The sequence below is a fragment of the Pseudomonas sp. PA-7-1E genome (genome assembly GCF_021605325.1).
GTDB lineage: Bacteria > Pseudomonadota > Gammaproteobacteria > Pseudomonadales > Pseudomonadaceae > Aquipseudomonas > Aquipseudomonas fluorescens_BV.
This window is the reverse complement of sequence record NZ_WKFA01000001.1, coordinates 170900-275029: the sequence shown is the minus strand read 5'-3', so window position 1 is coordinate 275029 and position 104130 is coordinate 170900. Positions and strand designations below refer to the sequence as shown.

At 60.1% G+C, this 104130-nt stretch carries 87 protein-coding genes, 2 tRNA genes and 1 pseudogene (1 of these 90 running past the window's edge); 48 read left to right on the top strand and 42 right to left on the bottom strand.

Annotated elements, in window-relative coordinates; translation table 11 throughout:
- Positions 1–44: 44 nt before the first annotated feature.
- The 11 genes and pseudogenes from GIW79_RS01250 to GIW79_RS01200 all read left to right on the top strand — a co-directional run.
- Positions 45–305, top strand: a pseudogene (locus GIW79_RS01250) (DUF4129 domain-containing protein); the annotation flags it as partial.
- Positions 302–1459, top strand: coding sequence for a DUF4350 domain-containing protein (locus GIW79_RS01245; RefSeq protein ID WP_197900796.1), 1158 nt, complete (start codon positions 302–304; stop codon positions 1457–1459). The pseudogene GIW79_RS01250 and the gene GIW79_RS01245, both read left to right, overlap by 4 nt.
- A 155-nt stretch (positions 1460–1614) precedes the next feature.
- On the top strand, positions 1615–2763 hold the full coding sequence (locus GIW79_RS01240) for a tyrosine-type recombinase/integrase (protein ID WP_232590577.1): 1149 nt from the start codon (positions 1615–1617) through the stop codon (positions 2761–2763).
- On the top strand, positions 2763–4442 hold the full coding sequence (locus GIW79_RS01235) for a hypothetical protein (protein ID WP_232590579.1): 1680 nt from the start codon (positions 2763–2765) through the stop codon (positions 4440–4442). The genes GIW79_RS01240 and GIW79_RS01235 overlap by 1 nt, the downstream gene beginning before the upstream one ends.
- Positions 4439–6301, top strand: coding sequence for an integrase (locus GIW79_RS01230; RefSeq protein ID WP_232590581.1), 1863 nt, complete (start codon positions 4439–4441; stop codon positions 6299–6301). The genes GIW79_RS01235 and GIW79_RS01230 overlap by 4 nt, the downstream gene beginning before the upstream one ends.
- The gene (locus GIW79_RS01225) at positions 6298–6726 is read left to right on the top strand and encodes a TetR family transcriptional regulator (RefSeq protein ID WP_232590583.1); all 429 of its coding nucleotides are present in this window, start codon (positions 6298–6300) and stop codon (positions 6724–6726) included. The genes GIW79_RS01230 and GIW79_RS01225 overlap by 4 nt, the downstream gene beginning before the upstream one ends.
- 1286 nt (positions 6727–8012) lie before the next feature.
- Entirely contained in the window at positions 8013–8579 is a 567-nt protein-coding gene (locus GIW79_RS01220; RefSeq protein ID WP_232590594.1) for an SLATT domain-containing protein, read from the top strand.
- Positions 8576–9940, top strand: coding sequence for an RNA-directed DNA polymerase (locus GIW79_RS01215; protein ID WP_232590596.1), 1365 nt, complete (start codon positions 8576–8578; stop codon positions 9938–9940). Before GIW79_RS01220 ends, GIW79_RS01215 begins: the two co-directional genes overlap by 4 nt.
- 181 nt (positions 9941–10121) lie before the next feature.
- Positions 10122–14111 carry an ATP-binding protein gene (locus tag GIW79_RS01210; protein ID WP_232590598.1) on the top strand — a complete coding sequence of 1330 codons (3990 nt, stop codon included), beginning with the start codon at positions 10122–10124 and terminating at the stop codon, positions 14109–14111.
- Positions 14112–14403: 292 nt separating this feature from the next.
- Positions 14404–15399: an AAA family ATPase gene (locus tag GIW79_RS01205; protein WP_127880981.1), complete on the top strand. Its 996-nt coding sequence runs from the start codon at positions 14404–14406 to the stop codon at positions 15397–15399.
- 7 nt (positions 15400–15406) lie between these two features.
- Positions 15407–16738 carry a DUF58 domain-containing protein gene (locus GIW79_RS01200; protein WP_236452670.1) on the top strand — a complete coding sequence of 444 codons (1332 nt, stop codon included), beginning with the start codon at positions 15407–15409 and terminating at the stop codon, positions 16736–16738.
- 52 nt (positions 16739–16790) lie between these two features.
- Here GIW79_RS01200 and GIW79_RS01195 read toward each other — a convergent pair whose 3' ends face one another.
- Complete coding sequence (locus GIW79_RS01195) at positions 16791–17150, bottom strand: PilZ domain-containing protein (RefSeq protein WP_034134388.1); 360 nt, start codon at positions 17148–17150, stop codon at positions 16791–16793.
- A 221-nt stretch (positions 17151–17371) separates the two neighbouring features.
- Positions 17372–17746, bottom strand: a complete 375-nt coding sequence (locus GIW79_RS01190) for a tetratricopeptide repeat protein (RefSeq protein WP_003193903.1) — start codon at positions 17744–17746, stop codon at positions 17372–17374.
- A 173-nt stretch (positions 17747–17919) separates the two neighbouring features.
- Here GIW79_RS01190 and pyk point away from each other — a divergent pair, with 173 nt between their 5' ends.
- On the top strand, positions 17920–19371 hold the full coding sequence (pyk, locus tag GIW79_RS01185; protein WP_003193904.1) for a pyruvate kinase: 1452 nt from the start codon (positions 17920–17922) through the stop codon (positions 19369–19371).
- 178 nt (positions 19372–19549) lie between these two features.
- Here the strand turns inward: pyk and GIW79_RS01180 are convergent, their stop codons facing one another.
- Positions 19550–20491, bottom strand: a complete 942-nt coding sequence (locus tag GIW79_RS01180) for an iron-sulfur-binding ferredoxin reductase (RefSeq protein WP_054897654.1) — start codon at positions 20489–20491, stop codon at positions 19550–19552.
- A gap of 216 nt (positions 20492–20707) precedes the next feature.
- Here GIW79_RS01180 and GIW79_RS01175 point away from each other — a divergent pair, with 216 nt between their 5' ends.
- The 4 genes from GIW79_RS01175 (at position 20708) to GIW79_RS01160 (ending at position 27085) form a co-directional block, all read left to right on the top strand.
- Positions 20708–22231, top strand: coding sequence for a fumarate hydratase (locus GIW79_RS01175; protein ID WP_236452671.1), 1524 nt, complete (start codon positions 20708–20710; stop codon positions 22229–22231).
- 161 nt (positions 22232–22392) lie between these two features.
- Positions 22393–24159 carry an ATP-binding protein gene (locus GIW79_RS01170; protein WP_236452672.1) on the top strand — a complete coding sequence of 589 codons (1767 nt, stop codon included), beginning with the start codon at positions 22393–22395 and terminating at the stop codon, positions 24157–24159.
- Entirely contained in the window at positions 24153–25478 is a 1326-nt protein-coding gene (locus GIW79_RS01165) for a sigma-54-dependent transcriptional regulator (protein ID WP_236452674.1), read from the top strand. The genes GIW79_RS01170 and GIW79_RS01165 overlap by 7 nt, the downstream gene beginning before the upstream one ends.
- A 287-nt stretch (positions 25479–25765) precedes the next feature.
- Positions 25766–27085, top strand: coding sequence for an MFS transporter (locus GIW79_RS01160; protein ID WP_057704393.1), 1320 nt, complete (start codon positions 25766–25768; stop codon positions 27083–27085).
- Between the two features lie 39 nt (positions 27086–27124).
- Here GIW79_RS01160 and GIW79_RS01155 read toward each other — a convergent pair whose 3' ends face one another.
- Positions 27125–27880 (bottom strand): COG4705 family protein, encoded by a 756-nt coding sequence (locus tag GIW79_RS01155; RefSeq protein ID WP_019817341.1) that lies wholly within the window; start codon positions 27878–27880, stop codon positions 27125–27127.
- Positions 27881–28057: 177 nt separating this feature from the next.
- Between GIW79_RS01155 and GIW79_RS01150 the strand changes: the two genes are divergently transcribed.
- Positions 28058–28690, top strand: coding sequence for a flavin reductase family protein (locus GIW79_RS01150; RefSeq protein ID WP_054897657.1), 633 nt, complete (start codon positions 28058–28060; stop codon positions 28688–28690).
- Between the two features lie 125 nt (positions 28691–28815).
- Here the strand turns inward: GIW79_RS01150 and GIW79_RS01145 are convergent, their stop codons facing one another.
- Positions 28816–29061 (bottom strand): hypothetical protein, encoded by a 246-nt coding sequence (locus GIW79_RS01145; protein ID WP_019817340.1) that lies wholly within the window; start codon positions 29059–29061, stop codon positions 28816–28818.
- Between the two features lie 41 nt (positions 29062–29102).
- On the bottom strand, positions 29103–29444 hold the full coding sequence (locus GIW79_RS01140) for an antibiotic biosynthesis monooxygenase family protein (RefSeq protein WP_003193915.1): 342 nt from the start codon (positions 29442–29444) through the stop codon (positions 29103–29105).
- A 327-nt stretch (positions 29445–29771) separates the two neighbouring features.
- Between GIW79_RS01140 and GIW79_RS01135 the strand changes: the two genes are divergently transcribed.
- The gene (locus GIW79_RS01135; RefSeq protein WP_054897658.1) at positions 29772–30701 is read left to right on the top strand and encodes an AraC family transcriptional regulator; all 930 of its coding nucleotides are present in this window, start codon (positions 29772–29774) and stop codon (positions 30699–30701) included.
- A gap of 123 nt (positions 30702–30824) precedes the next feature.
- Here the strand turns inward: GIW79_RS01135 and GIW79_RS01130 are convergent, their stop codons facing one another.
- The 4 genes from GIW79_RS01130 to edd form a co-directional block, all read right to left on the bottom strand.
- Positions 30825–32294 (bottom strand): ATP-binding protein, encoded by a 1470-nt coding sequence (locus GIW79_RS01130; protein WP_034128612.1) that lies wholly within the window; start codon positions 32292–32294, stop codon positions 30825–30827.
- Positions 32284–33018, bottom strand: a complete 735-nt coding sequence (locus tag GIW79_RS01125) for a response regulator (RefSeq protein WP_003193918.1) — start codon at positions 33016–33018, stop codon at positions 32284–32286. Before GIW79_RS01125 ends, GIW79_RS01130 begins: the two co-directional genes overlap by 11 nt.
- Before the next feature lie 137 nt (positions 33019–33155).
- On the bottom strand, positions 33156–34112 hold the full coding sequence (locus GIW79_RS01120; protein WP_034128613.1) for a glucokinase: 957 nt from the start codon (positions 34110–34112) through the stop codon (positions 33156–33158).
- Positions 34109–35935, bottom strand: coding sequence for a phosphogluconate dehydratase (gene edd / locus GIW79_RS01115; protein ID WP_014719752.1), 1827 nt, complete (start codon positions 35933–35935; stop codon positions 34109–34111). Before edd ends, GIW79_RS01120 begins: the two co-directional genes overlap by 4 nt.
- A gap of 221 nt (positions 35936–36156) precedes the next feature.
- Here edd and gap point away from each other — a divergent pair, with 221 nt between their 5' ends.
- The 7 genes from gap (at position 36157) to GIW79_RS01080 (ending at position 45215) form a co-directional block, all read left to right on the top strand.
- Positions 36157–37158, top strand: coding sequence for a type I glyceraldehyde-3-phosphate dehydrogenase (gap, locus tag GIW79_RS01110; protein WP_003193921.1), 1002 nt, complete (start codon positions 36157–36159; stop codon positions 37156–37158).
- Between the two features lie 221 nt (positions 37159–37379).
- Positions 37380–37898: an RNA polymerase sigma factor gene (locus tag GIW79_RS01105; RefSeq protein WP_003193922.1), complete on the top strand. Its 519-nt coding sequence runs from the start codon at positions 37380–37382 to the stop codon at positions 37896–37898.
- Positions 37899–37972: 74 nt separating this feature from the next.
- Positions 37973–38941, top strand: coding sequence for a FecR family protein (locus GIW79_RS01100; RefSeq protein WP_057975089.1), 969 nt, complete (start codon positions 37973–37975; stop codon positions 38939–38941).
- A 115-nt stretch (positions 38942–39056) separates the two neighbouring features.
- The gene (locus GIW79_RS01095) at positions 39057–41621 is read left to right on the top strand and encodes a TonB-dependent receptor (protein ID WP_236452677.1); all 2565 of its coding nucleotides are present in this window, start codon (positions 39057–39059) and stop codon (positions 41619–41621) included.
- Between the two features lie 137 nt (positions 41622–41758).
- Complete coding sequence (locus GIW79_RS01090) at positions 41759–42367, top strand: biliverdin-producing heme oxygenase (RefSeq protein WP_034128616.1); 609 nt, start codon at positions 41759–41761, stop codon at positions 42365–42367.
- A gap of 169 nt (positions 42368–42536) precedes the next feature.
- Positions 42537–42938 carry a YbaN family protein gene (locus GIW79_RS01085; RefSeq protein ID WP_014719757.1) on the top strand — a complete coding sequence of 134 codons (402 nt, stop codon included), beginning with the start codon at positions 42537–42539 and terminating at the stop codon, positions 42936–42938.
- Positions 42939–43076: 138 nt separating this feature from the next.
- Complete coding sequence (locus GIW79_RS01080; protein WP_198790665.1) at positions 43077–45215, top strand: methyl-accepting chemotaxis protein; 2139 nt, start codon at positions 43077–43079, stop codon at positions 45213–45215.
- 145 nt (positions 45216–45360) lie between these two features.
- On the opposite strand, the gene GIW79_RS01075 is transcribed toward GIW79_RS01080, so the two are convergent.
- Positions 45361–45924 carry an NAD(P)H nitroreductase gene (locus tag GIW79_RS01075; RefSeq protein WP_038451385.1) on the bottom strand — a complete coding sequence of 188 codons (564 nt, stop codon included), beginning with the start codon at positions 45922–45924 and terminating at the stop codon, positions 45361–45363.
- A 140-nt stretch (positions 45925–46064) separates the two neighbouring features.
- On the opposite strand from GIW79_RS01075, the gene GIW79_RS01070 reads away from it, so the two are divergent.
- From GIW79_RS01070 to GIW79_RS01060, 3 genes are read left to right on the top strand one after another with little or no spacing between them, the layout of a single operon-like run.
- Complete coding sequence (locus GIW79_RS01070; protein WP_054918349.1) at positions 46065–47504, top strand: di-heme oxidoreductase family protein; 1440 nt, start codon at positions 46065–46067, stop codon at positions 47502–47504.
- A 31-nt stretch (positions 47505–47535) separates the two neighbouring features.
- Complete coding sequence (locus tag GIW79_RS01065) at positions 47536–48600, top strand: imelysin family protein (protein ID WP_054897663.1); 1065 nt, start codon at positions 47536–47538, stop codon at positions 48598–48600.
- Between the two features lie 2 nt (positions 48601–48602).
- The gene (locus tag GIW79_RS01060) at positions 48603–49700 is read left to right on the top strand and encodes a DUF1513 domain-containing protein (protein WP_236452687.1); all 1098 of its coding nucleotides are present in this window, start codon (positions 48603–48605) and stop codon (positions 49698–49700) included.
- Positions 49701–49901: 201 nt separating this feature from the next.
- Here the strand turns inward: GIW79_RS01060 and GIW79_RS01055 are convergent, their stop codons facing one another.
- The 5 genes from GIW79_RS01055 to colR all read right to left on the bottom strand — a co-directional run bounded on the left by GIW79_RS01055 (position 49902) and on the right by colR (position 53672).
- A complete protein-coding gene (locus tag GIW79_RS01055; protein ID WP_003193932.1) occupies positions 49902–50129 on the bottom strand; it encodes a hypothetical protein in 228 nt (75 codons plus the stop codon).
- Positions 50126–50845: a lipopolysaccharide kinase InaA family protein gene (locus GIW79_RS01050; RefSeq protein WP_019817333.1), complete on the bottom strand. Its 720-nt coding sequence runs from the start codon at positions 50843–50845 to the stop codon at positions 50126–50128. Before GIW79_RS01050 ends, GIW79_RS01055 begins: the two co-directional genes overlap by 4 nt.
- A 4-nt stretch (positions 50846–50849) precedes the next feature.
- Positions 50850–51530: a class I SAM-dependent methyltransferase gene (locus GIW79_RS01045; RefSeq protein WP_003193934.1), complete on the bottom strand. Its 681-nt coding sequence runs from the start codon at positions 51528–51530 to the stop codon at positions 50850–50852.
- Positions 51531–51718: 188 nt separating this feature from the next.
- Positions 51719–52999, bottom strand: a complete 1281-nt coding sequence (locus GIW79_RS01040; protein WP_054897666.1) for a sensor histidine kinase — start codon at positions 52997–52999, stop codon at positions 51719–51721.
- The gene (colR, locus tag GIW79_RS01035; RefSeq protein ID WP_003208587.1) at positions 52989–53672 is read right to left on the bottom strand and encodes a two-component system response regulator ColR; all 684 of its coding nucleotides are present in this window, start codon (positions 53670–53672) and stop codon (positions 52989–52991) included. The genes GIW79_RS01040 and colR overlap by 11 nt, the downstream gene beginning before the upstream one ends.
- A 201-nt stretch (positions 53673–53873) precedes the next feature.
- Here colR and GIW79_RS01030 point away from each other — a divergent pair, with 201 nt between their 5' ends.
- The gene (locus GIW79_RS01030; protein ID WP_236452679.1) at positions 53874–55823 is read left to right on the top strand and encodes an LTA synthase family protein; all 1950 of its coding nucleotides are present in this window, start codon (positions 53874–53876) and stop codon (positions 55821–55823) included.
- A gap of 50 nt (positions 55824–55873) precedes the next feature.
- Positions 55874–56587, top strand: a complete 714-nt coding sequence (locus tag GIW79_RS01025; protein ID WP_054897668.1) for a phosphatase PAP2 family protein — start codon at positions 55874–55876, stop codon at positions 56585–56587.
- A gap of 174 nt (positions 56588–56761) precedes the next feature.
- Here GIW79_RS01025 and groL read toward each other — a convergent pair whose 3' ends face one another.
- From groL to GIW79_RS01000, 5 genes are all read right to left on the bottom strand, one after another.
- Positions 56762–58408: a chaperonin GroEL gene (groL, locus tag GIW79_RS01020; protein ID WP_034128624.1), complete on the bottom strand. Its 1647-nt coding sequence runs from the start codon at positions 58406–58408 to the stop codon at positions 56762–56764.
- A gap of 50 nt (positions 58409–58458) precedes the next feature.
- Positions 58459–58755 (bottom strand): co-chaperone GroES, encoded by a 297-nt coding sequence (locus tag GIW79_RS01015; RefSeq protein WP_017846112.1) that lies wholly within the window; start codon positions 58753–58755, stop codon positions 58459–58461.
- A gap of 245 nt (positions 58756–59000) precedes the next feature.
- Positions 59001–59477, bottom strand: a complete 477-nt coding sequence (locus GIW79_RS01010; protein WP_034128625.1) for an FxsA family protein — start codon at positions 59475–59477, stop codon at positions 59001–59003.
- Positions 59478–59543: 66 nt separating this feature from the next.
- Positions 59544–60275 (bottom strand): HugZ family pyridoxamine 5'-phosphate oxidase, encoded by a 732-nt coding sequence (locus tag GIW79_RS01005; protein WP_236452680.1) that lies wholly within the window; start codon positions 60273–60275, stop codon positions 59544–59546.
- A gap of 102 nt (positions 60276–60377) precedes the next feature.
- Positions 60378–61385 carry a DUF481 domain-containing protein gene (locus GIW79_RS01000; protein ID WP_034128627.1) on the bottom strand — a complete coding sequence of 336 codons (1008 nt, stop codon included), beginning with the start codon at positions 61383–61385 and terminating at the stop codon, positions 60378–60380.
- 194 nt (positions 61386–61579) lie between these two features.
- On the opposite strand from GIW79_RS01000, the gene GIW79_RS00995 reads away from it, so the two are divergent.
- From GIW79_RS00995 to GIW79_RS00980, 4 genes are all read left to right on the top strand, one after another.
- A complete protein-coding gene (locus GIW79_RS00995) occupies positions 61580–61894 on the top strand; it encodes an MGMT family protein (RefSeq protein ID WP_054897670.1) in 315 nt (104 codons plus the stop codon).
- 43 nt (positions 61895–61937) lie between these two features.
- The gene (locus GIW79_RS00990) at positions 61938–63470 is read left to right on the top strand and encodes an AmpG family muropeptide MFS transporter (protein WP_034128628.1); all 1533 of its coding nucleotides are present in this window, start codon (positions 61938–61940) and stop codon (positions 63468–63470) included.
- A 197-nt stretch (positions 63471–63667) separates the two neighbouring features.
- The gene (locus GIW79_RS00985; protein ID WP_236280936.1) at positions 63668–65383 is read left to right on the top strand and encodes a proline--tRNA ligase; all 1716 of its coding nucleotides are present in this window, start codon (positions 63668–63670) and stop codon (positions 65381–65383) included.
- Between the two features lie 20 nt (positions 65384–65403).
- Complete coding sequence (locus GIW79_RS00980) at positions 65404–66357, top strand: hypothetical protein (protein ID WP_057975080.1); 954 nt, start codon at positions 65404–65406, stop codon at positions 66355–66357.
- A gap of 129 nt (positions 66358–66486) precedes the next feature.
- Here the strand turns inward: GIW79_RS00980 and dinB are convergent, their stop codons facing one another.
- Entirely contained in the window at positions 66487–67545 is a 1059-nt protein-coding gene (gene dinB / locus GIW79_RS00975) for a DNA polymerase IV (RefSeq protein ID WP_003193948.1), read from the bottom strand.
- A gap of 278 nt (positions 67546–67823) precedes the next feature.
- Between dinB and GIW79_RS00970 the strand changes: the two genes are divergently transcribed.
- From GIW79_RS00970 to GIW79_RS00955, 4 genes are all read left to right on the top strand, one after another.
- Positions 67824–67900 (top strand) — tRNA-Met (locus tag GIW79_RS00970).
- Positions 67901–68066: 166 nt separating this feature from the next.
- A tRNA-Met gene (locus GIW79_RS00965) sits at positions 68067–68143 on the top strand.
- Between the two features lie 280 nt (positions 68144–68423).
- Positions 68424–71066 carry a bifunctional lysylphosphatidylglycerol flippase/synthetase MprF gene (gene mprF / locus GIW79_RS00960; RefSeq protein ID WP_014719775.1) on the top strand — a complete coding sequence of 881 codons (2643 nt, stop codon included), beginning with the start codon at positions 68424–68426 and terminating at the stop codon, positions 71064–71066.
- On the top strand, positions 71066–72346 hold the full coding sequence (locus GIW79_RS00955) for a virulence factor family protein (protein WP_034128631.1): 1281 nt from the start codon (positions 71066–71068) through the stop codon (positions 72344–72346). The genes mprF and GIW79_RS00955 overlap by 1 nt, the downstream gene beginning before the upstream one ends.
- A 135-nt stretch (positions 72347–72481) precedes the next feature.
- Here the strand turns inward: GIW79_RS00955 and recJ are convergent, their stop codons facing one another.
- Positions 72482–74191 (bottom strand): single-stranded-DNA-specific exonuclease RecJ, encoded by a 1710-nt coding sequence (gene recJ / locus GIW79_RS00950; protein WP_054918329.1) that lies wholly within the window; start codon positions 74189–74191, stop codon positions 72482–72484.
- Between the two features lie 156 nt (positions 74192–74347).
- On the bottom strand, positions 74348–74890 hold the full coding sequence (locus tag GIW79_RS00945) for a YaeQ family protein (RefSeq protein WP_003193952.1): 543 nt from the start codon (positions 74888–74890) through the stop codon (positions 74348–74350).
- A 137-nt stretch (positions 74891–75027) separates the two neighbouring features.
- Here GIW79_RS00945 and GIW79_RS00940 point away from each other — a divergent pair, with 137 nt between their 5' ends.
- Positions 75028–76227: a CaiB/BaiF CoA transferase family protein gene (locus tag GIW79_RS00940; RefSeq protein WP_072435087.1), complete on the top strand. Its 1200-nt coding sequence runs from the start codon at positions 75028–75030 to the stop codon at positions 76225–76227.
- Between the two features lie 172 nt (positions 76228–76399).
- Here GIW79_RS00940 and GIW79_RS00935 read toward each other — a convergent pair whose 3' ends face one another.
- Positions 76400–76684, bottom strand: coding sequence for a DUF3509 domain-containing protein (locus tag GIW79_RS00935; protein ID WP_020301357.1), 285 nt, complete (start codon positions 76682–76684; stop codon positions 76400–76402).
- Positions 76685–76891: 207 nt separating this feature from the next.
- Here GIW79_RS00935 and GIW79_RS00930 point away from each other — a divergent pair, with 207 nt between their 5' ends.
- Entirely contained in the window at positions 76892–77554 is a 663-nt protein-coding gene (locus tag GIW79_RS00930; protein WP_034128635.1) for a response regulator transcription factor, read from the top strand.
- On the opposite strand, the gene GIW79_RS00925 is transcribed toward GIW79_RS00930, so the two are convergent.
- From GIW79_RS00925 to xerD, 6 genes are all read right to left on the bottom strand, one after another.
- On the bottom strand, positions 77523–78767 hold the full coding sequence (locus GIW79_RS00925) for an EAL domain-containing response regulator (protein ID WP_054897674.1): 1245 nt from the start codon (positions 78765–78767) through the stop codon (positions 77523–77525). The genes GIW79_RS00930 and GIW79_RS00925 overlap by 32 nt on opposite strands.
- Before the next feature lie 268 nt (positions 78768–79035).
- Positions 79036–82608 carry a transporter substrate-binding domain-containing protein gene (locus tag GIW79_RS00920; RefSeq protein ID WP_236452688.1) on the bottom strand — a complete coding sequence of 1191 codons (3573 nt, stop codon included), beginning with the start codon at positions 82606–82608 and terminating at the stop codon, positions 79036–79038.
- A 265-nt stretch (positions 82609–82873) separates the two neighbouring features.
- Positions 82874–84283, bottom strand: a complete 1410-nt coding sequence (thrC, locus tag GIW79_RS00915; RefSeq protein WP_003193958.1) for a threonine synthase — start codon at positions 84281–84283, stop codon at positions 82874–82876.
- Between the two features lie 67 nt (positions 84284–84350).
- Entirely contained in the window at positions 84351–85655 is a 1305-nt protein-coding gene (locus GIW79_RS00910; protein ID WP_003193959.1) for a homoserine dehydrogenase, read from the bottom strand.
- Positions 85656–85783: 128 nt separating this feature from the next.
- Entirely contained in the window at positions 85784–86515 is a 732-nt protein-coding gene (locus GIW79_RS00905) for a thioredoxin fold domain-containing protein (RefSeq protein ID WP_005791088.1), read from the bottom strand.
- A gap of 148 nt (positions 86516–86663) precedes the next feature.
- Positions 86664–87560 (bottom strand): site-specific tyrosine recombinase XerD, encoded by an 897-nt coding sequence (gene xerD / locus GIW79_RS00900; RefSeq protein ID WP_020301360.1) that lies wholly within the window; start codon positions 87558–87560, stop codon positions 86664–86666.
- 107 nt (positions 87561–87667) lie between these two features.
- Here xerD and GIW79_RS00895 point away from each other — a divergent pair, with 107 nt between their 5' ends.
- Positions 87668–89476 (top strand): cation:proton antiporter, encoded by a 1809-nt coding sequence (locus GIW79_RS00895; protein WP_034128639.1) that lies wholly within the window; start codon positions 87668–87670, stop codon positions 89474–89476.
- Here the strand turns inward: GIW79_RS00895 and GIW79_RS00890 are convergent, their stop codons facing one another.
- The 6 genes from GIW79_RS00890 to ffh all read right to left on the bottom strand — a co-directional run bounded on the left by GIW79_RS00890 (position 89477) and on the right by ffh (position 93545).
- Complete coding sequence (locus GIW79_RS00890; protein ID WP_003193963.1) at positions 89477–89890, bottom strand: acyl-CoA thioesterase; 414 nt, start codon at positions 89888–89890, stop codon at positions 89477–89479. It abuts the gene before it with no gap.
- 82 nt (positions 89891–89972) lie between these two features.
- Positions 89973–90323, bottom strand: coding sequence for a 50S ribosomal protein L19 (rplS, locus tag GIW79_RS00885; protein WP_003175895.1), 351 nt, complete (start codon positions 90321–90323; stop codon positions 89973–89975).
- A gap of 45 nt (positions 90324–90368) precedes the next feature.
- Positions 90369–91142, bottom strand: a complete 774-nt coding sequence (gene trmD / locus GIW79_RS00880) for a tRNA (guanosine(37)-N1)-methyltransferase TrmD (RefSeq protein ID WP_153475158.1) — start codon at positions 91140–91142, stop codon at positions 90369–90371.
- Positions 91124–91660, bottom strand: a complete 537-nt coding sequence (rimM, locus tag GIW79_RS00875; protein ID WP_003175898.1) for a ribosome maturation factor RimM — start codon at positions 91658–91660, stop codon at positions 91124–91126. The genes trmD and rimM overlap by 19 nt, the downstream gene beginning before the upstream one ends.
- A 5-nt stretch (positions 91661–91665) precedes the next feature.
- A complete protein-coding gene (gene rpsP / locus GIW79_RS00870; RefSeq protein ID WP_003175899.1) occupies positions 91666–91917 on the bottom strand; it encodes a 30S ribosomal protein S16 in 252 nt (83 codons plus the stop codon).
- A 251-nt stretch (positions 91918–92168) separates the two neighbouring features.
- The gene (gene ffh, locus GIW79_RS00865) at positions 92169–93545 is read right to left on the bottom strand and encodes a signal recognition particle protein (RefSeq protein WP_003193965.1); all 1377 of its coding nucleotides are present in this window, start codon (positions 93543–93545) and stop codon (positions 92169–92171) included.
- Positions 93546–93777: 232 nt separating this feature from the next.
- Here ffh and GIW79_RS00860 point away from each other — a divergent pair, with 232 nt between their 5' ends.
- The 3 genes from GIW79_RS00860 to GIW79_RS00850 all read left to right on the top strand — a co-directional run bounded on the left by GIW79_RS00860 (position 93778) and on the right by GIW79_RS00850 (position 97517).
- Positions 93778–94590 (top strand): cytochrome C assembly family protein, encoded by an 813-nt coding sequence (locus tag GIW79_RS00860; protein WP_034115853.1) that lies wholly within the window; start codon positions 93778–93780, stop codon positions 94588–94590.
- A gap of 12 nt (positions 94591–94602) precedes the next feature.
- Entirely contained in the window at positions 94603–95841 is a 1239-nt protein-coding gene (locus GIW79_RS00855) for a transporter associated domain-containing protein (RefSeq protein WP_089042376.1), read from the top strand.
- Positions 95842–96206: 365 nt separating this feature from the next.
- Complete coding sequence (locus GIW79_RS00850; protein ID WP_003193968.1) at positions 96207–97517, top strand: MFS transporter; 1311 nt, start codon at positions 96207–96209, stop codon at positions 97515–97517.
- Positions 97518–97638: 121 nt separating this feature from the next.
- Here GIW79_RS00850 and purT read toward each other — a convergent pair whose 3' ends face one another.
- From purT to GIW79_RS00825, 5 genes are all read right to left on the bottom strand, one after another.
- On the bottom strand, positions 97639–98820 hold the full coding sequence (gene purT / locus GIW79_RS00845) for a formate-dependent phosphoribosylglycinamide formyltransferase (protein ID WP_054918313.1): 1182 nt from the start codon (positions 98818–98820) through the stop codon (positions 97639–97641).
- Positions 98821–98890: 70 nt separating this feature from the next.
- The gene (locus GIW79_RS00840; protein WP_003193971.1) at positions 98891–99358 is read right to left on the bottom strand and encodes a preQ0 transporter; all 468 of its coding nucleotides are present in this window, start codon (positions 99356–99358) and stop codon (positions 98891–98893) included.
- A gap of 148 nt (positions 99359–99506) precedes the next feature.
- Positions 99507–99722 (bottom strand): DUF1289 domain-containing protein, encoded by a 216-nt coding sequence (locus GIW79_RS00835; RefSeq protein WP_054898907.1) that lies wholly within the window; start codon positions 99720–99722, stop codon positions 99507–99509.
- A complete protein-coding gene (locus GIW79_RS00830) occupies positions 99719–100243 on the bottom strand; it encodes a gamma carbonic anhydrase family protein (RefSeq protein ID WP_054898908.1) in 525 nt (174 codons plus the stop codon). Before GIW79_RS00830 ends, GIW79_RS00835 begins: the two co-directional genes overlap by 4 nt.
- A 35-nt stretch (positions 100244–100278) precedes the next feature.
- Complete coding sequence (locus GIW79_RS00825; protein ID WP_017736785.1) at positions 100279–100881, bottom strand: CoA pyrophosphatase; 603 nt, start codon at positions 100879–100881, stop codon at positions 100279–100281.
- Between the two features lie 147 nt (positions 100882–101028).
- On the opposite strand from GIW79_RS00825, the gene GIW79_RS00820 reads away from it, so the two are divergent.
- From GIW79_RS00820 to nagA, 4 genes are all read left to right on the top strand, one after another.
- Positions 101029–101577: an NUDIX hydrolase gene (locus tag GIW79_RS00820; RefSeq protein ID WP_034128643.1), complete on the top strand. Its 549-nt coding sequence runs from the start codon at positions 101029–101031 to the stop codon at positions 101575–101577.
- Between the two features lie 36 nt (positions 101578–101613).
- Complete coding sequence (locus tag GIW79_RS00815) at positions 101614–102117, top strand: L,D-transpeptidase family protein (protein ID WP_014719790.1); 504 nt, start codon at positions 101614–101616, stop codon at positions 102115–102117.
- 262 nt (positions 102118–102379) lie between these two features.
- Positions 102380–103126, top strand: a complete 747-nt coding sequence (locus tag GIW79_RS00810; RefSeq protein WP_032895423.1) for a GntR family transcriptional regulator — start codon at positions 102380–102382, stop codon at positions 103124–103126.
- A gap of 22 nt (positions 103127–103148) precedes the next feature.
- Positions 103149–104130, top strand: partial view of an N-acetylglucosamine-6-phosphate deacetylase gene (nagA, locus tag GIW79_RS00805; protein ID WP_054898909.1) — the 5' portion only. The gene runs 125 nt beyond the window's last position; the window shows 982 of its 1107 coding nt (coding positions 1–982); it begins with the start codon at positions 103149–103151; the stop codon falls past the right edge of the window.

Sequence of the window (104130 nt, the reverse complement as noted above, 5' to 3'; positions counted from 1 at the left end):
TTCCGTGGTCTCGTGGGCTCGGAGAATGTGTATAAGAGACAGGGGAAGCCCTTGGCCTGCTGTATCGCGGGTTGCTCAGCCGGCTGTTGCACGAGTTCGACCTGCCACTGACAAGCGCCGATACCGAGGGGCAGGTGCTGGAGCGCGTTCATCGTTTGCAACAACCGCAATTACTGGCGTTCAGCGACGAACTGACGCGCCACTGGCAAAACCTGGCCTATGGTCACCGCCTACCGCCCTCTTCAGCCCAACAAAAACTGTGCAGCGACTGGCGTGCTCTTTTCAGTGACGGAGCGAGCCAATGAACCGGGCGTTATGGTGGGTAGCGCTGCTACTGGCGTGCCTGTTGGGTGCGGGCGGCCTATATGGCTGGCACAAGGCAATTCCCTACGAGGAAGTGGTAAATCGCGGCCCGTCACCAGAGGCACGCGCCAACCCTTACCTGGCCGCCGAGCACTTTTTGCGCCAGCAAGGCGTGGTGGTGGCGCATGCCAATGGCCTTGAACGACTCGCCGAACTGCCCGCCAAAGGCCATAGCCTGTTGCTGCTGGGGGAGCGCAGCAACATGACCCCACGCCAGGTCGAACAACTGCTGGGCTGGGCAAAAGCCGGTGGCCACCTGCTACTGGTCGCCGAGGCATTATGGGATGAAGAAACCGGCACCAGCGGTGACTTGCTGCTTGATCGCCTCACTGTCCGCCAAACCTTGAGCGACACCTTCGACGAACCCGCGCCACCGCGTAAAAAAACCAAGCCGGACCTGACCAAGCTGTATGTCGACAACGAAACGGCACCGGCCTATTTCAGTTTTGACACCGACTTCAACCTCACCGACCCCAAGCACCTGGCGCAGTTTTCCGCCAACAGCGCCAAGTCCAGCCACCTGATGCAACTTGACCTGGGGCAAGGCCGCGTCACGGTGATCACCGACAGCGACCTGTGGAAAACCGCGGATATCGGCAAACATGATAACGCCTGGTTGCTGTGGTATCTGAACCAGGGCACTGACGTCACCTTGCTGTTCAACAGCGACACGGACGATCTGTTTACTCTATTGCTCCGTTATTTCCCCCAGGCCCTCGTCGCCCTGGTTGCGCTGCTTGCTCTGGGGCTGTGGCAGGCAGGCATGCGCCAAGGCCCGATCCAGGCACCGGCTCCCAAGGCACGTCGCCAGTTGCAGGAACACTTGAAGGCCAGCGCGGACTTCCTATTGCGCCGCAGCGGCCAGGGCACGTTGTTGCAAGCCTTGCGACACGACATTCTGCGCGCAGCCCGGCGACGCCATCCAGGGTTCGAACACCTCGATGCGTCAGAGCAACGCCAGGTGCTGGAACACCTTACGCGACAACCCCCTCACATCATCAGCCAGGCGCTTGAGCCCGTTGCGCTGAAGCGGCTCTCCAGCGCCGACTTCAGCCGACAGGTGGCGCACCTGCAAACCCTCAGGAATGCCTTATGATCTGGCACCTTGCAAACGTTAGATCTCCATACTATTAAGAAATAGTCCCTGAAGAGCTCATAGCCCTGAGATCGTTCCTGAGGGTCACCTCAGGGCCCTATGTCTGTCAGAGCAGCCAAAGGGATCGGGTGTCTCGTCAGTGCAGGGGATGGCAGATGGAGCTTGTTTGGGCTACTGAGGATTTGGTGATCTCTGGGCAACCCTATCCGGGGCTCCCAATTCTGCTTTGGGACTCAATGAAGAGTTGCGTCCCTGTCAATCTATTCATTCGCCACTACCTGCTTCGCGGGGTCATTGGCTCTAAGCGATCCTGGCCCAGCACCGGTCGCGCGCTGTACGACTTCTTCAGCTTCCTTCAGGCCCATGAGATCGACTGGCGCGACGTTGATCGTGGCGAGGCCAAGAGCCTTGTGGCGGCCTACCGGGACTACTGCCTGGTAACGTGCGAACTGGCACCGAACACCACTCACCAGCGCCTGCATTACATCTGCAAGTTCTACGAGTTCGCGCTGAAGGAGGGGTGGGTGAAACGCTTACCCTTTGCATATGAAGAACGTAGCGTGAGGCGCGGTAAAAGCTTTCTTGCACATATCGATGCCAGTGGCGGCAAGGCTATGGCAAACGATGTGATGCCGCGTAAACAGAAGGCCCTGCCAAAGTTCCTGAGCATGGCCGATGTCAAGGCGCTGCTGACCGCTGCGGAGAACCCTCATCACCGCATGATGATGCGCCTGGCGCTACATACTGGTCTGCGCCGCGAGGAACTCGCCGCCTTCCCGCTGACCTATGCCTTCGACCCAGACAAGGCGCTACGAAACGAGCGCAACCTTCGCATTCGCCTCAATCCATTCGACGGCAGCGGCATGGTGACCAAAGGCAGCAAGCCACGAGATATCTACATTAGTCGCCAGTTCATGGCCGAACTCTATCGCTACGTATCGAAGGTGCGGGGCGAGCGTGCCTCGCTGAGCAAGACCCCGCAAAGGGCTTTGTTCCTTAACCAGTCCGGAGTGCCCTATGGCAAGGACGGCAAGAGCCTCAACCGGATCATCAGCGAGGCCGGCAAGCGAGCTGGAGTCAAGGTCCATACGCATATGCTCCGACATACCTATGCCACTCATACCATAGTCAGCCTTCAGCGCAACCGTGCGAACGGGATAGACCCTCTGGTGTTCGTTCAGCGGCAACTCGGCCATAGTTCGATTCAGACGACAATGGTGTATCTGCATCTAGTCAACGAAATGGCAGACGAGGTGGTGCTCGCCTATGACGACGAGTTGAACGCGCTGACGGAAGTGGCCTGATGGGCAATCGAAAGGAGTTTGCCAAAACCGATCTCAGCATCCCGCAAGTGGGGTATAGGCACGACGCGGCAGGTAGTGCGGTCATTATGACCGACGTCATTCCTCCGGCGAAAACCGCGGTCGAGTTCGGGCGGAATACCTCTGGCATCCGCCGCTTCGACTTTGCCCGCTGGTACGGTGCAAGCATCGACCACATCACTTACGCTGGCCAGCGCCAGATCGAGCGCTTCCTCGCAGGGCAGGAGGGTGGAGTCGCGGCCAGCACCGTGGTGAGCTACTGCAAGACTGGGCTGCGCTATTTTCTCGAGTACTGTGTGTTGCGAGCAACGGCTTTTGCGCATGACTTGGTCCTGGCCGATGTGAACCGGGACCTGATCGACGGCTATCTCGGCTATCTGGCCGGGCTGGGCGTGGAGACTATCGCGCAGAAGACCTTCTACACGCATACCAAGCCCGTGCTGCTCGCACTAGGGAGGCGCGGGCTGATCCCGCTGGTGGCCTCCGGCGATGCGGCCACCTTCCCGAAGAACCCCTTCCCGAACAGCAACCGCAAGGTCAAGGGCGAGACGGCGCTATCCAAGCGCGAGCGGCAGGTATTCAGCGCCGCGCTGCGAGCGGCAATCAAGCCGATGTGGGCCGACGACGCGCCTGTGACCGGCGAACTGCTGGGCATCGCATTGCTGATCGTCGCGCTCCACACCGGACGCAATACCACGCCACTGCTGGAAATGGGCCGCGACTGCCTGCAACCGCATCCCAAGGACGACACCGTTTTCTTAGTCCTTTGGAAGCGGCGTGGCTACAACAGCAGCAAGGTAGCGCTACGCGCCGAGTCGGACGCCGAGCGCCTTCTGGAGTCCACGCCGAGTGTGCGAACCAACGTGGAGCGTCTGATCCGCCGCGTGATGGCCTTGACTGAGCCCCTGGATGCAAAGGCCCCGGACGACCTCAAAGGCCGCGTATGGCTGTACCGCAGTCGTAGCGGGAAGAGTGTCGGTAAAGTCACGGTATTGAGCGCAGATATGTTGGCTCGGGCGACAGACCACCTCGTAACCAAGCATCGTCTGATCGACAGCGACGGAGCGCCACTTCGCATCAACATCTCGCGCCTGCGCAAGACATTTGCCAACCGCATCTTCGAGTTGACCGATGGTAATTTAGCGACCACCGCCGTGGCACTCGGCAACACCCTACAGGTAGCCGACCAAAACTACCTCAAGCCCGGCGAGAATACCCGTCGCAACTGGAGGTTCATGGGCGAGGTACTGGTGCAGGAGTTGCTGACTCGAACCATCGGTACGACCTACAAGGCCACCCCCATGGGCCACTGCACCGACCTGGTGAACGGCCAATACGCCCCGAAGCGCGAAGGCGCGACTTGCATGAATTTCATGAATTGCCTGCGCTGCAAGCACTACGCGGTGACAACCGAGGACCTGTACAAGCTGTTCAGCTTCTATTTCCGTGTGCTGACCGAGCGCTCGCGCATGGACAAGCGACGTTGGGCACGGGACTACGCCCACATCCCCCGCTTGATCGACCACTACATTGTTGCCGAAGGGGTACGGCGCGGCACCTTCAAGACCTCAGCAGTGGAAGCCGCCCGTGAGCGCGCCCGCACCCGGCCGCACCCGTTCTGGTCGGTTGATCTAATCGATAGCCTGGAGATTTTTGCATGAGCGATAACGCCCTTGCCACCCAGCCAAGCGATGTGCGTGGGCTGCCCAAATCTGAACGCGAAGCCCTGATCATAAACGTTACCCAGGTCGATTGGCAGCGGGTTATCCGCAGCCGCTACGGCGACGACATCTGGCAACTCAACGGCTTCGCCAGCAACGTGCCGGCCAACAAGAAACAACTGGACTTCTCCAGCGTACCGTCGGCGTTTCGGTCGGTGATGAAGGCGATGCTGTACCGCTACCTACAACGTGGGCGTCGTGGGGCGGGTCAGCCTAAAGGCGCCATGCTGCAAAAAACCTTCTATGAAATAAGGCTATTCCTACGCCACCTCGAGGCGCTCAAGCTCGACCAACTGGGCGCGGTGACACCCTTAGTCTGCAAGACCTATGTGACCGCCTGCAAGGCATACCGACAGACTAACCGATCCAAGGGTAAGCCGCTGTCACAACGCGCACTTCAATGCCGATTCAACGCCGTCGAAGCGCTCTATGAACTCAGTCAATACACTGACGATTCAATGCCACAACATCCTTGGCCCGAGACTTCCGCGAAAGCGATGGCGGGGCTTCTCGGCGACGCCCAAGGCGGCAAGACGCTGCTGATTCCCGATGATGTGTTCTGTATCTTATTCGAGCGGGCCTACCAGCAGGTTGAACGCGGCCAGCACCTGCTTGACCTGCAAGATACCGTAGATGCTGTCACGGCTCAGCGAAAGGGGCAGTCTCGCAGGGCTTTCTATACCGCGAAAAACCGCCATCTGGCCTCCCTTGGGTGGGAGGGCGGTCTGAGGGCATTTAACAAAGCGTTGAGCGACCTACGCACGGCCTCCTACATCGTCCTGGCCAGCACCTCCGGCTGCCGCAACCACGAGCTGGCCAATGTGCTGTCCAGTGCACACCATCGCACCCAGGATGATGAGGGCACCATCTACCACTGGATGCGTTCACAGTCGGACAAGACTGATGCCGGTATCCATGACTGGATGATCCCCGAGGCTGCCGTGCGTGCCCTGCGCCTGATGGAGCGCTGGGCCGCACCCTATCAGGCCATGATCGCTGTCGAAATTGAGCAGCGGCACCGCACCAACCCTCGTGATTCGCAGATCGTCGAGGCGTACAAGCACCGTCATGCGCTTTTTCTCGGCGTAGATCCGAATGAAGGCAACCAGGTGCGCACCCTTTCCGCCACTAGTTGGAGCGAAAAACTCAAGGTATTCGCCAAGGATTGCGGGCTGAACTGGAACCTCACTAGCCACCAGTTCCGCCGCAAATTCGCCAACTACGCCGCGCACAGCCGCTTCGGCGACCTGCGCTACCTGAAGGAGCAATTCGCACACTGGTCGCTGGACATGACTTTAGGCTACGCCATGGACGACAGCTGGGGGCAGCATCTGGACCTTGATCTGTACGCCGAGATTCAGGCGGAGTTGGACGATATCAAGCTTGGTATCGTTGATAACTGGCTGGGTGATGCCGCCCTGGCCGGCGGCTTTGGCCGCGCGCTCAATCACTGGCAGCGGGATCCACAGAATCTCCTCATCTTCAAGGATCAAGCTTCGATGCTGAAGTCCATTGCCGAGAGCACCGCGATTCGCAGCAACGGTCATGCCTGGTGCACGGCGGACAATGACGGTTGCATCGGCAATACTCTTGAACGTACCCGCTGCGGCAACTGCAACAATGCTGTGATTGGACGCCATCACTCGGCCATATACCAGCGACTCTACGATGATTTGAAAGGGCTGCTGCATTGCCCGGACATTGGCGAAAGCGGACGACAGCGCGTTGAGCGCGACCTGAATCGGTGCCGAGACGTACTGGCCCAATTAGGCATGGCCCCGGAGACCCTGATCGCATGAAGCCTATCGACAAGGCAACCAACTACAAGCCGGCTGAGGATCGTGAAAAGGATCTGCGGCTCGCGCTTTACCGCATCCAGAAGGGACGTACCCGCTCTGGGGAAACCAAGGTTACGATCACCGCAGTCGCCCGCGAAGCAGGCGTATCAACGGCGCTAATTCACAACTACTACCCAGGAATTGCCGAGGCTATCCGCGAGGCTCAAGGGCGTTCCAGTCGCGCCATGCGTGATGTGAAACACCAAGGCTTGCTTGCTGAGCGCAAGAAGTCCGCAGCCTATCGTCAGGAGATAGAGGAACTGCGGGCCAAGGTCGCCCATCTCGCGTCCGTCAATGAGGTGCTATTGGACGAGAACCGTGTGCTCAAGAGTAAGATGAATGATCATAAGGTGGTCGACCTGGCTTCAAGGAAACCGCATGGATAGGTCAATTTCGCATAGTGCGCATTTTGATGGAAACGGCACCGTATCGAGTGCATTCTTTTTGGCGATTAATAAGGGCCGTAGTCGGCAATAGGCAATCATCGGGCTAAGGCAAACGAACCGTTGAGTACTTGAGCACTAGCGCTATTCGGCGCGGCCTAGAACATTCGTCCAACAGCGTATTGAAGATCCCGCGGCTCAGTTGACTCGCCCCTTGTCTTGTAATAGACCGATGGCTCAGCGTGGGGGGGGTTATATCTAGAAGTTCTTTCGCTGGCTGAGAACAGGAGTCTCAAAAAAGGCAAAAGCCCGGTCATCAACCGGGCTCTGCAGGTCCCTCAAGGGGGTAAACTCAAGTGCCTCAAGGGCTACCGGGAAAACTGTATGGTCGGTTGACGCAGATGTCAACATTAGTCAGATAATACAGATATCTTGCGACCTTGGAATTCTGCAGCTCTGCATCTTCTAAAAGGTAGGAGATAAATGCATACCGTAATGTGTAGTCGTCAGAGTCTGTGCAAGACTTGCCTAACGCGGTCTACTAATACCATGCCGTAATACGCGCGAACTGCAATCGGGTTGGGGTCGTGTAAACATATCGTGTACCCGCGTTTGGCGCCGATCACCATGCCCACTTAAATTTAAGTGCACACAATGTCTTGGCTTTGCGGGCTAGGTATGTGCTCTTTCCACGGCCTGGCGGCCCTGTGAGCAGAATCGCACTCCCCGTAGCGGCGACGGCGTCACGGACGAACTCCCAATAAAATATTTCGTCGGGCACCTCGTAACCCGGGGGTACAACAAAGTCTTCAGGCAAAGGTGCCGGCGGCGTCGACCGCAGGATGGTGCGGAACTGCTCCAGCGTGATCCAGCCATCCGGGGGGCAAGAAGTTTTTCGGCGTTGCCCAGTTCAACACAACGTTCTTGAGGGTACGCGGTATACCGGTTTGGGGCTCGCGAGTTCCTTCAGCCGATGCCGAAGAGATAATCATTAACTTTTATCGAGCGCTTTTTTGAACGTTACTCACTGCTGTCAGTTGATCCGAGAGCTATTTCGTAAGTTGCGCGTGGTCGGTTCGTCCCCTACCTCTGCTGGAAATAAGGTTACGCCTACCTTGCTGGCATTGTAGAATCAATCGCGAAGGGGTGGGTTTTTCCTCTCGTGCAAGCGAGGGCGGTTCTGATAATTAACAGCTTCGGCTGTTGGGCCTTGCCCACTGATCCCTCTGGGGATGTTCAACGGTACTCAAACCCTCCCACCCCTTCGCCTTTTCTATGGAGAGATGTGAGTGAAAAAGGACGGCGTCTGGTTCACCTATAAGGCACGCATTCAGGCCCACAAACGCCTGGAGTGGCTCGACTTTCACTCACAGCTTTTGCTGGTGTGGTACGCAATACTGAGTGCAGCACTCGGCGTGCTGACTATTAGGAACAGTGAGGTACTAGGCGCCAATACCGACATTATGGCGACCATTCTCTCGGTTGCTTTACTTGGTGTATCACTCACGGTTACTAACCGGGACTTCCGTGTGCGGGCCGTGCAAATGCGCACGAACTACCTAGAGCTGCAGAAGCTCCACCGCCGGCTCCCTGACGAATCCCAAGATCCCAGTTATCCCAAGCCCACCGATGAACAAATCGAGCGGTATGACGAGTTACTTGCCGCCACTGAGAACCATCGTGAGATCGATGATCGAATTGCCCGCGTTTTTGCAACGGGACTCACAAGTAGATCACCTACGGCCTTCGAGAGCTTCGATGCCCTGCTATGGCTCACTTTGCGCTTTCTGATCACAGCAGGTCTTTATATTCTGCCGGTAGCAGCAGGGCTTTACTCGTATTGGGCCAAGCCATGAGTGCCGCCCTTAGCTTCAAGAGACGTTTCTCTCGCAAGAGCTTGCAGGAAATCTACACCGACAAGATCAAGCTATCAGGAGCGATAGGGCTGGATCGCGTGAGACCCGCGAATCTCGACAAGAATCTAATCGCCGAGCTGGATCACATCATCCAAAAGGTTGACCAAGGCGCCTATCGGTTCACGGCATACAAGGAAAAATTGATTCTCAAGGGGGCATCGTCGCTCCCTAGGCAGATTTCCATCCCAACGGCCAGAGACAGAATTGTTTTAAGGGCCCTCTGTAACTGCCTCGCCGACGTATTCCCCACAGCCAAGCTAATCCTGCCGCAAATCGTCATCGACGACCTCAAAGGCGCTCTCGACTCAGGCGCTTTCGCTGAATACGCAAAGATCGACCTAAAGACTTTCTACCCCAGCATTCCGCACGAACTGATTACTAAAGCCACCAAGACGAAGATCCGAAAGGCACAGTTCAGGCGTCTCATAGCCGACGCCCTCACCACCCCCACTGTCCCGGAATCCCGAGGTGGCAGAGATGCGGATCGATCAAGTGTCGGGGTACCGCAGGGATTGGCTATCTCAAACGTCTTGGCTGAAATTGCTATGCAGGGCATCGATACCGCTTTCCGGTCGCGACCAGGAATTTGGTATAAGCGATATGTAGATGACATCCTGATTTTAACGCCGGAAGGTGAGGCTCAGTCCACCGCGAACGAGCTGATTGTCGCCCTTAAGGCACTCAAGCTGAATCCGCACGACTTCGGCCCGGACTCTAAATCCAAGGTCGATGACTTGACCGAGCCTTTTAGCTTTCTGGGATATAAAGTCGAAGGCGGCGAAATTTTGGTTCGCCGCGAGAGCATTCTCAGATTTGAAGGCTCTATAGCAAAAATTTTCACTGCCTATCGTCATAAGCTTCAAAGCGCTCGCAGTCGCGCAGATAAAGAGCGTGCCCTCGCCTATTGCCAATGGAAGCTCAACCTTCGGATCACCGGCTGTATTTTTGAAGGCAAACGCCTTGGTTGGGCTGCGTACTTTTCGCAGATCACCAGCACCTCTCAGCTCCGAGCGATAAATCACACCATCAGCAAGCTGACTCACCGCTTCTGCCCACGAGGCGAGGTTCGCCCGAAGTCCCTTATCAAGACCTTCTATGAGCTGCAGCGTGGCTTAAGCGCAAACCATCGGTACATCCCTAACTTCGATGACCTGCACGTAGCTCAGAAGCGCCAGGTGCTTGAGATTTGGCTTGGCGCTGACGCCAGGCTTTTAAGCGATGCTGAGGTTGAGCGGCGGTTTGCCATCAAGATCAGTAAGGCGGTACGTGAGTTGGAAGAAGATATTGCTCAAACGTCTTAGCAATTTTCAGCTCTTGGGGCCTGTTAAAACGCTGAAGAATAGCGGCAGCACTCGCCCTTAGTGCTGGAGTTCTGAAGTTGACCTGGCCGGTAGGCCTGAATTAAGTAGTTAGCCGAAGGCCAAGTTTTTTCGTCTCCAAAGCGTTAGCCTGTATCCCATAGATGATGCCAAGGATGTCCTCATGCAAGCTGCCCCTCCGACGCAAGCCGAAACTCTGGATCTGGAGAACTGCACGCTAGATCAAATCGTTGATGTGCTTTGTGCCGGTCAACCGATCAGCCTTCCTCAGGGCGCGGGCCAATTTTCCCTAGACCTTGAAGATGCTCGCCTCGCGATGGGATTTTATGCAGGACGGCGGGACCTCTGGGCACAGGCAAAACCCGTTTCAAGCAGCGAGGTTGATCAACTACTCGGTGCCATTGGCAAGCCGCAGCTACATGTGGCTCGCAGTCATGTAGCGAGTTCCGCAGCTTCGCGTCCTTGTTGGCGACTCCAAGAGTTTCGAGCCCATCGCTTTGCTGGGCTTCAACGTCACTGCGATTCAGCCGGGAAAGCACCTGAGACTCTAACCATTCGACTTGATCGCGACGTTACCTGCATCTGGGGGTTCAACGGCGCCGGTAAATCCGCATTGCAGAGTGCGATCATGTGGTGCCTAACCGGTAAGGCACATCGTTCTCAACACAAGCCATCGGAGGTACACAATCCAATCACTGTCGACGTAATGTCAACGAATGGCGAGAGCGATACTAATACCAGTTTCACGTTACCCGTGATCGTCCCATTGCCTTCAGCGTCAGATCTCTCGCTGCTAGGCGACCGTCCCGAGTGTGACACATGGGTGGAGCTGGATCTGCGGGACCAAGATGGAAACGATGTAACCGTCAGACGCGAGCTGACGCGAAATATCAGAGGAACTGTCTCTGTGAGCGTAAGTGGCTTAGACGACTTACGGCTGCCACAGTGGGCCATCGAAGCTGGTACGTTGATGCCCGCTATCGCTGCAAGTATGCGCTTCGATGAAAAGACAAGCTTTGCCGAGGCAATCGCTCAGCTAACAGGTTTGCGGCCATTGCAAGATCTGGGCATGCGTTTACCACGTCTTGTCCGACGCTTGGAGAAGGACGACACCGACACTGCCATAGATGCCAAGGATGCTGCTCGTATTCATTTCATAGACAGCAAGGGCTCGTTTCTCGACGCTTGGCGCGCACAGGCTGAGACGCTTGGTCCCGAGCCCGATTTACTGACACCTGAAAAGGTAAGCCCTGAACAGAGTTGTAGCGGCTCGATCGCAACCGTTCGCGAGAAGCTCGTCCAGCACCAAGCAAGCGGTCTGAGCGATATTGAGACGATTCTTGGCAGCACGACCTCGTTATCAACGCCAGAGCGCAGCCAAACCCTCCTTGGCCAGCTCGCCTCGGCAAGAGAGCAATTAACCGGCGCAGCTCTGAAAGGACTCCCCTCACTTCGAACCATCCAACAGATCGAGGAAATCAGCGACGCGGATCGAATCGCCGTCCTCGCTAAACTGGAAGAGCTAGCACAACGAGCTGCAGATCAGGTCAAGCGTCAGCAGAACAAGGAACAAGCAGCACGCCAGCAGTTATACACAATGGTTGCGCTGTGGCACCGGCGGCAACACCCAAATAAACCGATCTCTGACTGCCCAGTCTGCGGTTCAGATCTGGTCAAAGTACCACCTGACGCCCTCTTAGACTCCGACGTCGCTAGCGCTCTTCAAGCAGGGCTTCAGGCGCACCAGGACGCAACAAAATCACTTGCGGATTGGCAACAGGGCGCTGCGAGTGAGCTGCTGGAGTCGCTACCGGAGACCCTGAAAACCTTTGCCGAATACAAGGGGCGCGGTACTGTTCTCGATCTTTATAAAAATGCTTATGTCAACGAGGCACTCAAGGACCAATCTTTCGCAGCGGACCTTCAACCAATCCAAAGGAATGCACGGAAGCTTTGGGACCACTTGATCAAAGCGCATTCGCTTTCCGCCGAACAGCCTTCCGATTTTCTCAGCTTGCCTCAAGAGCTTGCGACGGGGGTGCTGGCCAGCCGATTTGCCAATTTACAGCACGTAGTAACGTTGAGTAAGCAGCGTATAGCGGTCAAGGCAGCAATGCAGACGCTTTTGGCAAACTACCTGGGAGTCGGATCATTTTCCCGGGGCGAGAAAGTCGACGACGTCCCCGATTTGATCAACCTGCCAATCAGACACCAGTTGTCAGCACTGCACCAGGCGATTACCACTTCAGAGCCGTTAATTGCCTTAACGCGGCAGATTGACGTCATAGAGGAGGCTCGTAAGCGCTGGGTGGGCGCGAGTCAACGACTTAGGCTGATCAAACGCGCAGCCGCAGCGATACAGCAACTGACACGTTTACCACAATTGGTTGAATATCAAGTCCAAGGCCTGATTCAGTTATTAGAGACTCGTACAACCGCTTGGCTCGATCTGATTTATCGTCCTCATTACAATGGTGGACCACGGTATCTCGGACTAGATCCTGCTCGCACTCAAGGGGTAGGGCTATACGCCGGGCTAGGTGCAGTACGCGTCCAAGCTCACGAAATAATGAACTCATCTCATCTGCGAGCTTGTGTATGGGCGTTCGTTTTCAGCCTATGGGAGCGCATTCGAGAACGCTCTGGCGCGTTGGAGGTGTTACAGCTGGATGATCCACAGACCTTCTTTGATCCTATTAATACCGAGAATCTCGCCGCAGCAGTACCAGCTCTAGTAAAAGCGGGTATGGCGATCATTATCACGTCCAACGACAATCGGTTCATCGCCGCAGTAAAAGACAAGTTACCGAGAAGCTCCTCCACGGCCCCATCATGGACCATGTTGCAGATTAGCCCTTTGTCTGCGTCCAGGTTGACAATTGCTCTGACTCCCACGCTCGAAGAGGTAAATGAACGTCGCCAAGCATGGTGTAACGACTCCAATGACGTTGCGGCGAGCCAAGAGTTTGTGGAACGCGTTAGGCTGCATATCGAGAACCGCTTGTGGGACTTGCTCGCAGCTGACCCTATGCTGCTCTACAAACCAACCCTAGCAGACCTGATCGGTCACATAGCCAATGCACGCAATGCTGGAGAATTACCTTTCCAAGAGCCTCCTTTCGAAAAGCTGCTGAGTTGTAACTCGTTGAAACCGGGCACCCACTTTTACACAACGATCAACCAAGCCCATCATGACCTTCGAAAAATTACACCCCATGATGCCGCAGCCGTTGATGAAGGCTTTTCGGAGGTTGACCGGCTGATAAGAAGCTGCGCAGCAGCTTATGCAAGGTTCATGGGACGGTTGACTCGAGACGATGAAGAACTTTTCTTTGCGACAGCACCAGAAGCACCCACTGTATTAGCTCATAACGAGCAGAAATTTCGTGTGCTTGGTGACTTTAGCGCTCAAACACAGACTGAGGTCGCCTCACCCGCTGAGCCCCCAAGTGCGGTCTCATTGGACTCGCTGGGGAACGTGGCACTGTATGCGATCCATGGTGATTCACTTGGCGCCCTCGCAAGAAAGGGACAAGTGGTGATCGTCTCTCTTGAAAAGGCAGCAAAATGTGGCGATCCAGTCATCGCTCTGTATAGCGATAAGACGTTCGCCAGACGTTACCACTCAGATAAAACTGATATCAGCAAATTGATGCTGGCTTGTGAGCAATCCGTTAGCGAGAAGGTTGCGCCTGCATTGGCATTGCCGCGAAATAAAGTCCGTCTAATGCCCATCGTCGGGGTCCTCTACGACTCAATTGCGCAAGTCGGTGCAGGTGAGGCCAGATATATCGACAATAGCAAAGTTTTTGGAGCGCCGTTGGTAATCGCTCGTATTGTTGACCACAGCGGCTACCCATTAATTCGTCATCGCGACTGGGTGCTATTGGAACCCCTACAGATTTCCTGTTCGGAGGACTTAGAGGCACTGCGTGGTGAGCTAGTAACGTTGGTAGCCAGCCATGACGGGGACCGCAAAGCTTATTTGAAGCGAGTAGGAATGCCCGTTAGCGGAGAGCTGCGAATCTTCGACAGCGTAGGCACCTTCGGAGACGCAATAGCCATAAACTGCAAGGCCCAAGCATCCTCCCACATACTGCAATTGATGGATGCGTGGCGCGTTCGAGGGGTGCTGCGTGGTATTTCTGATTAATTTGATAATTTGTAATTTACATCGCCCAAACGATCGCTCGAAGGTCTGGAGGTAGGCCGCAGGGATCTGAAGGGCTCACTCAATGGTGAGCCACCTCCCAGAGTCATCTGAACGGAACAGGCCTCCTCCCGACTGTCGGTCAAAAAGAGGGAGTTACCGTGCGGTTGCCGTTTTTTCAGATTGACAGCCACTAACTTCCTCGCAAGAAAAATCCGAAAAATAGTTAGATTAGGTAAGTGTCTATTTTATGGAAGATAAAACGAATTTAACAGTTAGCGAGGCTCCGGAACTTGTGAGCGACTCTCCACTGGCCACCACCCTGACCGCCGAAAAGCTTCAGCACGCCAGCCAGCAGGCCCAGGCGCTGCGCGTGGAATTGCGCAAGGTCGTGATTGGCCAGGACCTTGTGATTGACGACGTGCTCACCGCCCTGATCGCAGGCGGCCACGTATTGCTGGAAGGCGTGCCAGGCCTGGGCAAGACCTTGCTGGTACGAGCCCTGGCCCGCTGCTTTGGCGGTGATTTCGCCCGTATCCAGTTCACCCCGGACCTGATGCCCAGCGATGTCACCGGCCACGCCGTTTACGACCTGCAGACCGAACAGTTCAAACTGCGCAAGGGGCCGATATTCACCCACCTGTTGCTGGCCGATGAGATCAACCGTGCCCCCGCCAAGACCCAGGCAGCGCTGCTGGAAGCCATGCAGGAACGTCAAGTGACCTTGGAGGGCGAGGCGTTGCCCATCGGCCAGCCCTTCATGGTGCTGGCGACCCAGAACCCCATCGAACAGGAAGGCACCTACCCACTGCCCGAGGCCGAGCTGGACCGGTTCATGCTCAAGGTGCGAATGGACTACCCAGATGCTCTACAAGAGCTGGATATGGTCCGCGAAGTGACGCGCTCGTCCAAGGCCGACATGCTGGAGGTACAGCCGTTGCGTACGGTGCTGCAAGCCGCGGACGTAGTAACGATGCAGCAAATTGCCAGTGACCTGCCGCTGGATGAACAGGTGCTCGAGTACGCCGTGCGCCTGGCCCGTGCCACGCGCAGTTGGCCGGGGCTGTCCATCGGTGCCGGCCCCAGGGCCTCCATCGCCCTGGTACGCGGGGCACGGGCCCGTGCGCTGTTGCGCGGTGGCGAATTCGTCACCCCCGACGACATCAAGGGCTGCGCCCTGGCGGTACTGCGTCACCGGGTACGCATCGCACCAGAACTGGACATCGACGGCCTGGAAGTCGACCAGGTGCTCCAGCAGTTACTCGACCAGATTGCAGCACCAAGGCAATGACGCGGCCATGAAACCGACCAGTCTGCTGCTGACCTGGCTGAGCGTTCTGCTCGGCTTGAACACCCTGTTGGGCGCCTCGGCAGCGTTGCAGTTCAAAGTGCCCGCCACCTTTCATTCGGTAGCCTGGGGCCTGCTGCTGGCCCTGTTGCTGCTGGCGATGCTGGATGCTGCACGCTTGCGTCGCCGCCCTTCGGCCCGCGTGTACAGAACATTGCCTGGTAGCCTGGCGCTGGGGCGCTGGGAAGAAATACGCCTGTGCCTGGAGCACGACTACCCGCAACCTCTGACCGTGCAGGTGTTCGATCACGTGCCCGATGGCCTGGCTGTGGAGAACCTGCCTCAATCCATTCAACTACGCCCCGGTGAGCGTGCCGAGCTGGGCTATCGCGTGCGCCCCTTGCGGCGCGGGCACTTCCATTTCAGTCGCTGCGAACTGCTGCTGCCCAGCCCATTGGGGCTGTGGTCGGGACGACGCTGGGTCGAGACTCACGATGCCACTCGTGTTTACCCGGATTTCGCACGTTTATACGGTGCGCAGTTGCGGGGTGTGGATAACTGGCTCAGCCAACTGGGCGTGCGCCAACATCAGCGGCGAGGATTAGGCCTGGAGTTTCATCAACTGCGGGAGTTTCGTGAAGGTGACAGCCTGCGCCAGATCGACTGGAAAGCCACCGCCCGCCAACGAACGCCCATTGCCCGGGAATACCAGGACGAACGCGACCAGCAAATCGTGTTCATGCTCGATTGCGGCCAGCACATGCGCAGCCAGGATGATGAACTGTCCCATTTTGACCACGCGCTCAATGCCTGCCTCCTGCTGAGCTACGTTGCCTTGAGACAGGGCGATGCCGTAGGGCTGTGCACGTTTGCCAGCGACCAGCCGCGCTACCTGAAGCCGGTCAAGGGCAGTGGCCAATTGAACCTGTTGCTCAATGCGGTCTATGACCTGCAGACCACGCGAAAAACCGCCGACTACCAGGCGGCCGCCAGCCAGTTGTTGGCACGTCAAAAACGCCGGGCGCTGGTGATCATCGTCACCAACCTGCGGGATGAGGAGGATGAAGCGCTGATGGCTGCCGTCCAGCGTATCGGCAGGCATCACCGGGTACTGGTGGCCAGCCTGAGGGAAGAGGTCCTCGACCAACTACGCCAGGCGCCTGTGCAGACACTGCCCGAAGCGCTGGCTTACAGCGGCACGATCGATTACCTCAACACCCGCAACCAACGCCATGATCGCTTGAGTGCTCATGGCCTGTCGGTGCTGGATACCTTGCCATCGGCGCTGGGTGCCGGGCTGGTCACACGCTATCTGGAGTGGAAAAAGGCCGGGGTATTCTGAGGATGACTGCGCAGGGGCATGGCCAGGAAACGGCCACGACCCCACGCATAATTCAGACAGAGGCCTGCAAAGGATAAAAGCTGAAGTACTGCAACAGCGCGTTGATCAGGTGCCGGTACTCTTCGGGCGCCTCAAGCACGCTGAACCCCGAGTCGTAATGCTGCGGGGTGACATCTTCATGGCTCCACAAGCAGGTTGCCGTGAGGTCAATTGCCTTGAACTCGCCCTGCGCCACCGGCACTTTCAAGCGCAGCTCGAAATCCACGTCGGTCATCATGGGTAACGAGCTGATCAGCATCAGACCGTTTTCAGACACATTTCCAAGATAGCCGATTGGCTTGTCAGTAATACGATTGAACACCTGCAGAAAATACGGCAGTTGATGCCGCTCGATCCGTCGTTCGGTAAACATGGTGAAGTCGCCATTCAATAGCCAAAAATCTGGCCGTGCCAGTGATTCGGAACAAGCAATCGCTCGCTCTCCCTGGATCTCGGTGTGACAACAGCTACCGCTTGTCACCAAACAGCTGCCGAATCCGGGCATTGCATCCGTTCGAATGGGTACTGCACAAACAGACATTCAAAGAATAGCGCAAGACTGGCGACAGGCCAGCCATGAAGCGACAAATACCCTTACAACGACGCAGGCCTTGGTTTTGCCAGGCCTGCAGCCGGCAGATGCCCCAGTTGCTGCAAGGTATCGAGCCGCGCACGGGCTCGATAGGCGTACTCGCTCGACGGGTAGTGGCCGATGATGAATTGATAGGTCTGTGCGGCATCGACAAACAGTTTCTGGCGTTCCAGGCACTGCCCGCGCAACATCGAAACCTCCGGTTGCACGTAGCGGCGAGTTCGGCTCTCGCGATCGACCTGGGACAACTCCAAGGTGACACGCTGGCAATCACCGACCCCATAGGCACGGTAAGCGTTGTTCAAATGGTGGTCCATCGACCAGCGGGTACAGCCGACAACACTGACGGCCAGGGCAGCAACGAGCAAAATTCGCATGGGGTTCTCCTGTCTTGTGCAGTGTATCGACCCCTGGTCGAAAATCTTCAAGGCGTTTGCCCATTCAACCGCAGCCAAAACAAGCCAATCGTCGATAAGTAGTGCAAACGAACAATGACTACAACGAAAGAGCATAGTAGCCTTCCCCAGCGCTTGAACTCAGGAGTCCGTGCATGTCCGTCCGTCGTACCAAAATCGTCGCCACCCTTGGCCCGGCCAGTAACTCGCCGGAAGTCCTCGAACAGCTGATTCTGGCTGGTTTGGACGTCGCCCGTCTGAACTTCTCCCACGGCACCCCGGACGAGCACAAGGCTCGCGCCAAGCTGGTGCGTGACCTCGCCGCCAAGCATGGCCGCTTCGTTGCACTCTTGGGCGACCTGCAAGGCCCGAAAATCCGTATCGCCAAATTCACCAACAAGCGGATCGAGCTGAAGATCGGTGACAAGTTCACCTTCTCCACCAGCCACCCGCTGACCGAAGGCACCCAGGACGTGGTGGGCATCGACTACCCGGACCTGGTCAAGGACTGCGGCGTCGGTGACGAACTGCTGCTGGACGACGGCCGTGTGGTGATGCGCGTTGACACTGCCACGCCGACCGAACTGAACTGCACCGTGATCATCGGCGGCCCGCTGTCCGACCACAAAGGCATTAACCGTCGCGGTGGTGGCCTGACGGCGCCGGCCCTGACTGAAAAAGACAAGGCCGACATCAAGCTCGCCGCCGAAATGGAAGTGGACTACCTCGCCGTGTCCTTCCCGCGCGACGCCGCCGACATGGAATACGCCCGTAAGCTGCGCGACGAAGCCGGCGGTACCGCCTGGCTGGTAGCGAAGATCGAACGTGCTGAAGCCGTGGCCGATGATGAAACCCTCGACGGCCTGATCAAGGCCTCCGATGCCGTGATGGTTGCCCGTGGCGACCTGGGCGTTGAAATCGGTGACGCCGAGCTGATCGGTATCCAGAAGAAGATCATCCTGCACGCACGCCGTCACAACAAAGCGGTGATCGTTGCGACCCAGATGATGGAGTCGATGATCCAGAACCCGATGCCGACGCGTGCCGAAGTGTCCGACGTGGCCAACGCCGTACTCGACTACACCGACGCCGTGATGCTCTCGGCTGAAAGTGCCGCCGGCCCTTACCCGCTGGAGGCCGTACAGGCCATGGCGCGTATCTGCGTCGGTGCCGAAAAGCACCCGACCAGCAAGACCTCCAGCCATCGCATCGGCAAAGTCTTCGAAAGCTGCGACCAGAGCATCGCCCTGGCTGCCATGTACACCGCCAACCACTTCCCGGGTGTCAAGGCCATCATCGCCTTGACCGAAAGTGGCTACACGCCGTTGATCATGTCGCGCATCCGCTCCTCGGTGCCTATCTACGCGTTCACCCCACACCGCGAAGCCCAGGCCCGCGCGGCCATGTTCCGTGGCGTGTACACCATCCCGTTCGACCCGGCGTCGCTGGCACCGAACGAAGTCAGCCAGAAGGCGATCGACGAGCTGGTCAAACGCGGCGTCGTGGAGAAAGGCGACTGGGTCATCCTGACCAAGGGCGACAGCTACCACACCACCGGTGGCACCAATGGCATGAAGATCCTGCATGTGGGCGACCCGCAGGTCTGAGTGACAGGCTGAAAAACAAAAGCCCCGCCCTGTGAATGGCGGGGCTTTTTGCATTTCAGTGCAGGCAGGCCAGCTCCCACAATAGTTAGACAACTCGGTCTACTGTGGGAGCTGGCTTGCCTGCGATGGCGTCATCAGCACCCGGCGTTAAACTCCGATACCGACTTGAGCAGGCTTGTCATAAAGTGAAAGGGCGGGATAGAAACACATCCGCCAGCAATTGATTACGCGGCAGTCCCGCCAGGAACAAGCGCTTGGAAAAGGCCTCGACGCTGGCAGGGTGCCCGCAAAGCAAGGCCAGGGTATGCCGGGAAACCAGCCGCAGTTGCGCCAACGCCGGCTGCAACTGCGCCGCGGTCCATAGCTCCACGGTCAGGTTCCCATGCCGGGCGGCAAGGGCTGCCAGGGGTTCAGCCAGATAATGACCTTCGGCCTCATGGGCCAGGTGAATCACGCGAATGTCGCCCTGGTGATCCTGGCGCAGCGCCTCGCGCAACACCCCCCACAAGGGCCCCAGGCCAGTACCGGAAGCCAGCAGCCACAACGGCCGCGATTGCCAGTCAGGGTCATAGTGCAGTGCTCCACCCCGCAGTTCACCCAGGCGCAAAGGATCACCGACCTTCAACTGTCGCGCCGCATCGCTGAATGCACCGGGTTGACGGCAGTCGATATGAAACTCCAGGTACGGCTCTTCCTGGGGCAAGCCCGCCAGAGAATAGGGGCGCGCCACCTGCCCCGCCCACAGCACCAGATGCTGCCCGGCGTTGTACCGCAGGGCACGTTCCGGTTGCAGGCGCAGGCGCAGTACCGTCGAACTCAGCCAATCGGCGCCCACCACCTGGGCGGGCAGGCCATCGCGCTGAGGGTCAAACGCTTCGACCTTCAGGTCCGCACTGACCCGGCACTGGCACGCCAGGCGCCAACCTTGCTGGCGCTGCGTCGGGCTCAAGGCTTCGGGCTGCTGGTCGTCAACCTCACCCTCGCAACGCACCAGGCACGCATGGCAACTGCCGGCCCTGCAACTGAAGGGCACGGCCACGCCGGCCTGATTCAAGGCATCCAGCAGGTTGCTGCCGAGGGATACAGACCAGTGGCGTTCGCCGACGTACAGTTCAGGCATATAAAGACTCAATCATAAGGAGCGCGCACAGGGAATCATGCCTGCGACAGTTTGACCATAGTCGGGTGTATCGGCCACCGTGCCGGGTTATACTGCCGCGCCTTTTTAGCGTCGCGCCTGCACCATTCTGGCGTGCCTTGGAAAGATGGCTTCAGCCGACCGATGCAACACTGGCGCCATCTTTATTGAATGTTCCCTTATAGAGGAGCGCGACTCATGACCGTGATCAAGCAAGACGACCTGATTCAGAGCGTTGCCGACGCCCTGCAATTCATTTCCTACTACCACCCCGTTGATTTCATCCAGGCCATGCACGAAGCCTACCTGCGCGAAGAATCGCCGGCGGCCCGTGACTCCATCGCCCAGATCCTGATCAACTCGCGCATGTGCGCCACCGGCCATCGCCCAATCTGCCAGGACACCGGTATCGTCACCGTGTTCGTGCGCGTGGGTATGGACGTGCGTTGGGACGGCGCCACCATGGGCCTGGACGACATGATCAACGAAGGCGTGCGTCGCGCCTACAACCTGCCAGAAAACGTCCTGCGTGCCTCGATCCTCGCCGACCCGGCCGGCGCCCGCAAGAACACCAAGGACAACACCCCTGCGGTCATCCACTACTCCATCGTCCCGGGCAACACCGTGGAAGTGGACGTGGCGGCCAAGGGTGGCGGCTCCGAGAACAAGTCGAAAATGGCCATGCTCAACCCGTCCGACTCGATCGTCGACTGGGTGCTCAAGACTGTTCCGACCATGGGCGCCGGCTGGTGCCCACCGGGCATGCTCGGCATCGGCATCGGCGGTACCGCCGAGAAAGCCGCAGTAATGGCCAAGGAAGTGTTGATGGAGTCCATCGACATCCACGAGCTGAAAAAGCGCGGCCCGCAGAACCGTATCGAAGAAATGCGCCTGGAGCTGTTCGAGAAGGTCAACCAACTGGGTATCGGCGCCCAGGGCCTGGGTGGCCTGACCACCGTGCTCGACGTGAAGATCATGGACTACCCGACCCACGCTGCTTCCCTGCCGGTGTGCATGATCCCCAACTGCGCCGCCACCCGTCACGCGCACTTCGTGCTCGACGGCTCGGGCCCGGCGTCGCTGGAGGCGCCACCGTTGGACTCCTACCCGGAAATCGTCTGGGAAGCCGGCCCATCGGCCCGTCGCGTCAACCTCGACACCCTCACCCCGGAAGAAGTGCAGAGCTGGAAGCCGGGCGAAACCGTACTGCTCAACGGCAAGATGCTTACCGGTCGCGACGCGGCGCACAAGCGCATGGTCGAGATGCTGAACAAGGGCGAAACCTTGCCGGTGGACCTCAAGGGCCGCTTTATCTACTACGTCGGCCCGGTTGATCCGGTGCGCGAAGAAGTGGTTGGCCCGGCGGGCCCGACCACCGCGACGCGGATGGACAAGTTCACCCGTCAGATCCTCGAGCAAACCGGCCTGTTGGGCATGATCGGCAAGTCCGAGCGCGGCCCGACCGCCATCGAAGCGATCAAGGACCACAAGGCCGTGTACCTGATGGCCGTGGGCGGCGCCGCTTACCTGGTGGCCCAGGCCATCAAGAAGTCGCGCGTGGTTGCCTTCGCCGAACTGGGTATGGAAGCCATCTACGAGTTCGACGTGAAAGACATGCCGGTCACCGTTGCAGTGGACAGCAAAGGTGAGTCCGTCCACATCACCGGTCCTGCCATCTGGCAGAAAAAGATCAGTGACAGCCTGGCGGTAGAAGTGCAGTAAGCACCTCATCCAAAAGAATAAAGGCGACTGCGGCCCCACGGCCCAGTCGCCTTTTTTATGCCTGAAGCAAGGGGGCTAGCTCCCACACAAGCTCCTTGGTCACAAGATATGAGCTGCCCATGCTATGGTGCTCGCCCCTTACCGTGCCTGTTCATCATCGTATGATCGTGATCCCTCGCCCCCTGCGCCTGACCTTCTATTCTCTGTTGATCATCGCCGGTGCGGTGCTGGCTGCCGCCTTGGCCACGCGCCATGCCGAACGCCAGGCCCTGGTGGACGACGCCGCCCGTGCCAATCAGCAGCTCGCGCTGTATGCCAACTCGCTGCATACCCTGATCGAACGCTACCGTGCCCTGCCCGCCGTACTGGCGCTGGATTCGGAGATGATCAGCGCCTTGAAGGGCCCGCTGGACGCCGCCACGCAAGACCGGCTCAACCGCAAGCTGGAGCGCATCAACGGCGCTGCGCAGTCTTCGACTCTGGAACTGATGAACCGCACCGGCCTGGCCGTGGCCGCGAGCAACTGGAACCTGCCCAGCAGTTATGTCGGCCACAACTACGCGTTCAGGCCGTATTTCAGCCAGACCTTGAGCCAGGGCACCGGGCGCTTTTATGCAGTGGGCGTGACCACGGGTATTCCGGGCTACTTTCTTTCCAGCGCGGTCGTGGATGAGCACGAGCAGTTCCTCGGCGCCATGGTGGTCAAGCTGGAGTTCCCCGAGCTGGAGCGCGAGTGGGCCCAGGGCAATGACCTACTGTTGGTCAGCGATGCGCGGGGCATCGTGTTTATCGCCAACCAGCCGGGCTGGCGTTATCGCAACCTGCGGCCGTTGTCCGAAAATGACCTGGCTGAACTCAAGGCCACCCGCCAATACGACAAGAAGCAACTGCAGCCGCTGGACACCCAGCCCCTGCAACGCTTTGACGAAAACAGCCACTTGATCCGCGTCAACGGCCCCGACGGCAACGCCAATTACATCTGGGAGTCGCTGCCGCTCAAGCGCGAAGGCTGGACCCTGCACCTGTTGCGCAAACCCCAGTTTGCCTTTGAAGACCAACGTAACGCGGGCCTTGCCGCTGCGGGTTCGTGGCTGGCATTGGTGTTCCTGGGGCTGTTCCTCAGCCAGCGCTGGCGCCTGGCCCGCTTGCGCCAGCGCAGCCGTGAAGAACTGGAGCAATTGGTCGAAGAACGCACCCAGGCGCTGCGCACCGCCCAGGATGGCCTGGTGCAGTCGGCCAAGCTGGCGGCATTGGGACAGATGTCGGCCGCCCTCGCCCATGAAATCAACCAGCCGCTGACCGCCCAGCGCATGCAACTGGCGACGCTGCGGCTGTTGCTCGACCATGGTCGCGTGGACGATGCCTACAGGGCTCTCACGCCATTGGATGACATGCTCACGCGTATGGCTGCGCTCACCGGCCACCTCAAGACGTTCGCGCGCAAGAGCCCCAGCGGTCTGCGCGAAAAGCTGGACCTGGCGACGGTGGTCGACCAATCCTTGCACCTGCTCGACGCGCGCCTGCGTGACGAAGCCATCGGCGTGGTGCTGGACCTCACTCGCCCGGCCTGGGTACGTGGCGACGCGATCCGCCTGGAACAAGTGCTGATCAACCTGCTGCGCAACGCCCTCGACGCCATGGCCGATAAACCGCGCAAGCGCCTGGAAATCCGCCTGCACGCCGATCAGCAGCTGTGGCAGTTGAGCGTCTGCGACAGCGGCGGCGGGATTGCCGAAGAACATTTGAGCAGCGTATTCGACCCGTTTTTCACCACCAAACCGGTGGGCGACGGGCTCGGCTTGGGGCTCGCGGTGTCCTACGCTATCGTGCATGAACTGGGCGGACGCCTGAGTGCCGCCAACCGTGGCGATGGCGCGATTTTCACCTTGACCCTGCCTATCGCCCTGGAGACGCCAGACCTATGTTGAACGCGGTGATTGTGGTAGATGACGAAGCCAGTATTCGCACGGCCGTCGAGCAATGGCTGAGCCTGTCGGGGTTTGACGTGCAGTTGTTCAGCCGCGCCGAAGAGTGCCTGGCGCAACTGCCCAAGGACTTTGCCGGGGTGATTCTGAGCGACGTGCGCATGCCGGGGCTCAGCGGCCTTGAACTGTTGGCCGAGGTGCAGCGCCGCGATGCCGATTTGCCGGTGATTTTGCTCACCGGCCATGGCGACGTGCCAATGGCCGTCGAAGCCATGCGCGACGGCGCCTATGACTTTCTGGAAAAACCCTTCAGCCCCGACGCCTTGCTCAACAGCCTGCGCCGGGCGTTGGACAAGCGCGGCCTGATCCTGGAAAACCGCCGCCTGCATCAACAGGCCGATCATCGCGTGCAGTTGGAGTCCAGCCTGCTGGGTGTGTCCAAGGGCCTTCAAAGCTTGCGCCGCCAAGTGCTGGACCTGGCGACGCTACCGGTCAACGTGTTGATTCGGGGTGAAACCGGCAGCGGCAAAGAGCTGGTTGCCCGCTGCCTGCATGATTTCGGCCCACGCGCCAAGAAGCCGTTTGTGGCGCTCAATTGCGCAGCGATCCCCGAGCAGTTGTTTGAAGCCGAGCTGTTCGGCCACGAAAGCGGCGCGTTCACCGGCGCCCAGGGCAAGCGTATCGGCAAGCTGGAATACGCCCACGGCGGCACCCTGTTCCTCGACGAAATCGAAAGCATGCCTCTGGCGCAACAGGTAAAACTATTGCGCGTGTTGCAAGAGCAGAAACTGGAGCGATTGGGTTCCAACCAGAGCATCAATGTCGACCTGCGCATCATCGCCGCCACCAAGCCGGACCTGCTCGAAGAAGCACGCGCCGGACGTTTTCGCGAGGACTTGGCTTATCGCCTGAACGTCGCCCAACTGCGCCTGCCACCGCTGCGCGAGCGTCGCGAAGACATTCCGCTGTTGTATGAGCATTTCGCCCAAAGCGCTGCCGAGCGTCTGGGCCGCCATCTTGAGCCACTGAGTGGGCCGCAGCTGAGTCGCCTGCTCAGCCATGACTGGCCGGGCAACGTGCGTGAACTGGCTAACGTCGCCGAGCGCCAGGTGCTGGGCCTTGGAGAACCTGAACCGGAAGGTATTGAGCCTGGGCAATCGCTGGCGGCGCAGCAGGAGGCTTTCGAGGCGCATTGTCTGAAAGCCGCGCTGACCCGGCATAAAGGCGATATCAAAGCGGTGCTGGCCGAGTTGCAACTGCCGCGTCGCACCTTTAATGAAAAGATGCAGCGGCATGGGTTGGCAAGGGAGATGTTTCTGTAGCGACCTTCTGATCGTCATCGGGGGCAAGCCCCCTCCCACATTTTGATTTGTGAATACATTCAAGTGTGGGAGGGGCGATGCGACAATTCGACTTGCTCCCGATGACGCCAGCAGCCATAAGCGGATTTCCGCTCACCACCCAAAAATCATCGGCAACTTTCCGCTCAAAAAAATCCTGTAACCCTTCTATTCCGGGCCTTCATCCACCTGGCACAGCTTCTGCTATAGCCCAAGTCAGGCAGTGCTCAAGCACGCTCCATAAAAACAACTAGATGAAGGTTCCTTCAATGGATAACTCCAACTCCCTGCCTCTGGGATCGGCGTCTGCGCCGGCAAAAGAACGCACCACCTCCAGCCGTATCAAGTCGATCTTCAGTGGATCGGTCGGCAACATGGTCGAGTGGTATGACTGGTACGTCTACGCCGCCTTCTCACTGTACTTCGCCAAGACCTTCTTCCCAGCCGGCTCTTCCACCGCACAGTTGATGAACACTGCCGCCATCTTTGCCGTGGGCTTCATCATGCGCCCCATCGGCGGCTGGTTGATGGGGCTCTATGCCGACTACAAAGGTCGCAAGGCCGCCTTGATGGCCTCGGTATTGCTGATGTGCTTCGGTTCGCTGCTGATCGCCCTGACACCGGGTTATGACACGATTGGTATCGGCGCGCCGATCCTGCTGGTGTTCGCACGCTTGCTGCAGGGCCTGTCGGTAGGCGGCGAGTACGGTACGTCAGCCACCTACCTGAGTGAGATGGCGACCAAGGAACGTCGTGGTTTTTTCTCCAGCTTCCAGTACGTGACGCTGATCTCCGGCCAGCTCATCGCCCTGGCAGTATTGATCGTGCTGCAACAGACACTGACCACCGAGCAGTTGTATGCCTGGGGCTGGCGTATCCCGTTCGCCATCGGCGCCCTGTGCGCAGTCGTTGCGCTGTTCCTGCGTCGCGGCATGGAAGAAACCGAATCGTTCACCAAAAAGGAAAAAGCCAAGGAAAGCGCCATGCGCACCTTGATGCGTCACCCCAAGGAAGTGATGACCGTCGTCGGCCTGACCATGGGTGGCACCCTGGCCTTCTACACCTACACCACCTACATGCAGAAATACCTGGTGAATACCGTCGGCATGAGCATCTCCGACTCCACCACCATTTCGGCGGCGACGCTGTTTCTGTTCATGTGCCTGCAACCCCTGGTTGGGGGGCTGTCGGACAAGGTCGGTCGCCGGCCGATCCTGATTGCCTTCGGCTTGCTCGGTACCCTGTTCACCGTGCCGATCCTCACCACGCTGCATACCATCCAAAGCTGGTGGGGCGCGTTCTTCCTGATCATGGCGGCGCTGATCATCGTCAGCGGCTATACCTCGATCAACGCTGTGGTGAAAGCAGAACTGTTCCCTACAGAAATCCGCGCACTGGGCGTAGGCCTGCCGTATGCATTGACCGTTTCGATCTTCGGCGGTACCGCTGAAGTCATCGCACTGTGGTTCAAAAACATCGGCATGGAGACGGGCTATTACTGGTACGTGACCGCGTGTATCGCGGTGTCGCTGGTGGTCTATGTGACCATGAAGGACACGCGTAAGCACTCGCGTATTACCACGGACTAAAAATCGGGGGAGCGGGCTTGCCCGCTCCCCTCTTTAGCCTTACGACAACTCTGCGGCCTCATTGCGCCCATAGCGCCGCTGCGCATACGACGCGCCAGCAATCATCACCACCAGCACCGCAGCCAATACCGCGGATGAACCGATGGTGCCGAAATCCAAGCCGCCTTTTTCATGGGGTTTGGTCAGGAAATCCCCCAAGGTCGCGCCAAACGGCCGTGTCAGTACAAACGCCACCCAGAACAACAATACCGACGAGATGCGGGTGAAGTACTTGAGTACCACCACCGCGGCGATGGTTGAGCCGATCAACAATGCGCCACCGGCGAAGCCCAGCCCCGAATCGTCCGCGAGGAAATCGCCCAATGCGGTGCCCAAGGTGTTGGAGAACAGGATCGCCATCCAGTAAAACAGCTCCCCTCGGAAGGTCTGCACCTTGTTCACGTTCAGCGAGTCACCACTGAGGTGCCACAGTGCAAAGATGATCATCAGGATCACGATCAGGATCATCGACCCGGTGGCGTAGCCCAGTCCCAGCGTGCGGTCCATGAAGTCGGACATTGTGGTACCCGCGGTGCTGGTAGACAAAATCACGATCCAGTACAGCACCGGGTTGTAGGTTTTCGACCAGAGTTGCGTCACCAGGGTCACCAGGAACACGCTGATGAGGATCATGGAGCTGATGGCGTAGCCAACATTCAAGGTCATCGACAGCAAGTCCCCGGCAGTTTCGCCCAAGGTAGTTGCGCAGATTTTCATGACCCAGAACGCCAGGGTGATCTGAGGAAGTTTGTTCATGCAGTGGATAGCTCCAAGGCTCAGTCTTATAGGGGGTATTGACCTTGGGCGCAGACTGAAGGGGAAACTGTGAAAAATAGGTGGCAGATGTATGAAAAATCCATGGGCACGATGGAAATTCACCGCCATGAATTGCACTATGATCGCCTCCCAAACCGCGTAGCAGGAACCCCGGCCATGCCTGACGACATCCACTATTACGAACCCGCCAACGGCCACGGCCTGCCCCATGACCCGTTCAATGCGATCGTCGGCCCACGCCCGATTGGCTGGATCTCCTCGCACGATCGCGAAGGCCGCCTGAACCTGGCGCCCTACAGCTTCTTCAATGCGTTCAACTACATTCCACCGATCATTGGGTTTTCCAGTGTCGGGCGTAAAGACAGCCTGAACAATATCGAACAGACTGGAGAATTCGTCTGGAACCTGGCCACCCGCCCGCTGGCCGAGCAGATGAACCAAAGCTGCGCGGCCGTATCGCCCGAGGTGAATGAATTCGAACTCTCCGGGCTGACGCCGGTGGCTTCGAAAATCGTTGGCGTACCACGGGTGGGCGAGAGCCCGGTGTCGTTCGAGTGCAAGGTGACGCAGATCATCCAACTGCAACGTGCCGACCAACAGTTGGTGCCAAGCTGGCTGGTGCTGGGCGAGGTGGTTGCGGTGCACATCGCCAAATGGTTGCTCAAGGATGGGATCTACGACACTGCTGCCGCCGAGCCGATTTTGCGCGGGGGTGGCCCGGCGGATTATTTCCAGCTGGGGCCTGAGGCCCTGTTCAAAATGCACAGACCAGGCGCCACCAAACCCTGACTGAAATGCAATCAAAACTGTGGGAGCTGGCTTGCCTGCGATAGCGGTGGGTCAGTTAACTCAGGAGTGACTGATACACCGCTATCGCAGGCAAGCCAGCTCCCACATTGGTTAGGTGTGCTGCCTCAGCGTTCAGCAGTCGCCCAGGTCAGTTGGCCTTCTGCATCCACATCGACCAGATGCTCGAGTTGCAACGTCGCCGCATCATCGGCATCGGACGCTGTCTTGAACGTCTGCCCATCAAGGATCTTGTGAAACCTGGGTGCGCCCATGCCATCCAGTGCTTTGACGGCGACGGCGGCGCTGTAGCCACCTTCGCCCGGTACTACGGCGGAAACGGCTTCGTGGTGGGCAAATTGTTTACGTGCCATGTTGCAGGTCCTGGCCAATGGAAAGTCGGCCATTCTAACCGTTAACCGGCCAGTTGCAGGTACTCGCCGTAGGCCTGTGCCGCCGATGCGTCGGTGAAGGTCTGGAAGTCCATGCTGCGCACGACCATGTCGTTCAGAAGCTCGGTGAAAATCATCAGGGCCGGAGAGTTGAAGTAGGCGCTCATGGCCTGCTCGCTGCTCCAGAACCCGGACACCAGCCAGACATCGGGATCGACCTGGGAGTGCTGCAACGAGAATTGCAGGCAACCCTGGGCCTGGCGACCTGGCTCGATCAAACTGCTCAAGCGTGCACCGAGTTCGGTGCTGCACCCGCTACGGGCGCGGATAAAGGCCATATGGCTCGCGGGAATGGGGGTGGACATGTTCGACTCTCCCGTTGAGAAGTGATGCTCGGCAAGCACAATGAGGGCGTGTTGCCACAGGATCAAAGATAACGGCGCGGGGGTGGGCGCGGTTAGTCAATTCCTGCAGGCTTATTGCACAATCCTGCGAGAAGCGTAGGAAGGACGTTCGGCCCCAGGATTTATTCCAGGCCCAGGCCTCATGTTTCAGGGTGATGACAGGCTGCGCACTTGCCTGATTCACGCTATCTCGCAGGATCAGGCAAGGATGCTGCAGAATCGACGTAACACTTTTTGAAAAGCCGCCGCTAAGCTGAGCCCATCAAAGCAGCGTGTAGAGGACGCCCCATGCCGTCGCCCGAATCCAGGTCCACTCCCCTCGATGCCGAGATGGAGAAACAACGCGCCGAGCTGGCCAGTATCGTGCACCGCCATACCTGGGAGGACGGCTCCTACGGCACGGCGATCACCTCGCTGTACCTGAACCGCCACAACGCACCCCGGGATTTCATGCCGGTGCTGGTGGAGCCCGCGCTGTGCATCCTTGCCAGTGGCAGCAAGGAAGTGCGCCTGGCCGACGAGATCTTTGCCTACGACCCGCTCAACTACCTGGTGTTCTCGGTGGCGATGCCGGTGGCCGGCCGCATCATCGACGCCACCGCCGAGGACCCGAACCTCTCGGTGCGCATCAATATCGACCCGGCGCAGCTCACCGCGCTGATCGCAGAGGCCGGGCCAATGGGCGTGCCCTCGCGCCCGACCTCACGAGGCATGTACGTCGACCGCATCGATCACGCACTGCTCGACGCGGTGCTGCGCCTGACCCGCTTGCTGGACACGCCTAAAGACATCGCGATGCTCGCGCCCTTGATCAACCGTGAAATTCTCTACCGCTTGCTGCGTGGCCCGCAGGGTTATCGCCTGTATGAAATCGCTGTGGCTAACAGCCAGAGCCATCGGGTGAGCCAGGCGATCACCTGGCTGAACGGTAACTACGAACAGCCGCTGCGTATCGACGACCTGGCCAAAGAGGTGAACCTGAGCGTCTCGACCCTGCACCATCGCTTCAAAGCGATCACCGCCATGAGCCCGCTGCAATACCAGAAGCAACTGCGCTTGCAGGAAGCCCGGCGGCTGATGATTGCCGAAGGGCTGGAGGCCTCGGCAGCGGGGTATCGGGTGGGGTATGAAAGCCCGTCCCAGTTCAGCCGGGAGTACAGCCGGTTGTTCGGTGCGCCGCCGCTGCGCGACCTGGCCCGGTTGCGCCAGAGCATCTGATGTACGCAGAGCAACATGTGGGAGCTGGCTTGCCTGCGATGGCGGTGTGTCAGTCACTAATGAGTCAACTGAACCACCGCTATCGCAGGCAAGCCAGCTCCCACATTTGATCTCAGGTGTTTGTTAGTCCAAGGTTCTTGGTAGTTGCAGGGTAACGCGCAGGCCGCCTTCACGCAGGTTCTGCAAACTCACTTCGCCCCCATGGCTGTGGGCAATATTGCGCGCAATCCCCAATCCCAATCCGTAACCCTGCTGCTGGCCGGCCAGGCGGAAGTGCGGCTCAAACACCTGCTCCAGTCGCTGCTGCGGCACACCGGGGCCCTCGTCATCCACATGCAGGATGAACTGCACGCCATCGTCCTCGATATGCAAATGCGCGTTCTGCCCGTACTTGAGCGCGTTGTCGATCAGGTTGCCGATGCAGCGCTTGAGCGCCAGCGGCTTGCCTGGGTAGGCTGACAGGGCCGCGCCATCAAGGGTCACTCGGCCATTGCCATGGGGTGCCAGGTACGGCTCCACCAGGCATTCGAGGACGTGGTTGAGGTCCACCGGCTGGATGTTTTCGTGGATGTCGGTATCTTTCACGCATTGCAGCGCGCCCTTGACCAGCAATTCCAGCTCATCCAGGTCACGGCCGAATTTGTTTTGCAGGTTCTCGTCTTCCAACAATTCCACACGCAGGCGCAGGCGGGTGATGGGCGTGCGCAGGTCATGGGAAATCGCGCTGAACAACTGGCTGCGCTCGGTCAGGTAACGGCTGATGCGTTCACGCATGGCATTGAATGCACGGCCCACTTCCACCACTTCACTGCCGCCGCCTTCAGCCACCGGCTCCACATCGGCGCCCAGGGACATGTCCCGCGCCGCTCGCGCCAGGCGCTTGAGTGGCCGGCTTTGCCAGTGCACCAGCAGGCCGATGAACAACAGCAGAAAACCGCTGGTGAGCACGATGAACCACACCTGCTGGGACGGCAGGCCTTGCTCTTCCAGGCTGGTGTAGGGCTCGGGCAATAGAGAGGCGATGTACAGCCATTCACCGGGTGCCAGTTGGATCTGGGTGACCAGCACCGGCGGGTTCACCGGTTCCAGGGTCAGCGCGTAATGGGCCCAGGAGCGCGGCAGTTCGTCGAGCTTCAGGCCGGCATTGAAGATGCGCAGGTCTTCGGCGCTGACGAACTCTACCGAGATATGCACGTCGGCACCCAGGGTCTGGCGCAGCACTTCGTCCACCGCCACCAGCACCGCTTGCTTGCGCGGGGTTTCGGGCAGTATTTGCATGTCCAGCGGGCGATCATTGAGGGTCACCACAAAACGCGTGCCGCCCATGCTGCGCAATTGGTCCAGCACTAACGGGCGATAGGCCACCGGCAGCGACCGGAAGTAACTCACGCTGGCGGTCATTGAGTGCGCCAGACTACGGGCGCTGGTCACCAGGCCCTCAAGCTGGGTGGCGCGCAGTTGCGACACCCAGATCACGCTGGACAGCGCTTGGGCAAACAGCACCGCCAGCAAGGTCAACAGTAACATGCGCCCCAGCAGCGAGCGGGGTACCGGGAAGCGGCGGCGACGTTCGTTCAGCGGTTCAGTGGGCATTGCCGGCAACCACGCTGGCTGCCAGTTGATAGCCGCTGCCACGCACGGTGCGGATCAGCCGCGGAGGTTTCTCGGTGTCGCGCAGGCGCTGGCGCAAGCGGCTGACGGCCATGTCGACGATACGGTCCAAGGGCATCAGGTCGCGGCCACGGGTGGCGTTGCCGATGGTGTCGCGGTCGAGGATCTGTTGCGGGTGGTCGAGAAACAACTTGAGCAAGGCGAAGTCGGCACCGGAGAGGATCACCTCTTCACCATCCACATGAAACAAGCGGTGGCTGATCATATCCAGGCGCCATTCATCGAACACCCACACATCACCGCCGCTGCTGCGCTCCTGGCCGAATTGGCAGCGGCGCAGCAGTGCCTTGATGCGCGCCTGCAACTCGCGGGGGCTGAATGGTTTGCCGATATAGTCATCGGCGCCCAGCTCCAGGCCGATCACGCGGTCGGCTTCGTCGGAACTGGCGGTGAGCATGATGATCGGCACCTGCGCCTGACGCGGGTGCTGGCGGATCCAGCGGCACAGGCTGAAGCCGTCTTCGTCTGGCAACATGACATCGAGGATGACCAGGTCGCACGGCGCCTCGTTCATCGCCTGGCGGAACCCCGCGCCGTCGGACACGCCACGGACCTGGAAGCCGGCGCGACTGAGGTAGGTTTGCAGCAATTCGCGGATTTCCTGGTCGTCGTCGACGAGGAGAATGGATTTACTGATTACGCTCACGGGGCCTCCTTGTTGTTATGGCCTGGCTTAAATCATCGGGTGCGCTTTAGGCCGTCATCGCAGGCAAGCCAGCTTCCACACTTGGAATGCATTCCAGACTGTGGGAGCTGGCTTGCCTGCGATGGCGCCATTATGACCTATGCAAAGGCTTGCTCAAGCGCTACACCCGCCCCGGTCAGCCCCGAATACGGCGCTGTCACCAGCCACACCGGAATACCTTTGAAGTAGTCGCTCATGCAGCCTTTGTCGCGAAAACTCTGGGCAAAGCCACTGTTGATAAAGAAGTCGGCAAACCTCGGTATCACCCCACCCACGATGTATACGCCACCGCGCCCACCGGTGGTCAAGACGTTATTGCCCGCCACTCGGCCCAGCCAGATGCTGAACTGGTCCAATACTTCCATGGCCACCGGATCGCCGGCCAGGCCCGCCGCCGTGATGGCTTCGGGGGTGTCGAGCACCGGCTCGTGCCCATCCACCGCACAAATCGCCCGGTACAGGCGTGGCAGGCCGCCACCGCTCAACGCGGTTTCGGCGCTGACATGCCCGATCTCGCTGTAGATGTGTTGCCACAGCTGGGTTTCCCGTGGGCTGCTCAGGGGCAGGTCGACATGCCCACCCTCCCCCGGCAATGCTGCCCAACGGCCTGCGCCGAGGTCCAACAAGGTGCCGACACCAAGACCCGTACCCGGGCCGATCACCACGGCCGGGCGCAAGGGCTCCGGCGTGCCTTCGCAGACCACGCGGAATTCGTCGGGCTTGAGTCGGGTCATGCCCAGGGCCATGGCCGAGAAGTCGTTGACCAGCAACAGTTCATCCACCTGCAGGGCCTGGCAAAACGCGGTTTTGCTCAGGCGCCAGTGGTTGTTGGTGAACTTGAATTCATCGCCGCTCACCGGCCCGGCCACCGACAGGCACACCGCACCGATGTCCCCGATTTGCAGGCCTTCTTCTTTGAGATAGACCTTGATCGCCTCTTCAGGGCTGCCGTGATCCGCCGTGGCATGCACGCGGATCGAATGCAGTTCCTGATCCCGCCATAACGCAAAACGGGCGTTAGTCCCCCCGATGTCACCGACCAGCGCAAGCTTCACTTAAGCGTCTCCAAGGCAGAGGTAAAGGCGCTGGCGCCCTGCTCTGCGGAGCTTGCGGCCAAGCGCATGAATGCAAACAACTCGCGACCGGCCCCCACGTTATTGCCCAACAGGCCCGTGGCAGGCGTGCGCGCTGCAAATACTTCGGCGTCCACCTTAAGCTCCAGGGTGCCGGTAACGCCATCCACACGGATGATATCGCCATCCTGGACCCGCGCCAGCGGCCCGCCGCTCTGGGCTTCGGGGTTGACGTGGATCGCGGCAGGGATCTTACCCGACGCGCCGGACATTCGCCCATCTGTCACCAGCGCCACTTTGAAACCACGGTCCTGCAACACGCCCAGGAACGGGGTCATCTTGTGCAGTTCCGGCATGCCGTTGGAGCGCGGCCCCTGGAAGCGCATCACCGCGACAAAGTCTTTTTCCAACAGGCCAGCCTTGAAGGCATCGGCCAGGTCCTGCTGGTCCTGGAACACCACCGCGGGCGCTTCGACAACCTGATGCTCCGGCGCTACCGCCGAAACCTTCATCACGCCACGGCCAAGGTTGCCTTCCATCACACGCAAGCCGCCTTCCGGCGAGAACGCACGGGCCACCGGGCGCAGGATGGTTTCGTCGAGGCTTTCGATCGGGCCGTCGCGCCAGACCAGTTCGCCATCCACCAGGAAAGGTTCCTGGATATAGCGGCTCAGGCCCTTGCCGGCCACGGTGTTGACGTCTTCGTGGAGCAGGCCGGCTTCCAGCAGTTCGCGGATCAGGAACGACATACCGCCCGCCGCCTGGAAGTGGTTGATGTCAGCCTTGCCATTTGGATACACGTGGGACAGGGTCGGCACCACCTCGGAGAGGTCGGCCATGTCCTGCCAGGTCAGGATGATGCCTGCCGACATGGCAATGGCCGGCATGTGCAGGGTGTGGTTGGTGGAGCCGCCAGTGGCGTTGAGCGCAACGATGGAGTTGACGATGGACTTCTCGTCGACAATCTCGCCAATCGGCGTGAAGTTGCCATTGGCCTTGGTCAAACGCGTGACCTGGTGCGCAGCTTCACGGGTCAACGCATCCCGCAGCGGCGTGTACGGGTTGACGAACGAAGCGCCGGGCAAGTGCAGGCCCATGACTTCCATCAGCAACTGGTTGGTGTTGGCGGTGCCGTAGAAGGTGCAGGTACCAGGGCTGTGGTAGGACTTCATCTCCGATTCCAGCAGTTCTTCGCGGCTGGCCTTGCCTTCGGCATAGCGCTGGCGCACATCGGCCTTCTGCTTGTTGGAGATACCCGACGGCATCGGCCCGCCCGGCACGAAGATCATCGGCAGGTGGCCGTAGCGCAGTGCGCCCATCATCAGGCCAGGGACGATCTTGTCGCAGATGCCCAGCATCAGCGCGGCGTCGAACATGTTGTGGGACAGCGCTACCGCCGTGGACATGGCAATGACTTCACGGCTGAGCAGGCTCAGCTCCATGCCTGGCTCGCCCTGGGTCACGCCGTCGCACATGGCGGGGGTCCCGCCGGCGAACTGACCGACCGAGCCGACTTCGCGCAGAGCCTTTTTGATTTGTTCGGGGAAATGCTCGTAGGGCTGATGCGCCGAGAGCATGTCGTTATAAGAAGAAACAATTGCCACGTTGGCGGCATTCATCATGCGCAGGCTGTTTTTGTCTTCGGTGCCGCAACCGGCCACGCCGTGGGCGAAGTTGGCGCATTGCAGCTTGCCGCGCATCGGACCGTCGCTGGCTGCGCCGCGAATGAGCGCAAGGTAAGCCTCGCGGGTGGCGCGGCTGCGGGCGATAAGCCGTTCGGTGACCTCAAGAACGCGGGGATGCATGTATAGAACTCCAGGCTAACGGATGTGGCGACCTGAGTGTCTATGCTGATCAAACGCCCACGGCTCATGGGATGGCAGGGGGTCGTTTGGATCATCGGACCAGTTGATTCAGGTCACTCGTTGTAGATTGAACAAAATATTGCCACTAAAAAGGCTTGTTTTCTATTTTTATGCGAATAATCTTGTAATTCTTACAACAAATCGACGACAGGCACCTTCCAATGACTCTTCGTATCGCAATCAATGGTTTTGGCCGTATCGGCCGTAATGTCCTGCGCGCACTGTATACCCAAGGCTATCGCCAGGATCTGCAGATCGTCGCCATCAACGATTTGGGCGACAGCTCGATCAATGCTCACCTGCTCAAGTACGACACCGTACACGGCACTTTCGACGCAGAGGTTGCCCACGATCAGGAAAGCCTGACCGTCAATGGTGACCGGATTGCCGTGAGTGCCATTCGCAACCCCGCCGACCTGCCGTGGGCTGCGCACAAGATTGACGTGGTGTTCGAATGCACCGGTCTGTTCACCGACCGTGACAAGGCTGCCGCCCATATTAGCGCCGGCGCGCGCAAGGTGATCATTTCGGCCCCGGCCAAAGGCGCGGATGCCACTGTGGTTTATGGCGTAAACCATGACATCTTGCGTCAATCCCACCAGATCATTTCCAACGCATCGTGCACCACCAACTGCCTGGCGCCGGTGGCCCAGGTGCTGCACCGCGAGCTGGGTATCGAAAGCGGCCTGATGACCACCATTCACGCCTACACCAACGACCAGAACCTTACCGACGTGTACCACACCGACCCGTACCGCGCGCGTTCGGCCACCCAGAACATGATCCCGAGCAAGACCGGCGCCGCTGAAGCGGTGGGCCTGGTGCTGCCGGAACTGGCAGGCAAGCTGACTGGCATGGCGGTGCGTGTGCCGGTGATCAACGTGTCGCTGGTAGACCTCACCGTGCAGTTGAAGAAAGAAGCCACGGCCGATGAAGTCAACGCCCTGCTCAAACACGCCAGCCAGCATTCGAAGATCCTCGGCTACAACACCCTGCCGCTGGTTTCCAGTGACTTCAACCATAACCCGCTGTCGTCGATCTTCGATGCCAATCACACCAAGGTCAGTGGCAAATTGCTCAAAGTATTGGCGTGGTATGACAACGAGTGGGGCTTCTCCAACCGCATGCTGGATAACTGCCTGGCGTTGTGCAACGCCGAGTAACTCCACAAGATCGACCAGATCGTTCCCACGCTCTGCGTGGGAATGCCACCCTGGACGCTCCGCGTCCTGCTCTTAAAGTTGTGACGCGGAGCGTCACAGGATGTGTTCCCACGCAGAGCATGGGAACGAGCGGCACAATCTCCAAGGCATCTCAAAGTGCCACTTGCCATTTCAGTTGATGATAAGCATTATCATTAACTGCAAATCGGTCTGGTATCACTGTGAGCCAATCTCGCTTCAACCACGTCTTCCTCACCCAACGGGTGATCCTGCTACGAACTCTGCAACGCATGGTGCATAACCACAGCACCGCCGAGGACCTGTTGCAGGAAACCTACCTGCGCGTGACTCGGGCCCTCAGCGAGCGGCCAATCGACCACCTTGAACCCTTTGTCTACCAGACGGCGCGCAACCTGGCGCTGGATCACTTGCGTTCGCGCAGGATTCAGGCGCGTACCCTGCAGGAGGATGTCCCGCTGGATGTCCTGCAAAGCGTCGCCGCGCCGGCCAGCACGCCTGAGGAAGCTACCCAGGCCGAGCAGCTACTGGAGCACCTGAGTGTCAGCCTCGGCCAGTTGAGCGCCCGCCAGCAGCGGATTTTCATCCTCAGCCGTCTGCACGGTTGCAGCTATCAGGAAATTGCCGATCAGTTGGGTGTGTCCTTGAGCACGGTGCAAAAGGAACTCAAATTGATCATGGCTATCTGTGTGGGTGTGGCCGAACGGCTGGATCAGCCTTAAGCTTCACCCGACAGAGGTGTCGATCCAAGCTGTAGGAAAAATGAATAGAACGTGGCGAAGACCCGAGGAACACCGTGACGGACCCGAATAAACTGCGCCCCCATGCGTTGGCTCATGAGGTGTTGCAAGACGCGGCCATGGACCAAGCCCTCGATTGGCTGATCGCCTTGCAGTGCCCGCAACCTGGGCAGCAGGCCGCGTTCGACGCCTGGCTGGCCCAGGACCCGGCGCATGTCCACGCCTTCAGCAAGGCCCAGGCCGCCTGGGGTGACGCGCCGGTACACAGCGCCGCCGTGGCCCTCGCCGCACCGCGCAAGCCCAGCGGCTGGCGCCGGATCAGACCGCACTGGAAACCCCTGGCCACCGCCGCCGTGTTACTGGTCGGCCTGTTCAGTTTCAGCAACCTGCCGGTGCGTTTGCAGGCCGACCATCTGACGGTGGTCGGCGAGCGCCAGCGCCTGCAACTGGACGATGGCTCCAAGGTACTGTTGAACACCAACTCGGCATTTTCCAGCACCATCAACCACCACCAGCGCATTGCCCGCCTGTACCAGGGCGAAGCGTTCTTTGAAATAGCGCCCACCCGTGGCCTGCCCCTGGAAATAGACGCCGGCCCGGTGCGCGCCAGCGTGCGTGACACCGCCTTTGCCGTGCGCTACCTCAATGGCGAAGCCCAGGTTCAAGTGCAGCGCGGCGATGTCGACCTGAGCAACACTTTCGACGATGCCCGCGTGCGCCTGAGCGCCGGTGAAAGCATTCGCATCGGCCCCAAGGGTTTCGGCCAACCGGCCAAGCTCGACCCCAGCAAAGACCTGGCCTGGGTCCAGGGCCGGCTGGTATTCGAAAACTGCCCGCTGAGCGAAGTGCTGGCTGAGCTGCGCCGCTATTACCCCGGCTGGATCGTCAACAACAACGAGCAGTTGGCCAGCGTCGCCGTCACCGGCAACTACCGCCTCGACCAGCCTCTGGACGTGGTGCGCTCCCTGGCCCACATCACCTCGGCCAAGCTGTCGGAGTACCCGGCGCTGGTGATCCTGAACTAAATGAGAATTATTTTTACTCGATGTTAACCGGCGATACGTCTCGTTATAGCCAATGCAACTGATTCCTATTTGGTTCGGTTCGCAACTATAAGATTCGTATCCCGGAGCGCTCTCGATGTCCTCTCGTTTCAACCGCCGGTCTGCTTCGCCCGTTTTGTCCTTGCTGACCGCCGCGATCTTGCTGGCTGGTGCGCCCGTCATGAGCGCCACCGCCGCGGAACCTGCCGCTCGCAGCCACGCCAATTACACGTTCAGCATCGAACAGCAGCCATTGGTGTCGGCACTCAACGCTTTCACCGCAGTGACCGGCTGGCAAGTGGGCCTGCCGGCCGAACTGGGCCAGGGCGTGTCGTCCCCTGGCGTGCGCGGCCCGCTGCCAGCGGAAAAAGCCCTGGACCGGCTGTTGGTGGGGACCAACCTGAGCTATCGCAAACTGGGCACCAACAACATCGTGCTGGAAAAACGTAGCGCCGGCAGCGCCCTCGCCCTGCAACAGGTGACCATCAGCGCCACTCGCAATGAACAGGATGTGAACAGCGTACCGAGCACCGTCAGCGTGCACGACCGCGCAGAACTGAACCGCCAGAACGTCAACAACATCCGTGAACTGGTGCGCTACGAACCCGGCGTCTCCGTCGGCGGCGCCGGTACGCGCTCGGGTAACGCGGGCTACAACATTCGTGGCATCGACGGCGACCGCGTCCTCACCCAGGTGGATGGCGTCGAAGTGCCGGACAATTTCTTCAACGGCCCTTACGCCAAGACCCGCCGCAATTACGTCGACCCGGAAATCGTCAAGCGCGTGGAGATCTTGCGCGGCCCGGCCTCGGCCCTGTACGGCAGCAGCGCCATCGGCGGCGCGGTGAGTTATTTCACCCTCGACCCGGATGACATCATCAAGCCAGGCCAGGACGTCGGTGCCCGCCTGAAGACCGGCTACAGCTCCGCCGACGAGAGCTGGCTGACCTCCGGCACCTTCGCCGGGCGTGTGCAGGACTTCGATGGTTTGCTGCACCTGAGCCAGCGCAATGGCCACGAAACCGAATCCTACGATGGCAACAACGCCACCGGCCTGGCCCGTACCGGCGCCAACCCGGAAGATGCGCGCACCACCAACGTGCTGGCCAAGCTGGGCTGGAACTATGGCGATGACAACCGCCTGGGCCTGACCTACGAGAAGTTCAAGGATGACCGCGACGTCAATCTGAAAAACGCAGTGGGCGGTCCGTTCATCGGTGGCCGGGGCATGAACCTGTACCGCGATCGTCGCGGTAACGACACCATTACCCGCGAGCGCTTCGGCCTGGAAAACACCTTTGCCCTGGAGTCGCCGATTGCCGACCGCATCAAGACCAGCCTCAACTACCAGATCGCCAAGACCGACCAGACCACCGCCGAAATCTACCAGGCCGGCCGTCGCGTCCTGCGTACCCGCGACACCCTTTACGAAGAGAAGCAGTGGGTCTTCGACGCGCAACTGGACAAGGCCTTCAGCCTCGGCGAAACCGACCACCAGGTGACCTACGGCACCACCCTCAAGCAGCAGAAAGTCACCGGTTCACGCGAAGGCTCGGCCTCGTGCCTGGCCATCGGCGCCGGCTGCACCGCCATCGGCGCGCCAAGCCCGCAAGCGAGCGACAGCGTGAAGAAGGCCAGCGACTTCCCCGACCCAACCATCAACACCTACTCGCTGTTCGCCCAGGACCAGATCACCTGGGACAAATGGACCTTCCTGCCCGCCGTGCGTTATGACTACACCCGGCTCAAGCCCAAGCTGACCCAGGAATTCCTCAACACCGTCAACCCGACCGGCGCCTATGCCGTCGATGGCAAAGACAAGACCTGGAACCGCGTAACACCCAAGTTCGGCCTCACCTATGCCCTGACCGACAACTACACCTGGTTCGGTCAATACGCCGAGGGCTTCCGTACGCCGTCTGCCAAAGCGCTGTACGGTCGCTTCGAAAACCTCAACCTGGGCTACACCGTCGAACCCAACCCCGACCTCAAGCCAGAAACCAGCAAAGGCATCGAAACCGGGATTCGCGGCAAATTCGACGAAGGCTCCTTCGATATTGCGGTGTACTACAACAAGTACCGTGACTTTATCGACGAAGACAACGCCGTGGTCGGCGGCACCGTGGAGCAATTCAAGGCGGTCAACATCAAGCGCGCCACCGTCAAGGGCGTGGAAGCCAAGGGCCGCCTGAACCTGGATACCTTCGGCGCGCCGAAGGGCCTGTATACCCAAGGCTCGGTTGCCTACACCTACGGTCGCAACGACGACAATGGCGAGCCGTTGAACAGCGTCAACCCGCTCAAGGGCGTGTTTGGCCTGGGCTACGACCAGGACAACTACGGTGGCCTGGTGAGCTGGACCTTGGTGAAAAAACAGGACCGCGTCGACAGCACCACCTTCCACGCGCCCGACGGCGGCACCGACGGCCCGTTCAAGACCCCGGGCTTCGGCATCCTCGACCTGACCGCTTATTACAAGGTGAGCAAAGACGTGACCGTCAACGGTGGCCTCTACAACCTCACCGACAAGAAGTACTGGAACTGGGATGACGTGCGCAGCTACGACAGCGTCGGCGAAGCCGGTGTGACCGGCCCGGCCAACCTCGACCGCCTGACCCAGCCCGGTCGCAACTTTGCGATCAACGTGATCTGGGACATCTGACCCTTCCGCCTCACCTCGCCGCCATTGCATCCGCGGCGAGGTGAGGATTTTTTACTGTGCCGCGTCTTCTTGTTCGTCTAGTTGATAACAGCTCTCTTCAGGGCGCCCAGGCGCTTCTCTTCTCAAGGATTTTTTTCATGACCACTTCTTCCACCGCAGAACGTCCAAGCCTGCGCTCCCAACGCCTGAACCAGATCACCAACGAGCCGCACACCAAGCTCGACGCATTGGTGAAGGCTCACGCGCCGTTCGAAACCCAAGCCAACTTCGCCCGCTTCGTAGTGGCCCAGTACCTGTTCCAATCGGAACTGGTGGCCTTGTACAACGATGCCGAACTGAACCAGATCATCCCTGACCTGGCCGCCCGCTGCCGCGCCGAAGCCGCCAAGCTCGACCTGGCAGACCTGGACACCGAAACCCCGGCCCCGGTTGCCGGCGCGGTGAACAACCCCAGCAAAGCCGAAGCTTTGGGCTGGCTGTTCGTCTCCGAAGGCTCCAAGCTGGGCGCTGCGTTCCTGATCAAGCGCGCCGTGGGCCTGGGCCTGAGCGAGACCTTCGGTGCCCGCCACCTGGGCGAGCCGGCCGGTGGTCGCGCCGAAGGCTGGAAAAGCTTCACCCGCACCCTCGACGGCCTGGCATTCAGTGCCGAAGAAGAAGCTGCCGTGGAAAAAGGCGCGATTGATGCGTTTGTGCGCTTCACCGTGTTGCTGGAACAGGCGTACGCTAGCGCCCCAGAACTGGCGTAAGTGTTCTGGTAGACAGCGGTTCAATGTGGGAGCTGGCTTGCCTGCGATGGCGGTGGGTCAGCGCCAGATGTTTAACCTGATACACCGCAATCACAGGCAAGCCAGCTCCCACACTTGGGTGCATTTCATGGCTGATAATGTGTAAACCTTCCCACCAGAAAACTGCAGCATGACCGGCAAACCCCAATCCTCCTCCAAAATCGCCCAAGTCCTCTTTGGCCTGCTGGCCTACGTCAGCCTGGGGATCGGCTTGGTTGCGATTGTGATACCGGGGTTGCCCACCACCGAATTCATCCTGCTCGCCGCCTGGGCCGCCACCAAAAGCTCGCCGCGCCTCAGCGCCTGGCTGGAAAACCACCGCCTGTTCGGGCCGATCCTGTCCAACTGGCGCAATGGCAAGATCATCGCCCGCCGCGCCAAGGTCAGCGCCACCGTGAGCATGTTGCTGTGCGCCGTGCTGATGCTGGTGATGCTCGATCACGGCTGGCCGGTGTACCTGGCAATTGCCGGAATGAGCCTGGGCAACCTGTGGATCTGGTCCCGCCCCGAGCAGCTCGCACGCCCCGTATAACGGCCGGTGTAGGCATTTTCCTACCGCTCATCGCCTATTGCTCATGAATTGATTTGTGACGCCGATGTTTCAGGTACGGCGCCGAATGGACTTGGCTCTTCTGCGTGCATTCCAACAAGTCCATTCGTGAGTGAACCTATGTTCGACACCCTCTCCATCCGCTTGAAAATCGTGTTGCTGTCCGGCCTGTGTCTGCTGGGTGTGATTGCACTGGTGGTCGGCATCAATATCTACAACACCAACCAGAACGATCGGCTGGTCAGTGATTCAAGCTCACGAATGCTCACCGCCAGCGTGGAGCAGTTGCTGCAATCCAAAGCGGCCGAACAGGCCGGCCACTTGCAGCAGACCTTCGGCGAAAACCTGCTGGTGGTCACAGCCCTGGCCGACCAGATCAAAGACCTGCGTCAGTTGGGCATCCAGCGTTCCCTTGAAGCCGGGGCTCTGCGTGAAGAGCTCAACCGCAGCGTCAAAACCGCGTTCGAGCGCAACACCAAGGTGCTGGGCATCTGGTTATCGTTCGAACCCAACGGGCTGGATGGCAAGGACAGCGAATTCATCGACGACAAGGCACGCGTCTCCAACGAAAAAGGCCGGTTTTCCAGCTACTGGAGCCGGGCTGGCGGCGAAAGCCTGAATACCGTCATGGTCGAAGATGACCTGACCAAGACCACCCTCAACCTCAGCGGTACGCCCTACAACATCTGGTACACCTGCCCACGGGACACGCGCAGCACTTGCCTGCTGGACCCGTACGAAGACACCGTGGCCGACAAACCGGTACTGATGACTACCATTTCCCTGCCGCTGATCGTCGACGGCAAAGTCATCGGTGTCGTCGGCGTGGACATCGCCCTCACCGCCCTGCAAGCGACCACCGATGCTGCGCAGAAAGACCTGTTCAACGGTGCCGCCCACCTGGAGATTCTGTCCAGCACCGGCCTGATCGCCGCCTACAGCGGTGAACCAGCCAAAGTCGGCAAGAACCTGATCGACAGCCTCGGCGCCGAAGGCAAAGAGATCGTGCAACTACTGGCCAATGACCGGCCTGTTATCCGTGAACAGGACGACACCATTCGTGCCGTGTACCCGCTCAAGCCGATTGCCGGTGCCAAATCCTGGGGCGTGGTGATCAAGCTGCCCAAAGCGGTGATGCTGGCCGACAACGAAAAACTGCAAGCCGTACTCGACGAGGCCCAGGCAACGGGCACGCTCAAAGCCCTGCTGGTGGCCGCCGCCGCTGGCCTGCTGGGCTTGCTGTTGATCTGGCTGACCGCTACTGGCGTGACCCGCCCTATCAATAGCGTGGCCGCCATGCTCAAGGACATCGCCAGCGGTGACGGCGACCTCACCCAACGCCTGGCCTATGCCAAGAAAGACGAGCTGGGCGAGCTGGTGAACTGGTTCAACCGCTTCCTCGACAAACTGCAGCCGACCATTGCGCAGATCAAGCAAAGCATTACCGAAGCCCGCGGGACGGCCGATCAGTCGTCCGCCATTGCGCGCCAGACCAGCGAAGGCATGCAGGTGCAGTTCCGTGAAATCGACCAGGTCGCCACCGCGTCGAACGAAATGAGCGCCACCGCCCACGACGTGGCCAACAGCGCCTCCAATGCCGCCAGCGCGGCACGCGGTGCCGACCAGTCGGCCCGCGAAGGCATGTCGATCATCGAGCAGAGCACCCGCGATATCACCACCCTGGCCGACGAAGTCAGCAAAGCCGTGGGCGAAGTCGAAGCCCTGGCGGTCAACAGCGAGCAAATCGGTTCAGTGCTGGAGGTGATCCGCAGCATTGCCGAACAGACCAACCTGCTGGCGTTGAATGCGGCGATTGAAGCGGCACGCGCCGGAGAAAGCGGACGTGGTTTTGCGGTGGTGGCCGACGAGGTGCGCAATCTGGCCAAACGCACCCAGGACTCGGTGGAAGAAATCCGCCTGGTGATCGAGCGTATCCAGAGCGGCACTCGTGGCGTAGTGGCGACCATGCACTCCAGCCAGCACCAGGCGCAGAGCAATGCCGGGCAGATCCATCAAGCCGTGCAAGCCCTGGGCAAGATCAGCGACGCGGTCACGGTGATCAGCGACATGAACCTGCAAATCGCCAGCGCGGCCGAACAGCAGAGCGCGGTGGCCGAAGAGGTCAACCGCAACGTCTCGGCGATTCGCACCGTGACCGAAACCCTGACCGGCCAGGCTACCGAGTCGGCGGCGATCAGTAGCCAGCTCAATGCGCTGGCCAGCCAGCAGATGAAGTTGATGGATCAGTTTAGGGTCTGACTCGGTTCTGAAACATTGCCCCCTGTAGGAGCGAGCTTGCTCGCGAAAAACGTCAACGATAACGCGTGCTTCCTGAATAAACGCGGCGCCTTTGAGTTCTTCGCGAGCAAGCTCGCTCCTACATATAGAGCAGGGCAGTGGTGAATTACCGGCCGGGCCAGGCCTGGACGAACGGCGTCAGGTCTTCCTTCGGCGCCGTACGCGGTGGGTTCTGCGGCGTGCCCAGGTAGAGAAAGCCAATCACTTCTTCATTCGCCGCCAACCCCAGGCCTTTAGCGACATGGGCTGAGTAGGACAATTCGCCGGTACGCCACACCGCACCAATACCCTGGGCATACGCCGCCAGCAGAATGCCGTGGGCCGCACAGGCGGCGGCCAGCAACTGCTCGGACTTGGGCACTTTGAAATGCTCTTGCACACGTGCAATCACCACCACCACCAGCGGCGCACGCAGCGGGCCGTTCTGGGCCTTGTCGATGGCGGCTTGCGGTGCGTCGGCGTCTTGCAGACGAGCGGCTTCGGCCAACAGCGTGCCCATCTGTTCACGGGCTGCGCCTTCCACGGTGAGGAAACGCCACGGGCGCAGTTGACCGTGATCGGGCGCGCGCATGGCGGCGGCGAACAGCAGGTCGCGCTGCTCCTGGGTCGGTGCCGGGTCGAGCAAACGGGGCACGGAAACACGGTTGAGCAAAGCGTCGAGAGCCTGCATTGGCCACCTCCATAAAAAAATGTGCAGCCATTCTAGCGGGAAAAAATCGGGATGCCACCAAACGATAATTGCTCTTATTCAATCTGCCCTGCCCTGTTAGACTTTGCGCCTTAATTTTCTGCCCTCGTCCAGGAATCTCGATGTTCCGTGCGCTTTTGTACCTGCCTGCAGCGTTGATGGCTTTAAGCCTGACTGCTTGCGATGACGCCCCTCGCTTCACGAAAGCAGAGCCGGGTGAATCGCGGGCCGGTGGCGCGGCGACGGTAAACAAGCGCGACCAGAACGCCTTTTCCTTGCCCTCGGCCAACCTGGCGCCGACGCGGCGCCTGGACTTCAGCGTCGGCAACAGTTTCTTTCGCAACCCGTGGGTGATTGCGCCGTCCACCACCACGGCGCGCGATGGCCTGGGCCCACTGTTCAATACCAACGCCTGCCAGAACTGCCATATCAAGGATGGCCGTGGCCACCCGCCGCTGCCCGACGCGCCCAATGCCGTATCGATGCTGGTGCGCCTGTCCATCCATCCCTCTATTACAGAGCAGCCCGCCTACGCCAAGCTCATCGAACAGATCGGCGTGGTACCCGAGCCGGTCTACGGCGGGCAACTCCAGGACATGGCGGTGCCTGGCGTTGCGCCGGAAGGCAAGGTGCGGGTCGACTACACACCGGTCAACGTCAGGTTCAAGGACGGCACGCTCGTTGAATTACGCAAGCCCGACCTGCAGATCACCCAACTCGGCTACGGCCCGATGCACCCCGACACACGCTTCTCGGCGCGTATCGCCCCGCCGATGATCGGCCTGGGCCTGCTCGAAGCGATCAGCGATGCCGATATCCTGCGCAACACCGACCCCAAGACCGCCGACAAAGAGGCCATCCTGGGCCGCGCCAATTGGGTCTGGGATGACGCTCAGGCCAAAACTGTCCTCGGGCGTTTTGGCTGGAAAGCCGGGCAGCCCAACCTCAATCAACAAAACGTTCACGCGTTTTCTGGTGATATGGGCCTCACCACGTCCCTGAGACCCTTCGATGACTGCACCGACGCCCAAGTGGCCTGCAAACAGGCGCCCAACGGCAATGGCCCGCAGGGTGAACCGGAAGTCAGCGATAACATCCTGCGCCTGGTGCTGTTCTACACCCGCAACCTCGCGGTGCCCGCACGTCGGGACGTTGACACGCCGCAAGTGCTGGCCGGCAAGAACCTGTTCTACCAGGCCGGTTGCCAGGGCTGTCACAAGCCCAGCTTCACCACCACCGCCAATGCCGCCGAACCTGAACTGGCCAACCAGTTGATCCGCCCTTACAGCGACCTGCTGCTGCACGATATGGGCGAAGGCCTGGCCGACAACCGTAGCGAATTCAAAGCCACCGGCCGCGACTGGCGCACCCCGCCGCTGTGGGGCATCGGCCTGACGCAAACCGTGAGTGGTCATACCCAGTTCCTGCATGACGGCCGCGCCCGCAACCTGCTTGAAGCCGTGCTGTGGCATGGCGGTGAAGCTCAAGCGGCGCAGCAACATGTGTTGTCGTTCAATGCCGAGCAGCGTGCCGCGTTGCTGGCGTTCCTGAATTCTTTATAAGCTTTGCCCCACTTACAGAAGGGAGCTCGACATGTTTCGTCCCAAGTTGTTGTTCACCAGCCTCGCCGCCCTGGCCTTGGGCGCTTGCTCGCCCCAAGACCCGCAAGCAGTGACCTCGGCAGCCATCGCCAAACAAGTGATCCTGCCAACCTATAGCCGCTGGGTTGAGGCCGACCGTCAACTGGCCGTCAGCGCCCTGGCCTACTGCCAAGGCAAGGAAAGCCTGGACACCGCCCGCGCCGACTTCCTACACGCGCAAAAAGCCTGGGCCGAGTTGCAACCGCTGCTGATCGGCCCGCTGGCCGAAGGCAACCGGGCGTGGCAGGTGCAGTTCTGGCCAGACAAGAAGAACCTGGTCGGCCGCCAGGTCGAGCAACTGGTCAGTGCACAGCCGCAGATCGACGCCGCGGCCCTGGCGAAATCCAGCGTGGTGGTGCAGGGCCTGTCGGCCTACGAATACATCCTCTACGACGCCAAGCCCGACGTCGCCGACGAAGCCCAGAAAGCCCGCTATTGCCCGTTGCTGATGGCTATCGGCGAGCGCCAGAAAGTCCTGGCCGAAGAGATCCTGGCCAGTTGGAACAGCACCGACGGTATGCTCGCGCAAATGACCAAGTTTCCGAACCAACGCTACGCTGATTCCCACGAAGCCATCGCCGATCTGCTGCGCGTGCAAGTGACCGCCCTGGACACCCTGAAGAAAAAACTCGGCACCCCAATGGGCCGCCAGACCAAGGGCATCCCGCAACCGTTCCAGGCCGATGCCTGGCGCAGCCAGTCGTCCCTGCAGAGCCTGGAAGCCAGCCTCGCCGCGGCTCAGACCGTGTGGGTGGGCGTGGATAACAAAGGCCTGCGTGGCCTGCTGCCGGCGGACCAGAAGCCACTGGCCGAGAAAATCGACGCCGCCTACGCAGCGTCGCTGAAACTGTTCGCCAGCAACCAGCGCACCCTCAACGAACTGTTGAACGACGACGTCGGGCGCCAGCAACTCAACGACATCTACGACAGCCTCAACGTAGTCCACCGCCTGCATGAAGGTGAACTGGCCAAGGCGCTGGGCGTACAACTGGGCTTTAACGCCAACGACGGTGACTGATGATGCTCAGGCGACAGGCTTTGGCGGTGGGCAGCGTGCTGCTCAGCGCTATCACCTTGGGTGGCTGGACGCTGTTCAAGCACAAAGACAAAGGCCCGCTGCTGCTGTCGGCGCGCGATGACGCCGACGGCAAGCACTACGCTGTCGGCTATCGCCTGGACGGCAAGCCGGTATTTGCAACCCAGGTCGGCCAGCGCTGCCATGACATCATCAACCACCCGACGTTGCCGATTGCGTTGTTCGTCGCCCGTCGCCCAGGCACCGAGAGTTACCTGATCGACCTGCGCGATGGCAGGCTGCTGCAAACCATCACCTCCAACGCCAACCGCCATTTCTATGGCCATGCGGTGATCCACAAGAGCGGTGACTGGCTGTACGCCACCGAGAACGACACCTCCGACCCTGGCCGCGGCCTGTTGGGTGTGTATAAGTTTGAAGGTGAGCGGCTGGTGCACAGCGGCGAGATATCTACCCACGGCATCGGCCCGCATCAAGTCTCGTGGATGCCCGACGGCGAGACGCTGATCGTGGCCAACGGTGGCATTCGTACCGAAGCCGAAAGCCGGGTAGAGATGAACCTCAATGCCATGGAGCCGAGCCTGGTGCTGATGCGGCGCGACGGCAGCCTGATCAGCAAGGAAACCCTGGCCCAGCAGATGAACAGCGTGCGGCACATGGGTATTGCCAGCGATGGCACCATCCTCACCGGGCAACAGTTCATGGGCCCGTCCCAGGAGCGTTCCGAGTTGCTGGCGATCAAGCGACCGGGGCAGCCGTTCGTGGCGTTCCCGGTGGCTGACGAACAGTTGCAGGCGATGGGGCATTACACCGCCAGCGTGGCGGTGCATAGCGAACTGCGCCTGGTGGCGTTGACAGCACCGCGGGGCAATCGCTTTTTTATCTGGGACATGGACACCACCGAACTACGCCTGGATGGGCCCTTGCCGGACTGTGCGGGGGTGGGTGCGGTGGCGGATGGGTTTGTGGTGACATCCGGTCAGGGGCGTTGCCGCTTCTATGACTGCCGCCAGGAAAAGTTACTGGCAACACCACTGGAGTTACCGGCGGGGTTCTGGGATAACCACCTGCACCTGGTCTAAAGACCGACGACATCAAAATGGCTGATCGTTCCCACGCTCTGCGTGGGAATGCGACCCGTGACGCTCTGCGTCACTGGCGCTAACGGACGAGACGCAGAGCGTCTCAAGAGGCATTCCCACGCAGAGCGTGGGAATGATCATGCCTGGCGCACCATAAAAAAAGGGCCTCGCATGGCAAGGCCCTTTTCGGGGTCAATCGTTTCAACTTTGCGGCCTCATCGCTTGAGACATGCCGAACATGAATAACAGCAATTCATGGTCGGGCTTGGCCGCCACACTCGTCTTGGCAATGCGTGGCAGCAGGCATTGCCCGCCACCGTCTACCGCACTCAACACTTGTGTACGAGGTTGTTCCCATACCGCCAGGGCCAGGGCTGCAACACCCAATGCCCCGACCAGAAACAAACCTCGTGCTATTTCTAGCTTCATCTGGTTAAACCCTTGATAGCGCTGCCAAACGCCGTCTCGTAAAAGTAGCTGAGTTTTTTCCAGTCGGTATCATTCCACGACGAATGGCGACGCAATTGCAGCATGTCGTGGGACGCGGCCCGATAAGCGGTCAGGCGCTGGCGGCATTTCTCAAAGTCCAGCAGGGCCACTTCCACAGTCGCCGCATCAGGCTCACCGGTCACCCGCACGAAAATGTGCTTGATATACAGGCAACCGTGTTGCCAGCGGCCTTTGTGCATACGGGCCAAGGTGCCGGCCAACTCTTGCAGCAGGCGCTCGTGGACCGCCTCGCCATACTGTTCGCGGCCACCGGCGGCGTACCAGTTTTCAATCTCGTCGAAACCGTCCAGAGACGCGGTGACCAACAGGGCTTTCCATTGGTGCTCCGGGTCGCGACGTGCTTCGCAAAACACCAGCTCCGGCACACGCACATCCAGCAAACGCAGGCCTTTGAGGGCATCGCGTTCACGCAGCACGGTCGGACGCCCAAAGGGGTGCAGCCAGCTACGGTAAATGTGGCCGGTCTGGCGCTTGCAATAGAGCAAACGGCCATTAGGGCTTATCACCCGTTGCACGCCACTTTCACCACCACGTCGGCGGTTGGGTTCTTCAACCCACTCACCCTGTTGACGCCAGAAAAAATCAAATCGTTCTTCGGGAGCTACATGACTGCCTACTACGCACTCAACTGCCATCCTGTTACCTCTTGCGCAATACATACACTCGCCACATGGCGTAGAGCGGTATGAAGTCCAGGGATTCCTGAACACGGAAACCGGCCTGCTCGAATTCTGCCTCGACAGTAGCAGCCGGTAACACAAACCGGTTTTGGTAACCTTCTTGCTCACCTTTTTTGCGACGACGCACTTCGCTGCGCTTGCGCTTCCAGGCCTTGAAATTGCCGTCTACCCACAGCGAAATAATCACGCTGTCGCGGGTAACACGTTGAAACTCGCGCAATATTGTCAGCCTGTGCTCTGGCTCACCGATGTGGTGCATCAAGCGCATGCAGAAAATACTGTCGACGGAGTTATCTGGCAAATCGATATCAAAGGCAGATGTCTGCAAAGGGCGTACCCGTTTCACCACCTCTGCCGGTTGGGCAGCTGTGGCGATCTTCAACATCGACGCCGAATTGTCAGCTCCGATAATCACACGGTTGGGTTTTTCGGCCAGCAACGGCCAGAAACGTCCAGCACCACACGGCAAGTCCAACACCAGTCCAGGCTCGCCGGCCATGGCCAGCGCACCGCGCGCCAACTGCTCGTCGCGCTTGTGGGACAACCGGCGAGCCAGATTGTCCTGATGCTTGAGCAAATATTTCTGCGCGTGTTGATCGTCGTACTTGTCAGAAAATTCCAGCTTGATCGGGGAAGGCATCTTACGTCTCCAGTAACTGATGCCTACGACCTTAAGCAGCGAACTGTGATCAACAGGTCAACTCGTTGTGAAAATCTTGTCCTGTCCAATTGCATACATTTCAAGACTTTACAGAAACATTCAGTAGCACCGGGCCATCTTCGCCGAAAAGCACGCAGTCTGCATCAGCAAAATGACAGACTGAATGGTCAGGTTTTGACTGGGTTGAGCTCCACATGAAAACGGCAGCCATTAGGCTCCATGGTGCTCAGGCTCACGCTCCAACCCTGGCTTTCGCAGATCCGCTGCACCAGTGACAGGCCGAGGCCAAGGCCCTCGCCACGCTTCTCGCTACCGCGCACGAACGGCTCGAACATCGCTTCGCGCTTCTCTTCGGGGATGCCGACACCGGAGTCCTCCACCGTGAAACCACTGGGCTCCAGGGTCAGGCGGATAAACCCGTGCTCGGTGTAATGCAGTGCGTTGCGCAGCAGGTTGCCCATCACCGCATGCAAGAAGGTGGTGTTGTAGCAGGTGTCCAGGGGGTTGCCTGGCAGGTAGATCAACGTCAGGCCTTTTTTCTCGATGGGCTCGCGCCAGATACCGAGCAGGTCTTCGGCCACCTGGGTGAGGTTGCCTTGGGGCGAACTGGCGGCGTCGTCGTGTTTGGCGCGGGCCAGCATCAGGAAGGTTTGCACCAGTTCGCGCATTTCTTCACAGGCACGGGCAATTCGTTCTACCTGATTGCGACCGCGCTGATCGATGGCTGGGTTTTCGCGCAACAGTTCGCAGGAGCTGGCCAGGACCATCAAGGGCGTGCGCAACTCATGGCTCACATCGCTGGTAAACAATTGCTCACGTGACAGCGCCTGGCGTAAACGACCCAAGGTGGCGTCGAACGCCACCGCCAGTTCGCCCACTTCATCGGCGGCGTAATCCGGCGCCAGGGGCGGTGCCAGGCCCAACAGTTGGTCACGATGACGGACCTGGCGGGCCAGGCGTACCACCGGCGCCATCACCTTGCGGGCCAGCACCCAGCCGAGGAACGCTGCCAGCGCCAGGCTGAGTACGAACCCCACCAGCACCACCGCAAACAGCACGCGCTCACGCTCTTCGAAATCGCTCTGGTCTTGCAGCAACACATAACGCCGGCCATCGACTACTTCAACCATGGCGTGGTACGACAGCGCCTCGCGAAACACCTCATGGAACCCCGGGTCCAGATGGCGCAGATCCTTGGGCAGTTCAAAATCGCCACGCCCGCCGCTGAAATAGAACAGCTGGTCCGGCTCTGGCCGGTGGCTCCAGTCTTCAACGCTGTCCATCAGCAACAGGCGCTGCAGGTCACCCCCCAGGCCAGCCGAGATCAACTTCTCCTCCACCAGGTGCACCGTCGCGATGATGCCGATGGCGAAGGCCCCCGCCACCAACGCACTCATCAAGGCGAAGGCGATGATGATGCGCTGGGCAAGGCTTTGCTTAAACTCCATCACGACCCTCGGCCAGGCGATAACCCACACCGTGCACCGTTTGCAGTAGCGGTTTGGCGAAGGGCTTGTCGATCACTTGACGCAATTGATGAACGTGGCTGCGCAGGCTGTCGCTGTCCGGGCAGTCGTCGCCCCACAGGGCTTCTTCGAGAATTTCCCGGCGCAGAACGTGCGGGCTTTTTTGCATCAGCACGGCGAGCAGTTTCAGGCCTACGGGGTTGAGCTTGAGCAAGCGCCCTTCGCGAGTGACTTCCAGCGTATCGAGGTCGTAGTTCAGGTCACCCACTTGCAGGGCACGACGCCCGCCACCCTGGGCACGGCGCAACACCGCTTCGATACGCGCAGCCAGTTCCGACAAGGCGAAGGGTTTGAGCAGGTAATCATCGGCGCCGGACTTGAAGCCCTGCAGCCGGTCGTCCAGTTGATCGCGAGCGGTAAGCATGATCACCGGCGTGTCGCGGCGCGCGTCTTCGCGCAGGCGTTTGCACAGGGTGTAGCCATCGATGCCGGGCAACATGATGTCGAGCACGATCAGGTCGTAATGCTCGGTGGCCGCGAGGTGCAGGCCCGACAAACCGTCCTGCGCACAGTCCACTGTGTAGCCTTTGAGCCCCAGGTAGTCGGCCAGGTTGGCGAGGATATCGCGGTTGTCTTCAACCAATAGAATTCGCATGGGCAGTGTCTCCGTACGCGGTAACGGCCGTGTTGGCTCGCGCAGCTTAAGGCCAAGCGGGGCTCAGGGATAGAGCGCAGAGCCCCGCCGATAAAGCTTTTCAACTGTTTTTAGAGCCAAACAAGTTTTTCACTATAGCTTCACAAACTAACTACAGTGTCAGGACGAAGATCGCCCCCCATTGATATAAGGAACTTGGACATGGGTTTTTTCAAAACAGCGCCAATGCGCTATTTGCTGTTGATTACCGGTGCCTGGTTACTGGTTTTCCTGCTCACCCGCAGCGTGCTGCTCATTACCCACCTCAATGAGGTCAGCGGCAACCTGTTGTCTGTGTTTGGCGTGGGTTTGCTCTACGACTTGGGTTTCCTGGCCTATGCAGCCTTGCCGCTTGGCCTGTATCTGCTGCTCTGCCCACCCGCCCTATGGCGCCGCCGTGGCCATCGCTGGTTCCTGCAAGCGGTGCTGACCGTCAGCCTGTTCGCCATGCTGTTCACCTCTGTAGCCGAATGGTTGTTCTGGGATGAGTTTGGCGTGCGCTTCAACTTTATCGCTGTCGATTACCTGGTGTACTCCGATGAGGTACTGAACAACCTGCTGGAGTCTTATCCGATCGGCAAGCTGCTGAGCCTGCTGGCAATGCTGGCGTTGATTCTGAGCGTGGCTCTGCGCAAACCCTTCAATGCCGCGATGGCAGCGCCATTGCCTCCATTGCGTGGCCGTGTGATCAACGCCCTGGGCCTGCTGGTGCTCGCCGGCCTCAGCCTGCAACTGGTCAGCCAGGACAGCCCGCGCACCCAAGGCGGCAACGCGTACAACAACGAATTGGCCAGCAATGGCCCCTATCAGTTCTTTGCCGCGTTCCGTAACAACGAACTGGACTACACCCAGTTTTACAAAAGCCTGCCGACCGACGTCGTCGCCAAGCAGTTGCGCGCCGAACTGAGTGAACCCAACGCCCGCTTTCTCGACCAGGACCCGCTGGATATTCGCCGTGCCATCACCAACCCCGGCACACTGCGCAAGCCCAACATCGTACTGGTGACCATCGAGAGCTTCAGCGCCAAGTACATGGGCAGTAATGGCGATGCGCGCAACCTCACGCCCAATCTGGATGCGTTGCGCCAACAGAGCCTGTACTTCAATAACTTCTACGCCACCGGTACACGCACCGACCGCGGCCTGGAAGCCATTACCCTGGCAGTCCCGCCGACGCCGGGGCGTTCGATCGTCAAGCGCATCGGCCGCGAAAGCGGGTTCGCCAGCCTGGGGCAACAGCTCTCGGCCATCGGTTATGACAGCGTGTTTGTCTATGGCGGGCGCGGTTACTTCGACAATATGAACGCGTTCTTCAGCGGCAACGGCTATCGGGTGGTGGACCAGAGCAGCGTGCCAGAGTCGGAGATCTCGTTCAAAAACGCCTGGGGCATGGCCGACGAAGACCTGTTCAAACAGACCTTGAAACTGGCCGACGCCGACTACGCCAAGCAACAGCCGTTCCTGCTGCAACTGATGACCACCTCCAACCACCGTCCTTATACCTACCCGGACGGGCGCATCGACATCAAATCCGGCAAGGGTCGCGACGGCGCGGTGAAATATACCGACTACGCCATCGGCCAGTTCCTTGAGGCAGCGCGCCAGAAGCCGTGGTTCGATAACACGATCTTCGTGTTCGTCGCCGACCACACCGCCGGCAGCGCGGGCAAGGAAGACTTGCCTATCACCAACTACCAGATCCCGCTGTTTATCTACGCGCCCAAGCTGATCGACGCACGGGAATCCGCCCAACTGTCCAGCCAGATCGACCTGGCGCCAACCTTGTTGGGCCTGCTCAACCTGAGCTACGAATCGACATTCTTTGGCCGCAACCTGCTGCAAGACAACCCATTACCTCCACGGGTGGTGGTGGGCAATTACCAGCACCTGGGTCTGTTTGATGGCAAGGACCTGGCAATCCTCAGCCCGCGCCAAGGCTTGCGTCGCCACGACCAGGCCCTGGGCGAGAGCCAGGAGCTGCGCGTCGGTAGCGATGACCCCTTGATTCAACGGGCGATCACCTACTACCAGGCCGCCAGTTACGACTACAAACAGCAACTGCTGAGCTGGAAAGCGCCCAAGGAAGAGGCACCAGTCTTAAGCAAACGCTAATCAAAAAGCCCCGCGCAGGTGAGCGCGGGGCTTTTTTACCAAGGTTCGAGATGAAATCCCCCTCCTCTTTACCGGTTTCCAAACCGCTTGATTTTTGGCTGTGCCTGGGCCTGCCTGCCAGCGCTGCAGTGGCCTTGCTGTTGCTGGAGCTGACGTCACTGGACATGGACCTGGCCAGGCTTTTCTACAGTGCAGAGGCTGGCGGCTTCATTGGCCGCTATAGCTTCTTCCTTGAAGACATCCTGCATGACCGTGCCAAGCAACTGGTGATCCTGTTTTCGGTGCTGGCGATTCTGGGCCTGGTCGGCAGCTTCATGCTGCAGCGACTCAAGCCGTACCGCCGTGAACTGGTGTGCCTGGTGCTGTCGCTGGGAATGGCGACGGCGTTCGTGTCGCCATTGAAAACCATCACCGCCGTGCAATGCCCCTGGAGCCTCAAGGAGTTCGGCGGCCAGGAAACCTACAGTGAACTGCTCAGCCCGCGCCCACCTACCGATAAACCCGGCCGTTGCTGGCCCGGCGGACATGCCGCCACCGGGTTCGCCTTGTTCGCCTGGTTCTTTGCCTTGCGGGATCGACGGCCGCGGCTGGCCCGATATGCGTTCATCTTTGCCGTCAGCCTGGGCAGCGTGTTTTCAGTCAGCCGTATGCTGCAAGGGGCGCATTTCTTTTCCCACAATGTGTGGACAGCGATCTTTTGCTGGCTGATCTGCCTCGGGCTGTATTGCTTGTTGCTGTACCGGCCTAATCGCATTCTCCTGTAGGAGCGAGCTTGCTCGCGAAAAACGCACAGGCGCCGCGTTTACTCAGCAAGCACGCTTTACCGTTGACGTTTTTCGAGAGCAAGCTCGCTCCTACAGAGGAAGGCAAGCCGTGCATAAAAAAACCCCGCCTGCATCACTGCAGTCGGGGCTTTTTAAAGCGCCGGGTAGGCTGGCTTACATCATGCCGCCCATGCCACCCATGCCGCCCATGTCTGGCATACCGCCGCCAGCCGAACCTTCTTTCTTCGGTGCTTCAGCGATCGCAGCTTCGGTGGTCAGGATCAGACCGCCGATGGAGGATGCTGCTTGCAGCGCGGAACGAGTCACCTTGGTTGGATCCAGGATGCCCATTTCGATCATGTCGCCGTACACGCCAGTCGCAGCGTTGTAACCGTAGTTACCTTTGCCGTTCTTGACTTCGTTGACCACAACGCTCGGCTCGTCGCCGGAGTTAGCAGCGATCTGGCGCAGCGGTGCTTCAACGGCACGGCGCAGTACAGCGATACCGACGTTCTGGTCAGCGTTGTCGCCGGTCAGGTCAGTCAGGGCTTCCAGAGCACGGATCAGCGCAACGCCACCGCCAGGTACCACGCCTTCTTCAACGGCTGCACGGGTTGCGTGCAGGGCGTCTTCAACGCGGGCCTTCTTCTCTTTCATTTCAACTTCGGAGCCAGCGCCAACCTTGATCACTGCAACACCGCCAGACAGCTTGGCCAGGCGCTCTTGCAGTTTTTCACGGTCGTAGTCCGAGGAAGTCTCGGCAACCTGGGCACGGATCTGAGCGATACGGGACTCGATGTCGCCTTCAACGCCAGCACCGTCAACGATGATGGTGTTTTCCTTGGACAGGGTCACACGCTTGGCACTACCCAGGTTTTCCAGGGTGGCGCTTTCCAGGCTCAGGCCGATCTCTTCGGAGATAACGGTACCGCCGGTCAGAACGGCGATGTCCTGCAGCATGGCCTTGCGACGGTCGCCGAAGCCTGGAGCCTTGACGGCTGCAACCTTGACGATGCCACGCATGTTGTTCACGACCAGAGTCGCCAGGGCTTCGCCTTCAACGTCTTCAGCCACGATCAGCAGTGGGCGGCCGGCTTTGGCAACGGCTTCCAGCACTGGCAGCATTTCGCGGATGTTGGAGATCTTTTTGTCGACCAGCAGGATCAGCGGGCTGTCCAGTTCGGCAACCATGGTGTCCGGCTTGTTGACGAAGTACGGGGACAGGTAGCCACGGTCGAACTGCATGCCTTCTACAACCGACAGTTCGTTTTCCAGGCCCGAGCCTTCTTCAACGGTGATCACGCCTTCTTTACCGACTTTTTCCATGGCTTCGGCAATGATGTCGCCGATGGAGCTGTCGGAGTTGGCAGAGATGGTGCCTACCTGAGCGATGGCCTTGGTGTCGGCGCATGGCTTGGACAGGTTCTTCAGCTCTTTGACGATGGCGATGGTCGCCTTGTCGATGCCGCGCTTGAGGTCCATTGGGTTCATGCCGGCAGCAACGGCCTTCAGGCCTTCGTTGACGATCGACTGAGCCAGTACGGTTGCGGTGGTAGTACCGTCACCTGCGTCATCGTTGGCACGGGAGGCAACGTCTTTGACCAGCTGCGCGCCCATGTTTTCGAAACGGTCTTCCAGTTCGATCTCTTTGGCTACGGAAACGCCGTCCTTGGTGATGGTCGGAGCGCCGAAGCTCTTCTCGATGATCACGTTACGGCCTTTCGGGCCCAGGGTCGCTTTTACTGCGTCAGCCAGTACGTTGACGCCAGTGAGCATTTTCTTGCGGGCGGAGTCGCCGAATTTAACTTCTTTAGCAGCCATGATCGATATTCCTTAAATACTTTGTAGTAACGGGAAAATGAGCGGGGAAATCAGCCTTCCAGTACAGCGAGAATTTCGTTCTCAGCCATTACCAGCAGGTCTTCGCCGTCGACTTTCACAGTGTTGCTGCCGGAGTAAGGGCCGAAAACAACCTTGTCACCCACTTTCACGGCCAGCGCACGTACTTCACCGTTTTCCAGGGTCTTGCCTGGGCCAGCAGCGACGATCACACCGTGGTTGGCTTTTTCAGCAGCCGAACCTGGCAGAACGATCCCGCCAGCGGTTTTCTTTTCTTCTTCGCTGCGACGGATGACGACGCGGTCGTGCAGAGGACGAAGCTTGCTCATTGTCGATCTCTCCTAATTGTGTTTTTCATCGGCCGGTTCAATCCGGCGGGTTAAATTCCGGCGGTGCCGGTCGCGGCTCGCTGGGCGAGACGCGGAAGTCTGTCTAGTGTCACCACCAGAAACCTTGCGGTGACCGTTACATAAGGGCGCCCAGGCTTATTACAAGGGGCCGGGGATGAAATTTTTTGTGTCGGCTCAAGGGTAAATGCAACACGGCACCCGAAGGTGCCGTGCCGGTGAAGCGCTTATTTGTTGTCGCGGTGTTCGAATTCGCCTTCGATCACATCACCTTCACGCCCCAGGGGTTGGCGCGGAGCCGGACCGCCACGGGGTTGCAGGTCGTCGGCGAACGCACGCTGGCGCATGGCGGCCTCTTCAGCACGCTGGCGCATTTTGCCGGCCAGCAGCTTGCGGGTGAATGGCAGCAACAGCACCAGGCCAAGCACGTCGCTGATAAAGCCCGGCAGGATCAGCAAGCCACCGGCCAGGGCCATCATCAGGCCCTCAAGCATGGTCTGGGCCGGCAGTTCGCCGCGGTTCAGACTTTCACGGGCACGCAGCGCGGTCGCCAGGCCGGCGACACGCAGCACCAGGACGCCGAGCATGGAGCCTACGATGATCAGCAACAGCGCCGGGAAAAACCCGATCGCACCGCTGACTTTAACGAATACGAACAGCTCCAGCACCGGGAACAGCAGAAAGAGCAATAAAAAAGGGCGCATCAAATGGTTCCTCAACGCAAGAATGCCTTGCCAGTCCACCTTAGATGACGTCGCCGTTGTGTAAATTCAAGCGTCAACCGTGGTTTTTTTCGGCCACACCTCGGCGTGAGCCAATGAAACCAGGGCTTCGCGTACTTGTGTCGGTGTGTTGCAAGGCGTCTCGAAAGGCAACCAGTGCAGGGATTGGCCGATACGCAAGTGCATGCCTTCGCTGTCGATGCCGGCCAGCTGTGCTGGCTCGCTGGTCGGCAAACCGCCGAGGTCGACGTAATGGGCGACGGCCTTGGTGTGATCACTGTTCATGTGCTCGATCATGCTGCGCTCGGCCTTGCCCGCAAACGGGTTGGCCAAGGTCAACTGGTCGACCCAATGGATCGCGCCAAACCCACCGATATAACGGTGGCGCACCGGCTTGAGCACCCAGAAATCGAAATCGTGGGCCTTGTGGTAGTTGGCCGAATCAGGGAAGTAGCGGTAGTAGCGCTCGGCCGCAGCTTCGATGGCGGCGGGGTCTTCCAGCTTCTCGGCTTCGGCCAGGTAGGTCAGGCGCCCCACGGCTTGCACATCATCGGCCTCACGCTCACCCACCAACAGCGAACACTTGGGATCTTTTTGCAGGTTATGGGTGTGCTGGGCAATGCGGCTGATCAGGATCAGCGGGCGGCCCTGCTCGTCCAGGCAGTAGGGCACCACCGAGCCAAAGGGAAAGCCGGGCATGGCTTTGGACTGTGTGGCGAGCGCCCCACGGTATTCCTTGAGCAACAGCTCTCGGGCGTTCTTGGCAACCTGCGTGCTCAATAGATGACTCCTCGGGTGTTCCGCGGCCCATGGCATATGGGAATGGATCTCAACACAAGGTAATCAATATCTGCGCAGGTTGCCAGAGTGGCCGACGCCGGTTTACCAGGCCACGCCGAAGCCTGCGGTGTAGCGGGTCTTGCTCAAGCTGCTGTCGGAGTCGCCGCTGATGACGTCACGCTCGGCCTTGAGGTTAAGGGACGCCCATTCGGTGACTTTGTAGCGCAGGCCCATCTCGGCATCCAGGGAGTAATCGGCCGGACCGTCCAGAGGCTTGCCCAATTCGCCGTTGGTGAAGAACTCCACGGTCTTGCCCACCAGGTAGCGGTTGTAGTTCCACTTCATGGCCAGAGAGTAAAAGTTGTCCTTGCCGCCGTCTGCATATTCGTAATCGGTGCGGTTGACCAGCGAACCGAGGGAGAACGCGCCCAACTCATCATCCCAGAACTGGTAGCCCGGGCCGGTACCCACGGTGCGCTGGCGCGCCAGGTCCTCGACCTTGTCGCGCTTGTAGGTCAGGCGCCCCTGCCAGAACCAGTGCTCGGTGATAAAGCGGTCCAGGTCGTATTCCAGGGCCCAGTTGTCGGTGGTGGTGACGTCGTCCTGGAACTCGCGGTTGTATTCGCCCTTGCCCGTATGACGCCACTGGCCGTGACGGGCCGAGGTCTTGAAGTCGATGTCGTAGTCGTTGGTGTCTTTGTCCGCGCGCTTGTAGTCCAGCGCCAGGTCGACGTTACCCTTCCACACCAGATCTTCGATCACGGGCTTGGGCTTCATGATCTGTTGGATACTTGCCAGTTCCACCGTCTTGGGCGCCTCGCCATTGGCCAGCACCACCTTGCCGTCATCCGATGCCTGCAAGGATTTGGCCTTTTCACCGCTGTAGGCGTCCTGCTTGACCAGCAGCTCCTGGTCACTTTCCAGGGTTTTGACCTGTTTCCAGTCCACCGGAATGGAGCCCGCGTAGTCGGTTTGGATCAGCAACTTGCCACCGTCGAAGACTTTGATCTTGCCGGTGAGCCGGTCACCGTTTTTCAACCAGACGGTATCGGCGAGCAAGGGCGTGGAAGCACTGAAAACAGCAAGGCACAACAGGGTTCTGGACAACATAAGCAAGTACGGGACTCGGGGTTGGCGAAAATAAGGGGCGTTATAGTGTTACATGGCTAGAACTGACTCAAGGATTTATATTGAGTTCAATACTCATCGTCATGTTTACAGACGTTTCTGACAAAACAACGACGATCTCAACGGATATACCCACAGTGATCCTACCCGCCGATACGCCACAAAGCCCCGCCGAGATGCGCCGCACCGCACTCTACCTGACGTTGTCGCAGGTGCCCGAAGGCTGCGTGGTGAGTTACGGCGAGCTGGCCCACCTGGCCGGTTTGGGGCGGGCTGCCCGCTGGGTCGGGCGCACCCTGAGCCAGTTGCCGCAAGACACGCGGTTGCCCTGGCATCGGGTGCTGGCTGCCGGTGGTCGGATAAGTTTGCCGGTGGGCAGTGCCTCGGGTGACGAACAACGTGCGCGTTTACGTAGCGAAGGCGTCACCATCCTGAACAATCGTGTTGATATTCAGCGTCATGGCTGGCGCCCGGTAGAGCACAGCGGTTAGAGTGCGCGCTTTGTTTCCGCAAATCTGAGGCAGACTCCAGCCCATGCCCCGTAAAACCTGGCGCGCCGCGCTCGCCGCCTATGCCAGCCCTTCGACGTTAGTGCTGTTGTTGCTCGGTTTCGCCGCCGGCATGCCTTACATGTTGGTGTTCTCGACGCTTTCGGTGTGGCTGCGTGAAGCCGGTGTGGCTCGCGAGACCATTGGCTATGCGAGCCTGATCGGCCTGGCCTACGCCTTCAAATGGGTCTGGTCGCCGCTGCTCGACCAATGGCGCCTGCCGTTGCTTGGCAAACTGGGGCGTCGTCGCTCCTGGCTGGTGCTGGCCCAATCGCTGGTGATCCTCGGATTGATCGGCATGGGCTTTTGTGACCCGCAAAAACACCTGTCCTGGTTGATCGCCATCGCGGTGGTCGTCGCCTTCGCGTCGGCCACGCAAGACATTGCCGTGGATGCCTACCGCCTGGAAATCGCCGACGACAGCCGTCAGGCCGCCCTGGCTGCAAGCTACATGTCCGGTTATCGCATCGCCGCCCTGCTGGCCACGGCCGGTGCGCTGTTCTTTGCCGAAGGCTTTGGCTCCACTGGCTTCAACTATAAACACTCGGCCTGGACCGGCACCTATGTGTTGTTCGGCGTGTTGATGGTGCCGGCGCTGCTCACCACCTTCCTCATGCGTGAACCTGATGTGCCACTGCGCACCCAGTTGCAGGCCGGACGCTACAGTTTCATGCACCAGTTGGTGTCGGTGTTTGTACTGATCGTGCTGTTGGTCTCGGTGCCGGCGATGTTCACCCAGTTGTACAACACCGACTTCGCCAGCGTGCTGTTCCAGGGCGTGAGTTTGTGGGAACTGCTGATGGAAGACCGCGCGTTCCTGCGCGCCATCCTCTATATCATCCTCACTACCCTGTGCCTTTCAGCCATGGGCCGCCGGGGCCTGGCCCCCGTGCTCACGCCGGTCAACGACTTTATCCTGCGTTACCGTTGGCAGGCGCTGCTGCTGCTCGGGCTGATTGCCACCTATCGCATGTCCGACACGGTGATGGGCGTCATGGCCAACGTGTTCTATATCGACCAGGGATTCACCAAGGACCAGATTGCCGGGGTGAGCAAGATCTTCGGCCTGATCATGACCCTGCTCGGCGCCGGCATGGGCGGCCTGTTGATCGTGCGGTTCGGGATACTGCCGATCCTGTTCATCGGCGGCGTAGCCTCGGCCGGTACCAACCTGCTGTTCGTGATGCTCGCCGACATGGGCCCCGACCTGCAGATGTTGATCGTCACCATCTCCCTGGACAACTTCAGTTCGGGCATGGCCACTTCGGCGTTCGTGGCGTACCTGTCGAGCCTCACCAACCTCAAGTTCTCCGCCACCCAATATGCGCTGCTCAGTTCGATCATGCTGTTGCTGCCGCGTTTGATCGGCGGCTATTCAGGGGTGATGGTGGAGAAGTTCGGTTATCACAACTTCTTTATGATCACCTGCCTGCTGGGTGTGCCGACGCTGCTCCTGATTGCGCTGCACTGGTTCCAGGAGAACCGCCGCGCCCGACTGAATCCCCCGCCGGAAGACTGATACGACTCGGTCAATGTGGGAGCTGGCTTGCCTGCGATAGCGATGGTGAACCCAACGCCGCTATCGCAGGCAAGCCAGCTCCCACACAAGCGATGGTTACGACAGATACACCCAGCTACCTCACGCCTGTACTCCGGCGACAAGCGCCCGTACAATCCCAAGTCATTTCAAGTCCAAGCAACCGACAACGGCCTACCATGCGTACCAGTCAATATTTGCTCGCCACACAGAAAGAAACGCCTTCCGACGCGGTTGTGATCAGCCATCAGTTGATGCTGCGCGCCGGTATGATCCGCAAACTGGCCTCGGGCCTGTACACCTGGTTGCCCATGGGCTTGAAGGTGATGCGCAAGGTCGAAGCCATCGTTCGTGAAGAAATGAACGCGGCCGGCTCTCTGGAAGTGTTGATGCCGAGCACCCAACCGGCTGAGTTGTGGCAGGAATCCGGGCGCTGGGAAGAGTACGGCCCTGAGTTGCTGCGCTTTAAGGACCGTCATGGCCGCGATTTCTGCGCCGGCCCGACCCACGAAGAAGTCATCACCGACCTGATGCGCAACGAGCTGAGCAGCTATAAGCAGTTGCCGCTCAACCTGTATCAGATCCAGACCAAGTTTCGTGACGAGATCCGCCCACGCTTCGGCCTGATGCGTGGCCGCGAGTTCATCATGAAGGACGCCTATTCGTTCCACGCCGACCAGGCTTCCCTGCAAGCGACCTACGACCGCATGCACCAGGCCTACTGCAACGTGTTCACGCGCCTGGGCCTGAAGTTCCGCCCGGTTGAAGCGGACAACGGCTCCATCGGCGGTGCCGGCTCCCACGAATTCCACGTGCTGGCCGAGTCCGGCGAAGACGATATCGCGTTCAGCAACGGTTCCGACTACGCGGCGAACATCGAGAAGGCCGAAGCCATACCACGTGAAACCTCGCGCCCTGCTCCCACCGAGGAACTGCGCCTGGTCGACACGCCAGAGACCAAGACCATCGCGGCCCTGGTGGAGAAATTCAATCTGCCGATTGAAAAGACCATCAAGACCCTGATCGTGCGCGCCGAAGAAGAAGGCAAGCTGATCGCCCTGGTGATCCGTGGCGACCACGAGCTCAACGAAATCAAGGCTGCCCAGCAACCTGGCGTGGCCAGCCCGCTGGTCATGGCCACCGATGCCGAACTGCGCGACGCCATTGGCGCCGGTGCCGGCTCCCTGGGCCCGCTGAACCTGCCGCTGCCGATCATCATCGACCGTTCGGTCGAGCTGATGAGCGACTTCGGTATCGGCGCGAACATCGACGACAAGCACTACTTCGGCGTGAACTGGGAGCGTGACCTGCCGGTTCCGACCGTGGCCGACCTGCGCAACGTCGTGGCCGGCGACCCGAGCCCGGATGGCAAGGGCACCCTGGAGATCAAGCGCGGCATCGAAGTCGGGCACATCTTCCAGCTGGGCAACAAGTACAGCAAGGCGATGAAGTGCGAAGTACTGGGTGAGAACGGCAAGCCGATCACCCTGGACATGGGCTGCTACGGCATTGGCGTATCCCGCGTGGTTGCCGCTGCCATCGAGCAGAACAACGACGAGAAAGGCATCATCTGGAGTGACGCGCTGGCGCCGTTCCAGGTAGCCCTGGTGCCATTGCGCTATGAAACCGAGCAAGTACGCGAAGCCACCGACAAACTGTACGCGGAACTCACCGCTGCCGGTTTTGAAGTGCTGCTCGATGATCGGGACAAGAAAACCAGCCCGGGCATCAAGTTCGCCGACATGGAACTGATTGGCATCCCGCACCGGATCGTGGTCAGTGACCGCGGCCTGGCGGATGGCAATCTGGAATACAAGAGCCGGACCGAAGCCGAAGCCCAACCGTTGCCGGTGGCTGACGTGCTGTCTTTCCTCCAGGCGCGTATTCGTCGCTGAAAACCAGATCAAGAGAAGTCATGTTCAAGCGAAACACCAGAGCCCTGGGGGGCGCCGCCTTGTGCGGCGCCCTGCTGGTCAGCGGCTGCGCCAATCAGATGTCGCAACGCAGTGAGCACGAGGAGCGGGTCGAGCGTAAGTTGCTCGACCACAGCCTGCAGATCGATGTAGGCGAACCCACAGTGCTGGAGCTGCCGCAACGCCGGGTTCGCATTCATGAGCAGAAGACCTTCGAGGTCACCGAATTCGAAGTCACCCGTCGTTATGACCGATACACGCCCTACCAGCCCTGGCGCAAACTCTATGAGATGCCCTTGGGTGCCGTGGCGCTGGTGGCGGGCGTGGGTGCCAACGTGGCGAATATCTTCGCCCTCGGCAACCTGCCCACGAGTGTGACCCATGACTGGTTGAGCTATGGCGTGGACGGCATCAACCCGTTCATGAACGTGCAATCCCACGGCCGTGCGCAACAGAACCTGGCGGCTATCGATGAAGTCCAGCGTGACAAGCGCCTGGAGTATTCGAGCCTGCCCTGGAGCGAGCGCCCGGTGCAAGTCACTGCCGGCAAGCAGACCCATGAGCTGACCACCGACCGTAACGGCATTCTGCGCCTTAACCTGTTGGACAGCCCCTTTGCCGAGCAGGACCTGAACCGCGTCACCACGCTGAAAATCACTGTGGCGGATGGCCAGGACGACGTGCATACCGACTCGACCCTGGCGGTCAGCAACACGCTGCGCAGCAAGCTGCTCGAAGCCCATGCCCTGATCTATGACGACCTGGAAGATGACGAAGTGAACCAGTGGGTACACCGGGTCAAACGCCTGTCGGAGCTGGGCCTGGAAGAAGAAGCCAGCGAGCTGGAACAAAGCCTGATCGAACTGACGCGCAATGATCCGGAGTTGCAGCAGGAGTTTGTGCAGGCGTTGACCAAGGATGGGGGGCGTTTGGTGGCGGATCCCGGCGCACGCTGATCGCTCAATACCTGTGAAGATCAAACTGTGGGAGCTGGCTTGCCTGCGATAGCGGTGTATCAGTTAAAGCATTCGTGACTGACACACGGCTATCGCAGGCAAGCCAGCTCCCACATTTATTTCGGGTTTTTACCAGGAAAACTCGAGCTGTTCGTTGCCGCCGCTCAGGTCCAGCAACCGTACGCCTATCCCCAACAACCGCACCGGCTTGCCCCCGCGATTGAACGCCTGGGTCATCAACTGTTCATAACTCTCCAGATCCCGCCCTGCCCCCGCCTGCTCCAGCGTCGTCTGGGTAAAGTCATGAAACTTCACTTTCACGAACGGCTTGCCCGCCCGGTAGCTACTGTCGATACGCGCCATGCGCCCGGCCAGGGTCTCCATCAACTCCGGCAGTTTCGCCAGGCAACTTGAAAGATCGGGCAAGTCCACGTCGAAGGTATTTTCTACACTGATGGATTGCCGCCGGCTGTCGTTTTGCACTACACGATCATCAATCCCACGGGCCAGGCTCCAGAGGCGCTCGCCAAAACTGCCGAATTCGCGCACCAGCGCCAGTTTGTTCCAGTCGCGCAATTGCAGGCAGTCTTCGATGCCCAGGCGCGCCAGCTTGTCAGCGGTGACCTTGCCCACGCCATGCAGCTTGCTGACACGCAACTGCGAGACAAAGTCTTCAACTTGATCCGGCGTGATCACAAACAGGCCGTTGGGCTTTTTCCAGTCGCTGGCGATCTTGGCCAAAAACTTGTTGGGCGCCACGCCGGCAGACACAGTGATATGCAGCTGGTTGGAGACCCGGCGCCGAATGTCCTGGGCAATACGCGTGGCGCTGCCGCCAAAATGCGGGCTGTCAGACACGTCGAGGTAAGCCTCATCCAGCGACAACGGCTCGATCAAGTCGGTGTAGTCGCGGAAAATCAGCTGGATTTCTTTCGACGCTTCTTTATAGGCATCCATGCGCGGCTTGACGATGGTCAAGTCCGGGCACAGCTTCAGGGCGTGACGTGACGACATCGCCGAACGCACCCCATACGCCCGCGCCTCATAATTGCAGGTGGCGATCACGCCGCGCCGATCTGCCGAGCCACCGACAGCCAAGGGCTTTTGCGCCAGGCTCGGGTCGTCGCGCATCTCGATGGCGGCGTAGAAGCAATCACAGTCGACGTGGATGATTTTGCGCTGCGTCATATAAACGGGGTGTGAACCAACGGGTGGCCAGTATCGCACTCACCCCTGTATATAGCACCAGTAGTTTGAATCTTCTGTCTGAGCGGAAGGAAATTTCGTAGATGAATATATTTTCTCAATCGAATCGAGCATCCCAATAGAGCTGAAAGCCTTACCCTGCCTGGCTTCAAGCCCTCAAGAAGCCCCTCATCAAGCGCTAACCGATTGAAGCAAAAGCGCTTTTCTTCGATTCACAGGTTGACACACTCGCGTTCCTCTGTAGAATGCCGACACACAGACGCGGGATGGAGCAGTCTGGTAGCTCGTCGGGCTCATAACCCGAAGGTCGTCGGTTCAAATCCGGCTCCCGCAACCAAACATCAAAAAAGGCTACTCGAAAGAGTGGCCTTTTTTGTGCGCGCTTGTTTTCCCTTGCAGAATGCGCCCAACACCTTGATTTCAGAATAATTAGCGCTTATTTCAGCGATCGGCTCATTAACGGTTGACACCCCGCCATTGGGCTGTAGAATGCCGCCCACAGACGCGGGATGGAGCAGTCTGGTAGCTCGTCGGGCTCATAACCCGAAGGTCGTCGGTTCAAATCCGGCTCCCGCAACCAAACATCAAAAAAGGCTACTCGAAAGAGTGGCCTTTTTTGTATCTGGCGAAAAAGCTCTTCTGAAACAATGGCATGGCATCTTTCATGAAACCGTAGACGGTTTGCAGAGTCCATCTCATTGCACGCTATGCTCAATGCTCAAGCGCTACCCCTCTACGACCAATGGCCGCAGTCGCCGCGCCCGGTGATCCGCGTTAATATTTGTAATTATTTTGTCCATAGGGATTGGTAACTTGGCTGGATACCTCCATCCTGTCGCGCACAATCCACGAGGTGATTGATGCGCGCCAACTCGTCTGAACCACAAGACACCGTCACAGCAGAACAACCGATCACTCCCACCCGTTTGCGGTGGCTGGACCTGTTGAGCAAGTACCGCCAGCCCATCGGCCTGGCCGTGACGCTCCTGCTGTTTGCAATCGCCCTGATCGCCTGCCGGCACCTGCTGCTAGAGCTGGACCTCTACGCCCTGCACGATTCGATCTTGGAAGTGCCCAAGCCTGCCCTATTGGGGGCCTTTGCGGCGGCAGTCGCCGGTTTTGTGATCCTGCTCGGCTATGAATTCTCCGGCGCGCGTTATGCCGGCGTGCAATTGCCCGCCAAGACCCTGGCCCTGGGTGGTTTCACCGCCTTTGCTATCGGCAACGCCATTGGTTTGTCGATGCTCTCGGGCGGTTCGGTGCGTTACCGTTTATATGCACGCCATGGAATCGGCGCCTCGGAAGTGGCGCACATGACCGTGTTCGCCAGCCTGGCCCTGGGCTGTGCGCTGCCGCCGCTGGCCGCGCTGGCCACGTTGAGCAACTTGCCAGCCGCCTCCACTTACCTGCATTTATCGCAAAGCCTGCTCGGCGGCATTGCCGGCGCCGTGCTGCTGTTGTCGGCCCTGCTGTGCATCGGCATCTATCGCCGCCGCCTGCCGGAACAGCCCTACCCCGACAACCTGCTGGTCAAGGCCGGGCGCCGCACCCTGCGCCTGCCTGGCCGACGCCTGACTTTCCTGCAACTGATCATCACCGCACTGGACGTCGCCGCAGCCGCTACCGTGCTGTATCTGCTGTTGCCCGAAGCGCCGCCCTTCGGCCCGTTCCTGTTGGTGTACCTGCTGGCCCTGGCCGCCGGTGTGCTCAGCCATGTGCCGGGCGGCGTGGGCGTATTCGAAGCGATCCTGCTGGCGGCCTTTGCCGACAAACTCGGTGCCGCGCCCCTGGCTGCTGCCTTGCTGCTGTACCGCATGATCTACGTGGTGCTGCCACTGTTGATCGCTTGTGTATTCCTGCTGGTCAACGAGGCCCAGCGCCTGTTCCAGACCCAGCAAAGCCTGCGTGTAGCGTCGGGGCTGGCAGCGCCAGTATTGGCCGTCCTGGTTTTTTTGTCCGGCGTGGTCCTGCTGTTTTCCGGCGCCACGCCAGAGATCGACTCACGCCTGGAAAACATCGGCTTCCTGATTCCCCATCGTCTGATTGACGCGTCGCACTTCGGTGCCAGCCTGATCGGTGTGTTGTGCCTGTTGCTTGCCCAGGGCCTGCGCCGGCGGTTGTCGGCCGCCTGGATGCTGACTATGGTGTTGCTGCTGGTTGGCGCCCTGCTCTCGCTGCTTAAAGGCTTCGACTGGGAAGAAGCCAGCCTGATGACCATGACCGCAGTGCTGCTGGCCATCTTCCGCCGCTCGTTCTACCGCGCCAGTCGCCTGACCGAGTTGCCGTTTTCGCCGCTGTACCTGGTGGCCAGTGTCTGTGTGCTCGGCGCCTCGATCTGGCTGCTGCTGTTTGCCTATCAGGACGTGCCCTACAGTCACCAACTCTGGTGGCAGTTCACCCTCGACGCCAACGCCCCGCGTGGTTTGCGTTCGCTGCTCGGCGCCGCCGTGTTGCTGGTGATCGTGTCGCTGACCTGGCTGCTGCGCACGGCACGCCCGGTCATCCACCTGCCGACCCCGGAAGAACTGGAGCGCGCCAGCAAAATCCTGATGGCCTCGTCCCAACCCGACGGCGGCCTGGCGCTCACCGGCGACAAGGCGCTGCTGTTTCACCCCAACGATGAAGCCTTCCTGATGTATGCCCGTCGCGGGCGTAGCCTGGTGGCTTTGTACGACCCGATCGGCCCGACCCAACCGCGCGCCGAGATGATCTGGCAGTTCCGCGACCTGTGCGACATTCACCACGCCCGTCCGGTGTTCTACCAGGTACGCGCCGAAAACCTGCCGTATTACATGGACATCGGCCTCACCGCGATCAAACTGGGTGAAGAAGCCCGCGTCGACCTGAAACGCTTTGACCTGGAAGCCAAGGGCAAAGAAATGAAGGATTTGCGCTACACCTGGAACCGTGGCACCCGGGACGGCCTGTCCCTGGAAATCTGCGAACCGGGCAAGGCGCCGATGGATGAATTAAAAGTCATCTCCGATGCCTGGCTTACAGGTAAGAATGTGCGGGAAAAGGGCTTCTCCCTGGGCCGTTTCAGCGATGACTACCTCAAGCACTTTCGTATCGCGATCATTCGCTTCGAAGGGCGCCCGGTGGCCTTCGCCAATTTGCTCGAAACCTACAATCATGATCTGGCCAGCCTCGACCTGATGCGTGCCCACCCGGACGCGCCCAAGTTGACCATGGAGTTCATGATGGTGGGCCTGATTCAACATTATAAGAGCCACGACTACGCGCGCTTCAGCCTCGGCATGGTGCCGTTGTCGGGCTTGCAACCGCGCCGTGGCGCACCGCTGACCCAGCGCCTGGGCTCGATGGTGTTCCGCCGTGGCGAGCAACTGTATAACTTCCAAGGTTTGCGCCGCTTCAAAGACAAGTTCCAGCCCGACTGGGAACCCCGTTACATGGCCGTGCCCGCAGGACTGGATCCGCTGGTGGCATTGGCCGATACCGCCGCCCTGATCGCGGGCGGCTTGACTGGATTGGTGAAACGCTGATGATTCGACGCTCCTGGCGGTATGTATTGGCTTTAGTGGTGCTGCTTGCGCTGATCGCGGCGGGTGGCTTCTGGTACTGGAACCGCCCTGCTCCGCAACCGACCCTGGAGCACTTGCCCCAGGCCGACGGTTCGGTAATGACCCGCGTAACCCCGGCCAGCAACGCAAAAGCCCGCGTGGCCGTGGCGGTGATGGCCGACGAAACCCTGACCGACAGCCAACTGATTGCCCTGAGCCAGGGCGGTTCAGCGCAACTGGTTCAGGTGGTGCTGCCAAAAGATGACTGCGCACTGCAGGAAAAAGCCCTGCAAGGCGCCCTGGCCCAGCTGAAAGGCCCGGCAACCTTGGTCAGCGGCATTGGCCCTGGCGCCGCACTCGCCTGGCGCTGGCTGGCCACCCAGAACGACGACAAGGCCAACGCCATCTCCGTGGGCTTCGCCCTGAAACAGGAAGGCTGCAACGACCCGCTGCCGAAAACCGCCGCCCATGGCAGCTGGCTGGTGGCGTGGAACGATAACCCCGACGATGAAAGCGCCAGTTTCGTACGCGACACACCGCGCGCCACCACCAGCATCAGCGACTACGACATTCATTACCCACAGGTGCTGAATAACGAACTGCGCAAGCAACTGGTCGGTTCGGACAACGGCGGCCTGGCGATTCCGGTAGTGGAAGTACCCGCCGGCCAAGCCAAGGACACCGTGACCCTGTTCCTCTCCGGTGACGGCGGCTGGCGCGACCTGGACCGCGACGTGGCGGGCGAGATGGCCAAGATCGGCTACCCGGTGGTGGGCATCGACACCCTGCGCTACTACTGGCAGCACAAGACGCCGGAGCAAAGCGCCAAGGACCTCACCGAGCTGATGCAACACTACCGGCAAAAGTGGGGCACCAAGCGCTTCGTGCTGACCGGTTACTCGTTCGGCGCCGACGTATTGCCGGCGATCTACAACCGTATGCCAGAGAACGAACAGCAACGGGTGGACGCGATCATCCTGCTGGCCTTCGCCCGCACCGGCAGCTTTGAAATCGAAGTGGAAGGCTGGCTGGGCAACGCCGGCAAAGAAGCCGCCACCGGCCCGGAAATGGCCAAGCTGCCGCCTGAGAAAGTCGTGTGCATCTACGGCGCCGAAGAAGTCGACGAGAGTGGCTGCACCGACAAGACCGCCGTGGGCGAAGCCATGAAGCTGCCGGGCGGGCATCACTTCGATGAGAACTACCCGGCGCTGGCCAAGCGGTTGGTGGATATTATCGTCAAGCATCAGGCCAAAGCCGAATAATTCCAGCTTAATCCAAGACCCAATGTGGGAGCGGGCTTGCCCGCGATAGCGGTGGCTCAGTCACAGTAGCGTTGACTGACACTCCGTCATCGCGGGCAAGCCCGCTCCCACAGTGGTACGTGGTGTTGATGAAAACTAGCGCGGTTCGATGTGCGCAATCATCAGTTGCACCGTCTCATTGCCACGAAATTCATTCACATCCAGCTTGTAGGCCAATTCCACCCAACGCACCGTCGGGTTTGGCCACACTTCGCGGTCCACACCAAAGGCGATGCCATCGAGCTTCACCGACCCGCATTCGCTCTTGAGCACCACTTTCAAATGCCGCTCACCCACCACCCGCTGCTCCACCAACTGGAATACCCCGTGAAACAACGGCTCGGGAAAGTGCTGCCCCCACGGGCCGGCATGGCGCAGGGCGCGGGCCAGTTCCAGGTGAAACTCTTCCACCGCCAGGGTGCCGTCTGAAAGCAGGCGACCGGTGAGGTCTTCTTCGCGCAGTTGCCGGCGCACTTCGGCATCGAAGGCTTGCGCAAACAACGGGAAGTTGGCCTCGGGCAAGGTCAGCCCCGCCGCCATAGCGTGGCCGCCGTACTTGGTGATCAGGTTGGGATGCTGGCTGGCGACGACCGCCAGCGCATCGCGGATATGAAAGCCTTGCACCGAGCGTCCAGAGCCCTTGAGCAGGCCATCACCGGCATCGGCGAAGGCGATGGTCGGGCGGAAATAACGCTCCTTCATACGTGACGCGAGGATCCCGATCACCCCTTGGTGCCACTCCGGGTCAAACAGGCACAGACCGTACGGCATCGACTCCACCGGCAGGTCCTTGAGCTGGGCCAGGGCCTCGCGCTGCATGCCTTGCTCGATGGACTTACGGTCCTGGTTCATGCCGTCCAGTTGCGCGGCCATTTCCCGTGCGGCGGCGAAGTCCGTGGTAAGCAGGCATTCGATGCCCAGGCTCATATCATCCAGGCGTCCGGCGGCATTCAGGCGCGGGCCGAGGATAAAACCCAGGTCGGTGGAGGTGATACGCGCATGATCACGCTTGGCCACTTCCAGGATCGCCTTGATCCCCGGCCGCGCCCGACCGGCCCGAATACGCTCCAGCCCCTGATGCACGAGGATGCGGTTGTTGGCGTCCAGCGGCACCACGTCAGCGACGCTGCCCAGGGCCACCAGATCAAGCAGTTCACCGATGTTCGGCTGGGGCTTGTTGTCATACCAACCCAGGCTGCGCAACCGTGCACGCAGGGCCATCAATACATAGAAGATCACGCCGACCCCGGCCAGGGCCTTGCTGGGAAACGTGCAGCCCGGCTGGTTAGGATTGACGATGGCGTCAGCGGCCGGCAGTTCATCGCCGGGCAAGTGGTGGTCGGTGACCAGCACTTGCAACCCCGCCGCTTTCGCCGCCGCCACGCCTTCGACGCTGGAGATACCGTTGTCCACGGTGATCAGCAACTGCGGCTCGCGCTGCAGCGCCACCGCGACGATTTCCGGGGTCAGGCCGTAGCCGTATTCGAAGCGGTTGGGCACTAGGTAGTCGACATGGGCCGCCCCGAGCAAACGCAGGCCCAGGGTGCCTACGGTGCTCGCTGTGGCGCCATCGGCGTCGAAGTCACCGACGATCAGGATGCGCTGGCGCTGCTCCAGAGCCGTCACCAGCAAGTCCACCGCGGCGTCGATGCCCTTGAGCTGCTGATAGGGAATCAACCGCGCCAGGCTCTTGTCCAGCTCGGCCTCCGACTGCACCCCGCGTGCGGCGTAAAGGCGGGTCAACAGCGGCGGCAGTTCACCGAGAAAAGGCAGGACGGCGGGCAATGGGCGGGGATCGATACGCATGGGGTGACGGGAGCTTCTCTTCTAATACATCGGTTAAACACAGATAGTGAACGCAACAAGATCAAATGTGGGAGCTGGCTTGCCTGCGATGCATACGACTCGGTACATCAGACACACCGAGTGGATGCCCTCGCAGGCAAGCCAGCTCCCACCTTTTCAACCGCGCTCGCCGACCAGCCATTGCAGTTGCACTTCATGCTGGCCACGGTCATCGGTCACAAAGATCGTGCCTTCGCTGATCATCACGTCCCACTTGATCACCCGCGGCATGTCCTTGGCCAGGGTCTCCAAGACTTCCTGGGGCACGGCAGCGATGTGCACGTTTTTCAGGTTGTTGGCCACCGGCACCACCTTGCCTTCCCACACGCGCAGGCTGCCATAGGCCAGCAGGCTGGTGCGTTCGGTGCGGCGCGAGCACCAGGTCAGGCGGTCGGCATCCGGCTGGCCGACTTCGATCCAGTGCAAAACCCGATCATCCAGGCTCTTTTCCCAAAGGGCCGGTTCGTCCACATCCGACAGGCCACGCCCGAACGCCAATTGCTCGTTGTACCAGAGGGCGTAGGCCAGCAGGCGCACGGTCATGCGCTCTTCGGTTTCCGAAGGGTGGCGGGCGATGGTCTGTTTGACGCTCTCGTACACCGAGCGGTCGAGGTCGGTGAGGTTGAGTTCGAATTTGTAGGTCGTGGACGGCTGGGCCATGAACGGGCTTCTAAAGACAAGGAAAGGCGGCCAGTCTAACCGATGGCGAGGGCATTGAACGAATACTGCGCTGCATCCGCGCGGCTCGCCTATGTTAAAAAGCAGGACATCATCGTCCCGCGCTCGTAAGGATCCCCATGTCGCTTAATGCCAAACCACTTGCCGGCCTGAAAGTCATCGAACTGGGCACCCTGATCGCCGGCCCGTTTGCCTCACGCATTTGCGCTGAATTCGGCGCCGAGGTGATCAAGGTCGAATCCCCGGACGGCGGCGACCCGCTGCGCAAATGGCGCAAGCTGTATGAAGGTACTTCGCTGTGGTGGTTCGTGCAGGCGCGCAACAAGCAGTCGCTGACGCTCAACCTCAAGCACCCTGAGGGGCTGGCGATCCTCAAGCAACTGTTGGCCGACGCCGACATCCTGATCGAAAACTTCCGCCCAGGCGTGCTGGAGAAACTCGGCCTGAGCTGGGAAACCCTGCACGCCCTCAACCCCAAGTTGGTGATGGTGCGCCTCTCGGGCTTCGGCCAGACGGGCCCGATGAAGGACCAGCCGGGGTTTGGCGCGGTGGGCGAGTCCATGGGCGGCTTGCGCTATATCACCGGCTTCGAGGACCGCCCGCCCGTGCGCACCGGTATCTCCATCGGCGACTCGATTGCCGCGTTGTGGGCAGTGATCGGCGCGCTGATGGCGCTGCGTCACCGCGAAGTCAACGGCGGCCTGGGCCAAGTGGTGGATGTGGCGCTGTATGAAGCCATCTTCGCCATGATGGAAAGCATGATCCCCGAGTTCGATGTGTTCGGGTTTATCCGTGAGCGCACCGGCAACATCATGCCTGGCATCACCCCGTCCTCGATCCACACCACCGCAGACGGCAAGCATGTGCAGATCGGCGCCAATGGCGATGCGATCTTCAAGCGCTTCATGCGGGTGATCGGCCGTGACGACCTGGCGAACGACCCTGCACTGGCCAGCAATGACGGGCGTGACGCTCGCCGCGACGAGCTGTACGGCGTGATTGATCGCTGGGTCAATTCGCTGTCGCTCGACCAGGTGATTGAACATCTGAATAAAGCCGAGGTACCCGCCAGCCGCATCTACAGCGCCGAAGACATGCTGGGCGACCCGCAATTCCTGGCCCGGGAAATGTTCCTCAAGGCGCAGTTGCCGGGCGGCAAGGATTTCAAGATGCCCGGCATCGTGCCCAAGCTCTCGGACACACCGGGCAGTTGCGAATGGGTCGGCCCGCAACTGGGTGAACACAACAGCCTGGTGCTCAATGCCCTGGGCTACGACGCGGCGGCTATCACTCGCCTGCGCGAGGATGGCGCGATCTGACAAATCCCAGGCAAAAAGAAACCCCGAGCAGTGGGGAGACAACTCGGGGTTAAACGTGGTCTACAAAAAGACCCGCACAGCAAGCGACAAACACCGGAGCACAATGCCTGCTCTTGCTGTTACAAACTCTGACTGACCACCTTGTAGGAAGGTTCCGAAGAAAAATAATGTTTCATGCCAGTGCGCCGCCACGGGTTTGGGAGGCGTTGCGCAAGGCAGCGATGACTGAAGGTTCCAGGCGCCCTTCGGCGATTTTCAGGTCGCGGAGCAGGCAATCCACCACATCCACCAGCGCGCGCTTGTCGCTCAATTGCGCACGATCGACTTCACGTTCAACCACGATGGCGCCACCGGGGTTCTTCACGGTTACCAGGCAGTCGTCGCGCATACCGGCAGAGGTCAGCGTAACCTGATAAGGGCTCAGTGCTTGGCTGAGCAATAGGTTGATACTTTCCATCTCGATCACCACTCAATCATTCGAAAAAGGTTCGAAAAACAAAAATGTCACGAAGAGGCTGACATTCAAGTGACCCGTGCTCAAAGCAGAAAGTTCTACCTTTTGTGTAATCCACTGCCTGAGGAAAACGAGCATGCACGGAAAAGATGACAGAGAAAAAACAACGGCGCACAGGCTAGAATCCCTGGATTGTCCCGGGAGCCTGCCTTGAGAGCTGCGTCTGAACCGCCCTTGCGTATCGTGATTGCCGACGATCACCCGATTTTCCTGATTGGCCTGCGCGCCGTGCTCGAACGTGACCCGCATATCAGCATCGTCGGCGAGGCCAATTCCCCCCAGGCCCTCAGTGCGTTGTTGCAACACTGTGCCTGCGATGTGGTGGTGACCGACTTCATGATGCCCGTCGAGCCCCAAGCCGACGGGCTGCGCTTGATCGAGCAACTGCGCCGGCACTATCCGCACCTGCCCATTGTGGTGGTGACCATGCTCAACAATGCCGGGTTGTTTCATTCCATCCTGGCATTGGGTGTGATGGGCCTGCTGAGCAAGGCCAGCCTGGCCGATGAGCTGCCCCAGGCGATCCGCCAGGTGCGCCAACAACGCACCTATGTGGCCCAGACCATCCGCCAGGCGCTGAGCCTGGCCGGGGAAGTCGGCGCTGATCGCCTGCATTCCCAGGAGCACCTGTCACCCCGGGAACTGGAGGTGATTCGCCTGTTGGCCAGTGGCATGACGGTGGGCGAGATCGCCGCGCACCTGCATCGCAGCAAGCAGACCGTCAGCGCGCAAAAAGTCAGCGCCATGCGCAAGCTGGGGCTGGCCAACGATGCAGCCCTGTTTATTTACGTGCAGGAACACGGGCTGGCCTAGCCTGGAACGCAATCCATTGCTTGAGCGCCGCGGCGTCCATCGGCCGGGCGATAAAGCAGCCTTGCAGCCACGCCGCGCCCAGTTCGCCCACAGCGTGATAGTCGGCGGCGGTTTCCACGCCGGTGACCACCACGGCAACGTCCAGGCGCGCTGCCATGCTCATGGCGCCCGCCACCACAGCGGCCTTGCGGTCATCATTGGCCATCCCGCAGGCAAACGCCGGGGGAATTTTCAGCTCGGTAAAAGGCAGTTCCAGCAAATGCTGCAGGCTGGTGCCGCCCGTGCCGAAGTCGCCGATGGACAACTGGCAACCCAACATGCGCAAGCGCAGCAAGCCGGTGACATGGGCGCTGTCGGTTTTCAAGGTCGAGGTTTCCACCAGCTCCAGCGTCAGGCTATGGGCGGGTACACCGTGCAACTGCAGCAGACCTTGCAGCACCTGGGGAAAGTGCTCGCGCTCCAGCATGCGCCCGGGGATGTTCACGGCCACTGGCAGCACCTGGCCGCTTTCGCCCATCACCTGGTTCGCCAGGCCAAGCGCCTGCTCCAGCACGTGCCAGGTAAACGCCTCTTCCATGCCGGCAAACTCCAGTACCGGCAGAAACTCGTCAGGCAGCAACAGCTCACCGTCCGGCAACTGCCAACGCGCCAGCGCCTCCACCCCTTGCAACACACCGGCCTGACTGACGATGGGCTGGTACCAGACCCTGCCACAGGCTGCGATAGTCGCCTGACTGACGTCCGCCGAGGGCGGCAGTTGTTCTCGCTCGCTCAAGCCCAACAGTTGGCGCACGCGCTCCCAGGACAGCACCGGTGGCCCCGGGCGAAAATGAACCTGGCAATCGCTCAGTAGTTGCCCGATCAACTTGGCCGAAGCCGGCTTGGGCAAACACGCCAAGACCTTGAGCCCCAATTGGCAGGCCATGTTCGCCACACCTTCTAGCACGTCGGGCTCGGCGTTGCTGAGCAGGATCAATACTTGGGCCAGGCGGCGTTCCGCCAACTCGCGGATCAATTCCAGGCCATCGCCCTGCTCCAGGTACAAATCGCAGATGGCGATATCCACCGGGCCTTTGCTGTCCAGAGACTGGCGGGCGGTTTCAACCGTTTCCGCGGCCCGTACATTGAACACGCCGTTGGCATTGAGCATCTGGTGCAGAGCCATCAGTTGAAACGGGTTGTCTTCGAGGATCAGGACGTTCAGGGATCGCATGGGTAGGGATGTCGGTACAGGGAAAGTGCTGCACAGTAGCCACATGCTGTGGTGTACCCCATAGGACGTGTCCTAAAAGCTTGCTTAAATGTGGGAGGGGCAAGCCTTGTCGGTCAAGCGCAGATCTCCTGTGGGGCTTGCCTGCGAAGGCGGTGTGTCAGTCACTACATCTGTTACTGCACTACCGCTATCGCAGGCAAGCCAGCTCCCACATTTGATCGTCGTTGCCTTGAGCATTGCGTTCGCTTAGCTGATCGGCATTAAGGTGTCAGGCATCCAGATAGGGTAGCAGGTCGCGACGAAACGCCTTGAGCACCTCGGACAAGCGCAACCAGGGTTCTTCAAGCTCGGCGCCGCGCTGCTCTCGGGCGCATTGCTCAAGGGCGACACAGGCCTTGGCCAGTGGCAGTGCGTCCACCAGCGAGCAAATGCCCTTGAGCCGGTGCAGCGATGCATTCAAGCGTGCCACGTCGCGCTCGGCCAGGGCTCCCGCCAATACCTCGTGTTCGTGGTCCAGGCTCTTGGCCAGTTCCTGCAACATGCTTTGCAGCACCGGGCCATCGGCCTGGGTCATGGTGCGCAGGGCCTGGATATCGAACGAACGCTGGGGCGCCACGCGGGCCAGCACTTGGGTCCAGTGTTCCAGGGTCACCGGCTTGACCAGCAGCTCATCCATACCGGCGTCCTCGCAGCGGCGTTGTTCATCTTTCATGGCGTTCGCGGTGCAACCCACCAGCGCGCTACGAGGCCGTTGCTCCTCGGCTTCGAGGCGCCGTATCGCCGCACTCAAGGCATAACCGGACATGCCGGGCATCTGGCAATCGGTGACCAACACGTCAAAACGCTGCTCACGCCAGCATTGCAACGCGGCCTCGGCCGACTCCAGAGCGACCACTTGATGACCGAGGAACTGCAACTGCTGCGCCAGCACCAGGCGGTTGGCCGCCAAATCATCCACCACCAGTACCGACAGGCTACGCCCCGTCGGTGACAACGTCGCGGTGGGCGTTGCCGGCACATCATCGGTGCTGACCCGGTCCAAGCGCAGGTCAATGCACACCACCGTCCCCTCGCCCACCACGCTGTCGAGGTGAATGCTCCCGCCCATCAATTCCACCAGTTGCTTGCAGATACTCAGGCCCAGACCGGTGCCGCCGTGTTGCGCAGCGGTCAGGGCGCTCACTTGGGTAAACGGCTTGAACACCCGCGGCTGTTGCTCGGCGCTGATGCCTGGGCCGCTGTCCTTGACGCACAGGTGCAGGTATTCGCTATCGGTCTCATCCCGTTGGCAGGTCACGCTGAGGTGAACCCCGCCCCGCTCGGTAAACTTGAGCGCATTGCCCAACAGGTTGTGCATCACCTGGCGTAACCGCAGCGGGTCGAACCAGTAATAACCCTGAGCAGCCGGATCAAACGCCAGGGTCAGATGCAGGCCTTTCTTTTGCGCCGTGGCTTCGAACAGGCTCTGGATACCCTCGAAAAAGCGCTTCAACTCAGTGGTCTGTGGCGCCAGTTGCAGGTGGCCGGCTTCGATCTTGGCCAAGTCCAGGCTGTCGCCCATCAGCGCAATCAGCTCGCGCGCCGAACGATGGGCCACCTGCAGCGCCTCGGAAACCGGCTGGCCGCTTGCCAGACAACGCTCTTGCTCCAGTTCGAGCAAGCCAATGATGGCAGTCATGGGGGTGCGAATCTCGTGGCTCAAGGCCGAGAGAAATGCACTTTTGGCGTAGTTCGCTTCGTCGGCGGCCTGGCGAGCGTCCATCAACTGGCGCTCCAGGTCTTTGCGTTCGTTGATATCGATCCAACCGCCCAACAATCCCTGCAGACGGCCCTGGGCATCAAAAAAAGGCACGGTCCACTGGTAGACGTGATAACTGCCGCCGTTGAGCTCCAATTGCCGGTCGACAAACAACGGCTGCTGCGTGGCCAATTGCTCCATGTGGCCTTCGTGCAGCCGCGCCGCTGTGGCGTCGGGCACGACCTTGCTCTCCATCAGCGTCAGGCCCTGGATCAGCTCCAGCCGGGTCGCCAATTGCTGTTCATAACTTTTATTGCAGGTCACCAGGCGCCCGTCCAGGTCGCGGACGAACAGCGGGTTGGGCATGCCGTCGAGCAGTGCGCGCTTGAACGCCAACTGGTCATTGAGCCGTTGCTCGGCCTCCAGCCGTTGGTGAATCTGGCGCTTGAGCCGGCTGTTCCACACCAGCGACACCAACACAAACAGCAGCGCCGTGGCCACCGTCCAATAGGCCCATGGCGGTACCCGTTGCCAGGCCGGCAGCGGAATCGCCACGGCACCGATCCAACGCAAGCGCAAGGCACTCAACTCAGCCACCGGCAGCGCCTCCAGGGCCTTGTTCAGAATGCTCAGCAGCTCAGGCTGGTCCTTGCGCACCGACAGGCAGTTGGACGACCACTTGCCATCGACACTGCGGCCGATACGCAGGCCATCTTCCGGGTAACTCTGCACTTCCACTTCAGTTTGAATGGTAGCGGCCGCCTCGCCCCGTCGTACCAGCTCACGGGCCTGGTTGTAATTGTCCACCAGGCGCAACGTGATGTTCGGATGCGCATGGCGAATATCATTTTCCAATACATGACGTGCCGGCAGCGCCAGCACCTTGCCGTCCAACTGCTTCAAGCCGGTGAGCGGCGCGGCATCGGCACGCTCGACAAACACCCAGCCGGACCCACCATAGCCATGGCTGAAGTTGAGCACTGTGCTGCGCTCGCGGTTAACGGCCAGGGTCGTGTTCATCTGCGCCCTGCCTGTTTCCAGCCATTCCAGGGTTTGCGCGGTGGAGTGCACCTCTTCAAAGATAAATTGCAAACCGGTCATGCGCGTGATGCGATGCAACAAATCCACATTCAAGCCAACCCAGTGGCCATCCTTATCCTTGAATATGTACGGAGACATCTGCTGGGCCACCACCACGACATGGGGATGCTCGCGCACCCAGGCCTGTTGCGACGCCGACAACGCAATGCGCTCACCACTGATACCGACGCCGAGCCCGGTGGTCCAGCGCGCGAGGATTTCACGCTGCACCGACTCGTCGAGGCTTGCCAGCGCGCGATTCATCATGGCCCCCAACAACGGATCTGCCTGGCGGGTGGCGAAGGCAAAACCGATGGGCGCCAGCCGGCTCTGCTCCTTGATCTGCAACCCCAGGTAAGGCCGCAGCGATTTATAGGCGCGCACAATCACTTCGTTGCCGATAAACGCATCGACGTCACCTTGCTTCAAGGCTTCGAGGCCGCTGTAGAGGTTGGGGGCGAGCATGATGTGGCTGTCGGGATACGCCGCGTGCACCTTCTGCACGTTGGCGTAGCCGTCGAGCAACACCAGCTTCTTGCCGGCCAGATCGTCGCCTTGGGTATCGTCGCGACGCAGCACCACCACCGAGCGGTCGGGCATGTAGTCCGGGGTGAATTGCAGGCCGGGTACGTCACGCTCGTAACCATTGGCACTGGTGAGAATGTCGATGGTGCCGTTGCGCAGGGCTTCAACCGCCTGGGCGCGCTCGGAAAAGCCCAGCACTTGCATGGGCACACCCAGCCGCGCGCCAACCAGGCTCAAATAATCGGCGCTGATGCCCTGGTAGCGATTGCGGTCGCGGGTGATATCGATCGGCTGGTAGTCATCTATCGAGATGCCCACTTTGAGTGTCCGATGCGCCGCCAACCACTGCTGCTCCGTCGGCGCCAGCGGCATAGGTTCAAGCGGGATAAACGCCGGCACCAGTTTGAACGGCAGGCTGACGGCGGCCAGGCTCATGGGCACCTGGATGAGCCAAAACAGGCACACCAGCTTCAACGTCCATTGGATCAAAACCTGCACCGGTTGGGTTTCCTTGATTGGGCGACTGGGCAAGTATGGCTCGCCAGAATGAAAAAGCCCGTCACGAGGACGGGCTTGGCCGACTGCAAAAAAGCTGAATGCATACCTGTAGCAGCCTGATATCCGCCTCATGGTCAGCGGGTGAGTTAGCTGAATGTGGGAGCCGGGCTTGCCCGCGATGCAGACGCCTCGGTATTCAGTCGTACCGAGGCGCCTGCATCGCAGGCAAGCCAGCTCCCACACAAACCCGCTACCCCATTCTTGATTAGAGCGGCTTGCCCCGATTGCCATGCTGGCTGACGAACGCCTGCACCGCCTTCAGGTCGTTGGCCAACACCGTGCAGCGCTCTTCGCGCTCGAACAGGTCGGTCAAATGCTCCGGCAGTTCCAGCGCCTTGCCAATGCCGGCTTTCTCGACCGCTTCCGGGAACTTGACCGGGTGCGCGGTACCGAGGATCACCATTGGAATATCCAGGCTGCGGCGGCATTCGCGGGCGGCTTTCACGCCGATAGCCGTGTGCGGGTCGAGCACTTCGCCGGTCTCGGCATAGACCTGCGCGATGGTTTCGCAGGTCTGCGCATCGTCCACGGCCAGGGAATCGAACAGCTTGCGGGTTTCGGTCCAGCGCTCTTGCTCGACGCTGAAACCGCCACCTTGCTTGAAGCTGTTCATCAACTCGGCCAGGGCTGCGCCGTTACGACCGTGCATGTCGAACAGCAGGCGCTCGAAGTTCGACGACACCATGATGTCCATGGACGGCGACAGCGTGGCGTGCAGGGTTTCCTTCACATACTGGTTGCCGCTCATGAAGCGATGCAGGATGTCGTTGCGGTTGGTGGCGACGATCAACTGGTTGATCGGCAGGCCCATGTTGCGCGCCAGGTAACCGGCAAAAATGTCGCCGAAGTTGCCGGTCGGCACCGAGAACGACACCGAACGCGCCGGGCCACCCAACTGCAGCGAAGCGTGGAAGTAGTAGACGATCTGGGCCATGATCCGCGCCCAGTTGATCGAGTTGACCGCCACCAGGCGCGTACCCTTGAGGAAGCTCTGGTCAGCGAAGCTGTTCTTGACCATTTCCTGGCAGTCATCGAAGTTGCCTTCGATGGCGATGTTATGAATGTTCTCACCAAAGATGGTGGTCATCTGCCGACGTTGCACTTCCGACACGCGCTTGTGCGGGTGCAGGATGAAGATGTCGACGTTTTCGCAGTGCTTGCACCCTTCGATGGCCGCCGAGCCGGTATCGCCGGAGGTAGCACCGATGATCACCACGCGCTCGCCACGTTTTTCCAGCACGTAGTCGAGCAGGCGACCGAGCAGTTGCAGGGCGAAGTCCTTGAACGCCAGGGTCGGGCCGTGGAACAACTCCAGTACCCACTCATTGCCGTTCAGTTGGCGCAGGGGCGCGATGGCGTTGTGGGAAAACACGCCATAGGTTTCTTCCAGAATCTTCTTGAAGTCCGCATCCGGAATGCTGCCGGTCACGAACGGGCGCATCACTCGGAAAGCCAGCTCGTGATACGGCAGGCCGGCCCAGGAGGCGATTTCTTCCTGGGTGAAGCGTGGCAGGTTTTCCGGCACATACAGGCCGCCGTCGGTGGCAAGGCCTGCCAGCAGAACGTCTTCGAAATTCAGGGCCGGTGCCTGGCCGCGGGTGCTGATGTAACGCATGACTGGCTCCTCTAAAACATTCTCGAACAGGGGCCGCCGAATGGACGGGGCCCCTGGAACAAATCGGTTAGTTCAAGTGCTCGACGCGAATGCGCACCACCGGGCCGACCACGCCTTGCAGGGCTTCGAGGGCATGGATGGCATCGTTGATGTGCTGTTCGAGCACGCGGTGGGTCAGCAGGATCATCGGCACCTGGCCGTTTTGCTCCTCGACTTCCTTCTGCATGATCGACTCGATGTTGATACCGCGCTCCGACAGGATGCTAGCTACCTGGGCCAACACGCCTGGATGGTCCTGGGCCTGGATGCGCAGGTAGTAGGCACTTTCGCAGGCTTCGATCGGCAGGATCGGGTGGGCCGACAGCGAGTCCGGCTGAAAGGCCAGGTGCGGCACGCGATTTTCCGGGTCGCTGGTCATGGCGCGAACCACGTCCACCAAGTCGGCGATCACCGACGACGCGGTCGGCTCCATGCCGGCACCGGCGCCGTAGAACAAGGTAGAACCGGCGGCGTCGCCGTTGACCATCACCGCGTTCATCACACCATTGACGTTGGCGATCAGGCGGTCGGCCGGGATCAGCGTCGGGTGAACCCGCAACTCGATGCCCGCCGGGGTGCTGCGCGCCACGCCCAGGTGCTTGATACGGTAGCCCAGGGCTTCGGCGTAGTTGACGTCGGCGGTGGTCAGCTTGGTGATGCCTTCGGTGTAGGCCTTGTCGAACTGCAGCGGGATACCAAAGGCGATGGAGGCCAGGATGGTCAGCTTGTGGGCGGCGTCGATGCCTTCCACGTCGAACGTCGGGTCGGCTTCGGCGTAACCCAGGGCCTGGGCTTCGGCCAGCACGTCTTCGAAGGTACGGCCCTTCTCGCGCATTTCGGTGAGGATGAAGTTACCGGTGCCGTTGATGATGCCGGCTACCCAGTTGATGCGGTTGGCGGACAGGCCTTCACGGATCGCCTTGATCACCGGGATACCACCGGCCACCGCGGCTTCGAACGCTACGATCACGCCCTTCTCGCGGGCCTTGGCGAAGATCTCGTTGCCGTGCACGGCGATCAGCGCCTTGTTGGCGGTGACCACGTGCTTGCCGTTCTCGATGGCCTTGAGCACCAGCTCGCGGGCCACGGTGTAGCCGCCTACCAGCTCGATAACGATATCGATCTCAGGGTTGGTGGCTACGGCGAACACATCGTTGGTAATCGCAATACCGGTCGTTTCGAACTGAGGCTTTGGCGAACGCGTGGCAATCTGCGCCACTTCAATCCCGCGACCTGCGCGGCGGGAAATTTCTTCAGCGTTACGCTGAAGTACGTTGAAGGTACCGCCACCGACGGTCCCTAACCCACAGATGCCTACTTTGACCGGTTTCACTGAAGAACTCCCCATGAAACGGCCGACGCTAGGTCGGCCGTGAAAACAGCCGCACAACTGCGGCTCTCAATTAATGACTCGCCGACGGTTCGGCGGGCCATGATCGTCAAAGGCTCAACGATAAATGCTTACTTGGCACCCAGTGCCAGTTTGGCAACTTGCGGCGCCGGCTGGTAGCCCGGAATCACCTGGCCGTCGGCCAAAACGATGGCCGGTGTACCGTTCACACCAATGGACTGGCCCAGGGCGAACTGCTTGGAAACCGGGTTGGCGCATTTGGCCGATTTGATTTCCTTGCCGTCGACCATCTTGTCCATGGCCGCTTTCTTGTCGGCCGAGCACCACACCGCCTGCAACTGCTCGTCACCCGGCGAACCCAGGCCCTGGCGCGGGAAGGCGACGTAGCGCACTTCCACGCCCAACTTGTTCAGTGCCGGGATTTCAGCGTGCAGCTTGTGGCAGTACGGGCACGTGGTGTCGGTGAACACGGTGATGTGGGTCTTGGTCTCGCCAATGGCGGGGTACACCACGGTTTCAGCCACCGGGATACCGTTGATCAGCTTCGACACGCCCAGGCGCTCGGCCTTCTCGGTCAGGTTGACCGGCTTGCCGTCCTTGAGCTGGAACAGGTAGCCCTGCACGATGTACTGGCCATCGGCGCTGGCGTACAGCACACGGCTGCCCTTGAGCTTGACTTCATACAGGCCGGCCATGGGGCTGGCGCTGATGCTTTCGATAGGCGTGTCGAGCGCCAGGTTGGCCAGGCTCTTGCGAATGGTTTGCTCGGCCGCATCATCGGCGACCGCAAAGGTGGAAACCAACGCAATGGCTGCGGCGGCAATAATCTGGGTCAAGCGCATGGGAACTCCTGAAGGCAGAGGCAGGGACGGGAGCAGAATACTGATCTGGAACACAACGGGTGCCGTCCCCTTTGCGAACCGGCAAAGCCTACCACAGTTGGGCGGGAGGGCAGACCGCGACAGCTAAAATGGGCCATTTCTGACGGTTTTATCCGCGCGGGTGGTGCTTGGCGTGCATGTCCTGCAAACGTGCGCGTGCCACATGGGTGTAGATCTGGGTTGTGGATAAGTCGCTGTGCCCAAGCAGCATTTGCACCACGCGCAAATCCGCACCGTGGTTGAGCAAATGGGTGGCGAACGCATGGCGCAAGGTGTGGGGTGACAGCGCTTTGCCGATCCCGGCCACCTTGGCCTGGTGCTTGATGCGGTGCCAGAAGGTCTGGCGGGTCATCTGCTCGCCGCGCTGGCTGGGAAACAGCACGTCGCTGGGGCGCCCCCCAAGCAGCTCGTGGCGCGCATCGCGCATGTAGCGCTCGACCCACACAATCGCCTCCTCGCCCATCGGCACCAGCCGCTCCTTGCTGCCCTTGCCCATCACGCGCAACACGCCCTGGCGCAGGTTGACCTGCTCCAGGGTCAGGCTGATCAGTTCGGTGACGCGCAGGCCGCAGGCATACAGCACCTCCAGCATGGCACGGTCGCGCTGGCCGATGGCCTCGCTCAGGTCCGGGGCCGCGAGCAGGGCATCGACGTCGGCTTCCGACAAGGATTTGGGCAACGGCCTGCCGAGTTGCGGCATGTCGATTTGCAGGGTCGGGTCGACGGCAATGAGTTTTTCCCGCAGCAGGTAGCGATAAAAGCCACGCACGCCGGAGAGGAATCGCGCAGTGGAGCGCGGTTTGTAGTTCTGCTCCAGGCGCCAGGCCAGGTGATCGAGGATCAACTCGCGCCCGGCATTGATCAGTTCGAGGTTTTTCTCCTGCAGCCAGCCGTTGAACAGCGCCAGGTCGCTGCGGTAGGCCTGGCGTGTGTTGTCCGACAGGCCTTTTTCCAACCAGAGGGCGTCGAGGAAGCGGTCGATCAGGGGATGGTCAATGGCAGGCATGGGCACTCAAGCGACTTAGCACAAGGCAATACGCGTATTATTTAAGGAACTGTGACAAGAGCCATTAGTCTTTCATAGCCCGCTATTTCAAGGAACAGGAAGCTTTAATGAACGAACAACAGATTTTGTTGGCTTTTGGCGGCATTGGCGTGGCCGCACTCGGCTGCCAGTGGCTGGCCTGGCGCCTGAAACTGCCGGCGATTCTGTTTCTTCTGCTGAGCGGGATTCTGGCAGGGCCGATACTCGGATGGCTCGACCCGCAAGAAATGTTCGGCCCTCTGTTGATGCCGTTGGTGTCGTTGGCAGTGGCGCTGATCCTGTTTGAGGGCAGCCTGACCCTGCACCTGTCGGAATGGAAGGAAATCGGCAGCGTCGTCCACCGGCTGGTCACCGTCGGCGCACTCTCGACCTGGGCGGTGATCACCCTGGCCACCCACTGGCTGCTGGGTTTCGACTGGATGCTGGCACTGCTGTTCGGCACCCTGACACTGGTCACCGGCCCAACCGTGATCGTGCCCATGTTGCGTGTGGTGCGTCCCAAAGCCTCCATCGCCAACATCCTGCGCTGGGAAGGCATCGTTATCGACCCGATTGGCGCACTGCTGGCGGTAGTGGTGTATAGCTTCATCATCGCCAGTGCATCGGGCGACGGTTTGAGCCACAGCCTGCTGACCTTCGGCGGCGTTATCCTTTGCGGCAGCCTGTTCGGCATCGCCGGTGGCTGGGTACTGGGGCAGATCATGCGCCGCCAGTGGTTGCCGGAATACCTGCATAACCTGGCGACACTGGCGGGCGTGCTGGGCATCTTCATTGCCTCCAACCAGGTGATGCATGAGTCCGGCCTGCTGGCGGTCACGCTGATGGGCATGTGGATGGCGAACATGAAAGGCGTGGATGTACGACACATCCTGCACTTCAAGGAAAACCTCAGTGTGTTGCTGATTTCCGGGCTGTTTATCCTGCTGGCGGCACGCCTGGACCTGAACGCCATGATCGCCCTGGGCCCGTTCGTGTTGATCCTGCTGTTGATCATCCAATTCATTGCACGCCCGTTGAACGTGGCGCTTTCGACCTTTGGCTCGGGGTTGAACTGGCGCGAGCGCGCGCTGCTGGCCTGGATCGCCCCACGGGGCATTGTGGCGGCGGCGGTGTCAGCGATCTTTGCGATCCGCCTGGATGAGGCTGGCCACGAAGGCGCGTTGTTGCTGGTGCCGCTGACCTTCGCGGTGATCATCGGCACCGTGGTGCTGCAAAGCGCCACGGCACGCCCCTTGGCCCGCCTGCTGAAAGTCGCCGAGCCGGCGCCCAGCGGCTTCCTGATCGTGGGTGCGAACGGCCCGGCGCGGGCACTCGGTAAAGCGTTGCAGCAATTGGGCAGCCGCGTGTTACTGACGGATTCCAGCTGGGAAAACATCCGCGCCAGTCGTATGGAAGGCTTGCCTACGTACTTCGGCAACCCGGCTTCCCAGCATGCCGAGTCCCATCTGGACCTGGTCGGCCTGGGACATCTGCTCGCGCTCTCGCCTTCTGGCGAACTGAATGCCTTGGCCACCATGCGTTTTCGCCATGACTTCGGCCATCGCCTGTTCGCCCTGGCCAGCAGCCAGGAAAACCGTCGCACCGACAAGCACAAGGCCAGCCATGAACACCGTGGCCATTTGCTGGGCAGCCAACCTTTGAGCTACACCAAACTGGCCAGCCTGTTGGGCCAGGGCGCCGAACTGTATAGCACCAACCTCACCGACGGCTTTGGCTGGGAGCAGTACCAGGCGTTGCACGGCGAGCGGGCTACCTTGCTGTTTGCCCGGGACACCAGCGGCTGGGTGCATGTGGTCTCGCCCGAGAGCAATTTGAAGCCTGTAGCGGGCTGGACCTTGCTGGCGGTCATTCAACCGCAGGCCAGCACCACCGAGTAATCAGTCAACAAAGCCAGGCAGTACCGGGACAGGGCGTTTATCTGCGTCAATCGCGACGAAGCTGAACACGCCCTGGATCGCCTTTTCACGGCCATCAGCGCTCATGCTCTCGACGAACACTTCAACCTCGACCTTGAGGCTGGTGTTGCCGACCTTGATCACCCGACCGATCAGCTCAACGATAGAGCCGGCCGGGATCGCGTGGTTGAAGTCGATACGGTCGGTGGAGACTGTCACCAAAGGTAAGCGACAGAAACGCGTGGCGGTGATGAACGACACTTCGTCCATCCATGCCAGGGCGGTGCCGCCGAACAGGGTGTTGTGGTGGTTGGTGGTGGGCGGGAACACGGCCTTGGTCACGTGAGTGACGGACAGGTCGGTACGGCGTTGGATTTCTTCGAGGCGGGTGGTCATGGGTCAATACCGGCGTATAGGCAAATTTCAGGCACAAAAAAGCAGCCCGTAGGCTGCTTTTTTCTGCATCGGGAAGCTGGACTTAAGCCAGTTTTTCCTTGATGCGAGCTGCTTTACCGGACAGGTCACGCAGGTAGTACAGCTTGGCTTTACGTACGTCACCGCGACGCTTGACGGCCATGCTGTCGATTTGCGGGCTGTAGGTCTGGAAAGTACGCTCTACGCCAACACCGTTGGAGATTTTACGAACAGTGAAAGCACTGTTCACACCACGGTTACGCTTGGCGATTACCACGCCTTCGAACGCTTGCAGACGCGAACGGTCGCCTTCCTTCACTTTCACCTGAACGACAATGGTGTCGCCCGGGGCAAAGGTAGGGATCTCTTTGGTCATCTGCTCTGCTTCGAGTGCAAGGATGATTTTGTTAGTCATGCTGTGCTCCTAAGGTAAGTCAATGGACCTACCATCGATACGTTGTTAACTATCGTCCCGCGCGAGGATGTATTCCTCGAGCAGCTTCTTCTCTTCTCCAGAAAGCGAGCGGCTTTCCAGAAGATCGGCGCGTCGTTCATAGGTCCGACCAAGGGACTGCTGTAAACGCCAACGCCGGATGTGTGCGTGATTGCCACTTAGCAATACGTCGGGAACACGCTGATCCACATACACCTCCGGACGGGTGTAGTGCGGGCAATCCAGCAAACCATCCGTGAAGGAATCTTCCTCCGCGGAGTCCGCATGCCCTAAAGCTCCGGGCAGCAGTCGTGTAACCGCATCTATCAGGACCATCGCCGGCAGCTCGCCGCCAGACAGGACATAGTCCCCAATCGACCACTCTTCATCGACATGAGCTTCAATAAAACGCTCGTCAATGCCTTCATAGCGACCGGCAATCAGGATCAAACTTTCCTCATTCGCCAGTTCGCGTACCGCCGCCTGTTTCAGCTGACGGCCTTGAGGGGACAGGTAAATTACCTTCGCCTTCTCCCCGGCGGCTGCCTTGGCCTGAACCAACGCGTCTTCCAGGGGCTTGATCTTCATCACCATGCCCGGGCCACCGCCAAATGGGCGATCGTCCACAGTGTGATGTCGATCCGTCGTGTAGTCTCGCGGGTTCCAACAGGTGAGCTGCAACAGCCCCTGTTTCACCGCCCGACTGGTGATGCCGTACTCGCTGATGGCGGAAAACATCTCGGGAAACAAACTGATCACTTCAATGCGCAAATTAGCCACGCTTAGAAGTCCGCGTCCCATTCCACCTTCATCTCGCCCGCGGCCAGGTCGACGGCCAACACGCATTGCTCGGTATAGGGCAATAGGCGTTCGCGATCATCCAGGCTGCCAGCGCAAGGCTTGACCACCATTACATCATTGGCGCCGGTTTCCAGAAGATGATCGATTTTCCCCAGCAATTGCCCGAGTTGATCAATAACCTTCAGACCTTCCAGCTGGTACCAGTAGTACTCGCCGTCGGTCAATTCAGGGAACAGGTTGCGCGGCACGCAGATCTCATAACCGGCCAGAAGACGAGCTTCTTCACGATCATCAAGACCCTTGAGCTTTGCGACCAGGAACTTGTCGCTCCCGCGTCCACTGACCAGCTCAACCTGCTTCACACTACCCTCGCGCTTGAGCGTCCAGGTTTTGTACTGCAACAGGTTTTCAGTCGGATCCGTAAAGGAATACACCTTCACTTCGCCGCGAACGCCATGAACAGAGTAAATCTTGCCGATAACGATCAAATCATCAGCAACAGCTGGCGTCGCGTTCATATTGCTCAGGCTGCGGCCTTAGCCGAGTCCTTCAACAGTTTTGCAACGCGCTCGGATGGCTGTGCGCCAACGCTCAGCCAGTAGGCTACGCGCTCTTGGTTCACGGACAGACGAACTTCTTGACCACGAGCAACAGGGTTGAAGAAACCAACCTGTTCCTTGTGCGAACCGTCACGCGGGTTGCGGCTGTCGGTTACGGTCAAGTGGTAAAACGGGCGCTTTTTGGAGCCGCCAAGGGCAAGACGGATTGTTAGCATGTGAACATCGTTCCTGTAGTCGGTGCTGCAAATCTAAATGCACAGCGGGCATAGGTGCCCGAAAGGCCGCATATTCTAAGGAATATCCGGACTTTTGCAAATGTCTTTTTCTGGCGCCTATCAGCGTGCCATTCAGATCTGCTATAGAGCCGTCGGTTAAAACGGCGAGTCAGCGCCCGCCAACGGCGGGTTTGCTGGAGATCCCACATCCTTGTGGGGCGGAGCGCAAGCAAGGCTTGCGCTCGAATACTTTACATTTTAGGCATGCCGCCGCCGGGCAACATACCGCCCATGCCGCGCATCATCTTGGCCATACCGCCCTTGGCGGAGAATTTCTTCATCATCTTCTGCATCTGCTTGTGCTGCTTGATCAAGCGACCGATGTCCTGCACCTGGGTGCCGGAACCCATGGCGATCCGGCGCTTGCGCGAACCGCTGATCAGCTCAGGGTCGCGGCGCTCGGCCGGGGTCATAGAGTTGATGATGGCTTCCATCTGCTTGAACTGTTTCTCTGCCGCGCCCTGGGCGTTGCCCATTTGCGCCAGGTTCACACCGCCGATGTTGGGCAGCTTGTCCATCAGGCCGCCGAGGCCGCCCATGTTCTTCATCTGTTGCAGCTGGTCGCGGAAGTCTTCGAGATCGAAGCCCTTGCCCTTCTTCAGCTTCTTGGCCAGTTTGTCGGCCTTGTCCTTGTCGAGCGTGGCTTCGGCCTGCTCGATCAGGCTGAGCACATCACCCATGCCGAGGATGCGCGAGGCGATACGCTCAGGGTGGAACGGCTCGAGCGCTTCGCTCTTCTCGCCCATACCGATGAACTTGATCGGCTTGCCAGTAATGGCACGTACCGACAGCGCGGCACCGCCACGGGCGTCGCCGTCGACCTTGGTGAGGATCACGCCGGTCAGCGGCAGTGCGTCACCAAAAGCCTTGGCGGTGTTGGCCGCATCCTGGCCAGTCATAGCGTCGACCACGAACAGGGTCTCGACCGGGTTGATCGCGGCATGCAGCGCCTTGATCTCGCCCATCATCTCTTCGTCGATGTGCAGGCGACCGGCGGTATCGACGATGACCACGTCGATGAACTTGAGCTTGGCTTCTTTAATAGCGGCGTTGGCGATGTCGACCGGCTTCTGGCTCAGGTCGGACGGGAAGAAGGTCACGCCCACTTCGCCCGCGAGCATTTCCAACTGCTTGATGGCCGCCGGACGGTACACGTCGGCCGATACCACCATCACGGATTTCTTCTTGCGCTCTTTGAGGAAGCGCGCCAGTTTGCCGGCGGTGGTGGTTTTACCCGCACCTTGCAGGCCCGCCATCAGCACGACGGCTGGCGGCACGGCACTGAGGTTCAGGTCTTCGTTGGCCGCGCCCATCAGGCTTTCGAGTTCGGCCTGGACGATCTTCACAAAGGCCTGGCCCGGGGTCAGGCTGCGGGACACTTCGGTGCCGACCGCACGCTCCTTGACCGAGTTGACGAAGTCCTTCACCACCGGCAAAGCCACGTCGGCTTCCAGCAACGCCATGCGCACTTCACGCAGGGTGTCTTTAATATTGTCCTCGGTCAGCTTGGCCTTGCCGGTAACGTGGCGCAGCGTCTGCGAGAGACGGTCAGTCAAGTTTTCAAACATGCGCGATCCTTTCAGGCCCTATTCATCGAAATGCAGGTAGACCGAGGTAATGGCGGCCCAGGCTGGGGGAAATCGCTATTAAAAACAGCGTTCGCCGAGCCTGCGGCGTGGGCAGGTCGCGGATTATAGCGAAGACTGCGCCCATGCACACCCGCTGTCTGGCCCGGGAGTCTTTCGTGCAACGCAGGTGTGTGCCAAACTCAACGCCTTTCGGGCTTGCCTACCAGGATTTATGCTCCCCTTGTCACCCAGTTTGCTACCCAGCCTCGCCGCCGCCATTTTGTATGCCGCTGCGACCCTCTATCAGGGCACTCGTCTGGCCCAAGGCACCAAAGCGGACAAACGTCTGCTCGTCGGCCTTGGCGTGCTGGCCCTGCTGGCCCATGCCGCCAGCCTGTTCACCCACCTGATGACCCCGGTCGGCCTGGGCCTGGACTTTTTCAGCGCCGCCAGCCTGATCGCCGCGGCCGTCATCGCGCTGACGCTGCTGGCCTGCTACCGGATTCCGGTGGAGAACCTGCTGGTGCTGCTATTCCCCCTGGGAATGCTGACGGTGCTGCTGGCGCAGTTCACCCCTACTGGCACCGTACAGGTGATCGACGAGGAGCCGGGCATCCTTGCCCACATCCTGTTGTCGATCCTCGCCTACGGCATGTTCACCATCGCGGTGTTCCAGGCCCTGCTCCTGCTGCTGCAGGATCACCAGCTCAAGCACAAGCACCCGTCCGGGTTGATCAAGAACTTCCCGCCGCTGCAAACCATGGAAAGCCTGCTGTTCGGGTTCCTGTGGGCCGGCTGGACCCTGTTGTCGCTGTCGCTGATCTCAGGCTGGCTGTTCGTCGAAAACCTGTTTGCCCAGCACCTGGTGCATAAAACCTTGCTGGCGTGCCTGGCCTGGGTCGTGTTCAGCGTGCTGCTGTGGGGGCGCAACCGCCTCGGCTGGCGTGGGCACAAGGCCATCCGCTGGACCCTGGCTGGTTTCTGCCTGTTGATGCTGGCCTATTTCGGCAGCAAGCTGGTTCGCGAATACATCCTGCATATCTGACGGGCAGTGATCATGGACAACTTGCCCTTAGGGCCGATGCTCGCCGTAATTGCCCTGCTGATTTTGTGGGCGGCGCTGTTTACCGCCATTGAAGCCGCGCAACAACACCTGCTGGCCCTACGCCCTGGCACACGCCAGGGCGACAAGGCGGCCGCACGCCTGAGCTTCCCGCGCCATAGCCTGATCCTGTGCAACAGCCTGTGCCGCGCCGCCGTGGTGATTCTCTGCACCCTGCTGGCGATCTATGCCTGGGCAGAGAACGGGCCCTGGCTAGGCTGGCTGATTTCCTGCGCAGGGCTGCTGGTGCTGGCCGACTACCTGCCACGCACCCTGGCTACCCGTCACCCCCAAGCAGTGCTGGGCTTTGGCAATACCTTGCTGGGCGTGCCGCTGAAAATCCTTTACCCGCTGGCCTGGCTGCTCAATGGCATCAGCCAGCTGTTATTGCGCCCGTTTGCGCGCAAAGCCGGCATGGTGAAAAACAGCGACGAGCCCCTGCCCGACCATGATGACGACCCAGAGCCCGACACCGACGCCGACCGCACTCCCGGCCTGCCCGGTATCCATGCCCTGGACAACATCACGGTCAACGACATCCTGGTGCCGCGCAGCGAAGTGGACGGCATCAACCTTGATGAGTCGATAGAAGACATCATCGAACAGTTGCGCACCTCGCCGCGCACCCGCCTGCCCGTGTTCCACAGCGACATCAACCAGGTGCAGGCCGTGCTCAATACCCGGCAGGTCCAACACCTGCTGCCCGACGCCAGCCTGACCAAAGAGGCCCTGCTCGCCGCCTGCCACGAGCCTTACTTCGTGCCGGAAAGCACGCCGTTGCAGCTGCAACTGCTGAATTTCCACAAACAGCAGCGGCGCCTGGGCATGGTGGTGGACGAGTACGGTGAAGTGCTGGGCATTGTCACTCTGGAAGATATTCTGGAAGAGATCGTCGGCGAATTCGAAAGCGATCAGGCGGTGGATAACCCGCATATCGAAGCCCAGCCCGATGGTCGCTACATCATCGACGGCGCCGCCTCGATCCGCGAACTGAACAAAAGCCTGGGCTGGCACCTGCCCAGCGACGGCCCCAAGACCCTCAACGGCCTGGTGACCGAAGCGCTGGAAACCATTCCCGATTGCGCGGTATGCCTGAAAGTCGGCCGCTATCGCCTGGAAATCCTCGAGACCGAGGACAACCGGGTGAGCAAAGTATTGATCTGGCATACCAGCCACGTGCCAGTGGCCGCCTGACCTCAGCAGGCTCAACCCGGTCAATGTGGGAGCTGGCTTGCCTGCGATGCAGGCGACTCGGTCCTTCAGTTGAACCGAGAGGATGCTATCGCAGGCAAGCCAGCTCCCACATTGATCCAGTTCCAGGCCATAGATCCTCGCCAGCCCCTTGTTGGATCCTTAGGCCCCTTCCTATAATCCCTGCGGCTTACCCAAGCCCCGCCAGACCGCGTGCTATCCGCACCCAGCGTGTCCTGGTACCGCCTTACCATGTCCGACCGGTGTTTGCTCCCATCCCGAGCCGCCCCGCGCACAGCCCTGATCCATGGGTGTTCGACCAATAATAATCCGCGTCCAAACGCGCAATAACCGTCAGGGATAACGTCATGAGCACCACCTACCAAGAGGCTGCGAGCGCCGCACCTGCCAACTCGACCGCCCGCGTCGCCACCGCGAGCATCGTCGGCACCGCCATTGAGTTCTACGATTTCTACATCTACGCCACGGCTGCCGCCCTGGTGATCGGCCCGGTGTTCTTCCCACAGACCTCCGGCACCGCGCAGATGCTGGCATCGTTCCTGACCTTCGGTATCGCTTTTATCGCCCGCCCTCTGGGGTCGGCGTTGTTCGGTCACTTCGGTGACCGTATCGGCCGTAAATCAACCCTGGTGGCTTCACTGCTACTGATGGGTGTATGTACTACCTTGATCGGCTTGCTGCCGGGCTACGACAGCATCGGTGCCTGGGCACCGATCCTCTTGTGCGTATTGCGCTTCGGCCAGGGCCTGGGCCTTGGCGGAGAATGGGGCGGCGCGGCCTTGCTGGCGACCGAGAATGCTCCCAAGGGCAAGCGCGCCTGGTTCGGCATGTTCCCGCAACTGGGCCCGTCGATAGGCTTCCTGGCGGCCAACGGTTTGTTCCTGATTTTGGCCATGAGCCTGAATGACGAGCAATTTCGCAGCTGGGGCTGGCGCATTCCGTTCATCCTCAGCGCCGCACTGGTGATGGTGGGCCTGTACGCACGCCTCAAGTTGCATGAGACGCCGGTGTTCGCCAATGCAGTGGCCAAGGAAAAACCAGTGAAAGTGCCGCTGGTAGAACTGTTCAGCCAGCATTGGCTGCCGGTACTGCTGGGCGCCGCGTCGATGGTGGTGTGCTATGCGCTGTTCTATATCACCACCGCGTTTTCGTTGAGCTACGGCGTTTCCACCTTGGGCTACAGCCGTGAAACCTTCCTCGGCCTGCTGTGCTTTGCGGTGCTGTTCATGGGACTGGCAACGCCATTGGCCGCCTTGGCCAGTGATCGCTACGGGCGCAAGCCGGTGCTGATCGTCGGCGCGGTCCTGGCGATTCTGTCGGGCTTTACCATGGAGCCTCTGCTGACCCATGGCTCGACCTGGGCCGTGGCGCTGTTTCTGGCGTTGGAGCTGTTTTTGATGGGCGTGACCTTCGCACCGATGGGCGCGCTGCTGCCAGAACTGTTCCCGACCCGCGTGCGTTATACCGGTGCATCGGCAGCGTATAACCTGGGTGGGATCGTGGGGGCCTCGGCGGCGCCGTTCTTCGCGACCAAGCTGGTGGCGATGGGTGGTTTGAGTTATGTCGGGGGATATGTATCGGCAGCAGCGTTGCTGAGTTTGATTGCGGTGCTGTGCCTGAAAGAGACGCGGGATAACGACTTGAACAAGGTCGCCTGACCCCATGCTCGTTCCCACGCTCTGCGTGGGAATGCAGTTAGGGACGCTCTGCGTCCCCAAGCGCGACGCAGAGCGTCACAAGAGGCATTCCCACGCAAAGCGTGGGGACGAGCGTGGCGGCTTAGAGCTCTACAACAACTGCTTGGGAAGCACGGGTCGCCTTGGCCCGAGCTGCTTCAATCGACTCATCCCGCGCCAGTGCCACGCCCATGCGGCGCTGGCCGTTCACTTCAGGTTTGCCAAACAGACGCAACGCTGTATCCGGCTCGCTCAGCGCGGCGCCGAGGTTGGCGAATGCAGTCTGGGTGGATTGCCCTTCCACCAGGATCACCGCCGACGCCGAAGGCCCGAATTGACGGATCAACGGGATCGGCAGGCCGAGGATGGCGCGTGCGTGCAAGGCAAACTGCGACAGGTCTTGGGAAATCAGGGTCACCAGGCCGGTGTCATGGGGGCGCGGCGACACTTCGCTGAACCACACCTGATCGCCCTTGATGAACAATTCCACGCCAAACAAGCCACGGCCACCCAAGGCTTCGGTCACGGCTTTGGCAACGCGCTCGGACTCTGCCAAGGCAATCGGGCTCATGGCCTGTGGCTGCCAGGATTCCTGATAGTCGCCCTTCTCCTGACGATGGCCCACCGGCGCGCAGAAAGTGGTACCGCCGATGTGGCGCACGGTCAGCAGGGTGATTTCGTAGTCGAAGTCGATAAAGCCTTCGATGATCACCCGACCCTTGCCGGCACGCCCGCCTTCTTGGGCGTAGTCCCAGGCTTTCTGCACGTCGTCGGCGCTGCGCAAAAGGCTCTGGCCCTTGCCCGACGAACTCATCACCGGCTTGACCACGCACGGAAAGCCCAGGTCCTGGACGGCCTTGCTGTAATCTTCGAAGGTATCGGCGAAGTGGTACGGCGAGGTCGGCAGGTCCAGTTCTTCGGCGGCCAGGCGACGGATGCCTTCACGGTTCATGGTCAGCGACGTGGCACGGGCGGTCGGGATGACGGTAAAGCCTTCGGCCTCCAGTTCCACCAGAGTGGCGGTGGCGATGGCTTCGATTTCCGGCACGATGAAATGCGGCTTCTCCGCCTCGATCACCGCACGCAATGCGGCCCCGTCGAGCATGTTGATCACATGGCTACGGTGCGCCACCTGCATGGCCGGCGCATTGGCGTAGCGATCCACGGCAATCACTTCAACGCCCAGGCGCTGCAGTTCGATTACCACTTCCTTGCCCAGCTCACCGCAGCCACACAGCAAAACGCGGGTCGCGGTTGGCGACAATGGAGTTCCGATTCGGGTCATCTCAGGTCCTCAGGGGAGCGGATCATGGGGGAGAAAGGCGGGCATTTTACATGAACTGTAAAAATTGGCCTCAGTTGGCGACAGCCCGCCGGCGGATGCGCCAGGCCATGATCAGCCAGACCACGGTGACACCGGCGAACTTGGACACCAACGCCGTGCCCGCCACCGCTGGGGTCAGTGCGCCGATCAGGCCGAAAAAGATAAAGGTATCGAGGGGAATGCTCAGCGCCGAACTTATCCACAGGCGGTCATGCAGCGGGCGCTTGGTGATGCTGAACACCAGCCAGTCGATGCACTCGGACACCGCAAACGCCGTGGCACTGGCCAGGGCAATGGACGGGTCGGAGGTGATATAGGAGAGCACCAGCGCCGCGAGCATGGCGATGATTGCGCCATGGCCGAAGCGGGTTTGCACCATGTCGCGCAGGATAAATACCAGGCCACCCCAGGCGGACCAGATGACGTCCAGGTGTGGGGCGGTGGAGAAGGCGAAGTTGATCAGTACGACGCTGCTGATATAGGCGATCAGGAAAAACATGGAGGATGGACCTGTGGGCAATGCCGCACAGGGTACACAATTACAAGGATGTCGTCTGGCAGGGCCTAATCGCAGGCAAGCCAGCTCCCACATTTGAAGGTACTCACACATCAAGGGTGGGAGCTGGCTTGCCTGCGATGGCGGCCTGTCAGGCGCCAGATTTCCCAGGGGTCATCCACACTATCCCACTCGCCACCGCCCGCTCATGGCACAACCCCAGCACCAGCCGGCGCTCGGCGTTGTCCATGCGGCTCCAGCGCGTAATCTCATCCACATTGCGCTGACAGCCGGTGCAGATATCGTCGTCGTCCAGTGCGCAAATACTCACGCACGGCGAGGCAACAGGCCGTTCAACCGTACTCATTCTTCCTGCTCAACCAGATCCCGCGCGTAACGCTGCGAGTTATGCACATAGTGCGCAGCGCTGGCTTCGAGCATCCGCTTCTGCGCCTCGGTCAGCTCACGCACCACTTTGCCTGGCGAGCCCATGACCAGCGAGCCATCGGGGATTTCCTTGCCTTCACCGATCAGCGAGTTGGCGCCGATGATGCAATGCTTGCCAATCTTGGCGCCGTTGAGCACCACTGCGTTAATACCGATCAGGCTGTAGTCGTCAACGGTGCAGCCGTGCAGCATGGCGTTATGGCCGATGGTCACGCCGGTGCCGAGGGTCAGCGGGTAACCCATGTCGGTGTGCATCACGCTGCCGTCCTGCACGTTGCTGTTCTTGCCGATCAGGATCAGCTCGTTATCGCCGCGCAACACCGCGTTGAACCAGACGTTGGCGCCCTCCTCCAGCTTGACCTTGCCTACCAGCGTGGCATTGGGTGCGACCCAACTGTTGGGATGCGTCTCGACGCGGGCGTCGCCCAGGCGGTATTTCATGGTTTTCCCTCACGGCTTGCCATTCATGCGATGGCTTAGATATTGATAAAACTTTTGGGCGGCTGGTGCAGGCTGATCTTGGCATCGTCATAGAGCAGGTTGATCAGCTCGACAATCATGATCGCCGTCAGCCCCCAGATCTTGTATTCGCCGAACCTGTAGCTTGGCACATACCAACTGCGGCCCTGGTAATCGATGCGGTGGGTATGTTCGCGCGGGTCCTGGCGGAAAAACTCCAGGGGCACACTGAAGACAGCGGCGATTTCAGCGTCGTTGGCCAGGTATTCAACGTAATCGGGGATCACGCCCACATACGGCGTTACGCGGATGCCGTGCAGGGAAATCAGCGGGCTCAACGGGCCGATGACTTCAACCAGTCCCGGCGGCAGGCCTATTTCTTCTTCGGCTTCGCGCAAGGCGGTAAAGATCAGGTCCGGGTCTTCAGGGTCGCGGCGCCCGCCGGGAAAGGCCACTTCGCCACCATGGGTCGACAGGCCGCTGGCGCGCAGGGTCAGGATCAGCTCGGGTTCGTCACTGCGGGTAATCGGCACCAGCACCGCAGCCTCGGGGAAACGCCCGTCGGTTTCCAGGGTGTGGGGGGTGTGGTTGCTTACCCGTCGAAGTAGCTCGTCCAGCATGAGTCATCTCGGTCTGTTGGCTACCTTGCATCATGCACCAAAGCGTGCACGCGCCCAACCCCAAAACCGCAGGGCTGTCGCTAAACGACAACTTGCAGGAACGCCCGGCACCAAGCCAAGATGTGCCCATTGTCCAGGAACCCCAGCATGAATTTCTGCAGCCAGTGCGGCAAACCGGTGACCCAACGCATTCCCGAAGGCGACGCACGCCTGCGCTATGTATGCGACCACTGCTCGACCATTCATTACCAGAACCCCAATATTGTCGCCGGTACCCTGCCGGTATGGGGCGACCAAGTGCTGTTGTGCCGCCGCGCCATCGAGCCACGCCTGGGTTACTGGACCCTGCCCGCAGGCTTTATGGAAAACGGCGAAACCGTCGAGCAGGCGGCCATGCGTGAAACCCTGGAAGAAGCCTGCGCCCGGGTGCGCAACCTGAGCCTCTATACCCTGATCAATGTGCCGCACATCAGCCAGGTGCATATCTTCTACCGCGCCGAACTGATCGACCTGGACTTTGCCGCTGGCCAGGAAAGCCTGGAAGTGAGGTTGTTCGACGAAGCCGATATCCCTTGGTCCGAGCTGGCTTTCCGCACGGTCGGGCGTACCTTAGAATGCTTCTTCGCTGACCGTCGCCAACAGGCATACCCGGTACGTAGCGAATCTGTGCCACCGCTGTCCAAGCCCGCCCAATAACAAGCCGGCCAATGTCGCCAAAGGGATACCGTTTCAATGCGTTGGTTGCTTGCTCTGATCTGCCTGTCGTTCGCCACGCTGTCCCCGGCCTCCACGGTGCAAACCCTTGGCGGTAAAACGGTCGAGAAAGTCCTGGTGCTCAAGTCCGCCCACCAGCTGCAGCTGATCAACGACGGCAAGCCGTTCAAGACCTATCGCATCTCCCTGGGCAAGAACCCCAAGGGCCACAAGCTGATCGAAGGTGACCGCCGCACGCCCGAAGGCCTCTACTGGATCGACTGGCGCAAGACCAGCGACCGCTTCAACCTGGCCATGCACATTTCCTACCCGAACATCAGCGACGCCGCCCGCGCCCGCCGCGAAGGCGTAAAGCCGGGCAGCATGATCATGATCCACGGCACCCCCGACACCGAAGACTACCCGGAACAGTGGTTCCACACCCTGGACTGGACCGACGGCTGCATCGGCATGCGCAATGTGGATATGCGCGAAGTGTGGAACCTGGTCAAAGACGGCACCCTCATCGAGATTCGGCCGTAATCGCGTGCCGTTCGTAAAATAATTCGAAAATAATTCCTGCCCCAGGCAGCGCCTGCCGGTGAATACCAGTTCACCGCGCGGGACCCTGCACTTGTGCGCGCCACAAAGACCTCTCTAATACCACTTGATACCAAGCCCCATAAAAGCGCCCTGAAACCGGGATTTTCACCGTTTTGGCAGCATTGACATGGTATTTAAGTGGTATTAGTTTTCGGCCATTACCGGGCGACAACATTCCAATAACGCATCGGAAACCTGACAGATGAATCCCATCCTGGCCCTGCGCCCCGACGACAAGCAATCCACGCCGCTGTACCTGCAACTGGCCCGCAGCCTTGAAGCAGCGATCCATGCCGGCCAGTGGAAATCCGAACAGGCCCTGCCTTCGGAACGCGCCCTCAGCGAGCAATTGAGCATCTCGCGGGTCACCGCCCGTAAAGCGCTGGAAGTGTTGCTGGCTCAAGGGCTGATCCGTCGCAGCCAAGGCTCCGGCACTTTCATCACGCCGCGCCTGGAACAACCCTTGTCGCGCCTGTCGGGGTTCAGCGAGATGCTGCGGCTCAAGGGGTTTGTGCCGACGTCTCAGTGGCTGGAGCGCGACATCACCCCGCCGACCCATGAAGAACTGATCCGCCTGGGCCTGTCGCCCACCGACAAAGTGGCGCGCCTCAAGCGCCTGCGCAAAGCCGACGACACGGTGATGGCGATTGAAATGACCGCCATGCCGGCCTCGGTGCTGCCCCATCCCCAGGCCATCGGCAATTCGTTGTACGAATACTTGGAAAGCATCGGCAAGCCCATCGTGCGCGCCTTGCAGCATATCCAGGCGATCAATGCCTCGGATGAGTTCGCCGCGCTGGTCGGCATCGCCCCTGGCACCGCCATGCTGCTGATGACCCGCGTGGGCTACACCGCCGACAACACGCCGATTGAGATCACCGACACCTACTGCCGCAACGACTACTACGACTTTGTCGCAGAGCTGCGCCGCCATGACTACTCCGCCTGAATGCGAACTTAGAGAACTGCCCATGACTGAAGACAATATCCTCACGCCCAGCGGCTGGATGCGTGGTCGCTTGGTGCATGAGCACGGCAAGGTTGTCGCCATTGACGGCACGCCGTGCGACCCGGCCGACAACGACCTGCCCTACCTGTTGCCGGGCTTTATCGACCTGCATGTGCATGGCGGTGGCGGCGCCGACATCATGGAAGGTGCGAGCGCCTTCGAGACCATTACCCGTACCCACGTGCGTTTTGGCACCACCTCGCTGCTGGCCACCACCATGACGGCGCCGGTGGAGGAAATTTCCCGCGTGCTCGGTGAGCTCGGCACGTTCTGCGAACAGCGGCCAGCCGGCAGCGCCCGCGTACTCGGCGTGCACCTGGAAGGCCCCTACATCAATCCGGGAAAACTCGGCGCCCAACCCAACTTCGCCCACACCGCGTTGATGCAAGAAGTGGAAGCCTACCTGCGCCTGGCGCCAATCCGGGTGATCACCATCGCCCCGGAAATCGCCGGCCACGACGGCCTGATTCGCGCCCTCAGCCAACGCGGCGTGCGCATGCAGATCGGCCACACCCTGGGCAGCTATGAAGAAGGCGTTGCCGCCCTGGCCGCTGGCGCCACCAGTTTCACCCATTTGTACAACGCCATGAGCCCGCTGCATCACCGCGAACCCGGCATCGTCGGCGCCGCGCTGGCCCACGCCCAGTACGCCGAGCTGATCCCGGACTTGCTGCACGTGCACCCCGGCGCCATGCGCGTAGCCCTGCGCTCGATCCCGTGCCTGTATTGCGTCACCGACTCCACCGCCGCCGCCGGCATGCCCGACGGAGAGTACAAGCTGGGCAGCCACACCGTGACCAAATGCCTGGGCGGCGTGCGCCTGGCCGACGGCACCCTGGCCGGCAGCACGCTGACCATGGATCAGGCGCTGCGCAACCTGGTGAAAATCGGCCTGCCCATCAGTGAAGCCTCGCAACGCCTGTCGCAATTTCCTGCGGACTACC

Bases quoted from the DNA above. Each gene is read 5' to 3' on its own strand.
- GIW79_RS01245 (WP_197900796.1), top strand. From the start codon at position 302: ATGAACCGGGCGTTATGGTGGGTAGCGCTGCTACTGGCGTGCCTGTTG.
- GIW79_RS01240 (WP_232590577.1), top strand. From the start codon at position 1,615: ATGGAGCTTGTTTGGGCTACTGAGGATTTGGTGATCTCTGGGCAACCC.
- GIW79_RS01235 (WP_232590579.1), top strand. From the start codon at position 2,763: ATGGGCAATCGAAAGGAGTTTGCCAAAACCGATCTCAGCATCCCGCAA.
- GIW79_RS01230 (WP_232590581.1), top strand. From the start codon at position 4,439: ATGAGCGATAACGCCCTTGCCACCCAGCCAAGCGATGTGCGTGGGCTG.
- GIW79_RS01225 (WP_232590583.1), top strand. From the start codon at position 6,298: ATGAAGCCTATCGACAAGGCAACCAACTACAAGCCGGCTGAGGATCGT.
- GIW79_RS01215 (WP_232590596.1), top strand. From the start codon at position 8,576: ATGAGTGCCGCCCTTAGCTTCAAGAGACGTTTCTCTCGCAAGAGCTTG.
- GIW79_RS01210 (WP_232590598.1), top strand. From the start codon at position 10,122: ATGCAAGCTGCCCCTCCGACGCAAGCCGAAACTCTGGATCTGGAGAAC.
- GIW79_RS01200 (WP_236452670.1), top strand. From the start codon at position 15,407: ATGAAACCGACCAGTCTGCTGCTGACCTGGCTGAGCGTTCTGCTCGGC.
- GIW79_RS01195 (WP_034134388.1), bottom strand. From the start codon at position 17,150: ATGTTTACCGAACGACGGATCGAGCGGCATCAACTGCCGTATTTTCTG.
- GIW79_RS01190 (WP_003193903.1), bottom strand. From the start codon at position 17,746: ATGCGAATTTTGCTCGTTGCTGCCCTGGCCGTCAGTGTTGTCGGCTGT.
- pyk (WP_003193904.1), top strand. From the start codon at position 17,920: ATGTCCGTCCGTCGTACCAAAATCGTCGCCACCCTTGGCCCGGCCAGT.
- GIW79_RS01180 (WP_054897654.1), bottom strand. From the start codon at position 20,491: ATGCCTGAACTGTACGTCGGCGAACGCCACTGGTCTGTATCCCTCGGC.
- GIW79_RS01175 (WP_236452671.1), top strand. From the start codon at position 20,708: ATGACCGTGATCAAGCAAGACGACCTGATTCAGAGCGTTGCCGACGCC.
- GIW79_RS01170 (WP_236452672.1), top strand. From the start codon at position 22,393: ATGATCGTGATCCCTCGCCCCCTGCGCCTGACCTTCTATTCTCTGTTG.
- GIW79_RS01165 (WP_236452674.1), top strand. From the start codon at position 24,153: ATGTTGAACGCGGTGATTGTGGTAGATGACGAAGCCAGTATTCGCACG.
- GIW79_RS01160 (WP_057704393.1), top strand. From the start codon at position 25,766: ATGGATAACTCCAACTCCCTGCCTCTGGGATCGGCGTCTGCGCCGGCA.
- GIW79_RS01155 (WP_019817341.1), bottom strand. From the start codon at position 27,880: ATGAACAAACTTCCTCAGATCACCCTGGCGTTCTGGGTCATGAAAATC.
- GIW79_RS01150 (WP_054897657.1), top strand. From the start codon at position 28,058: ATGCCTGACGACATCCACTATTACGAACCCGCCAACGGCCACGGCCTG.
- GIW79_RS01145 (WP_019817340.1), bottom strand. From the start codon at position 29,061: ATGGCACGTAAACAATTTGCCCACCACGAAGCCGTTTCCGCCGTAGTA.
- GIW79_RS01140 (WP_003193915.1), bottom strand. From the start codon at position 29,444: ATGTCCACCCCCATTCCCGCGAGCCATATGGCCTTTATCCGCGCCCGT.
- GIW79_RS01135 (WP_054897658.1), top strand. From the start codon at position 29,772: ATGCCGTCGCCCGAATCCAGGTCCACTCCCCTCGATGCCGAGATGGAG.
- GIW79_RS01130 (WP_034128612.1), bottom strand. From the start codon at position 32,294: ATGCCCACTGAACCGCTGAACGAACGTCGCCGCCGCTTCCCGGTACCC.
- edd (WP_014719752.1), bottom strand. From the start codon at position 35,935: ATGCATCCCCGCGTTCTTGAGGTCACCGAACGGCTTATCGCCCGCAGC.
- gap (WP_003193921.1), top strand. From the start codon at position 36,157: ATGACTCTTCGTATCGCAATCAATGGTTTTGGCCGTATCGGCCGTAAT.
- GIW79_RS01095 (WP_236452677.1), top strand. From the start codon at position 39,057: ATGTCCTCTCGTTTCAACCGCCGGTCTGCTTCGCCCGTTTTGTCCTTG.
- GIW79_RS01090 (WP_034128616.1), top strand. From the start codon at position 41,759: ATGACCACTTCTTCCACCGCAGAACGTCCAAGCCTGCGCTCCCAACGC.
- GIW79_RS01085 (WP_014719757.1), top strand. From the start codon at position 42,537: ATGACCGGCAAACCCCAATCCTCCTCCAAAATCGCCCAAGTCCTCTTT.
- GIW79_RS01080 (WP_198790665.1), top strand. From the start codon at position 43,077: ATGTTCGACACCCTCTCCATCCGCTTGAAAATCGTGTTGCTGTCCGGC.
- GIW79_RS01075 (WP_038451385.1), bottom strand. From the start codon at position 45,924: ATGCAGGCTCTCGACGCTTTGCTCAACCGTGTTTCCGTGCCCCGTTTG.
- GIW79_RS01070 (WP_054918349.1), top strand. From the start codon at position 46,065: ATGTTCCGTGCGCTTTTGTACCTGCCTGCAGCGTTGATGGCTTTAAGC.
- GIW79_RS01065 (WP_054897663.1), top strand. From the start codon at position 47,536: ATGTTTCGTCCCAAGTTGTTGTTCACCAGCCTCGCCGCCCTGGCCTTG.
- GIW79_RS01060 (WP_236452687.1), top strand. From the start codon at position 48,603: ATGCTCAGGCGACAGGCTTTGGCGGTGGGCAGCGTGCTGCTCAGCGCT.
- GIW79_RS01055 (WP_003193932.1), bottom strand. From the start codon at position 50,129: ATGAAGCTAGAAATAGCACGAGGTTTGTTTCTGGTCGGGGCATTGGGT.
- GIW79_RS01050 (WP_019817333.1), bottom strand. From the start codon at position 50,845: ATGGCAGTTGAGTGCGTAGTAGGCAGTCATGTAGCTCCCGAAGAACGA.
- GIW79_RS01045 (WP_003193934.1), bottom strand. From the start codon at position 51,530: ATGCCTTCCCCGATCAAGCTGGAATTTTCTGACAAGTACGACGATCAA.
- GIW79_RS01040 (WP_054897666.1), bottom strand. From the start codon at position 52,999: ATGGAGTTTAAGCAAAGCCTTGCCCAGCGCATCATCATCGCCTTCGCC.
- colR (WP_003208587.1), bottom strand. From the start codon at position 53,672: ATGCGAATTCTATTGGTTGAAGACAACCGCGATATCCTCGCCAACCTG.
- GIW79_RS01030 (WP_236452679.1), top strand. From the start codon at position 53,874: ATGGGTTTTTTCAAAACAGCGCCAATGCGCTATTTGCTGTTGATTACC.
- GIW79_RS01025 (WP_054897668.1), top strand. From the start codon at position 55,874: ATGAAATCCCCCTCCTCTTTACCGGTTTCCAAACCGCTTGATTTTTGG.
- groL (WP_034128624.1), bottom strand. From the start codon at position 58,408: ATGGCTGCTAAAGAAGTTAAATTCGGCGACTCCGCCCGCAAGAAAATG.
- GIW79_RS01015 (WP_017846112.1), bottom strand. From the start codon at position 58,755: ATGAGCAAGCTTCGTCCTCTGCACGACCGCGTCGTCATCCGTCGCAGC.
- GIW79_RS01010 (WP_034128625.1), bottom strand. From the start codon at position 59,477: ATGCGCCCTTTTTTATTGCTCTTTCTGCTGTTCCCGGTGCTGGAGCTG.
- GIW79_RS01000 (WP_034128627.1), bottom strand. From the start codon at position 61,385: ATGTTGTCCAGAACCCTGTTGTGCCTTGCTGTTTTCAGTGCTTCCACG.
- GIW79_RS00995 (WP_054897670.1), top strand. From the start codon at position 61,580: ATGCGCCGCACCGCACTCTACCTGACGTTGTCGCAGGTGCCCGAAGGC.
- GIW79_RS00990 (WP_034128628.1), top strand. From the start codon at position 61,938: ATGCCCCGTAAAACCTGGCGCGCCGCGCTCGCCGCCTATGCCAGCCCT.
- GIW79_RS00985 (WP_236280936.1), top strand. From the start codon at position 63,668: ATGCGTACCAGTCAATATTTGCTCGCCACACAGAAAGAAACGCCTTCC.
- GIW79_RS00980 (WP_057975080.1), top strand. From the start codon at position 65,404: ATGTTCAAGCGAAACACCAGAGCCCTGGGGGGCGCCGCCTTGTGCGGC.
- dinB (WP_003193948.1), bottom strand. From the start codon at position 67,545: ATGACGCAGCGCAAAATCATCCACGTCGACTGTGATTGCTTCTACGCC.
- mprF (WP_014719775.1), top strand. From the start codon at position 68,424: ATGCGCGCCAACTCGTCTGAACCACAAGACACCGTCACAGCAGAACAA.
- GIW79_RS00955 (WP_034128631.1), top strand. From the start codon at position 71,066: ATGATTCGACGCTCCTGGCGGTATGTATTGGCTTTAGTGGTGCTGCTT.
- recJ (WP_054918329.1), bottom strand. From the start codon at position 74,191: ATGCGTATCGATCCCCGCCCATTGCCCGCCGTCCTGCCTTTTCTCGGT.
- GIW79_RS00945 (WP_003193952.1), bottom strand. From the start codon at position 74,890: ATGGCCCAGCCGTCCACGACCTACAAATTCGAACTCAACCTCACCGAC.
- GIW79_RS00940 (WP_072435087.1), top strand. From the start codon at position 75,028: ATGTCGCTTAATGCCAAACCACTTGCCGGCCTGAAAGTCATCGAACTG.
- GIW79_RS00935 (WP_020301357.1), bottom strand. From the start codon at position 76,684: ATGGAAAGTATCAACCTATTGCTCAGCCAAGCACTGAGCCCTTATCAG.
- GIW79_RS00925 (WP_054897674.1), bottom strand. From the start codon at position 78,767: ATGCGATCCCTGAACGTCCTGATCCTCGAAGACAACCCGTTTCAACTG.
- thrC (WP_003193958.1), bottom strand. From the start codon at position 84,283: ATGCGTTACATCAGCACCCGCGGCCAGGCACCGGCCCTGAATTTCGAA.
- GIW79_RS00905 (WP_005791088.1), bottom strand. From the start codon at position 86,515: ATGCGCTTGACCCAGATTATTGCCGCCGCAGCCATTGCGTTGGTTTCC.
- xerD (WP_020301360.1), bottom strand. From the start codon at position 87,560: ATGCCTGCCATTGACCATCCCCTGATCGACCGCTTCCTCGACGCCCTC.
- GIW79_RS00895 (WP_034128639.1), top strand. From the start codon at position 87,668: ATGAACGAACAACAGATTTTGTTGGCTTTTGGCGGCATTGGCGTGGCC.
- GIW79_RS00890 (WP_003193963.1), bottom strand. From the start codon at position 89,890: ATGACCACCCGCCTCGAAGAAATCCAACGCCGTACCGACCTGTCCGTC.
- rplS (WP_003175895.1), bottom strand. From the start codon at position 90,323: ATGACTAACAAAATCATCCTTGCACTCGAAGCAGAGCAGATGACCAAA.
- trmD (WP_153475158.1), bottom strand. From the start codon at position 91,142: ATGGGACGCGGACTTCTAAGCGTGGCTAATTTGCGCATTGAAGTGATC.
- rimM (WP_003175898.1), bottom strand. From the start codon at position 91,660: ATGAACGCGACGCCAGCTGTTGCTGATGATTTGATCGTTATCGGCAAG.
- rpsP (WP_003175899.1), bottom strand. From the start codon at position 91,917: ATGCTAACAATCCGTCTTGCCCTTGGCGGCTCCAAAAAGCGCCCGTTT.
- ffh (WP_003193965.1), bottom strand. From the start codon at position 93,545: ATGTTTGAAAACTTGACTGACCGTCTCTCGCAGACGCTGCGCCACGTT.
- GIW79_RS00860 (WP_034115853.1), top strand. From the start codon at position 93,778: ATGCTCCCCTTGTCACCCAGTTTGCTACCCAGCCTCGCCGCCGCCATT.
- GIW79_RS00855 (WP_089042376.1), top strand. From the start codon at position 94,603: ATGGACAACTTGCCCTTAGGGCCGATGCTCGCCGTAATTGCCCTGCTG.
- GIW79_RS00850 (WP_003193968.1), top strand. From the start codon at position 96,207: ATGAGCACCACCTACCAAGAGGCTGCGAGCGCCGCACCTGCCAACTCG.
- purT (WP_054918313.1), bottom strand. From the start codon at position 98,820: ATGACCCGAATCGGAACTCCATTGTCGCCAACCGCGACCCGCGTTTTG.
- GIW79_RS00840 (WP_003193971.1), bottom strand. From the start codon at position 99,358: ATGTTTTTCCTGATCGCCTATATCAGCAGCGTCGTACTGATCAACTTC.
- GIW79_RS00835 (WP_054898907.1), bottom strand. From the start codon at position 99,722: ATGAGTACGGTTGAACGGCCTGTTGCCTCGCCGTGCGTGAGTATTTGC.
- GIW79_RS00830 (WP_054898908.1), bottom strand. From the start codon at position 100,243: ATGAAATACCGCCTGGGCGACGCCCGCGTCGAGACGCATCCCAACAGT.
- GIW79_RS00825 (WP_017736785.1), bottom strand. From the start codon at position 100,881: ATGCTGGACGAGCTACTTCGACGGGTAAGCAACCACACCCCCCACACC.
- GIW79_RS00820 (WP_034128643.1), top strand. From the start codon at position 101,029: ATGAATTTCTGCAGCCAGTGCGGCAAACCGGTGACCCAACGCATTCCC.
- GIW79_RS00815 (WP_014719790.1), top strand. From the start codon at position 101,614: ATGCGTTGGTTGCTTGCTCTGATCTGCCTGTCGTTCGCCACGCTGTCC.
- GIW79_RS00810 (WP_032895423.1), top strand. From the start codon at position 102,380: ATGAATCCCATCCTGGCCCTGCGCCCCGACGACAAGCAATCCACGCCG.